The sequence below is a fragment of the Amycolatopsis solani genome, from assembly GCF_033441515.1.
Lineage (GTDB): Bacteria > Actinomycetota > Actinomycetes > Mycobacteriales > Pseudonocardiaceae > Amycolatopsis > Amycolatopsis solani.
Map to the genome: position 1 here is coordinate 1,762,947 of NZ_JAWQJT010000002.1, position 111,779 is coordinate 1,874,725.

Consider the following 111,779-nt stretch of genomic DNA (forward strand, 5'->3'; position numbering starts at 1 on the left):
CCGCGGCGAGCACGGCCCTCGCGGTGTCCGGGTCGTCCAGCTCGGCGACGTCTTCGACGGCGGTCAGCCACTTCTCGTGCTGTACCACGGCAGGCTCCCTTCCCACAGGTGGTTTCGGGGCCGCGTACCCGCCGGGGGGCCGATCACACGTCGGTGCGCGCGAGGGGGTGCCCGTTTTCCGGCGCCGAGAGGTAGTAGGGGTTTTCGACGAGCATCCCGGCCATCCAGACCTTCGGATGCGCCTTGATCAGCGGGACGATCAGGTCGCCGCCGAACAGGTCCAGGTCGTAGAGGCACAGCACGACCTTCGGGGAGTCCGCCGTCCACGCGGTCACCGCGACCTCTTCGGCGAGGAGCGCGTCGAGCAGCGCGGGAGCCAGCCGGGGCGCGGCCCAGCCCATGTCGCCGACGACGCGCCCGAACGGGCGGTCACCGGTGCCGAGCTTGCGCCGCGACCAGCCGTCCAGCATCGCGAAGAGCTCGTCGGGCGCGAACTCGCCGTTGCGGAGGTGGCCGTCTTCCGGCTCGGTGAGCACGAGGTCACCCGCGCCGGCCAGCCGTTCTCGAAAGTCCTCGCGCTCCCCCTCGGCGGCCAGGTAGAGCACGGCGTCCCCGGCCTTCAGGCCGTCGGCGAGGAACGGGAGCAGGAGGCGGTCCCGCTCGGCTCGTCCCCGGTGGAAGACGCAGAGGTGGTCACCCGGCGCCAGCGCGGCTCCCCCGAGGGCCACCTCGCGATCGGTCCGATCCCTCCGGTCCATCGTCACCTCCGGTCACTGCGATCCACGCAGCACCTGCCACACCCGGGTGGCGAGGTGCAGGTTCAGCCTGCTGTCCACGTCGTTGAGGTCCAGCTCCGTGATCTCCCGGATCCGGCCGAGCCGGTAGCGCAGCGTGCTCCGGTGGATCATCAGCGCGGCGGCGGTGTCGCCGTAGCTGCCGCCGCACTCGAGGTACTGCGCGAGCGTCGCGACCAGGTCGGCGTTGCGCTGGGTGTCGTAGTCGAGCAGTTTCCCGAGCCACTCGCGGACGAACTCGACGACGTCGCCGTGGTTCTGCCCGGTGTCGAGGAGGCGGTAGATCCCCAGTTGCTCGAACGTGGTCACCCCGTTCGGGGTGTGCGAGCCGCGCCGGACCTGGACCGCCCGCACCGCTTCGCCGTAGGACTTGGGCAAGCGCCCCGGCGTGTCGCAGCGGCTGCCGACGCCGATCGCCCCGTCGGCGCCGAGGCTTTCCGACAACGAGGCGTACAGCGCCGCGCCGTCCAGCGGCCCGGCGACCAGCAGCACGACCGCGCCCGAGTGGCGCGACACGAGCGAGGCGAGCCCGAGCGTGGTCACGCTGCGTCCCGTGGCCTCGGCGACCACGTCCTCGGCGAGGTCGCCGGACCACCGCAGCACGACGACGTGGTGCGGGCGGCGGAGATCGTGCCCGATCGCCTCGGCGCGGGCGTACGCGCTCCCGTCGTCGGTGCCGGCGATGAGGTCGTCCACGAGGTCGCGGCGCAGGCGCAGCTCGACCTCGGCCAGGCTGCGCTGGTGCGAGAGTTCCAGCGCCAGCACGGTCGAGCCGTACTGGAGGGCGAACACCTCGTCCGCGCCCGCGACCCGCGCGGGGTCGATCAGGGAGAGCACGCCGAGCACCTCGTGCCGCGGCTTCACCAGTGAGACGAGCCGGTCCTTGACACGGACCGGTTCGGACCGGGTCGCGGCGTGCCGGAGCAGCTCCTCACGCCGGTGCACGCCGACCTTCGGGTAGGGGTCCGGCCGGCCGGGGCCGCCCCAGGCGCGCAGGTTGCCGAACCGATCCTCAACCGCTACCGGCAGCGCGGTCAGCTGGTGCAGCGCGTGCGCGATGCCCGGCTCGCCCGCCCCGGAAGCCGAGATGGTGGACAGCACGTCGTGCACCTGCGTCTGCTGCTTGAGCCGCTCCACCGACGTGGACAGCTGGTCGTTGAGCTCCCGCAGCGCCACCGACTGCCGCCGCTCCCGCTTGAGCAGCGCGGCGTTGGCGAGCGCCGCGGCTGCCTGCTGGCACAGCGAGTTGAGCAGGAAAACCTCGTCACGGGAGGGGGCCTGCTCGGCCCGGACCACGAGGTTGCCCGTCAGGCCGCCGAGCCCGCGCAGCGCGTGGCACCAGCGCCAGTGACCGTCGGCCAGCTCGATCCGCCCGCTCCGCCCGCCGAGCCGGCGGACTTCCGCGCCGAGGCCGGGATGAGCCTCCGCACTGTCCTGCGAGGTCATTGTTCCGTCCTCGTCGACGAGGTAAGTCGCATCGGTTGTGCAACCACTCAACGACGAAACCGAAGTCGCGGCGAGGCGCATTATGTCCGCCGATTCGCGGCCGTCGAACATCATCATCGAAATCGCCGAAAGGCCGTAGAGATTCGACAGCTGGGCCCGCCACCAGCTGTCCGTTTTCGTTTCCTGGCCTCGTGGGACCGCATCGCCCTCGGGCGTCATTCCGGCCTCCCCGACCTCGACCTGGTGTTTGGCACCCTACGCCGCCGGGACCTGTTCCGCCGGGCCGATGGGGATCCCGGAAATTCGGCCTGCCGGGCGCACGCGGGCGGCGAGCGCCTTTTGCCACCGTGGAACACATCGGACAGGCACCCGTCGCCGGGCGTGGCACACGGAAAGCCTGCCCACCGGAAAAACTCACGCGAGATCGGTTCGGATCGGACAGTCCCGGCAGGACGATCCGTCCCGGATAGGGACTACACCATGACCTTGCTGCGTTTCGATCCGTTCCGAGATTGGGAACGCCTCAGCGAACAGGTGCTGAGCGGGCGCACGGCACCCCGCGCGATGCCGATGGAAGCGTTCCGCCGCGGTGACGAATTCTTCGTCGCGCTCGACCTGCCCGGCATCGACCCGGACGACGTCGACGTGTCCGTCGAACGCAATGTCGTCACGGTGCGGGCGACCCGCCGCCCGGCCCGCGACGAGGGCGCCGAGCTGATCATCGACGAGCGGCCGCAGGGTGAGTTCAGCCGCCAGCTGTTCCTCGGGGACAACCTCGACGCCTCCCGGCTGTCGGCCGACTTCGAGCGCGGCGTGCTGACGCTGCGGATCCCGGTGGCCGAGTCGAGCAAGCCCCGCCGGGTCGAAATCGGGAGCCGCGACGAGCGGCGGCAGCTCGCCGACGACCGCACGGACCAGCCCGCCCACGCCCGCGCCGAAGAACACGCGACCGCTTAGGAGACGAGCCATGACCGCACAGCCGGGCGCGACCGCGCCTTCTCCCCGCCACGCTCCCGACCGGGTCCCGATCGCTTCGTACGACGACTACCGCGACGCCGAGCGGGCCGTCGACTACCTCTCCGACCAAGGGTTCCCGGTGCAGCGGACCGCCATCATCGGCCGCGACGTGCAGCTGGTCGAGCAGGTCATCGGCCGGCTCGGCCTCGGCGGCGCCGCCCTGCGCGGGGCCGGCTCCGGAGCGCTGACCGGGCTCTTGATCGGCTGGCTGTTCGCCCTGTTCAACTGGTTCACCCCGGTCCTCGCCACGCTGACGCTCGCCCTCTACGGGCTCGTCTTCGGCGCGGTCGTCGGCGCGATCTTCGGTCTGGTCTCGCACGCGCTGCAGCGCGGCCGCCGGGACTTCGCGTCGGTCCGCGCGATGGCGCCCACCCGCTACGAGGTCGTCGCCGACGCCGAAGTCGCCGACGACGCCCGTGCGCTGCTGGCGAACCTGCCCCCGGAACAGGGAGGTGCGTGATGGCGAAGGCAGTCGGCATCGACCTCGGCACCACCAACTCGGTGATCGCCGTGTGGGAAGCGGGTGAGCCGCGGGTCATCCCCAACTCGGAGGGGGCCCGGACGACCCCGTCGGTCGTCGGCTTCACCGAAAGCGGTGAACGGCTGGTCGGCCAGCTCGCCCGCCGTCAGGCGATCCTCAACCCGAAGGGCACCATCTACTCGGCGAAGCGGTTCATCGGCCGCAAGTTCGACGAGGTGTCCGACGAGGCCAAGGCGGTCGGGTTCGACGTCGTCGAGGGCGAGGGCGGCGTCGTCCGCTTCGACATCCACGGCAAGCTCTACTCACCGGAGGAGATCAGCGCGCAGGTGCTGCGCAAGCTGGCCGACGACGCGGGCAAGAGCCTCGGCGAGCGGGTGACCGAGGCCGTGATCACCGTGCCCGCGTACTTCAACGACGCACAGCGTCAGGCGACCAAGGACGCCGGGAAGATCGCCGGGCTGAACGTCCTGCGGATCATCAACGAGCCGACCGCGGCCGCGCTGGCCTACGGGCTGGACTCCCAGCAGCAGGAGACCGTGCTGGTCTTCGACCTCGGCGGCGGCACGTTCGACGTGAGCCTGCTCGACGTCGGCGACGGCGTGGTCGAGGTGCGCTCCACCGCGGGCGACAGCCACCTCGGCGGCGACGACTTCGACCGGCGGCTCGTGGACTTCCTCGCCGACAAGTTCGCCGCGGACAACGGCATCGACCTGCGGCAGGACGCGCAGGCGCTGCAGCGGCTGTTCGAGGCGGCGGAGAAGGCCAAGGTCGAGCTGTCGTCGGTCGCCCAGACGAGTGTCAACCTGCCGTTCATCACCGCCGACGCGAGCGGGCCGAAGCACCTGACCGCCACCGTCCGCCGCTCGGAGTTCGAGCAGATCACCGCCGACCTGGTGGAGCGCTGCCTCGGCCCGGTGCGGCAGGCGATGTCCGACGCCAAGGTGAGCGCGAACGACATCGACGAGGTCATCCTCGTCGGCGGCTCGACCCGGATCCCCGCCGTGCAGAGCCTGGTCCGCCGGCTCACGAACGGCAAGGACCCGAACATGAGCGTCAACCCGGACGAGGTCGTCGCGCTGGGTGCGGCCGTGCAGGCCGGGGTGCTCAAGGGCGAGGTCAAGGACGTCCTGCTGCTCGACGTCATCCCGCTGTCCCTCGGCGTGGAGACCCGCGGCGGCGTGATGACGAAGATCATCGAACGGAACACGACGATCCCGGCCCGGCGCACGGAGGTGTTCTCCACCGCGGAGGATAACCAGCCCGCCGTCGACGTCGTGGTGCTGCAGGGCGAGCGCGAGCTCGCGGCCGACAACCGGGTGCTCGGGCGGTTCCAGCTCAAGGACATCCGGCCGGCACCGCGCGGCGAGCCGCAGATCGAGGTGACCTTCGACGTCGACGCGAACGGCATCGTCAACGTCACCGCGCGCGACAAGGACACCGGCGCCGAGCAGGGCATCACGATCACCGAGAGCTCGAACCTCGACCAGTCCGAAATCGAGCGGATGGTCAGCGAGGCCGAGCGCAACCGCGCCGACGACGAACGCCTGCGCGAAGAGGTCGAGGCGCGCAACCTGCTGGACAGCGTCGCCTACCAGGCCGAGAAGGCGATCACCGACCAGACGCCGGCACACGAGAAGGCGCGCGCGGAGATGCTGATCAACGACGCACGGGAAGCCGTCCAGTCGAACGCGCCGCTGGACCGGGTGCGCGAGCTGACCTCGGAACTGCAGCAGGTGCTGGCCGGGCTCACCGCGGCCCGGCCGGGCGGCGGGGACGGCGGTCCGCCGCAGCGAGAGCCGGCCGAGGACGACGACGTGATCGACGCCGACTTCGATCGGGCGTGAGGGAACCATGGCCACCACAGGGAAATCCACGGAGCCGGGGACATCCTCCGTGGACGCCGCCGAGACGGGCGCCGAGTCCGCGCCCCAGGACGCGCCCGTCTCGGCGGTGGGGCCGGACCGGATCCAGGAGCTCGAGGCGAAGGCGGCCGAATGCGAGGACCGCTGGCGCCGGGCGATGGCCGACGCCGACAACGTCCGCAAGCGGCACGCGGCGGAGCTGCGCGCCGAGCGCGCGGCCGAACGGGCGCGGGTCGCCGCGGCCTTCCTCCCCGTCCTCGACAACCTGGAACTGGCGCTCGCGCACGCCGAAGGCGACCCCACCGCCGTCGTGCAGGGCGTGCTGGCGATCCGCGACCAGGCCGTGCAGCTGCTGGCCGGCCTCGGGTACGAGCGCGACGCCGAGAGCGGCGTCCCGTTCGACCCGGCCCGGCACGAGGTGGTCGCGGTCGTCGACGAGCCGGGCACCGAACCGAACACGGTGACCCGGGTGGTCCGGCCGGGCTACGGAACCGGTGGCGGGCAGCTGCGGCCGGCCGCGGTCGCCGTGGCCAAACCGCGGGGGTGAGCGCGCGTGGCACGGGACTTCTACGCCGCGCTCGGGGTCGGCCGGGACGTCGGCACCGAGGAAATCCAGCGGGCGTACCGCAAGCTCGCCCGCGAGAACCACCCGGACGTCAACAAGGACCCGAAGGCCGAAGAACGGTTCAAGGAAGTCAGCGAGGCCTACCAGGTGCTGTCCGATCCGGAGCAGCGGCGCAAGTACGACCGGTTCGGCGCGGACTTCCGGCAGGTGCCCGACGACTGGGAGCAGCGCGTCGGCGCCGGTGCCGGCGCCGGTCCCCGGGGCGGCCGGGTCCGCTACTCCACCTCCGGCAGCGGGTTCGAGGGGTTCGAAGGGTTCGAGGGCGTCGACATCGAAGACCTGCTCGGCGGTCTCTTCCGCGGCCGCGGGCGGGGCGGCCCGGTCCCGGGCGCGGACCAGGAGGCCGAGCTCGAGCTGAGCGTCGAGGAGGCCTACCGCGGCGGGCCGCGGCACCTGAACTTCGGCGGCGACCGCGAATACGACGTGAAGATCCCGCCGGGCGTGCTCGACGGGCAGCGCATCCGGCTGGCCGGGCAGGGCGGGCAGGGCTCCGGGAATGCCGCCCCCGGTGACCTCTACCTCGTCGTCCGCATCCGGCCGGACCGCCGGTACCGCCTGGAAGGGCGCGACATCCACGTCGAGCTCCCGGTGACGCCGTCGGAGGCCGCGCTCGGCGCCACGGTCCCGATCACCACGCCCGGCGGTGAGGTGAAGGCGCGCGTCGCGGCCGGGTCGTCCAGCGGGCGGCGGCTGCGGCTGCGCGGCGAGGGCATGCCGAACCCGAAGGGCAAACCGGGCGACCTCTACGCCGAGGTCAAGATCATGGTGCCGAAGCGCCCGAGCAAGCGCGAACGCGAGCTGTACGAAGAGCTCGCCGCGGCGTCCGACTTCGATCCCAGGAGGACCTGATGGCGCGGTACGTGCTCGTCCGCCCGGCCCGGCTCGACCTCGAGACCGTGGCCGCGCGCACCGGGCTGCACCCCGAGCTGCTCCGCCGGTTCGCGGCACTCGGCCTGGTGGAGTCGACCCCGGACGCGAACGGGCGCCCGTGCTTCCCACCGTCCACTGTGGCCAGACTGGCCCGGATCCAGCGGTTGCGCGCCACGCTTTCCCTCAACTACGCCGCGCTCGGGCTGGTGCTCGACCTGCTCGACCGCATCGACGTCCTCGAAGCCCGAGTCAGGAGCCACCGGCGATGGACATGAGCAAGCTGACCCAGAAGTCGCAGGAAGCACTGCAGGAGGCCCAGAGCGTCGCCGGCCGCCTCGGCCACACCGAAACCGACGGCGAGCACCTCCTGCTCGCGCTGATCGACCAGCCCGAGGGCCTCGTCCCGCGGTTGCTGGCGCAGACCGGCGCGGACGTCGACGCGCTCCGCGCCGCGGTCGAGGCGGAGCTCGGCCGGCGGCCGAAGGTGACCGGGCCCGGTGCCACGCCGGGGCAGGTCTACGTCACCCGGCGGCTGGCCGGGCTGCTCGACGCCGCCGAGCGGGAAGCCCGGCGGCTCAAGGACGAGTACGTCTCCGTCGAGCACCTGGTGCTGGCGCTGGCCGAGGAGGGGTCGAAGTCGGCGGCCGGGCGGCTCCTGCGCGAGCACGGCGTGACCCGCGACTCGTTCCTGACCGCGCTGACGAAGGTCCGCGGCAACCAGCGCGTCACGTCGGCGACGCCCGAGGGCGCCTACGAGGCACTGGAGAAGTACGGCCGCGACCTGGTCGCCGACGGGCGCGCCGGCAAGCTGGACCCGGTGATCGGGCGCGACACCGAGATCCGCCGCGTCGTCCAGATCCTCTCGCGCAAGACGAAGAACAACCCCGTGCTCGTCGGCGATCCCGGCGTCGGCAAGACCGCCATCGTGGAAGGGCTCGCGCAGCGGATCGTGCGCGGCGACGTGCCCGAAGGCCTGCGGGACCGGACGATCTTCTCGCTCGACATGAGCGCGCTCGTGGCCGGGGCCAAGTACCGCGGTGAGTTCGAGGAACGGCTCAAGGCCGTGCTCGGCGAGGTCAAAGCCGCCGAAGGCCGGATCATCCTGTTCGTCGACGAGCTGCACACGATCGTCGGCGCGGGCGCCACCGAAGGCGCGATGGACGCGGGCAACATGCTCAAGCCGATGCTGGCCCGCGGCGAACTGCACATGATCGGCGCGACCACCCTGGACGAGTACCGCAAGCACATCGAGAAGGACGCCGCGCTGGAACGCCGGTTCCAGCCGGTCGTGGTGGACGAACCCGCCGTCGAGGACACCATCTCCATCCTGCGCGGGCTGCGCGAGCGGCTCGAAGTGTTCCACGGCGTCAAGATCCAGGACGGCGCGCTCGTCGCGGCCGCCACGTTGTCGCACCGCTACATCAGCGACCGGTTCCTGCCGGACAAGGCGATCGACCTCGTCGACGAGGCTTGCGCGCGGCTGCGCACGGAAATCGACTCGATGCCCGCCGAACTCGACGAGCTGACCCGGCGGCTGACGCGGCTGGAGATCGAAGAGGCCGCGCTGTCCAAGGAAACCGACAAGGCGAGCAAAGCGCGGCTGGAGGAGCTGCGCCGGGAACTGGCGGACCTGCGGGCCGAAACCGACGCCAAGAAGGCGCAGTGGGACGCCGAACGCCAGGCGATCCGGCGCGTGCAGGAGCTGCGGTCCGAACTGGAGCGGGTCCGCCACGAAGCCGAAGAGGCAGAACGGAACTACGACCTCAACCGCGCCGCCGAACTGCGCTACGGCGAGATCCGCGAACTGGAGCGCCAGCTCGAGGGCGAGGAGGAACGGCTGGCGAGCAAGCAGGGCGAGAAGCGGCTGCTGCGCGAGGTCGTCACCGAGGACGAGATCGCCGAGATCGTCTCGCAGTGGACCGGCATCCCGGTGTCGCGGCTGCAGGAGGGCGAACGCGAAAAGCTGCTGCGGCTCGACGAGATCCTGCACGAGCGGGTCGTCGGCCAGGACGAAGCCGTCCGGCTGGTCGCCGACGCGATCATCCGCGCCCGGTCCGGGATCCGCGACCCGCGCAAGCCGATCGGGTCGTTCCTCTTCCTCGGCCCGACCGGGGTCGGGAAGACGGAGCTGGCGAAGACGCTCGCCGCGGCGCTGTTCGACAGCGAGGACAACATCGTCCGGCTCGACATGAGCGAATACCAGGAGCGGCACACGGTCTCCCGGCTGCTCGGCGCGCCGCCCGGCTACGTCGGCTACGACGAGGGCGGCCAGCTCACCGAAGCGGTGCGGCGCAAGCCGTATTCGGTGGTGCTGTTCGACGAGATCGAGAAAGCCCACCCGGACGTGTTCAACACCCTGCTGCAGGTGCTCGACGACGGCCGGATCACCGACGCGCAGGGCAGGCTGGTCGACTTCCGCAACACCGTGATCATCATGACGTCCAACATCGGCTCGCAGCACCTCCTCGACGGGGTCACGTCGTCCGGCGAGATCAAGGCGGAAGCCCGGGACGCCGTGCTGGCGGAGCTGCGGCACCACTTCCGGCCCGAGTTCCTCAACCGCCTCGACGACATCGTGCTGTTCACCCCGCTGGGGCTGCCGGAGATCGAGCGGATCGTGGAGCTGCAGTTCGACCAGCTGCGCCGCCGGCTGGCCGAGCAGGGCGTCACCGTCGAGCTGACCGAAAACGCGCGGCGGTTCATCGCCGAGCGCGGGTTCGACCCCGTGTACGGCGCCCGGCCGCTGCGCCGCTACATCTCCCACGAGGTCGAGACGCGGATCGGGCGCGCGCTGCTGCGCGGCGAGCTGACCGAGGGGCTGGTGATCGTGGTCGACGCGGCCGACGGCGACCTGACCGTCGACTTCCGCGGCCCGGCGGAGGAGGCCGCATGAAGACCGTGACCGTCACCTGCGAACACTGCGGGAAGACCAACCGGATTCCCGCCGCCGCGGACGGATCGCCGAAGTGCGGCAACTGCCACCGGCCGCTGCCGTGGGTGGTCGACGCGGGCGACGACGACTTCGCGCAGATCGCCGAACAGGCGAGCCTCCCGGTCCTCGTCGACCTCTGGGCCACCTGGTGCGGCCCCTGCCGGTCGGTCAGCCCGGCGCTGGACCGGCTCGCCCGCGCGCGGGCCGGGAAGGTGAAGCTCGTCAAGGTCGACGTCGACCGGGCGACGGCCGTGGCGCGCCGGTTCGAGGTCATGGCCGTGCCGACCCTCCTGGTGCTCCGCGGCGGCGAGGTCGTCCGGCGGCAGGCGGGCGCGGCTCCGGAGAACGTCCTGCGCGACTGGCTCGACCAAGCACTGAACTCGCCAGAGGAGGCGAAGACGTGACCACGTTCGTCGACCCGCACTTGGCCCTCGTCCGCGATGTGGTGCCCCGGACGCCCCAGGGCTGCGAGGAATGCCTCGCCGCCGGGACCCCGTGGGTGCACCTGCGGCTGTGCCTGACCTGCGGCCACGTCGGCTGTTGCGACTCGTCGCCGATGAAGCACGCGAGCCGGCACGCCCACGCCATCGGTCACCCCATCGTGCGCTCGTTCGAGCCCGGGGAGGACTGGCGCTGGTGCTACGTGCACGAGGCGTTCGTATGACGCTTCCGGCGCAGGACCTCGTCGAGACCCCGGATCCGCACGGGGCGTTCCCCCGGCTGACGCGCGAGCAGCTCGAGAAGCTGTCCGCCGCCGGCGAGCGCCGGCCGGTGCGGCCGGGGGAAGTGCTCTACGCGCAAGGGGAAGAGACGACGGACTGGTTCGTCGTCCTGAGCGGCAAGGTCGCCATCCAGCACCGCGAGGGCGACGACACCAGGACCGTGCGGGTGCACGGGCCGGGGCGGTTCCTCGGCGAGCTGGGCCTGCTCGAGGGGCAGCCGTCGTTCTTCACCGCCGTCGCCGCGGAACCCGGCGAGGTGCTCGTCATCCCGGTGGACGCGCTGAAGTGGCTGGTGTTCGGCGACCCGGGCCTCGGCGATCTGATCCTGCACGCCTACTTCGTCCGCCGCGCGCTCATCATCGGCTCCGGCGACGGGCTGCGGATCATCGGCTCGTGCTACTCGCCGGACACCCGGCGGCTGCTGGAGTTCGTCGCCCGCAACCGCCTGCCGTACCGGCTGGACGACCTCGACCAGGACCACGGGGCCGAGGAGCTGCTGCGCCGGCTCGGCGTCACCGTCGACGAAACCCCGGTGGTGGTGCTGCCCGGCGCCCGGGTGCTGCGCAACCCCGGCAACGCCGAACTGGCGGCCGCGATGGGGCTCCGGCACGTGGAACCGCCGGTGGGCGTGCGCGACCTGCTCGTGGTCGGCGCCGGCCCCGGCGGGCTCGCGGCCGTCGTCTACGCGGCGTCCGAAGGACTGGCGACGTCGGCGTTCGACGCCGTCGCGGCGGGCGGGCAGGCGGGCACGACGTCGCGGATCGAGAACTACCTCGGCTTCCCGTCCGGGATCTCGGGCGCGGAACTGGCCGAGCGGTCGCTGATCCAGGCGGACAAGTTCGGGGTCCGGGTCGCCGTCCCGGGCGAGGCGCGCACGCTCGTCCCGAAGGACGGGCTGTACGCGGTGGGCTTCGACGACGGCACCGAGATCGTCACGCGGACGGTGATCATCGCGAGCGGCGCCCGGTACCGGCGCCTGCCCCTCCCCCGGCTCGACCACCTGGAAGGCACGTGCCTCTACTACGCCGCGACCCCGCAGGAGGCCCGGCAGTGCCGGGCCGACCCGGTCGCGGTGGTCGGCGGCGGCAACTCCGCGGGGCAGGCCGCGGTGTTCCTGGCGGAAACCTCCCCCGTGGTGCACCTGCTGGTGCGCGGCGGCGATCTCGGCAAGGACATGTCGCGCTACCTCGTCGACCAGGTCCATGGACACCCGCGGGTCCGGGTCCACCTGCACACCGAGGTCCGCGAAGTCGTCGAGGACGGCAAGGCGATGGCGGCCGTCGAGGTCGAGGACAACCGCACCCACGAGCGGGACCGGCTCGCCGCCCGCGCGTTGTTCGTCTTCATCGGGGCGGCTCCCCACACGGACTGGCTGTCCGGCCACATCGCGCTCGACGACGACGGGTTCGTGCTCACGGGCGCGGACGTCGGCGGGTTCGCCGACGCCGGGATCTCGCGGGCGCCGTTGCCGCTGGAGACGAGCAGCCCCGGGGTGTTCGCCGTCGGCGACGTCCGGCACGGCTCGGTGAAGCGGGTCGCCTCGGCGGTCGGCGAGGGTGCCATGGCCGTCCGGCTGGTGCACGAGCACCTCGCGCAGCAACTCTGACAACCGGAGGATTCCCATGACCACCAGGCTTTCCCACCCACCCCTCACGCTCCCGGAACCGGACCGGCTGATCAGCCGCGCCGCGGACGACTTCACCATCAGCTCCACCCTGCACCCCGGGCGCTACACCGTCGTCGCGGTCACCGGGCGGGCGGACGCACCGGCGTTGCGGACCCTCGCGGGGTACCTGGCCGGGCTCGTCCACGCGGGCGTCCGCCACGTCGTCATCGACCTCTCCAGGGTCGACCGGCCCGGCGACGACCTCCTCGGCCTGCTGCGCCGCTGCGGCGAACGGCTGGCGGCGGACGGCGGCGCGCTGGAGCTGATCGGGCTGACCCCGCCGGTGCTGTACGAGCTGGACGACGACGCGCTCGCCGAGGTCTTCGCGCGGTACCGCGCCGCCTTCGAGGGCGGCCGGTGGCACTGGGCGGAACGGCGCTGCCCCCAGGGCTTCGACGGCGTCGCCGAGCCCGGCTCCCCCGCCCGCTTCCGCGCCTTCGTCGACACCGGCGCCACCGGGCGCGGCGAGCGGTTCGGGCGGCGCCGATGACCACCACCGGCCACCGCGCCCACCGCCGCACGTGGGCGCGGATCTTCGTGACGGGACTGCTGCTGTGGGTGCTCTCGGTCATCGTGACGTACGCGACCGGCAACCCCAACCTGCTGCCGACGCTCGTGCTGCTCGGCAGTTTCCTGGTGCCGGTGACGTTCGTGGCGTGGGCGTTCGAGCGCCGTGATTCCGGGGAGATCACCGCCGAACTGGTGTTCCGCACCTTCTTCGTCGGCGGCGTGCTCGGCGTCCTCGGCGCGTCGGTGCTGGAGGCCTACCTGCTGTACCCGTCGTGGTGGCTCTACGTGGGGGTCGGGCTCATCGAGGAGGCGGTCAAGCTGGCCGCGCTCGCCCTGCTGACGCGCGGGCTGGCCGTGAAGTCCATGCGGGACGGCATGATCCTGGGCGCGACGGTCGGCTTCGGCTTCTCCGCTTTCGAATCCGCCGGCTACGCGCTCACGTCGTTGTTCACCACCCGGGGCCTGTCGCTGGACGACCTGGTCACGACCGAATTGCTGCGCGGGCTGCTCGCGCCGGTCGGGCACGGGTTGTGGACCGCCATCCTCGGCGGGCTGCTGTTCGCGTGGAGCACGCGCGAGCACTTCGTGCTGAGCCTCCGCCTGGCTCTGGCGTTCCTCGGCGTCGCGCTGCTGCACGCGCTGTGGGACTCCATGTCGGCCATCGCGCTGGTGATCACGCTGGTGCTGTACGGGCAGGTGGCGCAGCTCGAGCCGCGCGGCCTCGTCGTCCCGCCCGCGGACGTGACGACGGTGTACACGGTGACGACCTGGGCGGGCTTGGGCGTGATCGCCCTGCTCGGCGTGCTGTGGCTGGTGGTACTGGTCCGCCGGTCGAGGCGGGAACGCCGGGCACCCCAGTGGGCGTACCGCATCCCGGCCGCGCGGTACTGAACTCCAGCGCTCACGCGCCGCGGGCGGGCGCCGTGATGGCCCGCCCGATCCCGGCGTGGATGTCGAACCGCCCGACCAGCCCGAGCGCGGTGAGCGGCCGCAGCACGGCCCGCGACGGGCGGGCCAGCCGCATGGGGATGCCGGCGTCCCGGAGCGTGAGCCGCGTGTGCTCCAGGACGCCGACACCCCCCGCGCTGAAGAAGCCGATGCGGCCGAAGTCCAGCACCACGAGCCGGTTGCCGGCCCCCAGCAGGCTCCCGAGCGCGCTACGCAGGTCGGCGAGCCCGACCACGTCCACTTCACCCCCCACCTGCAGCACGGTCACGTCCCGGCGGACCCGGTAGGTGCACACCCACAGCTCCCGGGGAACCCGCACCGGGAGACAATCCCCCGGACGGGTTCGAACAGACGGTTCGGCGTGGTCTCGCGGCTCGGCCATGGCGCGGTTTCCCTCCTGCACGGCGAATCGCCCTTCCGGCGTAGGACGAACTCGCATTCTGCCCAGCCGAGCGCGATCGCTCCTCGTCCTGACGGCGTGAACATCGGGGCGCCGGTCAGTCCCCCGGAGTCCATCGGCCCTGCGTATCAAGGGTGTACGGCCCCCTCAAGCGCTCGGCAGCGGGCCCACGCCCGGCGGCTACCGGTGCCAGACTGAAGCACGGAACGTCACCGACTGAGAGGAAACACCATGCCGGTTCGGGCGGTCGTCCTCGACATCGGCGAGACCGTGCTCGACGACACGCGCGAATGGCACGCGTGGGCCGACTGGATCGGCGTCGGCAGGCACACGTTCTCGACCGTGCTCGGCGCGGTCACCGCCGCAGGGCGGGACAACGCCGAAACGTTCCGGTACTTCAAACCGGACTTCGACGTCGCCGCCGAACGGCAACGTCGGGAGGAAACCGGCAACGGCGAGCAGATCGAAGAATCCGACCTCTACTCGGACGTCCGCCCCGCGCTCGCCGAGCTCCGGGCCAGCGGGGTCTGGGTCGGGCTGGCCGGCAACCAGACCGCCAGAGCAGGGAGCCTGCTCCGCAAGCTCGATCTCCCGGTCGACGCCATCGCCACCTCGGCCGAGTGGGGTGTCGCCAAGCCGGATCCCGCCTTCTTCCGGCACGTCGTCGAGCTGGCCAGCGTCGCTCCCCGCGAACTCCTGTACGTCGGCGACCACCGCGACAACGACGTGGTCGCCGGGCACGGCGCCGGGCTGTGGACAGCCCTGATCCGGCGCGGGCCCTGGGGGCGCCTGTGGGCTGACGACCCGGCAGTAGAGGCGAACGCCGACTGGGTCATCGACACGCTCACCGAGCTGCCCTGGCTGATCGCTGGAACTTGATCAGTTCACGTCCGTCTGAGCCGCAGCAGTGCTCGGCCATCCACCCTGCCGACCGGCTGACCGTGACCGGGGGACAGTGGCCCTGCTGGCCTGCGTCCGACGTCGGCCAAGGCGCCGGGCAGCACTACCGGGGCCCTGCGGCATCGAGCAAGGGATCGGGCCTGCCATCGCGGAGATTGAGCCCTTCCCATCGGTCGAGCAGCCGCCGGATCTGGACAGGATGCAGCCGGCACGCGGTCAGAAACGCTTGAACTTGATGGGGTGTGCGTGGCACCGACGGCGAGCTGGTCAAGTTGTACACCTGGGAACGACCGATCCCCGCTCGTCTCGACAGTGCCGTCGGATTCAACTCCGACGTCTTCATCGACAGGTACAAGATTTGCGCCAGATCGGCGCCGTTTTCGACTCGCAGGGCCGCATCCGGCAGCTCTACAAAAGCGCATTTACGCAGTGACCTGCTGTTGCCTGCCGGCGCTGCCAGCTCTGGATGTACAAGGGCCAGTATGTGTGCGATCAACTGGAGGTCGTTGCCCAGGGAGCACTTGGTGAGCAGTTCGAAACCCTGGAAGTAGGTGAGACCGCGCAAGCCTGAAGCATCGCCTCCGGCCACCTGCTCGATCTGCGTCGCCTTGATTCCGAAACGTGCCACGTGCTTAAGCAGGCACTCCCAGCCGGTCGAGCCGCCCGAGCGCTCGATACGGACCAGCAGCCCGACCTCCGCGGCGACCGATTCGCCGGTGCTCCGCCGAATGGCAGATGTCACCTCCAAGATCGCCCGGCCGAGACTGCTCAGCTGGGCCCTGCCATTCCCGGGTCGCCGGGCACCCATGCTCATCACTCTGCCGCCTTTATCATGCAAACGATCTTGTGGGCCATTCTCGGCGCAGCAGCCGAGGTGAGTACCATGACGGCCGCGCACCCCGCGTACCGCAATGCCAACCATGGGTCCGTACCGCATGTATTCCTCATCAACCAGACGAACAGCAGCGTCATGGAAAAGACGATGCTTTGGCCGACGGTGAAGGGTTGCCGCCCGGCGGCGCTGCCCCGCGACTCAGCCAAAGCGGGCTCGGGTGCCGGTGATGGAGGCAACGACATGCTGCACCTCATCTCTGGAGTGCGCGCTGTGTGCACGAGCACCGTCAACGTGCCGCGATCCTGGAGACTTCGCATCGTGGCACGTCAAAGCCGTTGCCGTCGACCTTCGCACTTCCTCACGATTGGGCTGGAATACTTTGCCCGCAGAGGAAGTGTCCAAGTCGTCAGTTCCCGACCTGCCCGTCGGCCATCTCCGGTTTCGGCAACGGCGGCAGTGTCGTCGCTTCTACGCTGCGCGTTCCGGACTTCGACTGTCCAAGTCGGGGGCGATGACCCGCCTGCGACACAGGCCGACGAGCCGGGACCCGGCGGACAGATTTCAAAATAGTCACGATGTCCCCGGGTGTTGCAGGAGACCAGGGCCGCGCGCGGCGACGCCGTCCAGCAGGTCCGCCGTGGCGGCCGCGCGCCCCCGAATTGCTGTGCCGTCGACCCCGTCCGAGGAGCGCGCCGCTCAGGCGGACGAACGCGGCTCCGCACCCCCGATCCGTTCGACGAGTTCGTCGCGGTACTCCCGCACCGCCGGCAGCTCCGGTTCGTCGCCGGTCGCGCGCTTCAACGCGCCTTCCAGGATCTTCAGCCCCTGGCGTTCGTCGCCGCGGGCGTCCGCTTGCCTCGCGGCGTTCTCCAGGGCTCTGGCGAGCTTGGTCCGCGGCTCGGGTGCCTGGGCGGCCGTGTGGATCCGGATCCAGTTGCCGCCCGGGTCGATGACGGTGAACCCGGTGTACCGGTCGTTGCGCAGCCGCGGCCGGGTCATCCGCGGGATGCCGGAGACGAGCACCTTCCCGTGCACGGAGCGCATTCCCGCCGCGAAGGCCTCGAACAGCTCACCGGTGTCCGCCACGATGATCAGGCACGTGCTGTACGACTGCGCCGGGTCGTAGCCGTCCATCCCGAAGAAGTGCAGGTTGATGTCTTCCCGCCGCAGCGCGACGTGCGGGTTCGGCCGCGTCTGCCGGTAGGTGATCTCGAAGCCGAGCATCTCGTAGAACGACGCGATCTCGTCGATGGACGGACAGGGCAGGAGCGGGATGGTCAGTTCGTTCGCCATCGCCCGAACGTAGGCCCGGATCAGCCGAAACGACACGGAGCTATTTGCTCGTGCGAACGGCGTCGTCGCCCGTGGCGGACTGGGCGGTCGTTACCCTGCCCGCGTGAGCTTCGACGACCGCGGGATGACCGCTCTCGCGAGCCTGCCGTCGCCGGTCGAGGAGGTGCGGGACGAGCGGCTCGCGCGGCACGGCGTCCACCTCCGACTCAAGCGCGACGACCTCATCAGCGCCGAGGTACCCGGCACCAAGTGGCGCAAGCTCCGGTACAACCTCCAAGCCGCCCAGGCGCAAGGCGCCACCCGGCTCCTGACCTTCGGCGGCGCGTACTCCAACCACCTCCGCGCGACGGCGGCCGCGGGACGTCGGCTCGGTCTCGGCACCGTCGGCGTCATCCGCGGCGAGGAACACCTGCCGCTCAACGATTCCCTGGCCTACGCCGCCGGCTGTGGCATGACATTGTCCTATTTGGACCGTGCGACTTACCGCCGCAAGGCCGAACCCGGCGTGCTCGCCGCACTGCTCCGGCGGTTCGGTCCGTGTTACGTCCTCCCGGAAGGCGGCAGCAACGCCCTCGCCGTGCGGGGCACCGCGGAGCTGGTCGGCGAAATCTCCGCGGAATTCGACGTGATCTGCTGCGCCACCGGAACCGGCGGCACCCTCGCCGGAATCGCCGCCGGACTTTCCGGTCCGCACCGCGCCATCGGCTTCGCCGTGCTGAAAGGGGGGCGGTTCCTCGTCGACGAGGTCCGACGCCTGCAGTGCGCGGCGTATGGGAAAGCGACCACGAACTGGTCCCTCGACCTCGACTTCTCCTTCGGCGGCTACGCCAAACGCCGCCCGGAGCTGGACGACTTCATCGACGACTTCCGCGATCGGCACGGCATCACCCTCGACTGGGTCTATGAGGCGAAGATGCTTTACGGGCTGTTTTCCCGCGTCGAGGCGGGCGCTTTCGAGCCCGGGACGAGGATCGTCGCGGTCTTGAGCTGAGCCGCGTCGGTCCGTTGGGCGGTACGCCGGCGACCGTGACCGGCGCACCATGGGGCGATGGAGGTCCAACCGGTGCCCTACCCCTTCGCCGATCCCGTGGCACTGCGGCTCCACCCGCGGTTCGCCGAGCTGCGCGATTCCGGCGCACCGGTCCGCGTCACCATGCCCTACGGCGGTGACGCCTGGCTCGTGACGCGTTACGAGCAGACGCGGTTCGTGCTGTCGGACCCCCGGTTTTCGCGTGCCGCCGCGGCGGGGGCGGATGTGCCGCGCGGGCGTCCCGGGCTCGAGCCCGCGGGCAACCTGCTGGCCATGGATCCGCCGGAGCATCACCGGATCCGCGGGTTGGTGGCCAAGGCGTTCACCGCCCGGCGGGTGGAGCTGCTCCAGCCGCGGGTCCGGGAAATCGCCGACACGCTCCTCGACGCGATCGGCCCGCCCGCCGACTTCGCCTCGGCCGTGGCGTGGGAGCTGCCCGTGCAGGTGATCGGCGAGCTGCTCGGTGTGCCGCCTGGCGAACGCCGGATGGTGCGCCGGTGCACCGAAACGCTGGTCGCCTCGGGCGGCGGCGTGGCACCCGCGGACGTCGCCGAAGCACGCGGAAAGCTGGCGGGCGCGCTGAAGACGTTGATCGCGCAGCGCCGAACCGAGCCGGCCGACGACCTGCTGACCGCGCTCGTCGCGGCCCGCGACGAGGACGATCGCCTGACGGACAACGAATTGCTCATGCTCGGCGTGGCGTTGCTGGCGGGCGGCCACGAGACCACGGCGAACCTGATCGGGAGCTTCCTGGTGGAGCTGCTGTCCGACCGCGAACGGTGGACGGCGCTCGTCGCACGTCCGGAGGTGATCCCGTCCGCCGTCGAGGAACTGCTGCGGTTCGTGCCGCTGGTGACGGTCGCGGATCTCGCGCGGATCGCCACGGAGGATCTGGAAATCGGCGGTCGAATCATCCGGGCCGGTGACGCGGTTCTGGTCCAGCTGGATTCGGCCAACCGCGACGAATCGGTCTTTTCGTCAGCGGGAGAACTGGATTTCACCCGCGAAGTCAACCACCACCTCGCGTTCGGTTTCGGCGTGCACCACTGCGTCGGCGCGCCGCTGGCCCGGCTGGAGCTGCGCGTCCTGCTCTCGACGCTGGTCCGGCGCCTGCCGGGCCTGCGCCTCGCGATCCCCGCGGCGGACCTCGAATGGCGCCGCGGCGGGTTGATGCGCGGGGTCACGAGCTTGCCCGTCACCTGGTGACGCACTAAGTCGTCTGGACCTTTACATCGTTGTTCCAACGATGTAAAAATCATTTCCGCCAACTTTCCTGCGAGTTCCGCCCGTCGTCGTCACCGGCGAGCCGATCAGGAGTGCGCGTCATGAAACGTTCGCGAAGCATCGTGCTGTCCATCGCCCTGATCCTCACCGGCCTGGTCTCCGCCGGGCCACCGGCCGGCGCCGCGGGGTCGCTCCCCTGCGACGTCTACGGCTCCGCGGGCACGCCCTGCGTCGGCGCGCACAGCACCGTGCGTGCCCTGTACTCCGCCTACAACGGCCCGCTCTACCAGGTGCGCCGCGCCGACGGCGCCACCACCGACATCGGGCTGCTCACCACGGGCGGGATCGCGAACGCGGCGGCGCAGGACTCCTTCTGCGGCACCTCGGCCTGCGTCATCTCCGAGATCTACGACCAGTCGCCGCGGCACAACCACCTGACCATCGAAGGTGCCGGTGGCGCCGGCGCGGCCGACGTCGGCGCCCCGGCGAACGCGCTGCCGATCAGCATCGGCGGGCACACCGCCTACGGCGTCGAGATCTCCCCCGGCATGGGCTACCGCAACAACAACACCAGCGGGGTGGCGGTCAACGGCCAGCCCGAGGGCATGTACATGGTCGCATCGGCCACGCACGTCAACGGCGGCTGCTGCTTCGACTACGGCAACGCCGAAACGAACAACCAGGACACCGGCAACGGCCACATGGACGCGGTGTACCTCGGCCTGCGCTGCGAGTTCGGCGGCTGCAACAGCTCCGGCGGGCCGTGGGTGGCGGCCGACCTCGAAAACGGGCTCTTCCAGTCGAACACCGGAACCCAGGCCTCCGATCCCGGGCCCGGCATCATCCCGTTCGTCACGGCGATGCTGAACAACAACGGCCAGAACCACTTCGCGCTCAAGCGCGGCAACGCCCAGACCGGCGGGCTCACGACCACCTACTCCGGCTCGGAACCGACCGTGAAGTCCGGGTACTCGCCGCTGCACCAGGAAGGCGCGATCGTCCTCGGCACCGGCGGCGACAACAGCAACGCCGACGTCGGCTCGTTCTTCGAAGGCGTGATGACCGCCGGCGTACCGAGCGACGCGGCCGACAACGCCGTGCAGAGCAGCATCGTGGCGGCCGGCTACGGCGGCTCGAACGGCGTCGCCGGCGGCACGCTCACCCCGGGCTCGTCGATCTCGCTGCGCGCGACCACCGCGTGCTGCACGACCCGCTACCTGCGCCACGCCGGCGGCGACGCGGTCACGTCCGTGATCAGCGCGAGCAGTTCCGCGCTCGACAAGAACGACGCCACCTGGATCGTCCGCCGCGGCCTGGCCAACAGCTCCTGCCTGTCCTTCGAGTCGAAGAACTACCCGGGCGACTACCTGCGGCATTCGAACTACCAGCTGCACCGCCAGCCCGACGACGGCAGCGCCCTGCTGACCAACGACGCCACGTTCTGCGCCGGCGCCGGCAACAGCGGCTCGTTCACGTCGTTCCAGTCGCTCAACTACCCTGGTTACTACGTCCGGCACTACAACGCCACCGTGTACATCGCGAGCAACGGCGGCGCGAACCCTTGGGACAACACGGCTTCGTGGGCCGCGGACACCACGTGGGAGGTCACCCAGCCCTGGGCCTGAGCCGCCCCGGCAGGAAGTCGTTGCGAGGTAACGGAAGCGTCAGCAGCAGTGCTCGCCGCGCCAGGCTTGGCGGCTCTCCTTCGGGGTGCTGGCCGCCGACCAGGCCGGGCAGTCCGCGGGACGCCCCCCTCAGAAGACGAACTGCTGCCCGCCGTCGATGTCGTAGGTCGCGCCCGTCAGCGCCGTGTTGGTCATCAGGTGGACGGCCAGCGCGGCGACGTCGGCCGGGCCGACCACCCGGCCGATCGGCAGCTTGGCCCGCAGCTCGGCCCGCCGGTCCTCGAGCGCGTCGCCGAGCAGCGCCGCCGACAGCGGGGTGTCGACGAACCCGGCGGCGATCAGGTTGACGCGCACCGGCGCGACTTCGAGGGCCAGTGCCGCGGTGAACGGCGGCAGCGCGGCCGTCGCGGCCGAGACGATGCCGAGGCCGTGCCCGACGCGACGGCCGCCGGTGCCGCCCATCAGCAGGATCGACCCGCCCGGGCGCATCTTCGGCACGGCGTGGCGGGCGATCTCGAGGGAGACGACGATGTGGTCGCTGACGGCCGTCCGCACGTCTTCGGCGCTCATCTCGAGCAGCGGCCCGTAGTGCGGGCCGCCCGCGGTGACCAGCACGTGGTCGATCGGGCCGGGCAGGGCGCCGAAGAAACCCGCCACCGCGGCGGCGTCCGAGGCGTCGAAGGCGGCCGTGCCGCGCGCCCCGAGCGCTTCCGCGGCGCGCTCGAGCTTGGCCGGGTCGCGGGCGGTGAGCACCACCTCGGCGCCTTCGGCCCGCGCCAGCCGCGCCGTCTCGAACCCGATGCCGGCGCTGCCGCCGACCAGCACCACGGTCTGCCCGTCCAGTTCCTTCATCCCACCGGCTCCCTTCGCGCGTCCGGCCACCGTAGCGCTTGCCGGTGGGCGGACCAGGGTGTCTCACGGGGGCGAACCGGCCGCGGGGCGGACGACAGTGGTGGCGAGCGGCGAGGCCCGCCGCCACCCCGGAAGGAATCCGATCATGGACATGAAGCTCGAAGTCGTCGTCCTGCCCGTCACCGACGTCGACCGGTCCAAGCACTTCTACACGGCACTCGGCTGGCGCGAAGACGCCGACATCGTTTTCGGCGAAACCCGGATCGTGCAGCTCACCCCGCCGGGATCCGCGGCGTCGATCCAGTTCGGCCGCGGGATCACCGACGCCGCCCCGGGTTCGGTCCGCGGCACCTACCTCGTCGTCGACGACGTCGAGGCGGCCCGCGCCGAGCTCGCCGGCCACGGCGCCGACGTGACCGAGGTGTTCCACCGCGACGCGACCGGCGCGTTCGCCCCCGGCATCCACCCCGACCGCGGCACCTACTCGTCGTTCGCGTCGTTCAGCGACCCGGACGGCAACACCTGGCTGCTGCAGGAGATCACCGACCGGCTGCCGGGCCGGGTCACCGGCGTGGCCTACGGCTCGACGGCGAAGCTGGAGCGGGCGCTGCGCGACGCCGCGGCCGCGCACGGCGAGCACGAGAAGGAGACCGGGCAGTACGACGAGGAATGGCCGGTCTGGTACGCGGAATACATGGCGCGGCACCAGGACGCTTGATCCGCACCGGATCCCCGGAAGGGGGAAACCATGGCTCAGCGCGATTTCGGCGCCATCGTCCTCCGCGGTGGCGCCCCCGGCGAACACACCGCGGCCGCGATCGCCGCGGGCGTCGTCCAGCCGTTCCCCACCTTCTCCGAAGCCTTCCTCCCCGTCCTGCGCGACCTCGATCGCCAGGTCCGCACCCCGTTGGGAGCCCCGTGATGTCCTACCGTGCGTTCGAAGTGACCGGGCAGCGCGAGTTCGTCCTGGCCGAGCGCGAACTCCGCGACCCGCTGCCGGGTGAAGTGCGCCTGCGCGTCGAGGCCTGCGGGGTCTGCCACAGCGACACCCTCGCCGTCGAGGGCCTGCGTGCCGACCCGGCGAGGCCGGTCGTGCCCGGCCACGAAATCGTCGGCGTCGTCGACGCGACCGGCGCCGGCGTGACGGCGTGGGCGCCCGGCGACCGGGTGGGCGTCGGCTACCTCAACGGTCACTGCGGGCAGTGCGAGAACTGCCGCCGCGGCGACTTCGTCAACTGCACCGACCAGCCCTGGACCGGCACGACGACCGACGGCGGCTACGCCGAGGTCGCCTACGCCCGCGCCACCGGGCTGGTCCGCATCCCCGACGGCGCCCGCGCGCTCGACGTCGCACCGCTGCTGTGCGCCGGGCTGACCGTCTACCGCGCGCTGCTCACCGCCGGCGCGCGGCCGGGGTCACTCGTCGCGGTGCAGGGCATCGGCGGCCTCGGCCACCTCGGCATCCAGTACGCCAAGGCGCTCGGCTACCGCGTGGCGGCGATCGCCCGCGGCACCGGGAAAGCCCGGCTGGCCGAAGAACTCGGCGCCGACGAGTACATCGACAGCACCGCCACCGACCCGGGCGAGGCACTGACCCGGCTCGGCGGCGCCGCGGCCATCGTCGCGACGGCGGCCAGCGGCGCGTCGATGTCCCCGCTGGTCGCCGGGCTCGGCACCCGCGGGCAGCTGCTGGTCGTCGGGGCCGCACCGGACCCCATCGAGGTCCGGACGCCGTCGCTCATCTTCGGCACGCGCTCGGTGACCGGCGCCCTCACCGGGACGTCGATCGAGAACGAGGACAGCCTCCGGCTGGCGCACGGACGGGGAATCCTCAGCCGCAACGAGATCATGCCGTTTTCGGAGGCGCCGAAGGCGTACGAGCGCATGCTGTCCGGCGACGCGCGGTTCCGCCTCGTCCTCGACATCCGGCACTGACGATGGCGAAATCCCGGGAACTCCGGCGCGGAGGTGGCCGACCTGTAGAGCGAACGCCGTCGACAGGAAGGCCACCGCATGCACCGCAGGGACTTTCTCCGGATCTCCGCCGCTTCGACCGGAGCCGCGGCCTTCGCCGTGGGCGGGGCAGGAACCGCTGAGGGCGAGACCAGATCCGGGCCGCTGCGGGTGCAGATCCTGGTGTTCGACGGGGTCGAGGAGCAGGACGTCATCGGTCCCGTCGCCGTGCTGGGCCACGCCGGCCACCAAGGCGCGGAAGTCCAGGTGACGCTCGTGAAACCCGGCTCACCCGGCGAGGTCACCGGGACGTTCGGCACGAGGTTCGCCGTCCCGGCGGCCTGGAACCCGACTGCCGGCGACATCCTGATCGTGCCCGGCGGCGGCTACGCCATGAAGGACGGCCCGGGCGTCAACGCACTGGCCAAGGACAAGACCGTGCTGCGCGATCTCGCCCGCGCGCACCGGGCCGGCGTGCTCGTGACCGGGGTCTGCACCGGCGTGATGGTCCTCGCCGCGGCGGGCCTGACCCAGGGCCGCCCGTGCACCACGCACCACCTCGCGAAGGCGGACCTCGCCGCCCGGCAGACCCAGGTGATCGACGCCCGCGTGGTCGACGACGGCGACCTCGTCACCGCGGGCGGCGTCACCTCGGGCCTGGATCTCGCCCTGTGGCTGGTCACCCGCGAACTGGGCTCGTCCGTCGCCGCCGGCGTCGAGTCCGTGCTGGAGTACGAGCAGCGCGGAGCGGTGTGGCGGCGGCCCTAGCCGACGCCGTGCTCATCGGACGCGAGGGCGCGGTACACCGGCCGGAGCAGCTCGGCGACGTCTTCGCCGCCCGCCGTGAGCGCGAACGGCGGGGCCTGGTCCAGCACCGCGCCGGGCGCCGTCCGTGGTCCGTGCAACGGTGCCGCGCCGCCCAGACCAGGAGCCTGACCGCTGTCGAAGAACGTGTCCATGACATCGGTCAGGGCCGGGGACTGGTCGTCCGGGTCGAGCGGCTCGGCGGAGATCAGCCGGTTCTTCAGGTCCTCGAGCAGCGCTTCGCGGTTCCGGCCGCGCAGCGCGAGGACGGTGAACGGATCCTCGCCGACCCGCGCCACGAGGGCGGAGAACACGGCGTTCAGGTGACCGCACGGCACCTCGACGGCCGAGCAGGTGCAGTCCAGGGACACCTCCCGCGCCGACGACGGGAACAGCGGCAACCGCACGGCTTTGAAGATCTGCTCGACGTCGCGGGGAAGTTCGCCGCTGAGCAGCAGCACCGTGGCCGACGCCTTCGCGGCGAGGGCGTGGGTGATCGCCGCCCAGTCCGCTTTCCCGAACGCCGTGAGCCCGATCCGCACCTGGTGCGCCCGCTCGTCCCGCACCTCGGCGTCGACGCGGCCGGCGCCGACCTCCAACGACACGACGCGGCCTCGGCCGGGTGCGGGCAGGAGGACGCCGATCGCCGTCAACGCGCGCAGGAACCGGGTCGCCCACCACGGGAGTGGCTCAGTCATCGAGCGCCTCCTCCCCCAGCGCCAGCACCCCGCGCAGCGCGTCCGTGGACAGTTCGGTGAGCCAGCTTTCCCCCTCGCCGACGACCATGCCCGCGAGCGCGCGTTTCTTGGCGATCAGGGTGTCGATCCGGTCCTCGATGGTGCCCGGGCACAGGAACTTCCGGACCTGGACGTTCCGGCCCTGCCCGATCCGGAACGCCCGGTCGGTGGCCTGGTTCTCCACGGCCGGGTTCCACCAGCGGTCCAGGTGCAGGACCTGGCTGGCGGCGGTCAGCGTGAGCCCGGAGCCGCCCGCCTTGAGCGAGAGCAGGAGGATCCGCGGGCCGTCGCCGGACTGGAAGCGGTCCACGATCGCGTCCCGCGCCCCCTTGGCCAGGCTCCCGTGCAGGAACGCGACTTCGGTGCCGAGCCGGTCCGACAGGTGCGGCACGAGCAGGTGCCCGAATTCGGTGTACTGCGTGAAGCACAGCACCCGATCGCCCGCCGCCAGGATTTCCGCCAGGATCTCTTCGAGCCGGTTGACCTTGCCGGAGCGGTCGCCGATCGGGGAACCGTCGTGCAGCAGGTGCGCGGGGTGGTTGCAGACCTGCTTGAGCTTCGTGATCGCGGCGAGGACGTTGCCGCGGCGCTTGATGCCGTGGCTGTTCTCGATCTTCTTCATCATCTCTTCGACGATCGCGCGGTACAGCGTGCCCTGTTCGCGGGTGAGCCGGTACTCCTGCCGGATCTCGAGCTTTTCCGGGAGCTCCGGGACGATCGCGGGGTCCGTCTTCACCCGGCGCAGCAGGTACGGCTGCGTGAGCCGGCGCAACGCGGCCGCCGCGGCGGTGTCGCCGCCGCGCTCGATCGGGGCCGCGAACCGTTGCCGGAACTCGAACCGGCTGCCGAGCAGCCCGGGGTTGAGCAGGTCCAGCACCGACCACAGGTCGGCCAGCCGGTTCTCCACCGGGGTGCCGGTCAGCGCGAGCCGGTGCCCGGCGGTGAACCGCCGCACCGCCTTGGCCGTCGCGGTGTCGGCGTTCTTGACGGCATGGGCTTCGTCGAGCACCAGGCGCCGCCAGGTGACCTTCTCGAGCTCGCCGGCGTCACGGGCGGCGGTGGCGTAGGTCGTGACGACGAGGTCGGCCGCGTCGACCTGCTCGGCGAGCGCGTCCCCGCTCGCGCGGGCGCTGCCGTGGTGGGCGAGGACGCGCAGGCCGGGTGCGAAGTCCGCCGCCTCCCGCTGCCACATGCCGACCAGCGACATCGGGCACAGCACCAGCGTCGGCTGGCGATCGCCGTCCGCCCGCTCGGCGGCCTCGAGCGCCAGCGTCTGGACGGTCTTGCCGAGGCCCATGTCGTCGGCCAGGCACGCGCCGAGCCCCAGCGCCGACATGAACGCGAGCCACGCGACACCGCGCTGCTGGTAGGGGCGGAGCGTGGCGCGGAACGACGGCGGCAGCGCGACCGGCCGCAGCGTCCGGTGGACCCGCCCGGCCAGGACGTCCCCGACCCAGCCGCCGGCGCGGACGCCGGTGACCGGGAGCGGCGTCTCGAGCCCGAGGTTGACCAGCTCCAGCAGCTCGGCCGCGGTGGGGCGCACGGGCTGCCGGTGCGGGTCGCGGCGCAGGAACTCGAGCCCGGCGCGGAGCCGGTCGGCGTCGACGCTGACCCACCGGCCCCGCAGCCGCACCAGTGGGGTCTTCGCCGCGACCAGCCGGGCCAGTTCCTCCTCGCCGATTTCGTCGTCGCCGACCGCGACCGACCAGCGGAACCCGGCCAGCTCGTCGCGGCCCACCCGGCTGCGGGCCACGACCTGCTCGGACGGCGTGCTGCGGACGGACAGGCGCAGCCCGAGCCGGCGCCGGCCGTCCCAGGTGGCCGGGAGCTGCGCTTCGAACCCGGCCTCGATCAGCCGGGTCGCGCCCGAGGTGAGGAAGTGTTCGGCTTCCTCGACGGTGAGGTCGTATTCGGACGGCCGCGTCCGGCGCAGCGCCGGCGCCAGCATCGGTTCCACCAGCGCGGCCCGGCCCAGTTCGGCGACGAGCAGCCCCTTCGGGTCCCGGACCAGCCCGTTCGCCTCGCCCGACCAGATCTGCCCCGCCGACAGCAGCAGGCTCGGGTCGGCCGTCGAGCGCAGGAGGAACTGCAGCTGCCACTTGGTGCCGTCGCCGGTCTGGTCGGCGGGATCGTCATCGGCGGCGTGGCGCAGGGTGCCGACCTCGGCCAGCCGGAAGCACGCCCGGCCGTCGACGACGTCGGTGTCGGCGACCTCGTCCCACTTCGCGACGGCGTCCGCCACCACGGCGAGCTCGTCCAGCGGCAGCTCGACGCGGGGATCGCCGCCCTGCAGGGCGGCCAGCCACACCCCGGCCGCGCCCCGGTCCGCGCGCAGGTCGACCGGCGGGTCCGCCCGCGCCAGCCGGTCCCGCACCGCCGTGTCGACGAAGGCGTGCAGGGCATCGGTGACGAGCGCGCGCGGCGACGCCCCGGTGAGCGGCGCGATCTCCTCGGCGCGGCCGACCGGCGGCATGGCCGCGACGAGCGCGTCGAACGCGACGGAGTCCACGCCCTGGAGCACCGGGCGCCAGCGGGCCTCGGCCGCGTCGCCCTGGCGGACCAGCGTCGGCAGCACCCGTCCGCGCCGCACCAGATCCGCGGCGAAGCGGGACACGGCTCGCAGGTAGGTGACCGAAGCGCCGTAGGCGGCGGAGTCGTCGAGGTCGTCCAGCTCGGCGGGGTCCACGACCAGCGCCGGCACCGACCACGGCCGCAACGACGGCGCCGGGCCCCGCCGCGTGCCGCCCGCCGCCTCGGCGGAGGCGAGCGGCCGGCTCGCTCGCGAGGGCAGCAGCACCGTCACCGAGGTGGGTTTGCCAGGGTGCAGCGCGGTCAGCTGCGCACTGGAAACCGCGAAAGGATGGGAAAGCGCGATCCGCGCCGAGCGGCTCGACGTACCGCTCGGCCGCCGGTCGTGCTCGGCCCAGAGCAGCAAACCCCGGCCCGGCGACCACAGCGCGTGCACCACGGGCAAGGTCTGAGGCTCCTTCGTCCGCTCCGGGTTTCCCGCTGATCCTCGCACGGTGGGCCGCCGGGGCCGTCCCGGACCGGGAAGCGGGTGTTCCCTTCTGAGCGATTCTGAGCGATAGTGGTCGAGTCTGAGTTTTACAACGTTGTAAACCGTGGAGGGCCGATGCGACGGCGACTGTCCTGGGGAAGTACCTGGCTGGCCGTCGCGGGCCTGCTCGCGCAGGTCGCGCTCGCCGGCGTCGCCACCGCGGCCGAAGACACCGCGCGTTCCGTCGCCGGCTCGGGGACCCACTTCCTCGACCACTCCGCCGCGCTGGCCGGGTACGCCGATCCCGGGTGGTACGAGGCGAACATCCCGTTCGTGGACCTGCCCGACGCCACGATGGAGAGCGTCTACTACTACCGGTGGCGCGTCTTCAAGGAGCACCTGCGGTACACGAACCCCGCCGACGGCTGGATCTCGACGGAGTTCCTCGACTGCTGCGGGTACGCCGCGCCCTACCAGGCGATCAACGCGGCCGCCGGGCACCAGCTGACCGAGGGGCGCTGGGTGCGCGATCCGGGCTACGGCCAGGACTACCTCCGGTTCTGGCTCACCGGCCCCGGTGCCGGCGCCAAGCCCGCCACCGACGACGTCAACGCCGACACCACCGACTGGGCGCACGAGTACAGCGTCTGGCTGGCCACTTCGGCCTACGGTCAAGCCCAGGTGACCGGGGACTTCGGGCCGCTGCGCGAGCTGCTCCCGGCCCTGGTGCGCCAATACCGCGGCTGGGACAAGCAGTTCAGCGCCGACCTCGGGCTGTACTGGTCGGTGCCGGTGTGGGACGCCATGGAGTTCTCCGCCTCGTCCTACGAGTCGCCCAACCCCTACCACGGCGGCGCCGGCTACCGGCCGACGCTCAACTCCTACCAGTACGGCGACGCGATCGCGATCAGCCGCATCGCCGCATCGGTCGGGGACCGCAAGCTCGCCTCCGAATACGCCCAGCGCGCCGCCCGGCTGAAGACCGCGCTGCAGAAGTGGCTGTGGGACCCGGACCGCGGCTTCTACTTCGCGATGGCCCGAGACGACAACCCGGACCACAAGCTGTCCGGCAGCCGGGAGCAGATCGGCTACCTCCCGTGGATGTTCGGCGCCGCCCAGCCCGGTGACAGCACGGCGTGGGCACAACTGCTCGACCCCCAGGGGTTCGCGAGCGCCTACGGGCCGACCACCACCGAGCGCCGCAGCCCGTTCTTCATGAAGGACGCCGGTTCGTGCTGCCGCTGGGACGGGCCGAGCTGGCCCTTCGCCACCGCGCAGACCTTGACCGGCATGGCGAACCTCCTCGACGACTACCCCGCCCAGACCACCGTGTCCAAAGAGGACTACGCCGCCGCGCTGGCGACCTACGCCCGCACCCAGACCAAGAACGGCAAGCCCTACGTCGCCGAAGCCCACGACCCGGACCGCGACGCGTGGATCTACGACGGGCAGAACCACAGCGAGGACTACAACCACTCCAGCTACACCGACCTCGTGCTGTCCGGGCTGCTCGGCCTCCGGCCGCAGAGCGACGACACCCTGCGCGTCCAGCCGCTCACCCCGGCCACCTGGGACCACTTCGCGGCCGAAAACGTGCCGTACCACGGACACAACGTCAGCGTGCTGTGGGATCGCGACGGCCAGCACTACGGGCAGGGCGCCGGGATGCGGCTCTACGTCGACGGACGGCTCGTCCAGCGCTCCGCCACCCTGCGCGCCACCACGATCGACGTCGGCCGCGCCGCGCTCGCCCCGCCGGACGACCTCGTCAACGACGCCGCGAACCCGTTGCGCACCGGTTTCCCGAAGCCGATCACGTCCTACACCTGGGGAGGCGACAACCCGTGGAACGCGCTCGACGGCAAGGCCTGGTACACCGAAGTCCCCGAGAACACCCGCTGGACCAACTACTCCTCGCCGAACCCGAGCGACTTCTACGGCGTCGACTTCGGCGCGCCCACGCCGGTCGGCGACCTCCGCTGGCACGGCTACGACGACGGCGGCGGCGTCAAGACCGCCGCGGCCTACCGGCTGGAGTACTGGACCGGCTCAGCCTGGCGGGAAGTCGCCGGCCAGGTCCGGGAGCCGGCGAACCCGGTGGGCAACGGCGTCAACCGCGTCACCTTCCCGACGCTGACCACCAGCAAGGTCCGGCTGGTGTTCACCAACCCGCCGGGCGCCTTCGTCGGCGTCACCGAACTGCAGTCCTGGACGCCGTCGAGCCCGGACGCTCGGATCACCGTGGGTCCCGCCAACACAGGCGGTGTCATCACAGTCCGCGAGAGCACGCCGGTGACGGTGACCGTGCGGAACACCACCGGCAGCCCGCTCGTCTCCCCGCGGGTGAGTGTCGCCGTTCCGGACGGCTGGTCGGTCACGTCCGGCACCCGCCCGCCGGGCGCGATCCCGCCCGGCCAGAGCCGGACGTGGAGCTACACGCTGACCGCGCCGGCGGGTGCCGAGCCGGGCAGCGCCGCGACGGTGTCCGCGACCGCGTCCTACCGCGGCCCCGGCGGCCGGGCCGAAGCCACGCACCAGCGCCAGGGCCTCCAGATCGCGCACCCGCCCGGCCGGCAGGACCCGGTCGGCGCCTGGCACCTCGACGAAGGAAGCGGAACCGTCGCCCACGACAGCGCGGGAACGCACGACGCCACCTTGACCGGCTCCCCCGCCTGGGTCCCCGGCACGTCCGGCACCGCTCTTCAGCTCGACGGCTCGAGCCAGTACGCGGCGACCGGCGGCCCCGTCGTCGACACCACGGGCAACTACTCGGTCAGCGCCTGGGTCCGGCTGGACCGCACGGGCTCCTGGGCGACGGCGGTCAGCCAGGACGGCGACCCGAGCAGCGGCTTCTACCTGCAGTACTCCGCGGCCGACGACCGCCTGGCGTTCTCGACCAGTTCGGGCCGGGCGCTGTCGGACGCCGCCCCGCAGGCCGGTCGCTGGTACCACCTGACCGGCGTGCACGACGCCGACGCCGGCACCTACACCCTCTACGTCGACGGCGTGGCGCAGGCCAAGACGTGGCACCAGGCCGCCGGGGACGCCGCCGCGGGTCCACTCGCGATCGGGCGCGCGGTCTCCGGCGGGCGGCACAGCGACTTCTGGCCGGGCAGCGTCGACGACGTCCGGGTGTGGAACCGGGCGCTGACCGCGGCCGAAGCCGCCCGGACCCAGGCCGGCTCCGCGCCGGGGTGAGCGCCGGGCGCCGGGTTCGGCTTCGGTTCCTGGGCGATTTCGCGCTCGGCGAGGACAATCGACGGCCAGGCGTCCGAACCGAGGCGGTGCGAGATGGGCAGCCGATACCCCCAACCGAAGCGGCTGCCGGGCGACCTGTGGGAAGCGGTCCGGCACGCCCAGCAAAGCGTCATCGACGCCGAAGTCCGCACCAGCCGCCGGGCGATCTTCGGCCGCTTCCGGGAGCGGCTGCGCACCGATCCGGCGACGCTGGCCGCTGACGACTTCCTCGCCCTCGCCGATCCCTCGACCGTGCGCTCGGCGATCGTCTTCGCCGCCCAGCACCTCGCGCACGCCGACGCCTGCGACCTCCAGGGGTACGACGCCGCCACCGCGACCCTGCGCATCACCGAGCACCGCGGATTCGCCGCCGCCTTCCTCGAATACTTCGCCGCCGTCGACACCGGCGTGCCGTCCGCGTGCGGCGTCGCTCTGGCCACCCGCGAGCCCGCTTTCGTCGACGACGTGCGCACCAGCCCGGTCTTCGCCGGCCACCACACCCGCACGGTGCTGCTCCGGGCCGGCTCCCGCGCCGTGCAGTCCTACCCGCTCCTGGCCGAGGACGGCGCCGTCCTCGGCATGCTGTCGCTGCACTTCCGCACCCCCGGCCGGCACGACCGGCACCCCGTGCTGGCCCGGGCCGCGGCCCACGCCATCGCCCAGCTCGGCACCCACTGACGCCCGCGACCCCGAGTGTCCATTGTGGACCAATCCGGGCGGTCCCCGATTCACCGATTTTCGCCGGAATGCGTTGGCTACGGCCAAAGCTCCCCTTTCGGGGAACCTTGCCGTATTTTTGATGCCGACTTCGGCGAAAGGCGAGCTGCGTACGTGGACGGCGACCACCACCTCAGCTGCGACCTGTCCACGATGCAGGGCGCCACGATCATCCGCCCCTCGGGCGTGCTGACCGTGCGCACCTACGCGCAGCTGCGCGACGCCCTGCTGAAGTGCGCGGCCGACCAGCCGCGCGCGGTGATCGCCGACCTCGACGCGCTCGAGATCGCGCGCGACTACCTGACGACGGTGTTCGTCACGGTCTGGCTGCGCGTTTCACGCTGGTCCGCGGTGCCGCTGATCGTGGTGCCCGGAACGGCGAACGCCGTGTCGTTCACGAACACGCCGGCGGATCGATTCCTCACCGTCCGCCCGACCGTGCTGGACGCGCTGGCGCAGCTGGACGGACCGGCGCCGCGGCAGCGCACCGAACTGTGGCTGCCGCCGTCGGCCAACAGCGTCCGCGCGGCACGCCGCTTCGTCACCGACACCTGCCACAACTGGAGCATCCCCGCCGTCACCACGCACGCCGTCACGGTCGCCGGCGAACTCGTGGCCAACGCCGCCCTCCACACCACTTCGCCCGCCCGCCTGCGGCTGGAGTTGCGGCAGCGGCGCCTCACCGTCGCCGTCACCGACGACGATCCGCGCCCGGTCCGGCTACCCCGGCCCGGCGACGACCCCGGCGGACCCCACGGCGGCCTGCACCTCGTCACCCACCTCGCGGTCGCCACCGGCTGCTCCCACCGGCAGTCCGGCGGCAAAGTCGTCTGGGCGGTCCTGCGCGTGCCGGACGCGTGACCCGCTCAGCCTCGGTCAGCGGCTGACGGCGCCGAGGACGAAGTCCACCAGCCGGCCCGCGTAGTCGGCGAGCCCGGCGGCGACCCGCGGCCGCAGGTGGGCCGGGGTCGCCAGCGCGTGGTTGAGGCAGCCGCCGACCACGGCGTCCAGCAGCAGGGTCACGCTCGTTTCGCGGTGCAGCTCCCCGCGCGCGATGCCGCGCCGCACGATCGCGCGAGCGGCGAGGACCTGCGCCTGCCGCAGCCGCGCCACGCGCTCGGAGACGCCCGGGATCCGGTCGGCTTCGAGCAGCAGCCGGGTGGTCGCCCGGCCCGACTCGCCGAAGAACGCGACCAGCAGCTGCTCGGCGAGCCGCACCAGGTCCTCGCGCACCGAGCCGGTGTCGATGTCGGCGACCGGGGTGATCCGCGCTTCCAGGCAGCTCGCGAGCAGCTCCTGCTTGTTGTGCCAGCGCAGGTAGATCGACGCCTTGCCGACCCCGGCCCGCCGGGCGACCGAGTCGACGGTGAAGCGGCCCCAGCCGTCCTCCCCGAAGACCTCCGCGGCCGCGCGCAGCACCCGCCGGTCGACTTCGGGATCGCGGGGACGCCCGGCCTCGCCCGTCATCGCGCCTCACCTCGTCCCAGCGGGTCATTGCTGAACGGAATTCGGCCAGTATATGGTCGAGGTATTACTGGACGCACCTTGTTCAGTAACTCGCGGGAGGTGCGTGATGCCGGTCGATCCGGGGCTCGAGGTGCTCGGCGTCGAGCAGCAGACCGCTTGGCTGGCCCGGCAGCGGCCGCCGGTCGAGAAGCTGCCGGGCGGCCTGTGGTCGGTACCGGTGCCCATTCCGGACAACCCGTTGCGCTACACGCTGTCCTACCTCGTGCCCGCCGACGAGGGCCTGGTCGTCGTCGACCCCGGCTGGGACACCAGCGAAGGCTGGACGGCCCTGCTCGACGGCCTCGCGACCGCGGGCGCGTCGGCCGCCGACGTGGCCGGGATCGTGATCACGCACGTCCACCCCGACCACCACGGGCTCTCCGGCCGGCTGCGCGCGGAGTCCGGCGCGTGGATCGGCATGCACCCGGCCGAACGCGACACGCTGCCGCAGCGCCGCCGGGCCGAGCACGGCGACCCCCGGACCGAGATCACGACGTGGCTGCGCGGCTGCGGAGCCCCCGAGGCGGAGATCGCGGACCTGCTGGCCGCGCTCGACCGGGCACCGCGCCCGGCCGACGAGCTCCCCGAGCCCGACGTGCTGCTGGCGGACGGCGACCTCGTCCCGGTGCGCGGCCGCCGGTTGCGGGCGGTGTGGACGCCCGGGCACACCCCCGGGCACCTGTGCCTGCAGGAGCCCGACGCCCGGCTGCTGCTCACCGGCGACCACGTGCTCCCCCGGATCACCCCGGCGATCGGCTCGTGGCCCGGCGCCGCCGAGCCGCCGTTGGGCCAGTTCCTCCGCTCGCTGGAGCGCACCGCCGGCTTCGACGACCACGACGCGCTGCCCGCGCACGAGTACCGCTTCCGCGGCCTGGCCCGGCGCAGCGGCTCGCTCCGGGAGCACCACGAGCAGCGCTGCGAGGAGATCGTCGCCGTCGTCGGCGAACTCGGGCAGCCGACGCCGTGGGCGATCGCCACGCGGCTGACCTGGTCACGCCCGTGGCCGGAGATCGGCTTCATGCGGCTCGGCGCGGTCGCCGAGACCGTCGCCCACATCGAGTACCTGGCCGGACAGGGCCGCCTCAGCTGGCCCGGGTACGGCCCGGTGCCCACCCGGGTGAGCGCTCCCTGACCGGCGTCACCGAACTTCGGCGAACGCGCTGTCGACGGCGTCGGCGAAGGCGGCCATCGACGGGACTTCGAGGTCGTAGGACCACGCACTGTCCGGCGCGGGCGTGGCGCCCCACCCCGGCCGGTCGTGACGCCGGTTGATCCACACCGACGGCAGGCCCTCGCGCTTCGCGGGAACGTGGTCGTGGAACAGGCTTTGCGCCACGTGCAGCAGTTCTCCGCGCTCGACACCCAGCGACGGCAGGGTTTCGTCCAGCGCGCGGAAGTGGTTCCCGGCGGGCTTGTACGCGCCGACGTCCTCGGCCGTGATGATCGCGGCGAAGGTCCCGCGGAGGCGCTCGTTGCTGCCGGCGAACCCGTCGCGGTGGACGTTGGACAGGATGATCAGCCGATAGCGCTCGGCCAGCCGGGCGAGCGCGGCGGCCGAATCCGGGAACGCCGGCCAGTCGGGCACGGACCGCCCGAGGCGGGCGGCCCAGTCGTCGCTCACGTCGGCGCCGAGACCGGCGCCGGTGCGGCGGAACGCTTCGGCCAGCACGTCCGGGTACCGCGTAGCGGGCGCTTCCCGCTCGACGGCGGCTTCGTGGGCGGCGTAGGCGACCAGCAGTTCTTCGTCGGAGAGGCCGAGCCCCCGCTCGGCGCCCCACGGCGACAGGACGGCCGCGATCCCGGCCTCCCAATCGATCAACGTGCCGTAGCAGTCGAAGCTGAGTGCCGTGAAGTTCGTCAGGTCCAGGCTCATCTCGTGTCCTCACTCCCGTCTCGGGATCCACTTCCACAACGCTCCGGCCGCCGCGAAACCCACCAGGCCGCTGGCCGCGATCCCCGCGCCGAGGCCGGCCAGCGCGGTCGCCGCCGAAAGGATCAGCGGGCCCACGCCGGTGCCGATGTCCGCGAGCTCGTTCCAGATGCCCAGGTGGGTCGGGCGGCCCGCGGGAGGGGCGACGTCGGCGCCGAGCGTCATCACGATGCCCGAGCCGATCCCGTTGCCGAAGCCCATCACCATCGCCGCCACCGTCAGCAGGGCCGCGCCGCCGGCGAAGGGCATCATCAGGAACGACGTGCCGAGCACGAGGGTCGCGGGCACGGCCACCCAGCGGCGGCCGTAGCGGTCCATCACCTTGCCCGCCGGGTAGAACGTCAGCGCGTCGACAGCACCGGCGACGCCGTAGATGATCGAACCGGTCGTCGGTGACAGCCCGATGTGCGCCGCCCACAGCGGGACCACCGTCTGCCGCGTCTGGCGGATCGCCGAGAGCAGCAGGATCCCGACGCCCAGCGTCGCGTACACCCGCCGCTGCTGCTTGAGCATCCCCCGCGTCGTGACCACGGGCGCGGCGGCCCGGGCGTCGGTAGGAACCGCCAGGTCGGGCACGCGCAGGACCAGCGCGGCCGCCGCGGCGATCGCGGCCAGGCTCACGTAGTACGCGCCCGGCAGCCCGGCGAACCGCATCGCCGCGGCACCCGCGAACGGCCCGAGGAACACGCCGATCCGCATGCTCCCGCCCAGCGTCGACAACGCCCTGGCCCGCATGTGCGGCGGGACGACTTCACTCAGGTACGACTGCCGGGCCAGGCTGTAGACCGCGGCGGCCGCCCCGATCAGCACGACCCCGGAGCCGTAGAGCAGCAGCGGCCACGGCCCGCGGCCGACGTCGACGAGGCAGATCAGGACCCCCGCGACCAGGACGGCCGCCGCCAGGAGCATCGACCGGCGCTCCCCGACCCGGGTCGCCAGCACCCCGGCGGGGATGTTCGCGGCCAGCGACCCGACGCCGAGCATCGCGGCGATCAGCGCCGCCGTGGACGTGGTGGCGCCGCGTTCGAGCGCGCTCAGCGCGATGACCGGCAGCAAGGCGCCTTCGGACAGCCCGAACAGCACCGCCGGACCGTACGCCGCCGCCGCGACCGAACGCAGGCGGAAGTCTTCGATCATGTCCGATCATCATGCGTCACCGGCGCCGGCCGCGGGGGCCGGGGTGATCATCGTCGCGTCCGCCGCCACGTCCATAGTGGACATCCAGGACGCGGTGCCGGTCGACGCGCCGCGGTTCAGAGCGCGCGTCGCGAGCTCTCGAAGCTTCCTGGCCGGTGCTGTGGCGCGGCTCAGAACCGGCCGGCGCTCAGCGGCGGCCGGCGGCCAGGACGACGAGGAACTGCCCGCCACCCGGCTGGACGTCGGCGGTCACCGGCAGTCCCGGCACCAGGCGCGAGAACCGGTCCACCAGCCAGTCCGCGGCCTCCCGCGCGTCCTGCTCGGTCGGGCAGCGGGCCACCATCTCCCGCCCGCCCTTGCGCTCCAGCCGCCCGGCCACGGTGATCAGCGGCGCGGGTTCGGCCACGTGCAACCGATCCGGCCAGGCGATGACCACCTTGACCGCCCCCTTGCGCGTGTTGCACCCGCGGTGCGCGAGCCGCTCGGGAACCTTGGCCTTCCGATCAGCGGTCCGGCTGTCGACACTGGGCCCCCGCGGATCGTTCACCGACATGTCCGGGTCGACCGGCTCATCGCACACCCAGCAGCGCCAGCCATCGCGCTCGGCGACGTCATCGAGGAGACTCACCCGAGCAAACTAGCCTGCCGGCCTCGGCCCCGCGCGGCGGCCCGCACTCGGTGGTCAGCGCCGGATGACGGTCTTCTTCGCCGCGACGACCTCACCGGTGTGACTGCTCTTCAGGTAGCCGGACGCGGCGAAGCTCCAGTGCCCGGCCCGCCCGTCGAACTTGGGCGACCAGCACCGCGTCTGGCCAGGCAGTCCGGCGCGGCCGCGACCTGCGCGTGCGCCGGGGACTCCGCCCGCCCGGGAGACACGCGTGCTCCCGGGCGGGCGGGGGTCAGCCCACCTGGAGGTCGATGCAGGAGTAGAACGCGTTCGTCGTGTCCGCGATGTTCCACACCGCCAGTACCGTCTGGCGTCCGGTGTGGCCGGACAGGTTCACCTGGTGCGAAAGGGTTTGCGGCGGCTGCTCGTTGTTGCCGCTGATGTCCGCGACCTTCTGGCCGCCGATGTAGTACTCGTAGTTGGTCGTGCGGTGGCGGGCGGTGAACGTCCACGTGAAGGTGGCCGTCGTGCCGACCGGGGCGGCCTTCCAGCCCTTGCTGTCGTCGTTGAGCTCGGCGAACTGCGCGTTGCCGCCGTTGCAGGAGCGCAGCCCCTTCGGGCCTTCGACACTCTGGGGCTCGTACTTGATGTCGCCGCACGACACGGTGCCCTGCGCGCATTGCGCCTGGCGGCTGGCCGGGGAGTTCACGTAGCCGTGTGCGCTCGCGATACCGGCCGGGTTCACGACCACCAGGATCGGCGCCAGGAGGGCTCCCGTGGCGGCCGCGGTCAGTTTGCGGTTCATACCAGCTCCTTCGGGGACGGGCTCGCCTTCCGCCGGGCACGGCGGAGCCGCGGTCCGGGCCCCCGTGGGGGCCCGCCGCCGGCGGGAAGGGTTGTGAGCGAAGGAAAATTGTGGTCTAGACCATACGTCGATTCGTTACCGAGGTCAACAGTTGGCAAAGTCCCGGTTCCTGTTGGTAAGGAGCCAACTGTCACCCGATGTTCCGGTCAGCGGGACCCGCCGGGCAGGACCGGTCGGCGCCGGAGGGACGCGAGCCTCTAGGATCACGCCCGTGACCACCTACGACGACACTTTCGAGCACCTCGACGCCGCGGCCCTGCCGGAACGGCAGCAGAAGATCCTCGTGGCGATCCGGGACTGGGTGGTCCGGTACGGCTACTCCCCCAGCACCCGCGAGATCGGCGAAGCGGTCGGGCTGCAGTCGACGTCCTCGGTCTCGAAGCACCTCGCGAGCCTGGAGGACAAGGGCTTCCTGCGCCGCGGCGTGGGCGTCTCGCGCCCGATGGACGTGCGCGCGTTCCTGCAGGGCGGCGAAGCACGGGAAGACGCCGACTCGGTCCCCGTGCCGGTCGTCGGCGACATCGCCGCCGGCACGCCGATCTCGGCCGTCGAGCACGTCGACGACGTGCTGAAGCTGCCGCGCGACCTCACCGGGCGCGGCACCGTCTTCGGGCTGCGCGTCCGCGGCGACTCGATGATCGACGCCGCCATCTGCGACGGCGACATCGTCGTGGTCAAGCAGCAGAACGAGGCCCACTCCGGCCAGATCGTCGCGGCGATGATCGACGAGGAGGCGACGGTCAAGGTGTACCGCCACCGCGGCGGGCACGTCTACCTCGAGCCCCGCAACCCCGCCTACGACGTCATCGACGGCGACCGGGCGGCGATCCTCGGCGTGGTCGTGTCGGTGCTGCGGAGCGTCTGACGCGCCTCACCAGGTGACCGGCAGTTCGTACACGCCGTACACGGATCCGTCGTGCTTGAACGGGATCCGCTCGACGCCGGTCGCCAGCGCGAGCGTCGGGATCCGCCGGTAGAGCGTGCGGTAGACGACCTGGAGCTCGAGCCGGGCCAGCGGCTGGCCGAGGCACTGGTGCACGCCGAAGCCGAAGGCGACGTGCCGGTGCGCGTCGCGGGTCAGGTCGAGCCGGTCGCCGTCCGGGAACGCCGACGGGTCGCGGTTGGCGATGTCGTTGGCCATGATCAGGCCTTCGCCCGCGCGGACGGTGACCCCCGCGACCTCGATGTCTTCGAGCGCGACGCGGCGGCGGCCGTTGTGCGTGATGTTCAGGTACCGCAACAGTTCCTCGACAGCCGACGCCACCAGCGCCGGGTCGTCGGACTCGCGCAGCAGCGCCAGCTGGTCCGGGTGCTCCAGCAGGGCCAGCGTGCCGAGGGCGATCATGTTCGCCGTCGTTTCGTGGCCGGCGATGAGCAGCAGCACGCCCATCTGCGCCGCTTCCGTCCGTGACAGCTCCCCCGCGCGCACGCGTTCGGCGAGCCCGGACAGCAGGTCGCCGGCGGGGTTCTCGAGCTTCTCCCCCACCAGCCGGTCGAGGTAGCCGACGAGCGCCTGGTGCCCGGCGGCGCGCTCTTCCGGCTTCGCGTCGCGCCGGATGATGACCTTGCTGTTGTCCTGGAAGAACCCGTGGTCGGCGTAGGGCACGCCGAGCAGCTCGCAGATCACCAGTGACGGCACCGGTAGCGCGAACGCCTCCACCAGGTCGACCGGCTTCGGACCGGCCAGCAGCTCGTCGATCAGGTCGTCGACGATCCGCTGCACCGCCGGGCGCAGGGCCGCGGTGCGGCGGATCGTGAACGGCGCGGTCACCATCTTGCGCAGCCGCGCGTGCTCGGGGTTGTCCATCAGGATGAAGCTGATGCCGGTGCCGCCCTTCGGCAGCGGCGCCGGGCTCGGGTAACCGGGGCGCGTGACGTCGGCACTGACCCGGGGATCGGCCAGCAGCGTGCGCTGGTCGGCGTAGCGGGTCACCAGCCACGGCGTGCTGCCGTCCCACAGCCGGACCCGCGCGAGCGGCGCCTCCGCCTGCAGTGCGCGGGCCGCGGGCGGCGGGTCGAACGGGCAGCCCGCGGCGCGTGCCATCGGGAACCCCGGGATTTCGGCGGTGCTCGTCATCGTTCCTCCGCGGTCGCCGTCGGTTCGTGATCAGTCAACCGAAGGCTGCTAAGCTAAGTCAAGCGACTGCTTTAATTCGGACATCCCGACGGAGGACCCGTGCCCGACCCCGCCACCCCGACCGCCGAGGCGCCGTCCCGCGCGAACCTCGTCGTCGGGGTCCTCGCCTTCGCGGGCATCGTCGTCTCACTGATGCAGACGCTGGTCATCCCGCTGATCCCGGCCCTGCCCGGGCTGCTGCACGCCTCCGCCGCCGACGCCACCTGGGCGATCACCGCCACCCTGCTCGCCGGCGCGGTGGCGACGCCGACGGTCGGCAGGCTCGGCGACATGTACGGCAAGCGGCGGATGCTGCTGTTCAGCCTCGGCGCACTGGTAGCGGGCTCGACGATCGGCGCGCTGTCCGACAGCCTGGCGCCGATGGTCGCCGGCCGGGCGCTGCAGGGCCTCGCGGCCGGTGTCATCCCGCTCGGGATCAGCATCATGCGCGACGAACTGCCCGCCGAGCGGCTCGGTTCCGCCACCGCGCTGATGAGCGCGTCCCTCGGCGTCGGCGGCGCGCTCGGGCTGCCCGCCGCGGCGCTGCTGGCGGAAAACGCCGACTGGCACGTGCTGTTCTGGACCGCGGCGGCGCTGGGGCTGGTGGTGGTCGGCCTCGTCGTCGCGCTGGTGCCGGAGTCCCCGGTCCGCACGGGCGGCCGGTTCGACGTCCCGGGCGCGGCCGGGCTTTCGATCGCGCTCGTCTGCCTGCTGCTGGCCATTTCGAAGGGCGCCGACTGGGGCTGGGGCAGCCCGGCGACGCTGGGCCTGTTCGCGGCCGCGGTCGTCGTCCTGCTGCTGTGGGGCCGCTGGGAGCTGCGGACGGCGCAGCCGCTGGTGGACCTGCGCACGACCGCGCGGCGTCAGGTGCTGCTGACGAACATCGCGTCGGCGGTGTTCGGCTTCGCGATGTTCGCGATGTCCCTGGTCCTGCCCCAGCTGCTGCAGCTGCCCGCGGCGACCGGCTACGGGCTCGGCAAGTCGATGCTGGCGGTGGGCCTGGTGATGGCGCCATCGGGGCTGGTGATGATGGCGCTCGCCCCGGTGTCGGCCCGCGTTTCGCGCACGCGCGGCCCGAAGACGACGCTGATGCTCGGCGCGGTCGTCGTCGCGGCCGGGTACGCGCTCGGCATCGTGCTGATGAGCGCGGCCTGGCAGCTGGTGGTCGTGTCGAGCATCATCGGCGCGGGCATCGGGCTGGCGTACGGCGCCATGCCGGCGCTGGTGATGGGTGCGGTGCCGGTTTCGGAAACCGCGGCGGCGAACAGCCTCAACACGCTGATGCGGTCGATCGGGACGTCGGTGTCGAGCGCGACGGCCGGCTTGGTGCTGGCCCGGCTGACCATCCACTTCGGACCGGCGACTCTCCCGTCCCAGAACGGGTTTCGGCTGGTGCTGGCGATGGGCGCGGCCGCGGCGCTGATCGCACTGGCCGTCGCCGCGTTCCTGCCCCGGCGCGCCCCCGCGGCCTCGGCGCCCGCGAGCGTCGAGCCGGCCGCCGCGGTGGGCCGCTGACCGCCCGGGTCACGCCCGGGCGGCCAGGCCGTCGAGGTGGAGCACCCCGTCGGTGTGGTGCGCCGCCACGAACTCCGGGCCCTTCGTCACCAGGCGGGCGATCGCCGTCGCGTGGCCGTGACCGAGGCCGTGGTCGGTCTTCAGCCACGTGACGATCTCGGCGTGCTTCGTGAGGTTCTTGCTCGCCGCCAGGTCGAGGAAGGCGCGCGGGGTGATGCCGGTCTGCTTCTCGGCGTTGTCGAGGTAGGCCTGGAAGGACATCGGGAGCTCCGTGGGTCGGTCCGGTTGCGTGCCCCCAAGTTCTCACCGACAACTTTTTTTGTCAAGGCTTCGCCGCGAGCACCGCCAGCGTCGTGTACGGCAGCACGAAGGGACGCTCGATCGCCGCGCCGACCGCGGCCAGCACGTCGGCGAGGACGTCCGGCTCCAGCCGCGTCAGGCCGCCGGTCGTCGGCAGGAAGTCCAGCCATTCTTCGCGCGTGTACCGCTTCTCCCAGGTGAACCGCCGCAGCTCCGGCTCGCCGAAGCTCTCCGAGGCCCGGATGCCGTCGACGAACCGGGTGAACATGACCTCGTACAACTCGGCGGCACTGCGCGGCTCCGCCGTGAACGGCGAGCCGGGCATCGCGGCCTTGAGCGCGTCCGCGACCGCGGCGGGCGGCTGGAAGACGTGGGCGAAGACGGCGAGCAGCCCGCCGGGCCGCAGCACGCCGGCCGCCTTGGCCGGCCCCGCGGCGGGGTCGACCCAGTGCCAGGCCTGTCCGGCGACGACCGCGTCGAACGTGCGCCCGGCCGGGTCCCAGTCCTCGAACGTGGCGACTTCGACGTCGGTCCCCCGGTCGCGCGCGAACGCGGCCATCCGCGGGTCGGGATCGACGCCGAGCACCCGGCACCCGGCGGCGGCGAACTGCCGGGCCTCGATGCCGGTGCCGCAGCCGACGTCGAGGAAGTCCGGCCCCGGACTGGCGGCGCGGACCCCGGTCACGAGCTCTTCCGGGTACGACGGGCGCGCGCGGTCGTAGCGCTCGGCGTCGACGCCGAAGGATTCAGCCATGCGGCGTGCTTCATGCGGTTGAGTGGGCATGCGCCCACTCTAATGGGCGCTCGCCCACTCAGGCAACGGGCGTTCGACGGCGGCGTACCGGAGAATGGGGACATGCCGACCGGGGTCCACCTTCGCGACGTGCGACGGCAGCTGTTCCGCGCGGCCGAGCGGATCCTGCTGCGCGACGGCGCGAACGCGCTGACCAGCCGCGCGGTGACGGCCGAGGCCGACGTCGCCAAGGGCGTGCTGCACCGGTACTTCGCGGACTTCGACGACTTCCTGGCGGAGCTGGTGCGGGAACGCATCGCCCGGCTCCGGGACCAGGCGGTGCTGCTGCGGGCCGCCGCGGGAACGCGGACGGTCGCGGAAAACGTCGCGGCCGCCCTGACCGAGCTGTTCGATCCGGTGTCGCTGGCGCTCGTCAGCCTGGTTTTCTTCCGCGACGAGGTGCGGGCGCGGTTACGCCGTCCGGGTGACGGCCTGCCGATCCTGGCGGAGGCGCGCACGATGCTCGCGGACTACCTGACCGCCGAGCGCGAACTGGGCCGCATCGCGGCGGACGCCGACGCGGATTCCCTGGCCCTGCCCCTGATCGGCGGCGGCCACCTGCTGTTCGCCGGCCGCCGCGGAACGCTGCCGGACGAGCGCGAGCTGACGCGCATCGTCGAGACGGTGCTCGCGGACGTCTTGCAGCGCAAGCTGTTGTAACCGTCCGAAGTGGACTACCACCGACCGCCGCCCGCCCACCTGACGCGACCACCCGGGGGTCCGGGGGCTCGCCCCCGGCGGGGGCGTGGGGGCTCGGCCCCCACAGGACACAGAACGAGAGAACCCCCGTTCGCGCAATCCGCGAACAGGGGCTCCCGATCTCGAGTGGGCGATACTGGGATCGAACCAGTGACCTCTTCGGTGTGAACGAAGCGCTCTCCCCCTGAGCTAATCGCCCGGTGGTACCAACTTCCACGATGTCCATGGGGGTGGACTCGTGGTGCGCGATACTGGGATTGAACCAGTGACCTCTTCCGTGTCAGGGAAGCGCTCTCCCGCTGAGCTAATCGCGCGCTGGCGGAACTTGGTACTGACGGAAGCATATCGGATGCCTTTCGGCGGGTGCGCGGGGGCCTCCTCCATCGTGCGGTGTGACCCGCTGCACTGCGGAAATCGCCGTGACACCGGGGGGCGGAAACGGGCAGACTGCGAAGGACAGCCGGCCCGGCCGACCCAGGAGCTCCCACCCCGATGACCGACACCGATTCCCGTCCGCCCGCCGACCTGAACCGCGCCCCGGCGCGGGCGGGGCTCCTCATCGGGGTTCTCGTTCTGTCCGCGTTCGTGATGATCCTCAACGAGACGATCCTCAGTGTCGCGCTGCGCGACCTGACCGTCGACCTCCGTGTTCCCACGACGACGGTGCAGTGGCTGACCAGCGGGTTCCTGCTGACCATGGCCGTCGTCATCCCCACGACCGGGTTCCTGCTGGAGCGCTTCTCGCCGCGGCAGGTCTTCCTCTTCTCGCTGTCCGCGTTCAGCCTCGGCACGCTGCTGTGCGCGCTCGCGCCCGGCTTCGCGGTGCTGATGACCGGGCGGGTGGTGCAGGCGTGCGGCACGGCGGTGATGCTGCCGCTGCTGATGACGTCGGTGATGCGGCTGGTGCCGCCGGAGCGGCGCGGCGCGACGATGGGCACGATCACGATCGTCATCGCGGTCGCGCCCGCGATCGGCCCGACCATCGGCGGCGCCGTGCTGTCGTCGCTGGGCTGGCGCTGGATGTTCTGGATCGTGCTGCCGCTGTCGATCGCCGCGCTGGTGGCCGGGGCGCTGCAGCTGAAGCTGGACAGCGAACGGCGCCGCGTGCCGCTGGACGTGCCGTCGGTGCTGCTGTCCGCGATCGGGTTCGGCGGCGTGCTGTACGGGCTGTCCGCCGGCGGTGAACAGGCCGGGGTCGAGCCGCCGGTGCCGGCGTGGGTGCCGATCGTCGTCGGCGTCGTCTCGCTGGTCGTGTTCACCTGGCGCCAGCTGCGGCTGCAGCGCCGCGACCGGGCGCTGCTCGACCTGCGGCCGTTCACGCACCGCAGCTTCGTCGTCTCGCTGGTGCTCACCGCGCTGCTGTTCGTCTGCCTGATCGGCGCGGCGGCGATCATGCTGCCGCTGTACCTGCAGACGGTGCTGCACACGAGCACGTTCGTCAGCGGCCTGGCCGTGCTGCCGGGCGGGCTGGTGCTGGGCCTGCTGGGCCGTCCGGTCGGCGCGCTGTTCGACAAGGTCGGCGCGCGCCCGCTGGTCATCCCCGGCGCCGGCGCGATGGCCGTTTCGCTGTGGCTGTTCACGATCCTGGGCCCGAACTCGCCGCTGATCGCGGTGATCGGGATCCACGTGCTGCTGATGGCCGGGCTCGGCCTGATGATGACGCCGCTGTTCACCGAATCGCTCGGCGTGCTGCCCGAACACCTGTATTCCCACGGCAGCGCGATCCTTTCGACGCTGCAGCAGGTGGCCGGCGCGCTCGGCACGGCGGTGTTCGTCAGCGTGGCGACGCTCGGCAGCGACGACAAGACGGCGGGCAGCCCCGACGCGTCGGGCCTGCACGCGGCGTTCGTGGTGGCGGGGATCGTCGGCCTGGCCGCCTTCGCGGGCACCTGGCTGATCCGCGGCAAGAAGCCGGGCACCACCCCGGCGGCCGCCGCGCACCACTGAGCCCGCGCCGGGATGTAGCCCGCGCCGGGATGTAGTGAATGACTCATTCCTGTCGTCCGACGACAGGAATGAGTCATTCACTACATCGGCGCCGAGGTCCACTCCGGACGCCGGCTTCGGCAAGTGCCGCGCGGTGCGGTGCCGCGCGCCGAGTGCGCGCCTCCAGGAGCCGACTCGAGTGTCGCGAATGACTCATTGGGGACCACGGAGGTCCCGAATGAGTCATTCGCGACCTTCCCGCCGCCGGACCGCGTGAGCGCCGGTCCACGCAAAGAAAAGAAAGTCCCGCTTCCGCTCGGCGAAGGCTGGGGGGAGGCCTGCGAGCGGAAGCGGGAGTTCGAGGCCGGTACGGGGGTCGCCTCGCGGCGAGTGGCTCGACACGGCTCCAGCCGGACTGGTATTCCGTGAAGGCAAGGGGTGAGGCCCGGGGACTCCGCCGTACCGACACCCGTTACAACGCCCCGCGGCCCGGGGTGTTCCCCGACGTGACCCGGCTCATGCGACGCCGGTTTTCGGGGTCGCCCGGACGCCCGTGTGCAGGTACCGCTCCCCCGTCGGCAGCGTGTAGAACGTCACCGACACCCAGCCGCGCATGCCCGCCGGGCGGTGGGCGAAGTGGCCCGGGCCGATCGCCACCAGATCGTCCTCCGTCGTCGGGTCCGGGACCAGGGCCGCCAGCGAACCCGTCACCGTCTGGCGGATGCGGAGCTGTCCTTCCCTGGTCAGGATCTCGATGCGCATCGACTCCCGTTCGTACACGCCCAGGAACTCCGAGACGTCCACCGCGGGCGGGGCCGCGGCCGGCTCGAGCGGGCGCGGCATCGTGACGCCGGCCAGCTCCTCGAAGATCTCCGCGTAGAGCTCCACGTACAGGTCGTGGGCGCTGCCGCCGTTGGTGAGCAGCGTGACCGCCAGCCCGTGCTCCGGCAGGACCCGCAGGAACGCCGACTGCCCGATCGTGTTGCCGTCGTGACCGATCAGGCGGTGGCCGTCCCAGCCGAAGCGGATCCAGCCGAGGCCCCACGAGTCGCCGAGCGTGTGCTTGTCCGGCATCTCGACCTGGTCCTCGGTCATCGCCGCGGCCGACTCCGCGGAGAGCACCCGCGAGCCGTCCGGGCCGAGCCCGCCGGCCAGGTGCATGCGGGCGAAGGCCAGGACGTCCGACGCCGACGCCGTGATCAGGCCGGCCGGGCCCGCCGAGCGCGGGAGACCCCACACGGGAGCCGGCTGCGGGTCTTCCTCGCCGCTGGCCACGTGCCCCATCGCCGCGCGGAACAGCAGCGCCTCCTCCGGCAGGGTGCCGGTGCGCGTCAGGCCCAGCGGCGTGAACAGCCGCTCGCGCAGGGCCGCGTCCCACGTCTTGCCGGTGAGCTTCTCGATCACGCGCCCGATGAGGATGAACCCCGAGTTGCAGTAGGACAGCGTCGCGCCCAGGGGGTGGGTCTGCGCGGCCTGGTCCAGCACCTCGACGTACTTCTCGACGCAGTCGTCGCCGCGGCCGGTGTCGGTGAAGACGTCGCCGTCGATGCCGCTGGTGTGCGTGAGCAGGTGCCGCAGCGTCACCTTCTGCGCGACCTCGGGGTCGGCCAGCCGCAGCTCGGGCAGCACGTCGGCGATCGGCCCGTCGAGCGTCAGCAGGCCCTCGTCGACCAGCTGCATGGCCACGGTGGCCGTCCACACCTTGCTGATCGAGCCGATCTGGAACACCGAGTCGTCGGTGACCTCGACGCCGGTGGTCTTGTTGAGCACGCCGAAGCCCGCGACGAGCTCGTCGTCGCCGCGCAGGATGCCCAGCGTCGCACCGGGAACGCGGTGCTTGCGCGCGAGCTCGGCCAGGCGCCGCCGCCAGTGCGCGGTGTCGAGCGGTACGCGCGCCGGCTTGCCCGGCTCACCCGCGTACTGCTCCACCCAGTCCACGATCCGGCGGTTGAAGTCCACGCGGTGCGACGGCCGCCCGTCGAGGATGAACAGGTGGGACGAGCCGGGGTAGAGCACCAGCCGGGACGGCACGCCCTGCTCGCGCAGCGCGGTGAACCACTGCTCGGCCTGCCCGGCCGGGCAGCGGTCGTCGTCCGCGCCGTGCAGGACCAGCGTCGGCGTGCGCACCTTTTCCACCTGCGCCAGCGGGGAAAGCGCCGCGTAGTGCGCCCGGTTCTCCGCCGGGACGGCGCCGAGTTCGGCGACGCCGAGGAAGTGCCCGGCGTCGGACGTGCCCGCCATGCTCACCGGGTCGCTGACCACGCCGCCCGCGACCGCCGCGGCGAACCGGCCGTCGCGGCTGGTCAGGTAGCAGGTCATGTAGCCGCCGTAGCTGTAGCCGGACACGGCGAGCCGCCGCCCGTCCGCCACGCCCTCGGCGACCAGGTCGTCGAGGGGCTCGAGGAAGTCCTTGGCGTCGGCCAGTCCCCACGCGCCGACCGCGCCGGTGTAGAACGCTTCGCCGTAGCCGTCGCTGCCGCGCGGGTTGAGCAGCAGCACGGCCCAGCCGCGGGCGGCGAGCTCCTGGTGGTAGACGTGCACGGGGTCGGCGGTGCCGTTCCACGCGTTGTGCGGGCCGCCGTGGATGTCCAGCAGCAGCGGCAGCGGACCGGTGCGGGCGGGGTCGCGCAGCAGCCAGCCGTGCACCACCGTGCCGTCGGAGACGGTGAACTCCCGCTCCTCGTGGGTGAACAGTTCGAGGTAGCCGTCGCCGAGCGAAGTGCGGACCTCGGCCGCTCCCCCGCCGGTGCCGACCGTCGCGATCTCGCCGTACGAAGTCGGCGTGGCCAGCACGACGGCCGCGGTGTCCCCGGCGACGCTCAGTGCCGACACGGTGTTCCCCGCTCCGCCCAGGACCAGCCGCGGCTCGCCGCCGGTGACGCCGACGGCGTAGAGGTGCGTGCAGCCGCGGTCGCGGACGCAGAACAGGACTTCGTCCCCGGACAGCTGGGGCAGCGCGCCCGGGTAGCCGGCACCGCCCGGCATCACGTTGCGGTCGAGCGGGGCCGCCAGGTCGGTGGTTTCGCCGCCGTCCAGCGGAACGCGCAGCAGCCCGAGGTGCCCGGTGGCCGTGTCGCGGCGGCCGACGACGAGCAGCGCGCCGCCGTCGGCGGTCCAGGTGACCGTCCCGCACATGCCCTCGCCGGAGCCCACGAGCACGGGTTCGGCGGTCACGCCCGCGGCCTCGAGAACGTAGGCACCGGAACGGAAGGTCAGGTCGCCGTCGGCGTCCCGGCCGGCGGGAAAGGCCAGCCGCGTGCCGTCCGGCGACCAGGCCGGGTCGCCCGCGTGCCAGTCCCCCGACGTCACCCGGCGGACTTCGCCGGTGGCGACGTCGAGGACGTGGACGTGCTTGCGCAGGGTGCGCAGGAGCCCGGCGCCGTCGGCCTTGAAGTCGAGCCGGCCGGCGACCACCGGGGCGTGCGCGCGCCGGCCCGGTGCGCCCGCGTCCTCGCCCGCTTCGGCGTGGAGGTCGATCGGGGCGCTGAAGGCGATCTCGGCGCCGTCCGGGCGCCACACCGGCGTGCCCGCGCCGAGCGGGAGCGTGGTGACCTGCTCGGGTTCGCCGCCGTCGGCGGGCAGCAGCCACAGCTGCGCCGGGCCGTCCTGGGCGCGCAGGAACGCGATCCGCGTGCCGTCGGGGGAAAACGCCGGTGCGAGGTCGGCCTGGCCGCGGGTGAGCCGCCGCGCCGGGCCGCCGCCGGTGGTGACCTGCCACAGCGAGCGGGTGACTTCGTCGGCGTCGCGGTCGGCGGTGCGCACCACGTACGCGATCCGGCCGCCGTCGGGGGAGATCGCCGGCTGCTCGGGGAATTCGAGGGCGTACAGGTCGTCGGTGCCCAGACGTCGGGTCATGCGGGATCTCCTTGGGGGAAGAGGTTTCACGCGGCGAAGTGGCAGGCCGCCCGGTGCGGCCGGTGCTCGGTGCCGTCGGCCGGGTCGGTGCGGACGCAGACGGTGCGGTCGGTGTGCACGAGCGGGCCGACCGGGCACCGCGGGTGGTAGCGGCAGCCGGCCGGCGGGTGGTGCGGGTCGGCGGGTTCGGTGTCGGCGAGGACGTCGTCGCCGTCGAACAGGCCGCGGTGCGCGGACGGCGCGGCGGCCAGCAGCTCTTTCGTGTACGGGTGCCGAGGGTCGGTGAGCACCTGCTCGGCCGGCCCGGCCTCGACGATCCGGCCGAGGTACATCACGGCGACGACGTCGCTGACGTACCGCACCACGGCGAGGTTGTGGGAGATGAACAGCATCGACAGGGAAAGCCGCCGCTGCACGTCCCGGACGAGGTTGAGCACCGCACCCTGCACCGAGACGTCGAGCGCGGAGGTGATCTCGTCGGCGATCAGGACTTTCGGCTGCCCGGCCAGCGCCCGGGCGAGCGCGACGCGCTGTCGCTGCCCGCCGGACAGCTGACCGGGCAGCATCCCCGCCCGATCGGGGTCCAGGTGCACCAGTTCGAGCAGCCGGGCCACTTCGGCCGCCCTCCCGCGGCCGCGGGGCATCGCCTCGGCGATCGACTCGCCGATCGCCATCCGCGGGTCCAGCGACGAATACGGGTCCTGGAACACCATCTGCAGCGGACGGCGCCGGGGCAGCCGCCGCACGTCGGTGCCGTCGAGCCGGACCCGGCCCGCGCTGACCGGCGCGAGCCCGGCCGCGGCCCGGGCCAGGGTCGACTTGCCCGAGCCGGACTCGCCGACCAGGCCGACGACCTGTCCGGAAGGGACGGTCAGGGTGACGCCGTCGACCGCGGTCAGCTTGCCGTAGCGGACACTCACCGCCTCGAACTCCAGAGCACTCACGCCGCACCCTCCTCACGGGACTGTCCGGAAAGGACACCGGCGGGCGGGTGCCAGCAGGCGACCCGGTGCCCCGACGCGGCCGGTTCGAGCACGGGGTCTTCGGTCCGGCAGCGCTCCGACGCCAGCGGGCAGCGGTCGGCGAACGCGCAGCCGTCCGGTACCTGGTCCGGGGCCGGTGGGCGGCCGGGGATCACGGCGAGCGGCTCGTCGCGGTCGGTTTCGAGGTCCACCGTGGTGGCCAGCAACGCCCGCGTGTACGGGTGCCGCGGCTCGCCGCCGGTCGGCAGGTCCTCCACCACGCGCCCGGCGTACATCACCAGCATCCGTTCGCACGTCTGGGAAACGACGGCGATGTCGTGGCTGATCAGCAGGATCGCCGCGCCCTCGGTTTCGCGCGTGCGGGCGAGCAGGCGCAGCACCTGCCGCTGCACCGTGACGTCGAGCGCGGTCGTCGGCTCGTCGGCGATGACCAGCTTCGGCTCGCCCATCAGGCCCATGCCGATCATCGCCCGCTGCCGCATGCCGCCGGAGAACTCGTGCGGGTACTGCCGCGCCCGCCGCGCGGCGGCCGGGACGCGCACCGCGGTCAGCTTCTCGACCGCGCGGGCCAGCGCCTGGCGCCGCGACAGGCCGTGGTGCTGCTCGGACACCTCGGCGAGCTGCCCGCCGACCCGGCGGGCCGGGTTGAACGACGTCATGGGGTCCTGGAACACCATGGCCAGCGACGTGCCGAGCTCGCGGTCCGAGGCCGACGCCACCGGCTTCCCCGCGAACTCCAGCCGGTCGGCGGTGACCACGCCGGGTGCTTCGATCAGGCGGGACACGGCCAGCGCGGTCAGGCTCTTGCCGGAGCCGGACTCGCCGACGACGCCGATCGCTTCGCCCGCGCGGACGGTGAAGCTGACCCCGCGCACCGGCACGGTCCAGCCGGCCGGTCCCGGGAACGCCACCCGCAGGTTCTCGACGACGAGCACCGCGTCGCCCGCCGGTTCCGCGGCGGGCGCGGGCGGAGTCGCCGGGAGCGGCCCCGCCGCGCGCCGGGTCGGCCGGGTCCGGACCCCGACCACCGCGGCGACCGTCTCCCCGACCAGGTTGAACGCCAGCCCGGCGAGCACCACCGCCGCGGCGGGCGCGAGCGCGGCCACCGGGCTGACGTAGATGCCGTCCAGGCCTTCGCGCAGCAGCCGGCCCCAGTCGTAGTCCGGCGCTTGCACGCCGATCCCGAGGAAGGACAGCCCGGCGAAGGCGAGCAGCGAGGAGCCCGCCCCGATGGTCGCGTTGACCACGAGGGGTTCCCCGATGTTGGGCAGCACGTGCCGGGCCAGCAGCCGGATCCGGCCGACACCGGCGATCCGGGCCGCGGCGATGAAGTCGCGCCCGCGCACCGACGCCGACAGCGTCTGCACGAGCCGGGCGAACGCCGGCGCCATCGCGAACGCGATCGCCAGCACCGCGCCCTGGGTGCCGACGCCGAAGATCACCGCGAAGAACAGGGCCAGCAGCAGCCCCGGGAACGCCACCGCGATGTCGACGGCCGCGACGAGCAGCCGGCCCGCCCACCGCGGCAGCACCGACGGCAGCGTCCCGAGCACGACGCCGACGCCGACCCCGATCGCCGTCGCGAGGACCGCGAGCCCGATCGAGAGCCGGGTCGCCACCAGGGTGCGGAGCAGCAGGTCGCGGCCGAGGGAGTCGGTGCCGAACGGGTGCGCGCCCGACGGTCCCTGGCCGATCGCGTCGGTGTCGATCGCCGCGGCGCCGTCACCCCACACGAGCGGGGCCACCACCGCCAGCACGATCACCACGGCCAGCAGCACCGCCGAGCACGCGCCCACCGGGGTGCGCACGGCCGCCACCCAGACCGAACCACGTCGTCGCGCCACGTCAGGCCTCCCGGATCGCCGAGCGGGGGTCGAGCAGCCCGAGCACGACGTCGACCAGCACGTTGACCAGCAGCACGCCGACGCCGTAGACGAGCACGATCCCCTGCACCAGCGGGTAGTCCTTCGTCACGATCGACTGCACGATGGTCGAGCCGAGGCCCGGCCACGCGAACACGTTCTCCACCAGCACCGTGCCCGCCACCATCGAGGTCAGCATCAGCCCGCCCAGGGTGAGCGTCGCGGTGAGCGCGTTCGGCAGCGCGTGGCGGACGTAGACCAGCCGCGCGGGCAGCCGCTTCGCCCGCGCGGTGCGGACGAAGTCGGCGCCCAGCACGGAAAGCAGCTCGACGCGGACGATCCGGGCCAGCACCGCCGCCGGCCCGATCGCCAGTGCCGCCACCGGCAGCACGTACCCGCTCGCGTCGTCGGCGCCGGCGACCGGGAACCAGCCGAGACCGACGGCGAGCAGCGCCACCAGCCCGACGCCGATCAGGAACTCCGGGATGGCGGCCACGAACACGCTCACCGACGTGAAGCCCAGTTCCGCGCCCCGGCGGCGGCCGCCGCGGGTCAGCACCGCGAAGGCGACGCCCAGCGGGACCGCGACGGCCACCACGACCGCGAAGGCGAGCACGGCCAGCTGCACCGTCGAGGGCAGCCGGTCGCCGATCACCTGCGCCACCGGCTGGCCGCTCACCATCGACGTCCCGAAGTCCCCGGTGAGCAGGCCGCGCAGGTAGTGCCCGTACTGCACCCACAGCGGGTCGTCCAGGCCGAGTGCGGCCCGCCGGGCGGCGACCAGCTCGGCGGGCGCGGTCATGCCGAGCGCGGCCCGCACCGGGTCACCCGGGACCAGGTGGATCATCAGGAACGCCGCGGTGAGCAGCGCCCACAGCGAGACGGCGAACCGGGCCAGCCGCCGCGCGGCGAACGCCGGCCACGGGCCGCCGCGCAGGCGGGGTGGTGCCGCCGCCGTCGTCACTTCGCCAGCATCCGGATCGAGGACGGCGTCAGGCTGCCCTGGCTGAGGGTGAACTTCGCGCCGCTGGCGTAGGTCGGCACGACCGAGTCGAAGTACGGCACCGCGTCGACCCGCTTGATCAGCGCGGTCTCCGCCGCGTTCCAGTCCGCGCAGCTGGCGTCACCGGGCTTGGTGGCCGCCTGCTGCGCCGCCTGGTCGTAACCGGGGTTGGCGATGTGGGCGAAGTTCGTGCCGTCGGGCGCGGCCGGGCCGGAGACGAACGGCACCAGCTGGCTCGGCAGCGAGAACCCGACCGGGCCGAGGGAGACCTCCCACTCGCCGGTGCCGAACAGGACCTGGCTGAGGCCGGGGCTGTCGACGCCCTTGAGCGCCACGTCGGCGCCGAGGGCCTTCCACTGCTGCTGGACCAGCTCCGCGGTCGGCGCCATGGTCGGGCCGAGCTGGGTGCCGTAGAGGACCGTGAGCGAAAGCTTCTTGCCGTCCTTGGCCCGCACGCCGTCCGCGCCCTTCGTCCAGCCCGCGGCGTCCAGCGCGGACGCCGCCGCGGCCGGGTCGTGGGACGGCAGGTTCCCGGTGACGGTGTCGCCGGGGCACACCTCCGGCTCGTTCGTGATCATGCCCTGCGACGGCTTGCCGGCGCCGCTGGTCAGCACCTTGCCGAGCTGGGGCAGGTCGAGCGCCTGGGTCAGCGCCCGGCGGACGGCTTCGTCCTGGCCGGGCCGCCCGGCCGCCTGGTTGTAGAACACCTCGCCCATCGGGGCGGTGAAGTCGGTGTGGAACAGCTTGCGGCCCTCCAGCCGCTGCCGGTCCGGCCCGTTGATCTGGCCCGCGTTCAGCTCGCCGGACAGCAGCAGGTTGGTCGCGGTCGTGGTGTTCGGGATGACCCGCACGACGACCTGGTCCGGCAGGCCCGGCTCCGCCTTCCAGTCGCCGGGGCCCCACGCGTAGTCCTTGCGGCGGGTGAACGTGTAGTGGTCGTTGGGCACGGCCTCGGCGACGGTGAACATCCCGGTGCCGGCCTCGCCCTTGGCGAGCAGCTTCCGGTCGCTGAGCCCCTTGGCGCAGGCGATCGGCACGCCGCCGACGTTGCGGGCCAGGAACGCGTCCGGCTTGCCGCTGGTGACGTTGATCGTGCCCGCCGCGTCCGCGGTCGCCTTGGTGCCCGGCGCGATGTACAAGCCGGCGATGGGCGACTTATTCGCCGGGTCGCCGATGAAGTTGATGTTGGCCGCGACGTCGGCGGCGGTCAGCGGGCTGCCGTCCGCGCACGTGAGGCCCTGGCGCAGCGTGAAAGACGCGGTCGTCGTCGACGCCTCCCACTTCGCGGCCAGCCCGGCGACCGGCTTGCCGGCGTCGTCGAGGTTCAGCAGCGAGTCGTAGAGGAACCGGTCGACCTGGATGGCCACCGACAGCACGGTCATGTGCGGGTCGAGGCTGCCGGGGTCGGAGCCGATGGCGAGGCTGAACGTCTTGCCGTCCAAGGGTTTCCCGTCGCCGGCCGCGGCACCGCCGCCCGATCCCCCGCAGGCGGTCGCGGTGAGCGCGAGCACCCCGAGCACGACCCCCGCCGTCCGAATTCTGGTCATGGCGTTTCCTTCCGGAGGTGGTCCACGGCGAGGCGGGCGGCCTTGCCGATGGCGGCGTCGACGGCGGGCTGCCGTTCGGCCAGGGAGTCCGCGCGGGTGAAGACCGCGACGGCGAAGCGGCGGCCGTCCGGGAAGGACACGACACCGGCTTCGTTGCGGACCGCCGGCAGGGTGCCGGTCTTGGCCGCGATGGTGACGTCGGAGCCGAACCCCGAGGAGAGGCGGTGCGGCCAGATCTGCCGCGCCATGATCGCGCGCACCCGTTCGCACGCGGCGGGTTCGGCGGCGCGGTCGGTCCAGATCGCTTCGAGCAGCGTGGTGGTTTCCCGGGGTGTGGACGCCGACGTCCGCTCCGGGTCGAGCACCGCGAGCTTCCAGGTCTGTTCGGGGGTCGCCCCGGCGAACACGGCGTCGAGGTCGGCGTCCTCCCCGGCACCCAGGTCGGCGAGCACCGAAGCGAACAGGTCCTCGCAGCAGCCGATCAGCCGGGTGCGGCTCAGGCCGAGATCGGTGAGCACGCGGTCGACGGCGGCCTGGCCGACGCGGTGGTAGATGACGTCGGTGGCCGCGTTGTCGCTCATGGTCAGCATGAACAGCGCGAGGTCGCGCCAGCTCATTTCGACGTCGTCGGCGCACCCCGCGGTGCCGATCCCGCCGATGCGGTAGCGCTTCCCGACGCGGGTCCGCGCGGTTTCGTCGAGCCGCCCGGCCGCGACTTCCCGCGCGTAGGCGACGGCGACCGGGATCTTGAACACCGACGCCAGCACCACCGGGTCGTCCGCGCCGACGGCCACCTCGGCGGTGCCGCCGAGCTCCCGCGCGTGCAGGAAACCCCGCGCGCCCGCCGCCAGGAACGCGTCCGCGATCCGCCGCTCGACTCCGCTCACGCGCTCACCCGCCGGTCGGCGCGGCCGGTGTGCAGGTACAGCGCGCGCCCGGTGCCGTCGTCGCCGACGAACGCGTGCGGCAGGTACATGCCCTGCATCGGCTCGCGCAGGATCAGCGTGTCGCCGTTCATCGCGACCAGCTCGGTCTTCTCCGGCTTGGCCAGCTCCGCGAAGATGCCCTTCGGGACGCGCTCCACCCAGACACGGCCGTCGTCGTCCTGGCTGACCGTGATGTCCGCGACGGACGACGAGTACTCGCCGACGTACCGGGTGGCGTCGATCCGCGGGGCGTCGGCGGCCGGCACCGGCGGTACGGCGAGCTCGATGCCGGTCAGCTCCTTCAGCAGGTGGCCGACGACTTCGGTGTAGAGGGCGATCGGGTTGCCGCCGTTGGTCAGCAGCGCCACGGCGACGTCGTGCCCGGGCGCGAGGCGCAGGAAGGCCGACTGGCCGATCGTGCCGCCGTCGTGGCCGACGACCGCGCCGCCCTCGGACAGCGACCAGCCGAGGCCCCACGCCTCGCCCATCAGCCCGAGGTCGGGCAGCTCCACCACGCGCTCCCGCATGGCGCGAGCGCTTTCCGCGCTGAGCACGCGGGTACCGTCCGGGGCTTCGCCGTCGCGCAGGTGCATGCCGGCGAACGTCACCAGGTCGCGCGGGCGCATGGCGAGCATCGCGCCGGCCGGGGCGTTGGACGGCGCCAGCGCCCAGATCCCGGCGGGCTCCGGGTCGGCGCCCGGCTCCGGCGTGACGTGCCCGAGCGCGGCCCGGAACCGGATGGCCTCGTACGGGCTCGCGGCGGCGTGCGTCAGTCCCAAGGGGACGAACAGCTGCTCGGCCAGGCAGTCGTTGTAGGACTTGCCCCGCAGCACTTCCACGATCCGGCCGAGCACGCAGAAGGCGGCGTTGTTGTAGGAGAACATCTCGCCGGGTGCGAAGAGCTGGGGCACGTCGCCGAGGGTGGCGACGTACTTCTCGACGCAGTCGTCGCCGCGGCCGGTGTCGGTGAAGATGTCGCCCTCGAAGCCGGAAGTGTGGCACATCAGCTGCCGGACGGTGATTTTGGCGGCTGAAACATGGTCGGCGATCTTGAACTCCGGCAGGTACTTCCGGACCGGCTGGTCGAGGTCGAGGCGGCCTTCGTCGACCAGCTGCAGGGCCAGGGTGGTCGTCCAGATCTTCGTGATGGACCCGATCTGGAACAGCGAATCGACGTCGGCCTCGACGCCGGTGCCCTTGTTGAGCACCCCCGCGGCGTGGTCGATGATCTCGCCGCCGGCGTACACGGCGACGGCCGCGCCCGGCACCTGGTGCTCGGCCAGCAGCGCGGGCAGACGGCTGTCCAGCCAGGCGGAGAGTTCGGTGAGCTTCGACATGGTTGCCTCTCGTGGCGAGGGTGGGGAACCGGCGATGCGGGGATGCTAGGACGGGTGCCGGGGCGGCCGGTTCGTCGGAACCGACGAGACCCGGCGAAACTTTCATCGCGGCGGACGAACCGCCCGCAGCCGCCGGCCCACACCGGCCCGCAGCCCCGCGTACCGCACCGCGACCAGGACCTTGAGCCGCGACGCGGTGACGGCGGCACCGGCCGCGTACGTGCGGGCCCGCACGCCGGCCCCCGCCGCCCAGCGGGCGAGCACCTGTTCGGCTGACTCCATCGGACCCTCCGTCCCTTGTGGACTATCCGGCGACCGGCGCGCACTTTCACGTGAAAGTGCCCACCAGGGGGCCGCACTTTCACGTGAAAGTGCGGCCCGGTGCGGTTACGGGGTGAGCCACGCCTTCGCCGTCGTCACCTCGGCGAGCCGCTCCGGGATGGGCGTGACGCCGAGGCCGGGACCGGACGGCACCGGCAGCCGGCCGCCCGCTTCCAGGACGAACGGCTCGGTGATGTCGGTGCGGTAGAACCGGTCCGACGCCGAGGTGTCGCCCGGCAGCGTGAACCCGGGCAGCGACGCCAGCGCGACGTTCGCGGCCCGGCCGAGCCCGGTTTCGATCATCCCGCCGCACCAGACCGGGACGCCGTGCGCGGCGCAGACGTCGTGCACCCGCCGCGCTTCGAGGTAGCCGCCGACCCGGCTCGGCTTGATGTTGACGATCCGGCAGGCGCCGAGCGCGATCGCGTCGGCGGCCGACCGCGCGGAGACGACGGACTCGTCCAGGCAGATCGGCGTCCGGATGTGCTTCGCCAGTTCGGCGTGGCCGCGGACGTCCTCCTCTTCCAGCGGCTGCTCGATCAGCAGCAGCTCGAACGGGTCGAGCCGTTGCAGCTGCGGCACGTCCGACAGCGTGTACGCGGTGTTCGCGTCGACCTGGAGCAGGATGTCCCCGAAGCGTTCGCGGACCGCGCGGACCGGCTCGACGTCCCAGCCGGGCTCGATCTTGAGCTTGATCCGGACGTACCCGTCGTCGAGGTAGCCGGCGACGACGTCCAGCAGCTTCGGGATCGTGTCCATGATGCCGACGGACACCCCGCACGGCACGGAGTCCCGGGTGGACCCGAGGGCGGTGCCGAAGGACAGGCCGTGGGCGCGCAGTTCGGCGTCGAGGACCGCCATTTCCAGCGCGGCCTTGGCCATCCGGTGGCCCTTGAACTTCGCCAGCAGTGGCGCGACCTCGTTCGCCGTCAGGTTCTCGGCGGCGAGCAGGGCGGGCACGAGGAAGGTGCGCAGCACGTGCTCGACGCCGTCGACGTACTCCGAGGAGTAGAGCGGGTCGACCATCGCGCCGCACTCGCCCCAGCCCTCGCCGTCGGCCGTCACCGCGCGCAGGAGCAGGAGTTCGCGCTCGGCCTGCGTGCCGAACGACGTCCGGAACGGTGCCACCAGCGGCATCCGGACGCGCAGCAGTTCCACCCCGGTGAGTTTCACGACGTGTGCTCCTTCTCGACCACGTACCAGCCGGTCCGATCGAATCCGGTGACCGACGCCCCGCCGGCCATCAAGCCGCCCAGGACGTCCCGCAGCGCGACCCGCCACGCCCGGCCCAGCTCCGGGTCGCTGCGCCGGAGCGCCTCGATGTCCGGCGGCACGGCGACGAGCAGGACGTTCGCATCCGCGGGGCCGGTCGTCGGCGCCCCGGCGGCGTCCGCGGCCAGTGCCACCGCGGCACCCCGCTTCCGCAGCGCGGTGGCGTCCACCCGGTCCGGGACCCCGCCCGCGGCCGCCCGCACCGGCGCGCTCGTCAGGTTCCAGACGGCCAGCAGCCGGTCGGTGTCGCCGGCGCCGTTGATGCCGTCGTGCATCGGGCCGTAGAAGTCGGGCAGGTAGTGCGCCGGGCGGGCGGCGAGCTTGGTCAGGTTGAAGTGGGCGTTGCGGCGCACCAGCGGGTCGAACGTCCAGGAGATCTCGCCGACGTCCTGGCGCAGCGCCCACGCGCGCTGGTGCAGCTTGAGCGCGAAGCCGATGCCGCGGCCGTGCCCGCTCGTGGCGACACCGGCGATGTGGCTGTGCAGTCCTCCCTTCGCCGGTCCGCCGAAGAACCCGAAGCAGGCGCCGAGCAGTTCGGTCCCGTCGAAGGCGCCGGCCACGTAGTTGCCCGCCGAGACCATGGCGCGCAGCAGTTCGGCGGTCACCGGCGGGTTTCCCGGTTCGGGGCGCCAGATCGACTCGAAGAGCCGGGTCACGGCGGCCAGGTCGGCGACCTCGGCCAGGGTCCGGACGGCGACCCCCGAGGCCGTGGCGGCGGTGGCCGCGGCGGCGGCCGCCTCGTCCCGCAGCGGCGGGGCTGTGTTCGTCACGACTTCAGTCACGCTGACGATCCTCTCCGGACCCGGCCCGCCGGTCACCGTGGCGCCGCACCGGATTCACCCCGCGCGTTCGTCGGCGCGGACGAACTTCCCCGCGCCAGCACGGTTTCGGCGAGCTTGCGGACCAGCGCGGTGCGGCGGGGCAGCTCCGCGACGAGGACGTGTTCGTCGTCGGCGTGCGCACCGCCGCCGACCGCGCCGAGGCCGTCGAGCGTCGGAATGCCCAGCCCGGCGGTGAAATTGCCGTCCGACGCCCCGCCGACGGCCGCTTCGGCGAGCGGCCCGAACCCGAGATCGGCGGCGAGTTCGTCCGCCAGCGCGAACAGCTCCGCCGACGCCTTCGCGTCCAGCGGCGCCCGGTTGATGCCGCCGCCGATCCGGATCCCCGAGCCGTCGACGACCGGGGACAGGCTCCGGATGGCGCGGTCCACGCGGTCCTGTTCCCCGGCGTCCCACACGCGGGCGTCGACCGCGACGCTCGCCGCGGCGGGCACGGTGTTGGTCGTCGTCCCGGCGCTGAGCGCGGTCGGGACGACGGTCGTGCCCTTCTCCGCGTCCGCGAGCGCGGCCACCGCGAGGATCTGGTGCGCGACCTCGATCCCGGCGTTGACGCCCTTCTCCGGCTCGAGCCCGGCGTGCGCGGCGCGGCCCTCGACTTCGACCCAGTACCGGGAAACGCCTTTGCGGCGGGTCTTCAGCGCCCCGCCGTCGGCCGAGGCTTCGAGCACGAACACCGCGTCGCAGGTCATGGCCTCGGCCTCGATCAGCGGCCGGGACCGCGGCGAACCGATCTCCTCGTCGCCGGTGACGAGGATCGAGAGCCCGTCGCGGTCGGGCAGCGCCGCGGCGGCGTGCAGGGCCATCACGACGCCGGCCTTCATATCGAAGCAGCCGGGCCCGCGCAGGACGCCGTCGCGGACCTCGAACGGGTGAGTCTCCAAGGACCCCAGCGGCCACACGGTGTCGTGGTGCCCGAGCAGCAGGACCCGCGGTTCGCCGAAGCGCCACCGCAGGTGGGTGCAGCCGTCGGTGACGATCCGTTCGGGCTCGACCCCGAGCAGCCTGCGCCCGACCGCGGCGACGGCTTCGGCGCTGCGCGCGACGGCTTCGTGGTCCTCCGACGGGGATTCGCAGCGGACCAGCGCCTCGATGTCCTCGATCACTTCGGCTCACCCCGCAGCGGCTTCCCGGGAAGCGCTTCCGGGTCGAGCTCCCCTTCGCCGACCACGCGGACTCCGGCGACGAAGAGGTGCCGGACGCCGGTCGAGGGCCGGGTGGGGTCGGTGTAGGTCGCGGCGTCGGTGATCCGCTCCGGGTCGAGGACGACGAGATCGGCGTCGGCGCCCTTCGCGAGGTGGCCTTTGCCGCGGGCGGCGGGCGCGACGTCGTCGAGGAGCCGCGAAGGCAGGTAGGAGCAGCGGCGGAAGGCTTCGAGCCAGCTCCAGGCGCCGGTTTCGCGGACCATCAGCCGCAGGGTCTTCGCGAAGGTGCCGGCGGTGCGCGGGTGCGTCGTGCCACCCGGCGGCAGCGGCCATTCGGTGCTCTCGGCGCGGCCGTCCTTCCAGTACACCGGCATGGCGTCGCTGGCGACGATCGCGTCGGGGAAGGCGAGGGCCTGGTGCAGCAGGGCGCGGTCGCGCGGATCGGTTTCGTCGAGGAACTCCAGCAGGCAGGGCGCGCCCGGGTCCTGTGCGCGGATCTGCCGGAGGCGGGCTTCGTCGCGGACGCGCTCGCCCGTCTCGAGGATCACGACGCTGGAGGGGCGGAGTCCTTTGAGGCGCAAGCGGTCCGGCTCGATGAACGCGGCGCCGACGGCGGTGCTGCCTGCCCCGTACGGGTAGGCCTCGACGGTGACGCGGGAGCCTTCGCGGCGGGCGTTCTCCAGGGTGGCGAGGACGCGGTCGACGTGGTGGCCGGAGGTGCTGTTGACGTGGCAGTGGTGCATGGCGGCCCCGGTTTCCCCGGCCGCCACGGCGATTTCGACCGAGCCGTCGACCGGGATCGCCGGGTCGACCTCGACCAGCTCGCGGACGTGGGTGTAGGTCGGCACCCCGGCCTTGGCGGCGAGGCGCGCGACGGCGAGGAACTCACCGGGGTCGGTGGCGGGCGCGTACCCCATGAGGACACCGATGCCCAGCGCGCCCTTCGCGATCTCGGCGTCCAAAAGGGACAGCCAGGCGGCCAGTTCCTCTTTGGAAGAACTCCGCTGCCACCGAGGGTTCCCGAGCACGGCCAGCCCGCCGCCGATGTCCGCGTCGGGTTCGATGCCGGCGAGCACCTGCGCGCGGGCCGCGCCCCAGGAGGCGGAGAAGCCGTAGTGCAGCGGCCGCCCGGCCGCGGCGGCCTCGGCGTAGGCTCGCTCGACGGGCATCAGCCCGGCTTCGAGGTCGAGCGCGGTGGTCACGCCGTCCATGGCCTGCAGTCGCTGCCCGGCGATCGAGTGCACGTGGCTGTGCAGGTCGACGAACCCGGGCCCGACGACGAGCCCGGTCACGTCGACCTCGGTGGCGTCCGGCGCGTCGAGCCGCGCGCCGACGGCTTCGACCTTGCTGCCGTCGATGAGCACGTCGGCGACGCCGTCGAACCCGCTGCCCGGGTCGACGACCCGGCCGCCCCGCAAGAGTGTCCGCACCCGCTGCCTCCTCGTCGTCGCCGATCGAGGTGACGTTAGGAGGATTCCGGGCGCGGCCGTTGGTGCGGGACGACGAAGCCGGGCGGCGTGCTCCGTCCGCGCGGACGAACCAGTCAGGCACTCCGGGCGGGTCGTGAGTGGCAAGTCGGGTTCTAACCCGACTTGCCACTCACGACGGGGTCAGGCGGTCGGGCCGGTCCAGCCTTCGGGCACGTGCCCGATCCGGACCCGCTGCGGGTGGTCGCCCACCGGGACCGAGACGCGCTTGCGCCCGGTGGCGAAGTCGATCGCGGTGACCTGGTCGGCGCCGGCCTCGGAGATCACGCAGGCGGTGCCGTCGCCGCTGACCGTGGCCCAGTACGGCTTCACCGCCGGGACCAGCGTGCCCGGCTGCAGGGTCGCGCGGTCGACGACCGTGGCGTAGTCGTCCATGGTGCCCGCGACGCAGAGCTTGTCCCCCGCCGGGCTCATCGACAGGCCGTGGTGGCGCGAGTCGTTGACGAAGGTCTTGCGGTCGTCGCTGGTGGCCGGGTTCTTCGGCAGTTCCTTGAGCCGGGTGATCTTGTCGGTCGCGACGTCGTACTCCAGGAAGCCGTTGAAGAACGAGACCTGGAAGTACAGTTTCGACTCGTCCTGGGTGAACGCCACCGGCCGCACCGCGTCGGACAGGTCCCGCCGCCCGAAGGCGTCGAGGCGCTGCCGCATGTCGATCACCTTGACCTGGCCGAAGGTCGCGGCGTCGACGACGGTGATCCGCCGGTCCCCCTTGGTGAAGTCCCACGCCGGGTCGTCGAGGTCGGTGTTGACCTCGCCGATCGACATGTTCCAGAGGTACCGGCCGCCGCCGGTGAACACGTTCTCGTGCGGCTTGTCGCCGGTGGTGAAGGAGCCGACCTGCTGCCCGGTGCCGATGTCCAGCACGTGCACCGTGTTGGACGTCGAGGCGGACACCGCGACGCGGCGGCCGTCCGGCGAGACGGCCATGTGGTCGGAGCGGAAGCCCGACACCGGGAAGCGCCAGTTGATCCGGCCGGTGGTGAGGTTGATCGACACGACGTCGGCGAAGCTGGGCCGCGACGCCACCACCGATCCGCCGTCCGGGGTGGTGTACATGTCGTCGACGAACTGGTCGTGGCCTTCGCCGGGGCCGTTGCGGATGCCGAGGAAGAACGCGAGCTTGATCGGGTTGAGGTAGATCTCCCGCAGCCGGTCGTCCTTGTCCGGGATGATGTTCACGCGCCCGATGCGGGCGAAGGAGTCCCGCGACTGGATGACGTCCGCCGTTCCTTCCCAGTTGTTGCCGACGAACATCACCTCCCGCAGGGCCGCCGGGGCGCCGGTCGCCGGCACCGCGGCGCCGGCGGCGAGCAGGGCGGCCGCGGAAAGCGCGTACGCCGCGCGCGAGAGGTACGACCGCCGTCGGATCGGGGAAGTGCGCACTGGGAACACCTTTCGACGCTGAAGAGGTGCGGCGGGGACTTCGATGGCTTTCGCGAGGTAGAGAGGTTACTGTCCGGTATCGCCACGATAACCGGCCCCCGGAGCCGCTCCGGTAGGGCCGCTCGGCCAACATCGGGCGTGCGGCGTTGTGGCCGAGGCACAAGGGGTTCCGGGAGGTGCCGTGCCGGCGTTGCCGCTGCTCCGGCAGGTGCTCGACGCGATGGCCGCGGACGAGACCGTGCTGGACGAGCTGGTGCGAGCCGCCCGCACCGAGTCACCGGGCGTCGCGCGGCTGCCGGAGGCCGAGAACCGCCGCCACGTCCGGTTCCTGCTGTCCGCGGCACTGCGCGCGACGACGAACCCGGGCACCGCCGACTACACGACGGCGGAGAAGCTCGGCGCCGACCGCGCCGAGCAGGGCGTCCCGCTCACCGACCTGCTGCGCGGGGTCCAAGCGGGCCGCACGCTCGCGGCCCGCGTCGCGGTCGAACGCTGCCGGGCGGCGGGCCTGCCCGACGACGTCATCCTCGAGACGGTCCTGGCCGCCGAGCGCTACACGGGCGCGCTGGAACGCCACATCGTCAAGGGCTACCACGCGGCCGAGCTCCAGCGCTCGCGCACCGTGCGCGACGCGCGGACCCAGCTGCTGCGCACGCTGCTGCTCGCGGGGAACCCGCCGTCGCCGGAAGAGCTCCGGCGAGCGGGACTGCGTCCCGAAGGCCGGTACCACTGCGTGGTGTCCGACGTCAGCGATCCGGCGCTGGCCCGCACGCTGGAGCAGGCACTGCTGGAGTCCGGCGGGATCTACGGCCTGGTGGAGGGCAGGCTCACCGGCTTGGCGCCCCGCACGCCGCCGGTCGAACCGGCGGCCGGAGCGGTGCTGGTCGTCGCGCCCGCGGTTTCGCTGTCCGAGCTGCGGGAAGTCCACGACCTGTGCACGGCGGCGGCGCGCGTGGCCGGCCCCGGCCGCCACGACCTCACGGCGTTGGCGGGCGGTCTGGCGCTGGCCGCGCAGCCGTTGCTCGCGGAGTTGCTGACGACGTCGCTGCTCGGGTCACTGGACCCGGCGAACCCGTTCCACCACGAGCTGGCGGCGACGGCACTGGCGTACCTCGACCACGGCCAGCGCCTCCGAACGACGGCGGAAGCCCTGCACCTGCACCCGAACACGGTCCGCTACCGGCTGGACCGGCTGGCGGAGCTGACCCCGCTGACCTTGACGGAGAACAGCGGCGGGCGGGTGTTGGACTCGGTGCGGTCTTGGTGGGCGCTGCACCACTGGCTGGGCGATCCGGGCTGACCGCTTCGCGCCGTTGGGGCTGCGCGCGCCGCTCCGCTGGTGCCGTGAATGACTCATTCACGTCGTCGGACGACATGAATGAGTCATTCACTACGTCCGGACCCGGGAGGCGGCGGTGGGCGAGCACACCTTCGCCGGCCCCTCAGCGCACCACCTGCCGTGAAGGGGTCCTTCACGGCATTCAGCGACCCGGGCTGATCCCCCGCACCGCCAGCCCCAGCAACCGCTGTGCCTCGCCCGCCGGGTCGGGGTCGTTCTCCGTGGCCAGCACGATTCCGGTCACCAGCGCGATCAGGTCCGCCGTCGTCACCTCCGCGCCGACCACCCCCGCCTCCGCCGCGCGGCGCACCAGTGGATCGCCGGCCGCCGTCATCGTCGCCGAGCAGGCGTGCGCCGCCGAGGAGTCGCGGACCAGGGCCGTGGCCAGGCCGCGGGCGGTCGCCGCGTACGTCGTCAGCGCCGTGAGCCAGTCGAGCAGCGCGGCCCGGGGGTCCGGGGATCCGGCCAGCTCGCCCGCACGGGCCGTCAGCGCGTCGATCTGGCCGCGGAAGACCGCGTCCAGCAGCGCGCGGCGGGTCGGGAAGTGGCGGCGGACCGTCGCCGAGCCCACTCCCGCGGTGCGGGCGATCTGCTCCAGGGACGCGTCCGCGCCGTGCGCGGCGACCTCGGCCTCGGCGACTTCGAGGATGCGCGCGTAGTTGCGGCGGGCGTCGGACCGCGGCACGGACCACCTCCTGGACGTAAGTGGCGGGGGCCGCCACTTGATGGCTAGTGTAGCGAGCACGAAGTGGTGGGCCCCGCCACTTAAGGTTCGGAGGAGTTCCCCGTGTCCCCAGTCCTCGTCACCGGCGCCACCGGCAAGCAAGGCGGCGCCACCGCCCGCGCCCTCCTGAAGGCGGGCATCCCCGTGCGGGCGCTCGTGCGCGACCCCGCCCGCGCCCAGGCCGTCCGCGAACTCGGCGCCGAACTCGTCGTCGGCGACCTCTACGACCCCGAATCGCTCCGGCCCGCCGTGCGGGGCGTCCGAGGCGTGTTCTCCGTGCAGATGCCAGACCTGAGCGACCTCGACGGCGACTCCGAGTGGGTCCAGGGCCGCAACCTGATCGACGCCGCGCGCGAGGCGGGCGTGCCGCAGTTCGTGCACACGTCGGTTTCCGGCGCCGGGCAGCACCGGTCCGTGCCGGGCTGGAACGAAGGCCGCTGGACGTCGATGGAGCACTACCTCGAGACGAAGACCGCGCTGCAGGACCGCGTCCGCGACGCCGGGTTCGCGCACTGGACGCTGCTCAAGCCGGGGTTCTTCATGGAGAACTTCCTGCCGCCGTCGTTCCTGCTGCCCCACGGGCGGCTCGTCACGACCATCAAGCCGGCCACCGAACTCGCGCTCGTCGCGGTGGCCGACATCGGTGCCGCGGCGGCCGCGGCGTTCGCCGACCCGGCGCGCTTCCACCGCGTCGAACTGGAACTGGCGAGCGAGCGCATGACCATGACCGAGGTGGCCGCGATCCTGTCGCGCGCGCTGGGTACCGAACTGACCGCGCCGGACCTGACCGCGGCCGAAGCCGTGGCCGCCGGGGCGCCCGCGTTCGCCGTGCGGCACGAGTGGCAGAACGAGGTCGGCCACCCCGCCCGGCCCGAGTTCGCCCGCGCCCTCGGCGTTCCGCTGACGTCGTTCGCCGAGTGGGCGGCGAAGCACCTGACAGCCTGATGATCACCCGGATAGGGTCACCCCCATGGCTGAACTCAAGCGCATGCCGGCGACCACCGACGGCGGCGAATGCATCTTCTGCGCCATCGCCACCGGCCGCGCGCCGGCGGCGTTCGTGCACGAGGACGACGACTTCGCCGCGATCGTCGACCTGCGCCCGGTCACCACCGGCCACCTGCTCGTCCTCCCCCGCGCGCACCACGCGGATCTGGCTTCGCTGCCGTCCGAGACCGGGAGCCGGATGTTCGCCGTCGCGCAGACGCTGGCCGCGGCCCTGCGCCGGACCGACCTCCCGTGCGAGGGCATCAACCTCTTCCTCGCCGACGGTTCGGCCGCGGGCCAGGAGATCCCCCACGTCCACCTGCACGTGATCCCCCGCCACGCCGGCGACGGCTTCGTCATGAACGCCGACTGGCGGGTGCGCAGCCGCGAGGAGCTGACCGAGGTCGCGGCCAAGGTCAAGGCGGCGCTCTAGGCCCGGTGCAGCTTGTCCGGGTGGTGCACGGCGGTCTTCCCGGACTTCTCGCTCCGCACGAGGTACTGCGGCTCGTCCGGCGACGCCTTCACCTCGCGCTTGCCCGCATGGGTGTTCCCGGTGATCTTCTCCTCGACCGTCCCGACCGAACTCTGGTTGCCCGCGTCCCAGCGGACGCGGTCACCCTTCTTGAAGTCCTTGCTCATCGGACACCTCCTGACCAGCGGGTACCCGGACGACGCCGCCGTACTCCTCCGGCACCGGCGCCGAGGAACTCCAGCAGCCGCTCGCCCTCTTCCATGACCTCCGTGCGCTCGCGCGGGGTGAGCCGGTCGTGCTCGGTGACGTGCAGGGCGCCGTCGTGCACGCGCCAGTCCGCCCGGTAGAAGCCGTCCACCAGCAGCGTTCCCCGCGACGCGCCGTTGCCCGGCGGGAGCGGCACCCGCCGGCCCGGCGGCAGCACCCGGGACCGGTCGGCGTGGGAGAGCAGGACGTTGTCGTACTCCGGTAGGAACCGCACCGGCGCCGGGACGTCCTCGTCCGGCAGCAGACCGTCCTCGACGTCGTACAGCAGCTCGCCGGACTCCGCGCGGAACGTCCGCAGCGCCATCCGCGCCACGACCTCCCGCAGCTTCGTCAGTCCCGACCACGCCTGCACATCCGCGACCGAAGCCGGGCCGAACGCACGCAGGTACCGCCGCACCACGTCTTCGATCGACGGCCGGGCCGCCCAGCGGGCGGCCGAGCCAGCCGTCCAACGTCGTGAGCGTCGCGGGGCCGGTCGCGCCCCACACCCCGCGGGGCGTCACCTGCGCCGTCGGCACGAGGTAGCTCACCGCATACGAGAGCGCTTCGGCGTCCTGCTCCGGCCGCCGCGCGGCCAGCGCGTCCTGCAGCTGCCGCCGGGTTCGCGGCTGTTCGTCCAGCAGCCGGCGGCCGAACCGCGCCACCGCGCCGAGGTCGGCGTCGCCGATCCGGCGCCCGAAGTGCCCGGTGTACCCGCCCGCCACGACCGGCTGGACCAGCGGCCGCAGCGTGCGGGCGTCCTCGGCGAGGACCAGGTGGACCGTTCCCCGCATCAGCAGCCCGCGCACCGCTTCCCGCCGGGTGAGGAGCGACGCCAGCTCGCCGGGCCGGAACCCGGCGAGCCGCGTCCACAACCCGACGTACGGCGCCAGCGGTGCCTGCGCCTGCATCCCGGTCAGGTGCCCGAGCATCGCGGCCGCCGGGAGTTCGGCGCGGGCCAGCAGGTGCTGCCTCGCGAGCAGCGCGCGGTTGAGGGCGCGGACGTTCACGGGCGCAGCCCCCGGAAGAACGCGCGGACGTCGGCCACGAGCAGCTCCGGTTCCTCCAGCGCGGCGAAGTGCCCACCCGTGGCGAACTCCGACCAGTGCGCGATCTTTTCTTCCGGGTCCATGATCCGCCGGACCACCGGCGAGGCGTCGAACACCGCCCAGCCGGCCGGGACGTCCGACGGCGCCAGCCAGCCGTGCGCGGAATGCGCGGCCTCGTACAGGAACCGGGCCGCGGTCGCGCCGCTGCGGGTGAACCAGTAGAGGCTCACGTTCGTCAGCAGCCGGTCGCGGTCGACGCCGTCGCCGGTCCACGCCTGGAACTTCTCCGCGATCCAAGCCAGCTGCCCGACCGGGGAGTCGGTGAGCGCGGCCGCGATCGTTTCGGGCTTGTGCGACTGGAGATCCAGGTAGCCGCGGCCGGCTTTCCACACCTCGCGCGCGGTGTCCCATTCGGACTGTTCGGCCGGCGACAGGTTCTCCGGCAAGGGAAGCTGCTCCCCCGCCAGCGCGATCGTCCCGCGGTCGCTGTTGACGTGCGTGCCGATGACGCGCTCCGGGTAGAGCGAAGCGAGCCGCCCGGTGACGCCCGCGCCGATGTCGCCACCCTGCGCGGCGAACCGGTCGTAGCCCAGGCGCGTCATCAACTCCGCGAACGCGTCCGTCGTCCGGGCCAGCTCCCAGCCCGGTCCGCTCAGCGGCGTCGAGAACCCGAAGCCGGGCAGGGACGGGACGACGACGTGGAAGGCGTCCGGGCCGTCCGCGGCGAGCGGGCCGACGACGTCGAGGAATTCGGCGATCGAGCTGGGGTAGCCGTGGGTGAGCAGCAGCGGCACGGCGTCGGCGCGCGGCGACCGGACGTGCAGGAAGTGGATGGTCTGCCCGTCGATCTCGGTCGTGAACTGCGGGAACGCGTTGAGCGCCGCTTCCCGCGCCCGCCAGTCGAACCCGTCGCGCCAGTACTCGGCCAGCTCGCGGACGGCTTCGGTGGGCATGCCGCGGGACCAGTCCGGCTCGTCGCCGGGCACGACGTCGGCGAAGCGGGCGGCGGCGAGCCGTCGGTGCAGGTCGTCCAGGTCGGGCTGCGGGATCTCGATGCGGAAGGGGCGGATTTCGTTCGTCATGGGAAGGACGCTAGAAGCCATTGCGGAAGACTTCCTTCCGCGATTCGTGGGAAGCTCGAAAGATGTTGCAGACCTCCGCCCGCCTGCTCCGGCTGCTCTCGCTGCTCGAAACGCGGCGCGACTGGACCGGCGCCGACCTCGCCGAGCGGCTGGGCGTCACCACGCGCACCGTCCGCACCGACGTCGGCAAGCTGCGCGAGCTCGGCTACCCGGTCGAGGCCGCGCCCGGCGTCCAGGGCGGTTACCGGCTCGGCGCCGGCGCGCACCTGCCACCGCTGCTCCTGGACGACGACGAAGCCGTCGCCGTCGCGGTCGGTCTCCGGACGGCGACGGGCGTGTCCGGCATCGCCGAGACGTCGGTGCGCGCGCTCGCCAAGCTCGAACAGGTCCTGCCGTCCCGGCTGCGGCACCGGGTCCAGGCCCTGCAGGCCGCGACCGTCGCGGTGCCCGGCGCCGGCCCGGCCGTCGACGCCGGCGTGCTGACCGCGATCTCGGCGGCGATCCGGGCGAGCGAACGGCTGCGCTTCGACTACACGAGCCACCACCGCGAGGCGAGCCGCCGCGACGTCGAGCCGCACCGGCTGGTCAGCTGGGGACGGCGCTGGTACCTCGTCGCCTGGGACACCGCCCGCGACGACTGGCGCACGTTCCGCGTCGACCGCATGACGCCGAAGGTGCCGAACGGCCCGCGCTTCGCCCCGCGCGACCCGCCGGAGGGCGACGTCGCGCAGTTCGTCCAGCGCAGCGCGGGCGCGGCGACCTGGCGTTTCCACGCCCGGGTCCGGCTGCACGCGCCGGCGGAGCACGTCCGCGCCCGGCTGCCGATCGCCGTCGACGTGACGCCGGACGGGCCGGACCACTGCGTCGCCGAGGTCGGGTCGGACAACGCGCAGACGCTCGGGCTGTACCTGGGAATGCTCGAAGTGGACTTCGAGGTGCTCGACGCGCCGGAACTCGCCGCGGAACTGGCGAAGACGGGCGAGCGGTTCCTGCGGGCCGCTAACGCAGGGAGTCGGCCAGCTCCTGGATGATCACCATCTGTTCCTGGACACCGACCTCCATGCCGGACTCGTAGATCGTGTCGCGCAGTTCCTTGCTGCCGGTCACGGTCAGCAGCCGCAGGAGCGTCCGGTCGCCGTCGAGGGCGGTGAAGGTGACGGTGTTGAGCGGCCCGTCCACCGAGTCGAGCGGCACGCCCGGCAGTTCGAACACCTCGGTGTAGACGATCCGCTCGTCGGGCACGATCTCGCGGTATTCGCCGTGGAAGCCGACCTCGGCCCCGTCATCGGTCTTCAGCACATAGCGCCAGCGGCCGCCGGGCCGCAGGTCCAGCTCGACTTCGGTGGTGGTCCCGCGGTGGCCGCTCCACCAGCGGCGCACCAGCTCGGGCGTGGTCCACACGCGGTAGACGAGGTGCTTGGGCGCGTCGAACTCGCGCGTGATGAGGATCTGGTCGTCGGCCGGCAGGGTGATCTCCACGTCAGTGCTCCTGTTCCTTGAGTTCTTCGAGGACGTCGTCCATCAGGCCGAACCGCTCCGCCCACGTCCGCTCGTACTGCCGGACCCAGTCGTGGATCGGCTTGAGCGCGGGCCCGTTCAGCCGGTAAAGCCGCTGGCGGCCGTCACCGCGCACGTCGACCGCGCCCACCTCCCGCAGCACCCGCAGGTGCTTCGACACCTGCGGCTGCGCCAGGCCCAGCAGGTCGACGAGGTCGCCGACGGAACGCTCGCCGTCACGGAGGACGTCGAGGATCTGCCGCCGCCGCGGTTCGGCGACGGCGTTGAAGGTGTCGGTGGTCGTCGCTGCTCTTGCCACGGGAGTCATCATATGCCGATATGGGTATGCGTCAATACCCACATCCTGGGCAGGCTGGGCCGCCACCCCGGGGTCTGTCACCCCGCCGCTCGCCGCCCGTGGGGCCGTCGGTCGCCGGCGTCTTGAATGACTCATTCGAGACGCCGGAGGACCTGAATGACTCATTCAAGACATCCCGGCGCCCGATGCCCCGGAGGCGGCCCCGCGCTCCGCCGCCGAGACCCCGCAGGCGCACTGACCCACGCGCGATCCTCGAACAAGACCTCCGCCGCCATCCACATCCTGGGCACGCCGGTCGCCACCCCGGTTCTGCCGCCCCGCCGCTCGCAGGCCCGCGGGGCTGTCGGTCGCCGGTGTCCTGAATGACTCATTCAAGACGTCGGCGCACCGGCCAAGCACGATCCGAACGAGAACTCGGGCCGCCATCCACATCCTGGGCAGGCTGGGCCGCCACCCCGGTGTCTGCCACCATCAGGCCATGACGGCCCGGGCCGACGCTCCACAGAGGACGGACGCGCGCGGCGCCCGGCGCACCGCCAGTGCCAGTGCCGTCCTGCGGGCCGTGCTCGACGGGGGGCCGATCGCGCGCAGCACCATCGCGCGCCGGACCGGGTTGTCCGCCGCCGCTGTCAGTGGGCACAGTGCCGAACTGCTCCAGCGCGGTCTGCTGCGGGAGCTGCCGGAAACCGAAAAGCGCGTCGGGCGGCCGCACGTGCCCGTCGACCTCGATACCGGGCGGCACGTCGCCGGTGCGCTGCACCTCGCCGTGCACCACGCCACCGTCGCGCTGCTCGACGTGCGCGGGAACGTCCTGGTGCAGCACGAAGAACCGCACGACGGGCTGGCCGCCGAGGACCTGCTCGCGCGGGCCGCCGAGATCCTCGACGACCTCCTGCTCGGGTACGCCCCGGACCGCGAGCCGCTCGGGCTCGGGGTGGCCACCGGGGGCTGGGTCGACCGCGCGTCCGGGACGGTGGTCGAACACCCGCTGCTGGGGTGGCGGGACGTCCCGGTGCGCGACCTGCTCGCCGCGTCGACCGGACTCACCGTCGCGGTCGACGGGCACGCGCGTTCCCTGGTGCACGCCGAACAGCTCTTCGGGCACCCGCGGGCGCGGGACAGCGTCGTGCAGCTGTTCACCGGCAACGTCGTCGACGCGGCGTTCGCCACCGGCGGCACCGTGCACCACGGGCCGCGCTCGGCCGCGGGGGCGGTCGCGCACCTGCCGGTCGACGGCAGCGCCGAAGCGTGCCGGTGCGGGCGCAGCGGCTGCCTCGAAGCCACCGTTTCGGAAGCGACCCTCGCGCGCAGGGCCGCGGAAAGCGGGTTGATCGCGCGCCCGGATTTCCCGGAATTGCTCGCGCTCGCCGGAGAAGGCGATTCCGCGGCGGTGCGGATGTTCCACGAGCGCGCCCGGCTCATCGGGCAGGCGGCGGCCTTGCTGCTCGACGTCCTCAACCCGGCCGTGCTCGTGGTGGTCGACCGCAGCATAGCGGGCGTGCCCGGCTGCCTTCCCGCCATCCGGGACGAGGTCGGCGAACGCTCCCGCCGCCTTGACAGCGCGGAAACCGTTGTGGGCACGAGCTTCCCGGGCACCGAGCTGGCCACCGCGGGCGGTGCGGTCCTGCTCGACCTCCTCTACGAAGACCCGCTCGGTCCGCTCCTCACCGGACTCTCCCACGCTTCGTGAACCACCCGAGTTATTTCACGAACTCGCAAAATTGACCCTCCGGCCGGCGGCTGCCGACAATTGCCCCAACCCCGCCGACTCCCGGAACGGACGAAACCACCGTGAAGAAAACCCTGCCCCTGCTCGCCTTCGCCGCCGCGCTGCTCGCCGGCTGCGCTTCGGCGACGGCCACCGGTGCGCCCGGGCAACCCGAGAAGCTGGAACTGCGCTACCAGGGCAACGCCAATTCCGTGAGCCTGCCCGAACTCGCCGAAGACCTGGGCTACTTCGGCCCGGTCAAACTGAAGTGGGTCGGCAACACGATCAGCGGCCCGCAGGACATCCAGTCCGCGGCCACCGACCAGACCGACTTCGGCGGCGCCTTCACCGGCGCGGTCGTCAAGCTCGTCGAGGCCGGGGCGCCGGTCAAGGCGGTCGTCAACTACTACGGCTCCGACGCCAAGGCGTTCATCGGGTTCTACACCAAAGAGGACAGTCCGATCCGGACCGCCCGCGACCTGATCGGCAAGAAGGTCGGCGTCAACACCGCCGGGGCGAACCTCGAAGCCGCACTCGACACGTGGCTGAGGGGCCAGGGCCTCTCGGACGACGAGATCAAGCAGGTCCAGCTGGTCGTCATCCCGCCGGTCAACGCCGAGCAGGCGCTGCGCAACGGCCAGCTCGACGTCGCCGCGCTGCAGGGCATCCTGCAGGACCACGCCCTCGCCACCGGCGGCGTCCGCGCGCTCTTCAGCGACGTCCAGGCGTTCGGGCCCTACAACGGAGGGCCGTACGTGCTGCGCACCGACTTCATCAAGAAGTACCCGGAAACCACGAAGGTCTTCGTCTCGGCGGTGGCCCGCGCCATCGAATGGGAACGCACCACGCCCCGCGAAGAGGTGATCGCCCGGTTCACCAAGATCGTCAAAGCCCGTGGCCGCAACGAAAGCACGGAAACGCTGAAGTACTGGAAGAGCGCCGGCCTCACCCGTGGCGGGCTCATCTCCGACCAGGACTACACGCTCTGGGAGCCGTGGCTGAAGCAGCAGGGCTACCTCAAGGGCGACAAGATCGACACCTCGAAGCTCTACACCAACGAATTCAACCCCTACCGCGACGGCGCTCCGGCGGTGAGCAAGTGATCGCCATCCGCGCGGTGACCAAGACCTTCGGCGCGCTCACCGCACTCGACGACGTCTCCCTCGACATCGCCGACGGCACGTTCCTCTCCCTCGTCGGGCCCAGCGGGTCGGGCAAGTCGACGCTGCTGGACCTCCTCGGCGGGCTCACCACCCCGACGTCCGGCGAGGTGCTCATCGACGGCGAGCCGGTGCGCGGCCCCGGCCTCGACCGCGGCGTCGTCTTCCAGCAGTACGCGCTGTTCCCGTGGCGCACCGCCCGCGCGAACGTCGAGTTCGGCCTCGAAGGCGGCCCGCTCGGGAAGCGGCAGCGCGCGGACCGGGCCCGCGAATTCCTCGACCTGGTCGGGCTTTCCGGCTTCGAGGACCGCTACCCGCACGAGCTGTCGGGCGGGATGAAGCAGCGCGTCGCGATCGCCCGCAGCCTCGCCTACGACCCGGCGGTGCTGCTGATGGACGAGCCGTTCGCCGCGCTCGACGCGCAGACCCGCGAGCAGCTGCAGGAGGAGCTGCTGCGGATCTGGCGCCGCACCGGCAAGACGATCGTGTTCATCACCCACGGCATCGACGAGGCGGTCTACTTGGGACAGCGGGTCGCCGTGCTCACCTCGCGGCCCGGGCGGCTCAAGGCCGTCGTCGACGTCGACCTCGGCGACCGCACCGGTGACGTGCGCTCCGCCCCGGAGTTCGGGCGGCAGCGCCACCGGCTCTGGGAACTGCTGCACGACGAAGTCCGCAAGGCGGCCGAACACGAACGGAGCGCGGTGCGATGACGACCACCCTCGAAGCCCCCGCCGTCCACACCGGACCGGCAGCGCCACCGCCCGAACCACGCCGGCTCACCAAGAAGCTCACCCGGGCGGTGCACGCGTCCGCCGCGGTCGTGCTGTTCGCGGCGCTCTGGGAGCTCGTCCCCCGGTTCGTCCTCGACGAGAGCACCCGCACGTTCCTGCCACCGCTGTCGGAAGACCTGCGAGCGCTCTGGGAACTGGTCCTCGACGGCCAGCTCGCCGAGCACCTGCTGGCCAGCATCGGCCGGTCGGCCGCCGGGTTCGCGATCGCCGTCGGCGTCGCCGTCCCGCTCGGGCTGCTGATCGGCTGGTACCGGCCGGTCGCGCGGTTCCTGCAGCCGCTGCTGGAACTCGCCCGCAACACCGCCGCGCTGGCGCTGCTCCCGGTGTTCACGCTGCTGCTGGGCATCGGCGAGCTGTCCAAGGTCAGCCTCGTGGTCTACGCCTGCGTGTGGCCCGTGCTGCTCAACACGATCGCCGGCGTGCACACCGTCGACCCGCTGCTGGTGAAGGCGGCCCGCTCGCTCGGGTTGTCGAGCCCGCGGCTGTTCCGGAAGGTGATCCTGCCGTCGGCGGTGCCGACGGTGTTCACCGGCATCCGGATGGCGGCCTCGTACTCGATCCTGGTGCTGGTGGCCGCCGAGATGGTCGGCGCGAAGGCGGGGCTCGGCTACCTGATCAACACCACCCAGGTGAACTTCCTCATCCCCCAGATGTACGCCGGGATCATCGCGGTCTCGCTGCTCGGCGTGCTCGTCAACCAGGGCTTCGTCGTGCTCGAACGACGGTTCTCGACCTGGCGTCCCAAGGAGAACCCATGATGCACCTCAACGCGTTCGTGATGCCGAACGGCCACCACGAAGCGGCGTGGCGGCACCCCTCGACCGACCCGGTCCGGGCCCGGACGCTGCAGCACTACGCCGACATCGCGCGGACGGCCGAGCGCGGCAAGCTCGATTCCCTCTTCCTCGCCGACGGCGTCGCCCTCTGGGGCAACGTGAAGCACAACTCCCACAGCCACTTCGAACCGCTGACGCTGCTGTCCGCGCTCGCCGCGAGCACGGTCCACATCGGACTCATCGCGACCGCGTCCACGACCTACAACGAGCCCTACCACCTCGCCCGCAAGTTCGCCTCGCTCGACCACCTCTCCGGCGGCCGCGCGGGCTGGAACATCGTCACCTCGGCGGGGATCGACGAGGCCCGCAACTTCAACCTGGCCAAGCGGCCGTCGCACGCGGCCCGCTACGAACGAGCCGACGAGTTCGTCGAGGTCGTCAAGAAGCTCTGGGACAGCTGGGAAGACGACGCCGCGCTCGTCGACCGCGCGAGCGGGATCTACGCCGACACCGATCGCATCCGGGCGATCGAGCACGACGGCCCGCACTTCCAGGTGCACGGGCCGCTCAACATCGAGCGCCCGCCGCAGGGCCACCCGCTGCTCGTGCAGGCCGGGTCCTCGGAGACCGGCAAGGAGTACGCCGCCCGCCACGCCGAAGCCGTTTTCACCGCGCAGCAGACCTTCGCGGAAGGCAAGGCGTTCTACGACGACGTCAAGGGCAGGCTCGCGAAGTACGGCCGCAGCCCGGACGAGCTCAAGATCCTGCCCGGCATCTCGCCCATCCTCGGCCGCACGGAAGCCGAGGCGCGCGAGCGGGAGGCCGAGCTGAACGCGCTGATCACGCCGGACTACGGGCTGCGGCAGCTGTCGAAGATGCTCGACCACGACGTCACCGGCTACCCGCTGGACGGCCCGCTGCCGGAGGTCGGCAGCTTCACCGAGGGCGGCCAGAGCCGGTTCGAGCTGGTCGTCGGCCTGGCCCGGCGCGAAGACCTGACCATCCGGCAGCTGCTGGAGCGGCTGGCGGGCGGGCGCGGGCACCGTGTCTTCGCCGGCACGCCGGCCCAGGTCGCCGACGAGCTCGAGGCGTGGTTCACCGGCGGCGCCGCCGACGGCTTCAACGTCATGCCGCCCACCCTGCCCGGCGGGCTCGACGACTTCGTCGACCTCGTCGTCCCGGAGCTGCAGCGGCGCGGGCTCTTCCGCACCGAGTACTCCGGCCGCACCCTGCGCGAGCACTACGGCCTCGCGCGTCCCGTCACCCACCACCGAGTCAAGGAGCCCGCATGACCGCGATCAGCACCGACGTCCGCAAGATCACCGGGAGGATCGGCGCCGAGATCGTCGGCTTCGACCCCACCGGCGACCTCGACGCGGCCCAGGTCGCCTTCCTGACCGACGCGCTGCACGAGCACAAGGCGCTGGTGTTCCGGGGCGTCGAGCTCGACGACGAGGGCCAGCAGCGCTTCGCCGCGCACTTCGGCGAGCTCACCAAGGCCCACCCGACGGTGCCCGCCGTCGAGGGCGCGCCGACGATCCTGCCCGTCGACAGCGAGCAGGGCCGCGCCAACCACTGGCACACCGACGTCACCTTCGTGCTCAACCCGCCCCGGGCGAGCACGCTGCGCAGCCTCGTAGTGCCGCCCTACGGCGGCGAAACACTGATCGCGAACGCCGCGGCGGCCTACCGCGACCTGCCGGAACCGCTGCGGGCGTTCGCCGGCACGCTGCGGGCGGTGCACACCAACGACTACGACTACGTCCAGCCGCCGGAGACGGTGGACGACAAGGAGCAGGCGCGCCGCGCGCAGTTCGTCTCGCGCAAGTACCGGACCGTGCACCCGGTGGTGCGGGTGCACCCGGTGACCGGCGAGCGCGGGCTGTTCATCGGCGGCTTCGCCCAGCGGATCGAAGGGCTTTCGGTGAACGAATCGCGCGACCTGCTGCGGTTGCTGCAGTCCTACGTGACGCGGCCGGAGAACGTCGTGCGGGTGCCGTGGGAGCCGAACCAGCTGGTGCTGTTCGACAACCGGATCACGCAGCACTACGCGATCGACAACTACGACGGCCTCCCCCGGCGCCTCAACCGCGTCACGGTGGCCGGCGACGTCCCGGTGGGCCTCGACGGCCGGGCGAGCGAGTCGCTCGAAGGGGACGCCTCCCACTACACCTCCGTCGCCTAGTTAGGTTCCGTCCGCGCCCGGGTAACCGGGTGCGGACGGAAGGGGTGTGCGGTGGTCAGTGTGCAGGCGAAGGTCAAGATCGCGCTGCTGCGCGCGTCGGGCCAGAAACGGTTCTACGACAACGCGTCGGCGCTGCACCATCGGCTGCCCCGGCACCAGAAGCCGTCGATGGCCCGGCCGCAGCGAGGGGTCCGGCGCCGGTGCGCCGTCGAGCGGCACGCGGTGAACGGTTTCCCGTGCTTCACCTTCCGGCCGCGCGGCGGCACGCCGAGCGACCTGCACGTCCTGCACCTGCACGGCGGCGGGTTCGTCGAGCAGGTCGAGAAGCACCACTGGAAGTACGCCGCCGACCTGGTGTCGCGGCTCGGCTGCGCGGTGACGCTGCCGGTGTACCCGCTGGTGCCGCACTACGACCACACGGCGACGATCCCGATGGTGCAGGCGTCCTACGACGGGATCGAGGCCGGGCGCGTCGTGGTCTCCGGCGACTCCGCGGGCGGGGCACTCGCCCTGGCGATCGCCCAGGAGCTGCGGGCGGCCGGGCGGCCGCAACCCGAACGGCTGGTGCTGTACTCGCCGTGGCTGGACGTCCTGCTGGAAGACCCGGTCTCGGAGCTGCTGGACGAGACCGACCCCATGCTCGGCATCGCCGGGCTGCGGGAGGCGGGCCGGATGTACGCCGAGGGCGCCGACCCGCACGACCCGCGGATCAGCCCGATCCACGCCGACCTGAGCGGCCTCGCGCCGATCACGCTGTTCATCGGGACGCGCGACGTCCTGCTGCCGGACTGCCGCCGGTTCCACGCTCGCGCACGGGACGCCGGGGCGGACCTGGACTACCGCGAGTACCCCGGGATGTTCCACAACTGGCTGATGCAGGACATCCCCGAGGGCCGCGAAGCGATGAACCACGTGGAGCGGCTGCTGCGCCGTCCGGTCAGTGCCCGGAGCGCGCCAGGTCGTGGAAGCAGTCCCACGCCCGGCTGACCAGGGCCGGGTGGGTGCGCAGGTCGATCGCCGTGCGGGCCAGTGCCGCCGCCGACGCCAGCATCGCCGAACGGCCGCGCGGGCTCGCCGCCGCGGCCGCGAACTCGGGGGTGTGGTCGGCGTACTCCTCCGCCGTGATCGCCACGAACGGGTGGATCGCCGGGACGCGGACGCTGACGTCGCCGATGTCCGACGAGCCCAGGTACACGCCGGGGGACGGCGGGGTCGCGTGGATGCCGCACGCGGCCAGGTGCTCGGTGAACCGCTCGGACAGCACCGGGTTGTCGCGGAAGTGCGCGTAACCGCGGCCGTCGCGTTCGACGTCCACCTTCGCGCCCGTCGCCAGTGCCGCGCCCTGCGCACCCGCCGTCACGTCCTCGACCAGGCTGTCCAGCGCGCCCGTCGTCAGCGCGCGGAGCCCGAAGCGCCCCTCGGCGCGGTCCGGGACGATGTTCGTCGCCTCGCCGCCGTGGGTGATGATGCCCTGGATGTGCGAGCCCGCGGGCAGGCGCTGGCGCAGCGCGGCCATCGCGCCGAACATCTGGATCAGCGCGGCGAGGGCGTCGATGCCCGCCTCCGGGTCGCCGGTCGGGTGCGCGGCGCGGCCGTGGAAGGTCACCTTCACCTCCACCTGCGCGGTCAGCGGGGCCCACGACCACGAGTGGACGCCGGGGTGGACCATCAGCGCCGCGTCGACGTCGTCGAAGACACCGGCTTCGGCGAGCGCGACCTTGCCACCGCCGCGTTCCTCCGCGGGACAGCCCACGACCAGCAGCGCGCCCGGGCTGTCCGCCAGCACTTCCTTGGCTGCCAGCGCGGCTCCGAGCCCGGCCGCGGCGATCAGGTTGTGCCCGCAGGCGTGCCCGAGGCCGGGCAGCGCGTCGTATTCGAGCAGCAGCGCGACGCACGGCCGCCCGCCGCCGGCCCGCGCGGTGAACGCCGTCGGCAGCCCGGCGATCCCGGTTTCCACCTCGAAGCCGTCCTCGGCCAGCTCCCGCGCCAGGCGTTCCGCGGCCGCGTGCTCCTCATAGGACAGTTCCGGGTTCTCGTGCAACGCGGTCGCGACCGCCCACAGGCGTTCGTCCAGCCGCTGGACCCGCTCGTCCGACCGCTCGTGCAGTTCCTCGTGCCCGTCCATGCCCACCGGATACCTTTACCACGTCCGGGCCGGCCACGCGGCCCTCACGGCGCAGCCAGCTCACGCAGGGCGATCTGCGAGTTCTCCAGTTCCTTCGTCATCAGCAGGGCGACCGTTCCGGCGTGCGCCAGTGCCCGGCCGACCTCGCCCACCGAATCCCACACCGCCCCGGCGTCGTCGTCGCCGTGGCGGACCACCCGGCCGGACAGCAGGCCGTCTTCCAGCCGCCCCTGGAGGGCGGGCAGCAGCTGGGTGAGGTCGTCGGCCAGCAGCCGCAACTCCCCGAGCACGTGGTACAGCTCGGCCGGCGGAACGAGTTCGCCGGCCCCGATGCGGCAGGCGAGCCGGTGCAAGGTGGCACCGGCGTCGGCGGCCAGCAGTGACGGCGAAGCGGTGGCGCTCGGGTTCATGACCGACCGGATACCCCCGGTGCGACGGCGAAAACGCCGTTTGCGCGGTCCGCGTCGCGGGTACTCATCGCACCCCCCGACCCCCAGGAGAACATCGGTGAACGAACCGACCGGCGACGTGCCGACCTTCGGCGTCGAAGAGGAGTTCTTCGTCGTCGACCGCCACGGCCACCTGTCCCAGGCCGGCGACGACGTCGTCGACGCCGCCGAAGCGGCCGCCGACGAGCAAGGCGAGCTGCAGCACGAACTGACGCGGTCTCAGGCCGAGGCCGCCACCGGCGTCTGCCGGACCCACGACGAGGCCTTGCGCCAGCTGCGCGGCCTGCGTGACGACCTGTCCGCGGCGGCCAGGCGGCGCGGCTACCGGCTGCTGCCCGCCGCCGCACCCCCACTGTCCGAAGTGGACTTGCCGAGCATCACGCCGAACCCGCGCTACGAGCGGATGGCCCGGCACTTCGGCGCCACCGCGCGGACTTCGCTCACGTGCGGCTGCCACGTGCACGTCGCCATCCCCGACGCCGAGACCGGCGTCCAGGTGCTGAACCGGGTCCGGCCGTGGCTGCCGGCGCTGCTCACCGTCACCGCGAACTCGGCGATTTCCGACGGCTACGACACCGGCTACTGCAGCTGGCGCTACCAGCAGTGGAGCCGGTGGCCCTCGGCCGGGTCGCCGCCCCGGTTCGCCTCGCTCGACGAGTACGAGAGCATCGTCGACGCGTGGCTGCGCGCGGGGTCGATCCTCGACCGCGGGATGATCTACTGGGACGTCCGGCTCTCGGAAAACCAGCCGACGCTCGAATTCCGCATCGCCGACGTCGCCGCGACCCCCGAAGAAGCGGTGCTCCTGGCGGTGCTGGTCCGCGCCTTGGTCGCCACGGTGCAGCACGACGCCGCTCCCCCGCCGGCCCTGCCGAACGAGGTGCTGCGCGCCCAGCTCTGGCGGGCGTCCCGCGACGGCGTCACCGGCGACTGCGCGCACCCGGACACCGGGGACCTGGCACCGGCGAAGGCGGTGCTCGACGATCTCCTCGCCCGGACGGCGCCGGTGCTGGAAGCGGCCGGCGACCTCGACTTCGCGCGGGACGGCGTCGCGCGGCTGGCCGCCGAGGGAGGCGGCGCCGACCGGCAGCGGCGCCGCTTCGCGGACAAGGAACGCGGTGAAGACGTGGTGGACCTGCTGACCGGGGGCGGCTAAGCCCGCAGCCGGTCGAGGAGGTCGAGCGCGCGGGCCGCCGGGTGCGACCGGCCCGCGTCGAGGACGAGGTGGACGCCGACGGCGGCGGCCCGCTCGTGGGCGCGCATCAGCGCGCGAAGCCCGGCGGCGCCCAGGAAGCGGACTTCACCCAGGTCGAGGCGCACCACCCGGGGCCCGGCCCGGAGGAAGTCGTCGAGCGCGGCTTCCAGGCGGGACACGGTGCAGACGTCGATTTCGCCCGTCACCTCCACGACGACGGCGTCGGCGGTCGACCACCGGGTACGGCCGCTCAGCTCGCCGACGGGAGCGCGAGGCGAAGGCAGCCGGTACGTCGGCGGATCCGGTGCGGGTGCGCGTTGCCGCTCATGAGTCGTCATTGACTTGAGTTACCCGGTGCGCGTTCGTGGCCAAACAACCCCCGGTCCACGCGCGTTTCCGCAGCCGGAGCGGGTATCCCGCCGGCACCGCCCGGAAGGAGCCCGCCATGCCCGACGGCCCGCCCACGATGGGCGTCGAAGAAGAGTTCCTCCTCGTCAACCCGCGCACCGGGCACGCGTCCGCGCACGCGGACCAGGTGCTGGCGCGCCACCGCCACCACGGCCCCCTCCCCGACGGCGTCCGGGTGCACCGCGAGCTGCGGCTCACCCAGATCGAAGCCGCCAGCGGGGTCTGCACCACCGCGGACGGGCTCCGGCACCAGCTGACGGCGGCCCGGCGCGTGCTGGCCGGGGCCGCCGCGGCCGAAGACTGCGCGCTCCTGGCCACCGGCACCCCGATCGGGCCCGGCCCTGCCGCGCACCCACCCGCGAGCGAAGAGCGGTTTGCCCGGATCGACGAGACCTACGGCGCGGTGGTCGCCGACTACGAAGCCTGCGGGTGCCACGTCCACGTCGGGGTGCCCGATCCCGACACCGCGGTCGCGGTCGTCAACCACGTCGGCCGGTGGCTGCCCACGCTGCTCGCGCTGTCGGCGAACGCGCCGTTCGACCACGGTCGCGACACGGGCTACCACAGCTGGCGGATGGTCCAGCAGTCCCGCTTCCCCGGTTCCGGCGTCGCGCCGCACCTGCGCGACCACGCCGAGTACCGCCGGACCGTCGAGACGCTGGTCGACTGCGGCGCGCTCGTCGACCCGCACCAGACGTTCTGGCTGGCCCGCCCGTCCGGCCGGTTCCCGACCGTGGAGTTCCGGGTCGCCGACACCGCGCTGACCGTCGAGCACGCCCTCCTGCAGGCGCTGCTGAGCCGGGCGCTGGTGCGGCGGGCACTCGCCGACCTCGGCCGCGGGCGCACGGCGGAGCCGCTGTCCCCGCAGGTGGCCGCGGCGGCGGTGTGGACCGCGGCGCGCCACGGCCTCACCGGGCAGCTCGTCGACGTCGCCGGGCGGACGCGCCGTCCGGCGTGGGCTCTGGTCGAGCAGCTGCTCACGCACGTCAGGGAACCCCTCGAAGCGAACGGTGACCTGGCCGAAGCCCGAGCACTGGTCGCGGTCCTGCGTGCCGAGGGCACCGGTTCCGTCCAGCAGCGCGCGCTGGCCGGCCGCGGCTCCCCGGAGGCCGTCGTCGGGGCGCTCACCGCGCTGACCGTGCCGCCGGGGCATGGAACGCTGCGTACGGGGTAACCGTCGACCATGACGACCTCGACCCTCGTGGCGGCCACCCTGCCCGCCGCCCGCGGCCCGCTCTCGGAGTCCGTGCTGGGCACCCTGCTGCGCGAACAGCCCCGCGCGGACCTCGGCTTCGACGGGCTCGTGGCCGCCGACCCGCTCGGCGACGACGTCCAGCTGGCCCTGCACCTGTGCTACGAACTGCACTACCAGGGCCTGCCCGGGGTGTCGCCCGACTGGGAGTGGGACCCGGAACTGCTGCGCCTGCGCGGCGCGCTGGAGTCGCGCTTCCTCGCGGCCCTGCACGAAAACGTGCCGGGTGGCGACGACGTCACCGCCGAACTGGACGCGATGCTGGTCGAGCCGGTCGACGCGGAAGGCGTCTCGCACTTCCTCCGCGACCACGGCGACTGGGAGCACCTGCGGGAGTACTTCACGCACCGCTCGGTCTACCACCACAAGGAAGCCGACCCGCACGCGTGGGTGATCCCGCGCCTGCGCGGGCGCGCCAAGGCGGCGCTGGTGGCGGTGGAGTTCGACGAGTACGGCGGCGGCCGCGCGGAGCTGGCGCACGCGCGGCTCTACACCGACCTGCTGCGGGCAGCCGGCCTGCCGGACGGCTACCTGGAGCTCATCGACCACGCCCCCGCCGAGATGCTGGCGGTGGTCAACATGATGTCGTTGTTCGGCCTGCACCGGTCGTTGCGCGGCGCGCTGTGCGGTCACTTCGCGGCGGCGGAGATCACGACCGGGCCGTCCGCGCACCGGATGGACCAGGCGCTGCAGCGCGTCGGCGCCCCCGAGGCGTGCCGGTTCTTCTACACCGAGCACATCGAAGCCGACGCGGTCCACGAACAGGTGATGCGCCACGAGGTGCTCGGCGACCTGCTCGAGCAGGAACCCGAACTGGCCGCCGACGTCGTGTTCGGCATCCAGGCGACGGAATTCCTCGAAGGCCGGTTCGGCACGCGGCTCCTGGAGCGGTGGCAGGCCGGGGAATGCTCGCTCCGGATTCCCCTGGCCTGACCGGGCTTCAGTCCTTCCCGCGCACCCGTTTGCGGTGGCTGGTGTCGCAGAAGGGGAACCGCTTGCTGCGGCGGCACGCGCACACCGCGACCACGAACCGGTCGGACCGCACGACCTCCCCCTCCGGTGTGCGCAGCTCCACCGGCCCCTCCACGAGCACCGGGCCGCCGGGGACCACGGTCACCCGGCGCGGGCGGTCAGCGGTCGGCACGCAGCACCACCAGTTCCTCCGTCCGCCGGCCCGGCGCGATCAGGCCGGCCGCCTCGAGGAACGCGGTCCGTCCGGAAAGGACCGGGCCGAACGGGATCCGGGCGCGCCGGGCCACCGAGACGCGCAAGCCTCGCGCGGCCAGCGCGGCCCACGACTTGTCCACATCGGACAGTTCTGATTGGACGATGAGCAGCGTCCCGCCGGGACGCAGGAGCGTGCTCGCCGCCGCGCACAACGGGTCCAGCACCGCGCGGCCGTCCGGCCCCGCGTCCCAGCCACGCGTGGCGCGGACCGCCTCGGCCGGCGCCGGGACGTACGGCGGGTTGGCGACCACGACGTCGAACGGGCCCCGGCGCACCGCCGTCGTCAGGTCTCCCCGGCGGGCGCGGACGGCGGCCTGGCAGACCAGCGCGTTGAGCCGCGCCGAGGCCAGTGCCCGGCGCGAAAGGTCCACGGCCAGCACGGATCTGGCGCCGCCGCGGGCCAGCGCGATCGCCTGCGCGCCGGTACCCGTGCACAGGTCCAGTGCCCGAGCGCCGGGCGGGATGGCCAGGTCGGCGATCGCGGCGGCGAGCAGGGCGGTGTCCTCCTGCGGGCGGTAGACACCGGGCAGGCGCAGCAGCCGCGGGACTCGCGGCGGCGCGGGGACGACGGCCGAGGGGACAGGGAGGGCGGGTTCCGCCGACGTGGTCATCGCGGTCTCCTTCAGCTCACCGCGGGCCGGCGCGCTCGCCGGCGGACAACCGCGTCACCCTCGGTTACCCGGCGAAGATCTTCGCAAACTCCTCTGTCACAACGGTTCCGGCTCAGTCGAACTCGAACGGCAACGCGTCCACACAGGCCTGGTACTTCCGCGTCATCTCGTGCTCGGTGTGCGCCGCGATGAACAGCTCCGCCAGCTCGAAGCTGTAGCTGTCCTGCTCCGGCAGGTCCGAAAGCCGTTGCCCCACCTCGGGCACGATCTCGATCCGCGTACCGTCGATGCGCTCCTCGACCGCCGCGACCTCCTCACGGGTCGGCACGCGCGTCACGACGCCGTCGGAGAACCGGCGCAGGTACCACTTGCCCGCGATCTGGTACTTGCCCTTGCTCGGCCGGCGCGCGGGGTCCTGGCCGAGGCCGAGGCGCACCATGATCTCGTGGTTGGCGACCCCGTCGACGAACTCGAAGAGCTCCGCGTGGGACTGGGAGTGCCGCGGGTTGATCTCCAGCAGGCACACCTGGCCCGACTCCGGGTCGCAGAAGAACTCGATGCTGAAGGTGCCGTTGTCGAAGCCGATCTGTCTCATCACGCGCTCGGCGACGTCCCGCATCCGCTGCACCGTTTCCTCGCCCAGCTGGGACGGGTACTGGTGGCGCAGGAACGAGGGGCTGTCCGGGTAGTCGATCGAGTCGAGGGCGCCGTAGACGGTGACTTCGCCGCGGTACACGTACCCTTCGACGGCCGCTTGAACGCCGTGCAGCGCCTCCTCGGCCAGGCACGCGGCCCCGCCGACTTCGGCGATTTCCGGCGGCAGCCGGACCTGGTCGAGCACGTAGCCGAACGGCTCGCCCACCCGGCCGACCCCGGCCCGGATCTCGGCGACGGCGTCGGCGAACTCGGCATCGTTCTCCGCCTTGAAGGCGAGCTCCGAGGAGAACGACTTGACCGGCTTCAGCCACATCGGGAAGCCGACGCCCTCCGGCGGCGCAGGCCGCTCGCGGTCGAGGTCGACGACGCCGAAGTGCGGCAGCTCGTCGATCACCTTCCGCTGCTCCAAGCGGCTCCAGTACTTGTGCTCGCACTTGAGCACCGCTTCCAGCGGCACACTCGGCAGGTCGTACCGGGCGCACAGGATCGGCACCAGGCACGCGGCCGGGAAGTCCCAGTAGCCGACGATGGCGCCGACGTCGCCGTCGAAGGCGTCCAGCTCGTGCTGCGCCGTCTTCAGCAGCGCTTCGAAGTCGATGTCCCCGTGCTGCAGCTCTTCGGGGGTCAGCAGGCCGTGGAACTCGTAGCTCCCGGCCCACGGCAGGCGCTCCAGCACCCGCTGGTTCTCCTCGTCCAGACCGATCACGAAGATGTTGATAGCCATGTCGGAGAGCTACCCGGGGCGGGTGCGCCGAAACGGGGCCGGATGGCCGGTTTCGCGGCCGGGGGAACGGGCACCCGAAGGTGCTTTTCCGCTATCCCGAAGCCAGCTTCTTGCCCGCGTCGTAGAGCAGGTGCAGGACGTCGGCCAGGCCGACCGCGGTCAGCACCGTGGCGGCCAGGCGCGTCGGCCGTGGTGCCACGACCAGGCCCGCGGCCAGGCCGGTGCCGATCCACACGTCGAGGCAGAACGGGCACGACACGAGCTCGCCGACGGCGTGTGCGGCGTGGCCGCGCGCCGGCACGGACTCGTTCAGCTCGTCTTCACCCGCCGGCTCTTCGTACTTCGTGAACGGCGCCCGCAGCGGGCTGGTGATCGCGGCCTTCGCCAGCACGCGGCTGGCTTTGAACGTCGCGGTGCCCAGCAGGACCGTGTCGCCGGCGCTGAAGCGGCGTGGCAGCCGGGCACCGGCCGCGCGCCCGAGCGCCGTCAGCGCGCCGACGAAGACGCCGTACGCCCCCATCGCGCCGAGGTACCCGGCGAGCGGGCGGTCGGCTTCCCCGGCGTACCCGCGCTGGACCCGCTTCGCCTTGGCCTCGATGTCCTTCACGGCGTTCACGACTGGTCCTCGAGCGGCGTGGCTGCGGTGGTCATCCGTGCTCCTTCCGGTGTTTCCCGCGGCGTACCCGCGCCGGCGCGCGGCAATCATGGTTTCCCGGTGCGCCCGGCGGGTACTTGGCGGCGATGGGACGTACCCGGCTCCGGCGCAGCGACCTGCGCGGCCCCGGCATCCGGCGGATCCGCCGCGGCCGGGGGTTCTCCTACGTCGAGTCCGACGGCTCGCCGGTCACCGACGACGAGCTGCTCGCGCGGATCAAGGACCTGGTCATCCCGCCGGCCTGGCGGAACGTGTGGATCTGCCCGTACCCGAACGGGCACGTCCAGGCGGTCGGCACCGACGACGCCGGGCGGCGCCAGTACCTCTACCACGAGCAGTGGCGCCGCGACCGCGACGAGGAGAAGCACGACCGCGTCCTCGCGATGGCCCGGCGGCTGCCCGGGTGGCGGGAGTCGGTGGCGGCCGACCTGGCCGGCCGCGGCCTGACCAGGAAACGCGTCCTCGCGGCGGCGCTGCGCATGCTCGACCGGGGCATCTTCCGCACCGGCGGCGAGGAGTACGCGGACGAGAACGGCACCCACGGCGTCGCGACGCTGCTGCGGGAGCACGCCTCCGTCCGCGGCGACGAATGCCGGTTCAGCTACGTCGCCAAGGGCGGCCTCGACCGCGAGGTGGCGATCCGCGACGCGGCGCTGGCTTCGGTGGTGAAGTCGCTCCTGCGCAGCCGGTCCGGAAGCGACCGGCTGCTCGTCTACCGCGACGGCGACACCTGGCACGAGGTGCACGCCGCCGACATCAACGAGCGCTTCAAGGAGCTGGCCGGCGAGGACTGCACCGCGAAGGACCTGCGCACGTGGACGGCGACGGTCCTGGCGGCGGCCGCCTTCGCCGCGGCCGAGCCGCCGACGTCCGAGACCGCCCGCAAGCGCGCGGAAGCCGGGGTGATGCGGGAGGTGTCCCGGGCGCTCGGCAACACCCCCGCTGTGTGCCGGGCGTCCTATGTGGACCCCCGGCTGGTCGAGGCGTACCGCGGCGAGCGCACCATCGCGCCCGCGCTCAAGCGCGTGGCCCGGCTGGAGGGCGACGAGGCACGCGCGGCGCTGGAGAAGGCGTGCGCCCGGCTGCTGAAGGCGTCATGAGTCACTCTTAGTCGATCAGGGCGCGGCAGCTTGGTCGAGCGGCAGGAGGCACGGTGAGTGAACGGCAATCCATCCGAACGTGTACTGGCCCCCGGACACGCGCGTCCGGGACCCTGAGGACGATGACTTCCGACCCGTCCCCCGTGCGCTGGCGCGCCTCGATCGGCCTCGCCGTGGGCGGCGACGGCCCGGTCTCGAGCATCGTCGAGTCCGAGCACGGCAGCGAGGGCTCGGCCCGCGAGTGGATCGAGCGGAAACTCCCCCGCACCCGCTTCCCGGCGTGGATCCCGGCGGCCCGCCGCGCGGACGGCGTGGAACTGTTCGGCCGGGTGGCCCGCGGCCACGTGGTGACCGGCAGGCTGGTGCCGACGTGGGAGTCGGATGCGGGCACGGCGGTCTGGCACGCGGACCGCGAGGGCGACCACGTCCAGTGGCGCCGCTGCGCGGCCGAGGACCACTGACCGGCCCGCTCGCGACCAGCGGCGGTAGGCAAGCCGGCGGCCGGTCGGCCTGGCAGCCGTGACCAGCGGCAGCGGACCCACCGGCAGCCGGTCGGGCCGACGCCCGTGGCCAACGACAGCAGGCCCCCGGCGCCGCCACCAGCGACAGCAAGCCCACCGCGCCCGGCGCCCGCGACCAGCGGCAGCAGACCGTCCGCGCCCGGTCGGCCCGGTGTCCTGAATGAGTCATTCAGGTCACCGGAAGTCCTGAATGACTCATTCAAGACACCCGGTCAGCCCGGCGCGCGACCGTCAGTCCGTGCCCAGCTCTTTCCGCAGCAGGCAGAACTCGTTGCCCTCCGGGTCCTGCAGCACCACCCACGACTCCGTGCCGTCCTGGCCGACGTCCGCCGGGCGGGCGCCCAGGGCCAGCAGGCGTTGCAGCTCCGTCTCCTGGTCGGCGCCCTCCGGGTTCACGTCCACGTGGAGCGGGAGCTTGCCGCGGCGGGGGTCGTCCGTGCGGGCCAGTACCAGCGTCGGGGGGCCCTCGCCCAGCGGGACGCCCGGGACGCCCAGCTCGAGGCCGTCGGGCTCGTGGCCGATCACCTCGTAGCCGAGCGCCGCGCACCAGAACTCCGCCAGGCGGTCGGGGTCGTGGCAGTCCAGCACCAGTCCGGTGATGCGGGCGGCCATCCGGTCAGCTCCGTTCCGTCTCGCGCGCCACGTCCGCGGCCTCGTCTTCGTCCATCGCCCTGGTGTCCCGCGGCGGCAGGAAGGGCTCCCCCTGGTCCTCGTCCCGCCCCGCTTCGATGCTGCGGCTCCGGGCGAGCTCGGCGTCGAGTTCGGCGCCCAGCAACACAGCCAGGTTCGAGATCCACAACCATACAAGGAACACGATCACGCCCGCCAGCGAACCGTAAGTCTTGTTGTACGAACCGAAGTTCGCGACGTACAGCGCGAATCCGGCCGACGCCAGCACCCACAGCAGCACCGCCACCAGCCCACCCGGCGTCAGCCACTTGAAGCCCGGCTGCCGCACGTTCGGGCCCACCCAGTACAGCAACGCGAACGCCAGGCTGACCAGCAGCGCGATCACCGGCCACTTCGCGATCTCCCACACCAGCACCCCGGTCGAGCCGAGGCCGATCAGGTCACCCAGCCGGCGCGCGACCGCGCCCGTCGCCACCACGCCCAGTGCGCACAACGCCAGCAGCACGACGATCCCGATCGTCAGCAGCACCCGGATCGGCACCACCTTCCACACCGGACGGCCCTCCGGCATGCCGTAGATCGCGTTCGACGCCCGCATGAACGCGCCGACGTAGCCGGAAGCCGACCACAGCGCGCCCAGCAGGCCGATGATCGCCAGCGGCCCGGCCAGGCCGCGCGAGCCCGCCAGCTCCTTGATCGCGCCGACGAGGATGTCCTTGCCCTGTCCCGGGACGACCTGCTGGACGTTGTCGATCACGGCCTGGATCTTGTCCGGGCCGAGCAGGCCGAGCAGCGACGTGAGCACGATGACGCCCGGGAACATCGACAGCACGCCGTAGTAGGTCAGTGCGGCCGCCCAGTCGGTCACGTTGTCGCGGCCGAACTGCTTGAACGTGCGCTTGAGCACCGCCCGCCACGACCGCTTGGACAGGTCCTCGGGACCTTCGGGCTCTTCGTGCCGCTTCGCCGCCATCGCCACCTCCGCTTTCGTCGGCGATGGCATACCCCGTCCGGCACTGGGTATTCCCCCTGCGTCCCGACGACCAGGAGGATTCCCGTGACCGAGGTCAGCCGCGTGATCGACGTACCACCCGACGCCGTGTTCGACGTGCTCGCCGACGGCTGGCTCTACGCGGGCTGGGTGGTCGGCAGCTCGCACATCCGCGACGTCGACCACGACTGGCCGGCGGTCGGCTCCCGGATCCACCACAGCGTCGGCCCGTGGCCGGTGCACATCCAGGACGTCACCGTGGTCCGGGCGGTGGAACCGGGCCTGTCGCTGTCCTTGGAGGCCCGCGGCTGGCCCCTGGGCGCGGCGGCGGTCGGGCTGACGCTCGTCCCGCACGGCGAAGGGGCCACGCTGGTCCGGATGACCGAGCACGCGATGCGCGGCGTCGGCAAGGTGCTGCCGGAGGCGGTGCAAGCGCTGATCATCAAGCCCCGCAACACCGAATCCCTCGCCCGCCTCGCCGACCTGGCCACCGGCAAGTACGCCCGCGCGAAGGAAGGCCACCCCCGCCCCTAGGTCTTGCGCGGCTGGTCGTGGGTGTTCAGTCGGGTTCTAACCCGACTGAACACTCACGAGCGGGCGGGTCAGCTGTAGATCGCGCGGTGGGCCGCGCGGATCACCGCCGCGTAGCCGCCGCCGAGCGGGCCGGAGCGGGCCAGGGCCGCGCGGGCCGCGTTGGCGCCCGGGCCGCCGTGGACCGCGCCTCCGGGGTGGGCCGACGCGCCCGCCAGGAACAGCCGGTCGACCGGGGTGTCGGCCCGGCCCGTGCCCGGCACCGGCCGGAAGAACAGCTGCTGGTGGATCGCCGTCGTTCCGGCGTTGATCGCACCGCCCACCAGGCCCGGGTTGTGCCCGGCCAGTTCGACCGGCCCCTGCACGTACCGCGCTTTGATCAGCCCGGTGAACCCCGGCGCGCTGGCTTCGACCGTCTCCTCGATCCGCTTCGCCCGCCGCTCCAGCGCCGACCGGTTCTCCATCGTCCCGCGCGGCACGTGCGTGTACGCCCACGCCGCTTCGGTCCCGGACGGCGAGCGCGTCGGGTCGGTCGTGGTCATCTGGCCCAGCAGCAGGAACGGGCGGCGCGGGGTCCGGCCGCGGGCGAGTTCGCCGCCGAACGCCGCGAGCCCGTCGAGGTCCGTGCCGAGGTGGACCGTGCCCGCGCCGCGGGCGCCTTCGGCCGTCCACGGGATGGGGCCGGACAGCGCCCAGTCCACTTTGACCGTTCCACTGTCCCACTCGAACTTCGTGAGGTCCTCGACCAGCCGGGACGGCAGCCACTGCTCCCCCACCAGCTCGCGGTACAGCACCGGCGCCGGCACGTCGGCGAGCACGGCCTTGCGCGCCCGGACCGGGTCACCGGCGGCGTCCCGCACGCCCAGCGCGCGGCCGCCGCCGACGAGGACCTCCCGCACCGGCCGTCCACAGTGGACCTGTCCGCCGCGCGACTCCAGCCGCCGGACCAGCGCCGCGACCAGTTCGCCTGCACCGCCTTCGGGCACCGGGAAGCCTTCGTCCTGCCCGATCATCGCGAGCAGCCAGCCGAACACCGCGCTGCCCGCGTTGTCGACGGAAAGGTCGCTGTGCGCGGCGTTCCCCGCCACGAGCAGCTTCGCGCCCTCGCCGCCGAACAGCTCGTCGCCGAACCGGCGCGCCGGCAGCGTCAGCATGCGCGCCAGCCGCAGCGCGTCCCCCGTTCCGGTGCGGCGCAGCAGCTTCAGCGCCGGGCGGACCGGTGGGAACGGCGTGAACAGCGCGTTCACCAGCGGCTCGCGGATTTCCCGCCACTGCTCGAACAGCCGCCGCCAAGCGTCGCCGTCGCCCGGGGCGAACTCGTCGGCCGACGCGGCCGTGCGGTCGAGGTCACGCGAGAGCACCGCGCACCGGTCGTCGGGCAGCACGTGCGCGAGGACGTCGGGGGCGTGCCGCCAGCGCAGGCCGTGCTCCGCCAGCCGCAGCCCCTTGATCACCGGCGACACCGCGGAAAGCGGGTAGAACGCGCTGAACAGGTCGTTGCGGAAGCCCGGTTCGGTCACCTCGGCCGTCCGGACCGAGCCGCCCGGGTGCTCGGTCGCCTCCAGGACGAGGACCGACCAGCCGGCGTCGGCCAGCAGGTTAGCCGCCACCAGCCCGTTGTGCCCGGCGCCGATCACCACGGCGTCGAAGGCTTCCGTTCCCACTGGCCCTCCTGCTGGTCAGGCTTGCGACTGGTGGCTCGGCCCGGCCCGCGTGAGCGAGCGGAGCCGGGCCAGTACCCCGGAACCGCGCGGCGGCGCCAGGGGCGGGCTCGCCGCCCCCGCACCCGAGCGCAGCCCGGCGACCAGTTCGGCGATCGCGGACGCGGCGTCATACCGAGGTTGCCAGCCCAGGACGGTCTCCGCCACCGTGGTGTCCGCGAGGGCCGCGCGGTCGGCGAGTTCGAGCCAGCCGGGGTGCACCGGGAGCACTCCGCTCGCCCAGGCCGCGTGAACCACCGCGCGCGCGAGCGGCTTCGGCACCGGGAGCCGGGTTCCCCCGAGGACGGCGGCCAGTTCGTCGGCGTCGAGGACGCCGGGCGCGGCCAGGTTGACCGGGCCGGTGTAGCCGGTGGCGAGGACCAGCCGGATCGCCTCGGCGACGTCGGAGGTGTGCACCGCCTGGGCACGCAGGTCGTTCCACAGCGGAACCGGCAGCCGCCGCCCGCCGGCGAACCGGGCGGGCACCGCCGGGTCGAGCAGCCAGCGGGCGAACTCGCCCGCCGCGCGCCGCTGCAGGATCGCGCACGGCCGGAGCCGGGCGATGCCGATCTCCGGGTGCCGCGCCTCGAACCGGTCCAGCAGGGACTCCAGCGCGGCTTTCCCGCGGCTGTAGGCGCTGTGCGCGATCCCGGTGCACGGGTGGTATTCGCTCACCTTGTCCCAGCGCGGCGCGGGCCCGTAGGCGGCCACCGAAGACGCGACGACCAGGTGTGGCACCCCGGCGGCGGCCGCCGCGGCGAGCACGTGCCGGGTGCCGTGGTCGTTGGTGCGCCACATCGGCGGGTCGCCGCGCACCGGTGAGATGGCCCAGGCGAGGTGGACGACGGCGTCCGCGCCTTCGAACAGCGCGGTCAGCTCCCGCTCGGCGCCGCGGTCGCCGACGTCGAGCGCGCACCAGGCGGCCGAGCGGTACGGCTCGGCCGTCGTGTCCGGCAGCCGCCGCGCCAGCCCGGTCACGTCGTGACCGGGCTCGAGGGCGGCCAGCAAGGCCGTTCCGACGTTCCCGGTGGCACCGGTGATCACGATCCGCACCCGCACCGCTTACCCGCGGGTGCGGCGCCGAAACTCAAACCAGGTCGCGGGGAATCCGCCGGTGCCAGTTGCGCGAGACGATCCGCCGGGCCCCTTCGTAGCCGTCGAGCTGCGCGTCGATGACGAATTCGGTGTCCGTGCAGGACACCCGGGTGCGGGTCTCGCTGCGGGCCAGCCACTCGCCGCGGGCGAAGGTGACCTCCCACGCGGTTTCCGCCACTGGCGAGCGGAAGTCGTCGGCGACCCAGGTGTAGCGCTCGCGGACGTCCCGGGTGACCGCCAGGTCGAGGTCGTCGAAGCGCACGGTCCCGGCGTCCTTCACGATGTCCAGCGCCGACTGGTAGTCGACGAGGTCACGGGAGACGGTCCAGCGCTGCTCCCCCGGCGTCACCGCGGTCACGGCCATCGGCGGCGCGCCTTCGGGTTCGCCGAACGGCCGGGCGGGCAGCTCGTCCGGCTCGGCGACCGGCCGGACCGGCAGCTCGAGCGCGCTGTGCCCGGTGTGGACCGCCAGCAGCACCGGCGTCGGCGGCGGCCAGGCCAGCGGCCAGTACGAAGTGGACAGTGACAGCCGGATCCGGTGCCCCGCCGGGAAAGCCTGCGCGACGGCGTTCAGCTCGATCTCCACCGCGCACCGCTGCCCCGGCTCCATCGGCGCCGGCTCGTCGTGGCCGTCGCGGTGGGTCAGGTTGAGCAGCCCGTAGGTGACGCGGGTGGCCCGGCCGTCCGGGGCGACGTCGGAGAGCCGCGCCGCGACCATCGCGACCGGCTGGTCGGCGGAGACCTCCAGCCGCACCACCGGCGAGCCGAGGATCTCGCACCGCTCGGTGAGCACGTCGGTGTCGAACACGAGGGACCCGCCGTCCTCTTCCCGCTGGTCGTAGGGCAGGTCGGGCGGGGCGCTGTAGGACGCCCACTTCCCGGAGAACTGCCCCACCGAAAGCGGGGAAGACACCGTCAGCGCTTCGTCTTCGACGGTCTCGCCCGGCCGCGCGAGCCGGTGCGGCGCCAGCGGCAGCTGCTGCGGCTTCACGTGCGGCGACGGCCAGGTGGCTTCGCCGACCCAGCGGCCGGGCCGGTCCTCGTAGGACGTCGAGGGCGGCACGCTCTCCTGCATCCACGTCCGCAACATCGGGCCGTCCATGGCGTCGTTGTCCTCGCCGCGCAGCCAGTGGTCCCACCACCGCACGACTTCCTGGAGGTAGCCGATCGCCGGGCCGGGCTCGCCGAGGTGCGGGTACTTGTGCGACCACGGCCCGATCAGCCCGCGCCGCGGCACGTCGAGGTGCGCCAGCAACCGGATGACGGCGTTGGAGTAGCCGTCGGCCCAGCCGCTGGAGGCCAGCACCGGCACCTGGACGTCATGGTAGTTCCCGCAGATCGAGGCGTGCCGCCAGTAGTCGTCGCGGCGCTGGTGCTCGAGCCAGTTCCCGATCCACAGGCTGCAGTTCTCCAGCCGCTCCAGCCACATCTCCCGCCACCGCTCGCCGACGACCGCGGGGTCGGGCGGCAGCGTGGCGTAGGCGAACATGGTGCCGGACTCGGCGACGTTGTCCGAGAGCAGGCAGCCGCCCATGTAGTGCATGTCGTCGGCGAACCGGTCGTCGGTGAACGAGGAGATCACGATGGCGCGCAGGCTCGGCGGTTTCCGCGCCGCCACCTGCAACGCGGCGAACGCACCCCAGGAAATCCCCATCATGCCGGTGTCGCCGGTGCACCACGGCCGCTCGGCGATCCACGCCAGGACGTCCTCGGCGTCGAGCTGCTCGCGTTCGAGGTACTCGTCGGCCAGAACGCCTTCGGACTCGCCGGTGCCGCGGATGTCCACGCGCACGCAGGCGTACCCGTGCCCGGCGAGGTAGGGGTGGTGGATCGCGTCGCGCGGCGCGGTGAGATCCCTTTTGCGATAAGGGATGTACTCCAGGATCGCCGGCACCGGCTCGGCGTCCGACGAGACCGGCCGCCAGACGCGGGCGGACAGCACAGTCCCGTCGGACGCGGGGATCCGGACGTGGTCTTCGACGACGATTTCGTGCGGCAGCGAGGTGACGGCTCGCAACGGCTGGCTCCTCCCCGGGGTCTAGGCGGTCGGCTGCAGCAGGATCTTCTGGGCGCCGTCGAGCTTCTTCTGAAAGATCTCGTACGCGCGCGGCGCGTCCCGCAGGGGCAGCTTGTGAGTGGCGAAGCCCTCGACGCCGAGCGGATCACCGTCGGCGGTGAGCACCGGCATGATGTCGTCGATCCAGCGCCGGACGTTGGCCTGCCCCATCCGCAGCTGGACCTGCTTGTCGAACAGCTCCATCATCGGGATCGGGTCGACCATCCCGCCGTAGACGCCCGACAGCGAGATCGTGCCGCCGCGGCGGACGCTGTCGATGGCCGCGTACAGCACGCTCAGCCGGTCGATGCCCGCCTTCTCGGTGATCTTCGCGCCGATCGCCTGCGGAAGCAGGTTGACCAGATCGTGCGCCAGTTTCCCGACGGGCGCCCCATGGGCCTCCATGCCGACGGCGTCGATCACCGAGTCGGCGCCCCGGCCGCCGGTGAGACCGCGGATGTGGTCACCGATCTGCTTGTGGTCGCGAGTGTCCACCGCGACGGCCCCGTGTTCGCGAGCCCGCGCGAGCCGCTCGGGCACGAGGTCGACCCCGATCACCTGCCCGGCCCCGCGGTGCCGCGCGATCCGGGCGCTCATCTGCCCGATCGGCCCGAGGCCGAAGACGACGACGGTCCCGTCCCGGGGCACGTTCGCGTACTCGACGGCCTGCCACGCGGTGGGCACGACGTCGGAGAGGTAGACGAACCGCTCGTCCGGCGGGCCGTCCGGCACCTTGATCGGGCCGTAGTGGGCCTGCGGGACGCGCAGGTACTCGGCCTGGCCACCGGGGACCTGGCCGTAGAGCTTGGTGTACCCGAGCAGCGCGGCGCCCTTGCCCTGGTCGGTGACCTGGGTGGTTTCGCACTGCGACTGCAGCCCGCGGTCGCACATCCAGCAGTGGCCGCAGGAGATGTTGAAGGGGATCACGACGCGGTCGCCGGGCTTGATGTGCGTCACCCCGGCGCCGACCTCCTCGACGACACCCATGGGCTCGTGGCCGAGGATGTCGCCTTCGGTCATGAACGCGCCGAGCACTTCGTAGAGGTGCAGGTCGGAGCCGCAGATGCCGGTGGAGGTCACCCGGATGACGGCGTCGGTGTCCTCCTCGATCTTCGGGTCCGGCACCTCGTCGACGCGGACGTCGCGTTTGCCGTGCCAGGTGACTGCCTTCATGGCCCTCCCTTTTCCGCGGACGGTTCTCGCCCCCGGTTTCCCGGCGGCGGGGAGGGCAAACGCGGGTCAGGTGAGCGGGCCGGCCACCCGCAACGGGCGAGGAGGTCCTGTCCTGCGGCACCGACGTCTTGAATGAGTCATTCAGGACACCGGAGGTCCTGAATGACTCATTCAAGACACCGCGGGTCCACCCGGCACCCGGGTCAGGTGAGCAGGTCCGCCACCAGGTACACCGCCGCGGCCACCGCGGCGGCCGCCGGGAAGGTCAGGACCCAGCCCAGGACGATGTCCCTGGCGATGCCCCAGCGCACCGCCGAGAGCCTCCGGGTCGCGCCCACGCCCATGATCGCCGCCGTGATCACGTGGGTCGTCGAGATCGGGGCCTTCACCGCGAACGCCGTCACGTACAGCACCGACGAGGCCACCGACTCCGCCACGAAGCCGTGCGGCGGGTCCAGCGGGAACACCCGGCGGCCCAGCGTGCGCATGATCCGCAGACCACCCGAATAGGTGCCCAGCGACAACGCCGCCGCGCACAGGAGCGTCACCCACATCGGGACCGCGAACGTCGACTGCTGGCCCGCCGCCACCAGGGCGAGCACGATCACGCCCATGCCCTTCTGCGCGTCCTGCAGGCCGTGGCCGAGCGCGAGCGCCGAAGCCGAGACGATCTGGAAGCGGCGGAACACCCGGCCGCTGCGGTGCGGGTTCGCCCGGCGCAGCAGCCACAGCGCCGCCAGCATCGCCGCGTAGCCCAGGATCAGCCCGAGCAGCGGCGAAGCCACCATCGGGATCAGCACCTTCTCGGCGATCCCCGCCCAGTGCACCGTGCTCGCCGCCGCCAGCGCGGCGCCGACCATGCCGCCGATCAGCGAGTGCGATGACGACGACGGGAGGCCGAAGTACCACGTGATCAGGTTCCAGGTGATCGCGCCGACCAGCGCGGCGAAGACCACGGTGAGCGCGTCCGGCCCGGCCGGGACGTCGATGATGCCCTTGGCCACCGTCGCGGCGATCCCGGTGGACAGCAGCGCGCCGGCCAGGTTCATCACCGCCGCCAGCACCAGCGCGGCCCGCAGGGTCAAGGCGCGGGTCGACACCGCGCTGGCGATCGCGTTCGCCGCGTCGTGGAAGCCGTTGGTGTAGTCGAAGACGAGCGTCAGCACGATCACCGTGACCAGGGCGGCCGTCCCCGTCACTAGGACTCCTTGACCGCGATGGTCTGCACCACGTCGGCCACGTGCTCGAAGGCGTCGGCGGCGAGCTCGAACTGCTCGACGACTTCCTTGGTCTTCAGCACCTCGAGGGCGTCGCCGCCCGGTTCGAACAGGTGCGCCAGGATCCGGCGGTAGATGCGGTCGGCCTCGTTCTCGAGCTCGTTGACCTCGATCCAGTACGGCTCGAGGTCGCCGACCTTCGCCAGGCCCGGCATCGACGACGCGGTCAGCTCCGCGCAGCGACACAGCACGCGGACCAGCACGTCCGTGCCCGGCGGGAACGCCTCGATGCGGTACAGCACCGCCAGGTCGGCCGCGGTGTCCATGAAGTCGAGGACGTCGTCGAGCTTGCCGGCGAGGGCCTGGATGTCCTCGCGGTCGAACGGCGTCACGAACGAGCTGTTCAGCTCGACCATGATCGTGTGCGTCAGCTCGTCACCCTGGTGTTCGACCTCGTGCAGGCGCTTGGCGAGCGCTTCCCGGTCTTCGGGACGCGCGGCCACCAGCTCGCGCAGGAGCGCGCTCGCGGTCACCAGGTTTCTCGCGGCATCGGTGAGCAAGTCGAAGAACCGCGTACCCCGTGGGGTGAACCGCATCGCTGGAAATCCCTTCTTCGCCGCCCGGCCGCCCACGAGCCGGGTACCCGTGGCGGCCGGACGTTTAACCGGCGGTGTCCGGGAAACCAGGAGGACATGACCGATCCCGGCTCCCGGCGCCTGAGAGTACTGCTCTGGCACGTCCACGGCTCGTGGACCGACGCTTTCGTCCGCGGCCGCCACGAATACCTCTTGCCGGTGTCCCCCGACGGCGCGCCGTGGGGCCTGGGAAAAGCCGGGCGGGACTGGCCGTCGGTGACCGAGGTGCCGCTGGACCGGCTGGCCGAGGCCGAGCCCGACGTCGTCGTCCTGCAACGCCCGGAAGAGCTGGACTTGGCCGCGCGGCTGGGCGTGCCGTCCGTCTACGTCGAACACAACGCGCCCCGGCCGTACGCCGCGTCGAGCGAGCACCCGCTGGCCGGGCGCTCCGACATCACCGTCGCGCACGTGACGCACTTCAACGCGGCGATGTGGGACTGCGGGCGCGCGCCGGTCACCGTCGTTCCCCACGGCATTCCGGACCCCGGCGCGCGCTACACCGGGGAGATCGCCGCCGGCGTGTCGATGATCAACGAGCCCGTGCGCCGCCGGCGCGTCACGGGCTCGGACCTGCTCGGCACGCTCGCCGGCACCGCGCCGGTCGACGTGTTCGGCATGGGCACCGAGGAGCTCGGCCCGCCGTTGCGCGGGCGGGGCGACGTGCCGGTGCCCCGGCTGCACGACGAGATCGCCCGCCGCCGCGTCTTCCTCCACACCGCGCGCTGGACGTCGCTGGGCCTGTCCCTGCTGGAGGCGATGCACCTCGCGATGCCGGTCGTCGTCTTCGCCGCCACGGAGGCGGTGGCGGCGGTGCCGCCCGACGCGGGCGTGGTCTCCACCGACGTTTCGGTGCTGGCCCGCGGATTCCGCGAGCTGCTGCACGAACCCGACTACGCCGTGCTCGCCGGCAAGAACGCCCGCGAGCACGCGCTGAGGCACCACGGGCTCCGCGCTTTCCTGACCGCTTGGGACCACCTCCTCGCCGAGACGGCCCGCTGACCCCGAGAGGAACGTCGCACCGATGAAGATCGCGATGGTGTCCGAGCACGCCAATCCCCTGGCCGCGCTGGGGGAAGCCGACGCCGGCGGCCAGAACGTGCACGTGGCGGAGCTGTCGGCCGCGCTCACGCGGGCCGGGCACGACGTCACCGTCTACACGCGCCGGGAGAGCCGCGACGAGCCGCCGGAGGTCCGGACCGAGCAGGGGTTCCGCGTCGTGCACGTCCCCGCCGGGCCGGCGCGCAAGGAGCCGAAGGACCACCTGCTGCCCTACATGGGCGAGTTCGGCGGGTTCCTGCGCGACCGGTGGACGGCCGAGCGGCCGGACCTGGCGCACGCGCACTTCTGGATGTCGGGGCTCGCGACCGCCCTCGCGGCGGGCGCGACCGGCACCCCGGTCGCGCAGACCTTCCACGCGCTGGGCGTGGTCAAGAAGCGCTACCAGGGTGACAAGGACACGAGCCCGGCCGACCGGATCCGGCTCGAGCGGATCATCGGGCGGCAGGCCGGGCGGGTGCTCGCCACCTGCTCGGACGAGGTCTTCGAACTGTCCCGGCTCGGCGTACCGCGGTCGCGGATCTCGATCGTCCCTTGTGGCGTCGACCTCGGGCGGTTCACCGCGGACGGGCCGGTCGCCCACCGCCGGGCGCCGCACCGGCTGGTCGCCGTGGGCCGGCTGGTCCCGCGCAAGGGGTTCGACACCGCGATCACCGCGCTCGCGGAGCTGCCCGGCACCGAGCTCGTCATCGCGGGCGGCCCCGAGCGCGGCCGGCTTTCCCAGGATCCGGAGGCGCGGCGGCTGCGTGAGCTCGCCGACCGCCTCGGCGTCGGCGGCCGCGTCCGCTGGCCGGGTCAGGTGTCCCGGGCGGACATGCCCGCCCTGCTGCGCTCGGCCGACGCCGTCGTCTGCACGCCGTGGTACGAGCCGTTCGGGATCGTGCCGCTGGAAGCGATGGCGTGCGGTGTCCCGGTGGTCGCGACCGCGGTGGGCGGCCTGACCGACACGGTCGTCGACGGCGTCACCGGGCTGCTCGTCCGCCCGCGCGAGCCGAGGGAGCTCGCGTCCCGGGTACGGCGGCTGCTCGACAACCCGGCGCTCGGCCAGACCTTCGGGGCCGCCGGCCACGACCGCGCGAGCGCCCGCTACTCGTGGGACCGCGTCGCCGCCGACACGCTGCGGGCTTACCACAAGCTGGTCCCCGAGCCCGCGGCCACCGCCGAGGCCCGCTGACCTGAAGGGGACGGTGCCGGCATCTGGTGCGCTGAAGGGGACTTTCCTGTCATCACATGACAGGAAAGTCCCCTTCAGCACGTTCAGCCCACGTAGCGGCGGGCCTGGGACGCGCGCTGGGGTGCCTCCAGGAGACGCAGGCCGTGCTCGACCTGCGCGGGGACCACGCGGCGCTGGGCGAGCACCCACGGGAGGCCGCGGACTACGTCGCCGAGGGCCGCCAGGGTTGCCCGGTCGCGGGGTGCCGAGCGCAGCACGTCCCGGCCGCGGCGGAAGACGGCGGGCCAGGGGCGGCGGAGCAGGAGCGTCCACAGCGTGTTGCGGATGCCGAGCCGTCGGCGGTGCCGCGGGTCGCGCAGCTTCGACGGCGCGTGGTGGATCACCACGTCCTCCGCCCAGCACATCCACCAGCCGCGCGCGGCGAGGTCCAAAGCGAACAGTTCTTCCTCCCCGCCGAGCCACATCCGCGGTGAAAAGCCGCCGACCTCGCGGAACGCGCTGACCCGCACCGCGGTCAGCCCGGCCATGATGCCGAGCAGCGCCGGTCCGGGCAGCCAGTCCGGCCCCGGCACCGGGGACTCGCGCAGCTCCGGCGTGATCGGGTCCTCGGCCAGGCCCGGCTCGACCAGGCACCGGCCGGTCACCGAACCGAGGCCGGGGTGGGCGTCCAGGATGTCCGCGGCGCGGGTCAGCGAGCCCGGCTGCCACGTCGTGTCGTCGTCGCAGAAGGCGACGTACGGCGTCGTCACCGCTTCGACGGCGACGTTCCGGGCCACCGCGCCGAGGTTCTCCGCCAGCCGGAACAGGCAGACGCCGGGGAATTCCCGGGCGACCATGTCCGCCGTGCCGTCCGCGGACCCGTTGTCCGCCAGGAAGATCGGCGGGCTGTCGGGAAGGGACGTCATGTGCGCCAACGTTTCCCGCAACTGCGCACAGCGGTTGCAGGTGATGATCACGACCGAGATTCGCGCCATTCGGCGGTCCTTTCCAGCGTCCGGGCCTGGAGTTCGACGTGGGCGGGCAGCACGCGGCGGTGCCCGAGCGCCCGCGGCAGCCGGGCCACCGCGCCGAGCACGGCCCGCGGCGCCGCGACGAGCGTCCGCGCCACCTCCCGGCGGCAGACCCGCGGCGGCCGGCGCAGCACCGCGATGAGCAGCCGGTTGCGCAGTTCGGCGCGGCGGCGCCACGACGACGGCGGCCGCGACCGCGACGGGTGGTGGTGGGCCCGCAGGTGCCCGACGTAGCAGACTTCCCAGCCGTGCGCGGCCAGGTCGTAGGCCAGCAGCTGCTCCTCCGCGCCGAAGTGCAGCAGCGGGCTGAAGCCGCCGGTCTGCAGGTACGCCTTGCGGCGCACGATCGCCGAGCAGGCGAGGAACCCGAGGACCAGTGGCCCGGGCGCGCCGTCGGGGTGGCCCAGCGGGCTGCGCTCGAGCTCTGGCGTCACCGGGTCGTCCCGGTTTTCCGGGCCGACCAGGGTGCGCGCGGCCAGCAGCCCGGTCCGCGGGTGCTCGTCGAAGATGCGTTCGGCTTCGGGCAGCGCGTCCGGCGCCCACCACGAATCGTCGTCGCTGAAGGCCACGTAGGGCGTTTCGGCCACGACGACGCCGAGGGTGCGGGCGGCGGCGGCGAGGTTGCGCGGCAGCCGGATCACGCGCACGTTCGCGTACCCCCCGGCGACCTCGGCGGTCCCGTCCGAGGAAGCGTTGTCCAGCACGACGACCGGCGGCACGGGGTCCAACGCGGACAGCCGGTCCAGGGTGCGCGCCAGCTCGGCCGCGCGGTCGCGGGTGGCGATGACGACGGTCGTGCGCGCGCTCACCGCTCCCCCACCAGCGCCTCGACGAAACCGGCCAGCGACGGGACGGGCGGGTCGACGGCGGCCTGGCCCGACAGGCACCACTTCAGCCGGGCGTCGAGCAGTTCGGCGTCGACGGCGTCCTCGGCGGCGAGCACCGGCCAGCCGAGCGCCGCGCCTTGCGCGGTCACCTTCCCGCCGCCGTCGACCGGGTCGACGGCGACCACCGGCACCCCCGCCTTGAGCCCGAGCACCAGTCCGTGCAGCCGGGTGGTCACCACGGCGTCCATCGCGGACAGTGCGGAAACGAACTGGCCGGGCGTCGAACACCGCTCCCAGTCGGCGTGCGCCAGGCGGGTGTCCAGGGGCACGCGGGCGCAGTCGAGCCCGGCGAGCCAGCCGGTCAGCGCCGCGTGGACCTCGTCGTGGCGGCCCGCGCCGCCGTATTCCGGCTGGTGCGGCGCGAGGACCACGCCGAGCACCGGGGTCTTCGCCACGGAAGCCGCCAGGGAAAGGTCCGGCGTGCGGCCGTCGTCGCGCGGGAGGACCCGGTGGAACCCGGTCACCGCCGGGTCGTCCGGATCGGGGACGGACACGCCGACGGCGATCCGGCGGCACCCCGCGTACCGCTCGTGCAGCGAACGCACCTGCGGCCCGTGCACCGGCCCGCAGGCGAACACGAGGTGCGTGTAGTCCGCGGGCGGCGCGTCCGGCAGGTGCCGGGCGCCGGGGCGGAACCCGGGGCTCCAGGCGACGTCGTAGCCGATCCCCTCCCGCTCGAGCGCGGCCCCCGCCGCGTGCAAGCTGAGGACGTCACCCGCGGTCGCTTCGCCGTGCAGGAAACTGGCCCATCCGGTGAGCAGAACTCGCATGGAGCGCCGCGTACCCGCTCGCGGTGGCCTTACACGGGTTTGCCACCGGTACCGCCGGGTAGCCGCCACGGCATGACGAATCCGGGAGTGACCAGGCAGTTCGGACGAGCGGTGGTGACCGGGGGTGCCGGCTTCGTCGGCGCGCACCTGTGCGAGCTGCTGCTCGGCGAAGGCCTCGAAGTGATCGCCGTGGACAACCTGGCGACGTCCTCGGCGGACACCCTGGACGGCCTGCTCCGCCACGAGCGGTTCCGGTTCGTGCGCCACGACGTCACCCGGCCGATGCCGTTGAACTGCCGGGCCGACGTCGTTTTCCACCTGGCTTCGGCGGCGTCCCCGCGCGACTACCTCGCGCTGCCGATCGAGACCCTGCGCGCCGGGTCCCACGGCACCGAGAACGCCCTCGAGCTGGCTCGCCGCGACGGTGCCCGGTTCGTCCTCGCGTCCACCAGCGAGGTCTACGGCGACCCGCTGGAACACCCGCAGCGCGAGCAGTACTGGGGCAACGTCAACCCGATCGGGCCGCGCAGCGTGTACGACGAAGCCAAGCGCTACGCCGAAGCCCTGACGTCGGCCTACCGGCGCGAACACGGCGTCGACACCGGCATCGCGCGGATCTTCAACACCTACGGCCCCGGCATGCGCGCCCACGACGGCCGGATGATCCCGGCGTTCGTCGACCAGGCGCTCAAGGGCGAGCCGATCACGGTCACCGGTACCGGCGAGCAGACGCGCTCCATCTGCTACGTCGAGGACACCGTCCGCGGCCTCCTGGAGCTCGCGCGCTCGGGCCACCCCGGGCCGGTGAACCTCGGCAACCCGCACGAGCTGACCGTCCGCCAGGTCGCCGAGCGGATCAAGGAGATCACCGGGTCCGGTTCCCCCATCGAGGAGATCGACGCCGTCGTCGACGACCCGAAGCGCCGCTGTCCCGACATCTCGCTCGCGCGCGAGGTCCTGGGCTGGGCCCCTAAGGTCGACGCCGACGACGGCCTCCGCCGCACCGCGGCGTGGTTCGGCCGGGCGTCGCTGCGCTGAGTAGCGACGCCCAGGCAATTCGTTTATGGGTGACTTCGCCGGGTAGCGCTATAGGCGAACGCGGGCCGCAGGAGTCCGCACCGGACGCCAGGGCAGGTCGATGCGCATCCTCGGGATCAACGCCGTGTTCCACGACCCGGCCGCCGCGCTGGTCGTGGACGGCGAGGTCGTCGCCGCGGCGGAAGAAGAACGCTTCAGCCGCCGCAAGCACGGCAAGCAAGCAGTCCCGTTCTCCACCTGGGAACAACCCGCCCAAGCCGCGGCCTGGTGCCTCGAGCGGGCGGGACTGTCCGCGAAGGACCTCGACGCGGTCGGCTACTCCTACGACCCCGCGCTGGTCGAGCCGGGCCTGCCCGGCCACGACCCGAGCGGGGAGGAACTGCGGACCGAATTCGCCCGGCGGGCGCCGCTGTTCCTCAAGTCCGCTCTGCCCGAGCTCGACCCGGGGATCGTCAAGTTCGTCCGGCACCACGTGGCGCACGCCGCCTCGGCCGCGCTCGCCGCGCCGTTCGGCGACTGCGCCGTGCTCGTCGCCGACGGCCGCGGCGAAAGCACGTCGTACCTGGCAGGCGAATACCGCGACGGGCGGTGCAAAGAGCTTGCGGCGCAACGGCTTCCGCACTCGCTCGGCCTGCTCTACGAGGACCTGACCGAACACCTCGGCTTCGCCCGCTCCAGCGACGAGTACAAGGTGATGGCGCTGGCTTCCTACGGCAAGCCCGAATACCTCGACGAACTGTGCGAGCACGTCCACGTCACCGGCGACGGCGGGTTCCGCGCCCACGGCGTGCACCTGGCGGAGCTGGCCCCGCGCCGCGAAGCGGGCGAGGAGCTGACCCGGCGGCACGCCGATCTCGCCGCGAGCGTCCAAAAGGTCCTCGAAGACGTCCTGCTGGAGCTCGCGGACTGGCTGCACGACGCCACCGGCCAGCGCGATCTGGCGCTGGCCGGCGGGATCGCCCTCAACTGCGTCGCCAACACCCGCCTGCACGCCGAAGGCCCGTTCGACCGGATCTGGGTGCAACCCGCCGCCGGGGACGCGGGCACCGCGCTCGGCGCGGCCCTGCAGCTGGCCGCCGAAGCCGGGGAACGCGGCGCGCCGATGGGCGATGCCGGGCTGGGTCGCGAATGGACCGACGAAGAGCTCGAAGAGATCCTCGTCAAGGCGAAGCTGCCCTACGAACGTCCCGGCGACGTCGCCGAGACGGTGGCCGAGGCGCTGGCGGACGACCAGGTGATCGCGTGGTTCCAGGGCCGGGCCGAATTCGGCCCGCGGGCGCTCGGGCACCGGTCGCTGCTGGCCCACCCCGGCCGCGAGGCGAACCTGGAACGCCTCAACGACGTCAAGGGACGCGAGCAGTTCCGCCCGGTGGCGCCGATGGTGCGGGCGGAGCGGGCGGCCGGGATCTTCACCAGGGGCCCGCTCCCGAGCCCGTACATGCTGTTCGTGCACGACGTCGCCGCGGACTGGCGCGACCGCATCCCGGCGGTCACGCACGTCGACGGCACGGCCCGCGTGCAGACCGTCGAAGACCGCGAAAACCCGCTGCTGGCCCGGATGCTCGCGGCGTTCGAGCGGCGGACCGGCCTGCCGGTCGTGATCAACACCAGTCTCAACACGGCGGGCCGTCCGATGGTCGACTCGCCCCGCGACGCGCTCGAGTGCTTCGGCTCGGCGCCGATCGACCTGCTGGCGCTGGGGCCGTTCGTGCTCCGCCGCCCGCGTCCGACCCGACCCGGCGCGGCGTCGCCGGCGAAGAAGGAGGTGCCGTGATGGAGGACCATCTCGCCGCTCTGACCGAGGCCGCCCGGCGGATCCGGGGATCCGCTCCGAAGATCACCGCGTGGGGACGGCACCTCGCCGGGGTGTTCGAAGCGGACGGACGGCTGCTCGCCTGCGGCAACGGGGGCAGCGCCGCCGAAGCCCAGCACCTGACGGGCGAGCTCGTCGGCCGGTTCCGCGACGAGCGGCGGCCGCTCTCGGCCATCGCGCTGCACGCGGACACCTCCGCGGCCACGGCCATCGTCAACGACTACGGCGACCACGAGCTCTTCGCCCGCCAGGTGCACGCGCACGGCCGGCCGGGTGACGTCCTGGTCTGCCTGTCCACCAGCGGCACCAGCCAGAACGTCGTCGCCGCAGCGAAGGCCGCGCACGAGCTCGGTGTGACGACCTGGGCACTGACCGGTCCCGCGCCGAACCCGCTCGCCGCCTTGTGCGACGACGCCGTGACGGTGGAGGCGCCTTCGGTCGCGACCGTCCAGGAAATGCACCTCGTGCTGGTGCACGGCCTGTGCGCGGCGCTCGACCACGCCCTCGGGGTGACCGCGTGAAGCCGCTGGTCGTCCTGGGCGACACTTTGCTGGACGTGGACGCCGAAGGCACCGCCGAGCGGCTGTGCCCCGAGGCGCCGGTGCCGGTCGTCGACCTCACCGCCCGCCGTCGCCGCCCCGGCGGGGCCGGTCTCGCCGCGCTCCTGGCGGCCCGGTCCGCGGCCGAGGTCGTCCTGATCACGCCGGTGGGCGACGACGAAGGCGGCCACGCGCTCACCGGGCTGCTGGAACCGGACGTCACCGTGCTGCCGCTGCCGCTGCGCGGCACGACGGTGTGCAAGACGCGGGTCCGCGCGGGCGGGCAGTCGTTGCTGCGCCTGGATTCCGGCGACGGCACCGCCGGCACCGGCCCGCTGCCCGCCGCGGCCCGCGAAGCGCTCGCCGAGGCGGGCGCGATCCTCGTCGCCGACTACGGGCGCGGCTTGACGCGCAACCCCCACGTCCGGCGGGTCCTGCGGGAATGTGCCGGGCACACCCCCGTCGTCTGGGACCCGCACCCGCGCGGGGCCCAGCCGGTGCCGGGCACCGGGCTGGTCACGCCGAACCTCGCCGAGGCGGGCGCGGTGCTCGCCGGGTACGAGGACCCGGCCGAGCTCGCCAAGCTGCTGCGCGGGCACTGGCTCGTCGACGCGGTCGCCATCACCACCGGCGCCCGCGGCGCGGTGCTCGCCGACGGCCTCGGCGAAACGAACGTCCCGGTCCCCGCCGAGGCGCGGATCCCGGGCCACAGCGCGCCCGACACGTGCGGCGCGGGCGACCGGTTCGCCGCCGCGGTCACCGCGGCCCTGCTCGGCGGCGCGGACGTCACCGAAGCCGTCGTGACGGCGGTCGAAGCGGCCGCCCGGTTCGTCGCCGCCGGGGGTGCGACGGCACTGTCCACGAACGACGGTCCGGTCGCCGACCCGCAGCCCCCGGCCGACGCGTTCGGGCTCGCCGACCGCATCCGCACCGGCGGCGGCCGCCTGATCGCCACCGGCGGCTGCTTCGACCTGCTCCACCCCGGGCACGTCAGCCTGCTGCGGCAGGCCCGCGCGCTGGGCGACGCGCTCGTCGTCTGCTTGAACTCCGACGAGTCGGTGCGCGCCCTCAAGGGCCCCGGCCGGCCGCTGGTGCGCGACCGCGACCGGGCCCGGCTCCTGACCGCGTTGTCCTTCGTGGACGCGGTCGCCGTCTTCGACGAGCCCTCCCCCACCGCCGTGCTCGACCGGCTGCGCCCGCACGTGTGGGTCAAAGGCGGCGACTACGCGGCCGCCGACCTGCCCGAACGCGCCGTCGTGCAGCGGCACGGCGGCGAGGTCGTCCTCGTCCCGACCGTGCCCGGCTACTCGACGTCCCGGCTGGTCGCCGCCGCGGCCGGTGCCTGAAACCCCGATTCTCCAAGGAGTGCGATGCGACCCCTCGGCAACGTCCTGATCACCGGTGGTGCCTCCGGTCTCGGCGCCGCCACCGTCGACGCCGTCCGCAAGGCGGGCGGCACCCCGTACGTCCTCGACCGCGTCCGTCCCGAAGACCCGGCGGAATACGTCGAAGCCGACCTGACCGACACCGCCGCGACGGAAGCGGCGGTGCGGGACCTCGCCGAGCGCGCGGGCGGCCTCGACGGCGTCTTCACCGCCGCCGGGACCGACGCCTGCGGTCCGCTGTCCACCGTGTCCACCGCGGACTGGGAGCGGGTGGTGAAGGTGAACCTGCTCGGCACCGCGGCCGTCGTCCGCGCCGCGCTCCCGTACCTGGAACGCTCGCGCGGCACGGTCGTCACCGTGGCGTCCACCCTGGGCATCAAGGCGGTGAGCGACGCGACCGCCTACTGCGCTTCGAAGTTCGGCGTCGTCGGCTTCACCCGCGCGCTCGCCGCGGAACTGGCCGGCCGCGTCGGCGTCACGCTGCTGATCCCCGGCGGGATGTGGACGCACTTCTTCGACGACCGCACCGACCAGTACAAGCCGCCGCCGGACGCCAAGCTCAACCAGCCCGAAAACGTCGCGGCCACCGTCGTCTTCGCGCTGCAGCAGCCGCCCGGCTCGGAAGTCCGCGAGCTGGTCGTCTGCGGATCCGAGGAGGGGTCGTGGCCGTGAGCTCCGCCGTTCTCGTGCTGCGCGCGCTCGGGCTCGGGGACCTGCTGACGGCGGTGCCCGCGCTCCGGGCGCTGCGGGCGGCGCACCCGGACGACCGGCTGGTGCTGGCCGCCCCCGAGGGTCTGCGCGACCTGGTGGAGCTGATCGACGCGGTCGACGAGCTGCTGCCGACGCCGGGCCTCGGGGAACTCGCGTGGCCGGGACCGCCGCCGAAGCTCGCGGTCAACCTGCACGGCAGCGGGCCGGAGAGCCTCCACGACCTCCTGCAGACCGACCCCGCGGAGCTGCTCACCCACCACCACCCGGACTTCCCCGACGTGCCCGGACTCGCGTGGCGCGACGACGTGCACGAGGTCGACCGCTGGTGCCGGCTCGTCGAGTACGGCCACCTCCCGGCCGACCGCTCGGCACTGGCGCTGCCGGTGCCGCCGGGTCCCAGCCCCGCCCCGGGCGCCGTCGTCGTGCACCCGGGCGCGGCGTTCCCCGCCCGGCGCTGGCCGCCGGAGCGGTTCGCCGTCGTCGTCCGGGCGCTCGCCGCGGCCGGGCACCGCGTCGTGCTCACCGGCGGTCCCGGGGAACGCGACCTGTGCCGGTCGATCGCCGAACCGGCCGGGCTCGGCGACGACGCCGTGCTGGCCGGGCGGACCGGCCTGGCGGAACTGGCCGCGCTGGTGGCCGGGGCCGCGCTCGTCGTCTGCGGCGACACGGGCGTCGGGCACCTCGCGACCGCGTTCGGCACGCCGTCGGTCCTGTTGTTCGGGCCGACCCCGCCGCGGTTGTGGGGACCGCCGCCGTCCGAGCGGCGGCACGTCGTGCTCTGGGCCGGGAACGTCGGCGACCCGCACGGCGAGGAACCCGACGGCGGCCTGCTCCTGCTCGGCGAGGAGCGCGTGCTCGCCGCCACCCGCTCGGCGCTCGAGGCGCAGGTGGCGCATGGCTGAGCACATCGGGATCGTCGGCGCGGGTTACGTCGGCCTGACGAGCGCCGCGTGCTTCGCGCGGCTCGGGCACCGGGTGACCTGCGTGGACGCCGACGAGTCCAAAGTGGACGAGCTGGGCCGCGGCGTGGTGTCGATCGCGGAGCCGGGGCTGGCCGGACTGGTCGCCCAGGGTCTCGGCGACGGCACGCTCACCTTCACCACCGCCCAGGCCGAGCTCCACGGCACTGATCTGGTGTTCCTGTGCCTGCCCACGCCGCCCGCCGAAGACGGGCGCCCCGACCTCGGCGTCCTCGAACACGTCGTCCCGCAACTCGGGCGCCTGCTGCGGCCGGGATGCGTGGTGGTCACGAAGTCGACGGTGCCGGTCGGCACGGCGGCGCGGCTGCCCGGCCTGCTGGGCCGGGGCGACCTGCCGGTGGCCGCCAACCCCGAGTTCCTCCGCGAAGGTCACGCCGTCGAGGACTTCCTGCACCCGGACCGGGTGGTGGTCGGCACCGACCCGCCGGGCTCGGCGGCGGCGAAGCGCGTGGCGCGGCTGTACGAGCCGGCCGGCGCCCCGGTCGTCACCACCGACTCGGCCAGCGCGGAACTCGCGAAGTACGCGAGCAACGCGTTCCTCGCGGTGAAGCTGTCCTACGTGAACGTCCTCGCCGAACTGTCCGAGTGCTTCGGCGCCGACGTCCGCGAGGTCGCCCGCACCATGGGCCTGGACGCGCGGATCGGCCCGGAGTTCCTCGCCCCCGGCCCCGGCTGGGGCGGCTCGTGCCTGCCGAAGGACACCTCCGCGCTGCTGCACGCGGCCGAGGCGGCGGGCGTCGACTTCGGCATCCTGCGCGACGCGGTCCGTGTCAACGCCCGCCAGCGCGCGCGGGCCGTACGGGCGGTCCGGCAGGCGGTGACCGGCTCACCCGCGGGTTCGCTCGCCGGCGCCCGCGTCGGCCTGCTGGGCCTGGCGTTCAAGGCGGGCACCGGCGACCTGCGGGACTCCCCCGCGCTGGCGGTGGCCGAGGACCTGGTCCGCGCGGGCGCCGAGCTGACCGCGTACGACCCCGCGGTCGGCAGCGTGCCCGGTGCGGGCGCGATCCAGGTCGTCGACGACCCCTATCTGGTGGCCAAGGACGCCGCCGCGCTGATCGTGCTCACCGAGTGGCCGGAGTTCCGCGATCTCGACTGGACGCGGCTGGCCGCGTCGGCCGCGCGGCCGGTGGTCGTGGACACCCGCAACCTCCTCGACCCCGCCGCTCTCGCCGAGGCCGGCTTCGCCCACGTCGGCGTCGGAACGCGAGCGCACCCTACTCCTTTCGGGTGACAACATTGCTCCGGGCGAGTGTGGTCGCGGTCACGGGGTAAGCGGGCGGAACCTTCGATCCCGTCA

The 111,779-nt window shown here is 72.8% G+C and carries 108 protein-coding genes, 2 tRNA genes and 1 pseudogene (1 of these 111 only partly in view); 54 read left to right on the forward strand and 57 right to left on the reverse strand.

Annotation, left to right across the window (positions count from 1 at the left end; genetic code table 11):
• The 3 genes in view from SD460_RS28580 to SD460_RS28590 are tightly spaced (at most 55 nt apart) and all read right to left on the reverse strand, a layout consistent with a single transcriptional unit that may run on beyond the window.
• A protein-coding gene (locus SD460_RS28580) for a DUF2267 domain-containing protein (protein WP_318306980.1) crosses the window boundary here: on the reverse strand, window positions 1-88 show its 5' portion. It extends 632 nt beyond the left edge of the window; only the first 88 of its 720 coding nucleotides appear in the window; its start codon is at window positions 86-88; its stop codon lies off the left edge, out of view.
• A 55-nt stretch (window positions 89-143) separates the two neighbouring features.
• A complete protein-coding gene (locus SD460_RS28585; RefSeq protein WP_290055610.1) occupies window positions 144-758 on the reverse strand; it encodes an MEDS domain-containing protein in 615 nt (204 codons plus the stop codon).
• A 12-nt stretch (window positions 759-770) separates the two neighbouring features.
• On the reverse strand, window positions 771-2,240 hold the full coding sequence (locus SD460_RS28590) for a PucR family transcriptional regulator (protein ID WP_290055609.1): 1,470 nt from the start codon (window positions 2,238-2,240) through the stop codon (window positions 771-773).
• 480 nt (window positions 2,241-2,720) lie between these two features.
• Between SD460_RS28590 and SD460_RS28595 the strand changes: the two genes are divergently transcribed.
• Genes SD460_RS28595 through SD460_RS28650 form a run of 12 tightly spaced genes read left to right on the forward strand, consistent with a single transcriptional unit; the run spans window position 2,721 to window position 13,816 of the window.
• Complete coding sequence (locus tag SD460_RS28595) at window positions 2,721-3,197, forward strand: Hsp20/alpha crystallin family protein (RefSeq protein WP_290055608.1); 477 nt, start codon at window positions 2,721-2,723, stop codon at window positions 3,195-3,197.
• A 10-nt stretch (window positions 3,198-3,207) separates the two neighbouring features.
• Window positions 3,208-3,717, forward strand: a complete 510-nt coding sequence (locus tag SD460_RS28600; RefSeq protein WP_290055607.1) for a YflT domain-containing protein — start codon at window positions 3,208-3,210, stop codon at window positions 3,715-3,717.
• Window positions 3,717-5,582, forward strand: a complete 1,866-nt coding sequence (gene dnaK / locus SD460_RS28605; protein WP_290055606.1) for a molecular chaperone DnaK — start codon at window positions 3,717-3,719, stop codon at window positions 5,580-5,582. Before SD460_RS28600 ends, dnaK begins: the two co-directional genes overlap by 1 nt.
• Before the next feature lie 49 nt (window positions 5,583-5,631).
• A complete protein-coding gene (locus SD460_RS28610; protein ID WP_290055605.1) occupies window positions 5,632-6,147 on the forward strand; it encodes a nucleotide exchange factor GrpE in 516 nt (171 codons plus the stop codon).
• A gap of 6 nt (window positions 6,148-6,153) precedes the next feature.
• A complete protein-coding gene (locus tag SD460_RS28615; protein ID WP_290055604.1) occupies window positions 6,154-7,074 on the forward strand; it encodes a DnaJ C-terminal domain-containing protein in 921 nt (306 codons plus the stop codon).
• A complete protein-coding gene (locus SD460_RS28620) occupies window positions 7,074-7,370 on the forward strand; it encodes a chaperone modulator CbpM (protein ID WP_290055603.1) in 297 nt (98 codons plus the stop codon). The genes SD460_RS28615 and SD460_RS28620 overlap by 1 nt, the downstream gene beginning before the upstream one ends.
• Entirely contained in the window at window positions 7,361-9,988 is a 2,628-nt protein-coding gene (gene clpB / locus SD460_RS28625) for an ATP-dependent chaperone ClpB (protein ID WP_318306981.1), read from the forward strand. Before SD460_RS28620 ends, clpB begins: the two co-directional genes overlap by 10 nt.
• Complete coding sequence (trxA, locus tag SD460_RS28630) at window positions 9,985-10,431, forward strand: thioredoxin (RefSeq protein WP_290055601.1); 447 nt, start codon at window positions 9,985-9,987, stop codon at window positions 10,429-10,431. The genes clpB and trxA overlap by 4 nt, the downstream gene beginning before the upstream one ends.
• A complete protein-coding gene (locus SD460_RS28635; RefSeq protein WP_290055600.1) occupies window positions 10,428-10,691 on the forward strand; it encodes a ubiquitin carboxyl-terminal hydrolase 14 in 264 nt (87 codons plus the stop codon). Before trxA ends, SD460_RS28635 begins: the two co-directional genes overlap by 4 nt.
• The gene (locus SD460_RS28640) at window positions 10,688-12,355 is read left to right on the forward strand and encodes an FAD-dependent oxidoreductase (RefSeq protein ID WP_318306982.1); all 1,668 of its coding nucleotides are present in this window, start codon (window positions 10,688-10,690) and stop codon (window positions 12,353-12,355) included. The genes SD460_RS28635 and SD460_RS28640 overlap by 4 nt, the downstream gene beginning before the upstream one ends.
• Before the next feature lie 16 nt (window positions 12,356-12,371).
• Window positions 12,372-12,905 carry an STAS domain-containing protein gene (locus SD460_RS28645; RefSeq protein ID WP_290055598.1) on the forward strand — a complete coding sequence of 178 codons (534 nt, stop codon included), beginning with the start codon at window positions 12,372-12,374 and terminating at the stop codon, window positions 12,903-12,905.
• Complete coding sequence (locus SD460_RS28650; RefSeq protein WP_290055597.1) at window positions 12,902-13,816, forward strand: PrsW family intramembrane metalloprotease; 915 nt, start codon at window positions 12,902-12,904, stop codon at window positions 13,814-13,816. Before SD460_RS28645 ends, SD460_RS28650 begins: the two co-directional genes overlap by 4 nt.
• 10 nt (window positions 13,817-13,826) lie before the next feature.
• Here SD460_RS28650 and SD460_RS28655 read toward each other — a convergent pair whose 3' ends face one another.
• A complete protein-coding gene (locus SD460_RS28655; protein ID WP_290055596.1) occupies window positions 13,827-14,192 on the reverse strand; it encodes an STAS domain-containing protein in 366 nt (121 codons plus the stop codon).
• A gap of 312 nt (window positions 14,193-14,504) precedes the next feature.
• On the opposite strand from SD460_RS28655, the gene SD460_RS28660 reads away from it, so the two are divergent.
• Complete coding sequence (locus SD460_RS28660; RefSeq protein WP_290055595.1) at window positions 14,505-15,152, forward strand: HAD family hydrolase; 648 nt, start codon at window positions 14,505-14,507, stop codon at window positions 15,150-15,152.
• A 124-nt stretch (window positions 15,153-15,276) separates the two neighbouring features.
• Here the strand turns inward: SD460_RS28660 and SD460_RS28665 are convergent, their stop codons facing one another.
• Both SD460_RS28665 and SD460_RS28670 read right to left on the reverse strand, forming a co-directional pair.
• The gene (locus tag SD460_RS28665; protein ID WP_290055594.1) at window positions 15,277-15,981 is read right to left on the reverse strand and encodes a hypothetical protein; all 705 of its coding nucleotides are present in this window, start codon (window positions 15,979-15,981) and stop codon (window positions 15,277-15,279) included.
• A gap of 723 nt (window positions 15,982-16,704) precedes the next feature.
• A complete protein-coding gene (locus tag SD460_RS28670) occupies window positions 16,705-17,301 on the reverse strand; it encodes a DUF8817 family protein (protein ID WP_318306983.1) in 597 nt (198 codons plus the stop codon).
• A 103-nt stretch (window positions 17,302-17,404) separates the two neighbouring features.
• On the opposite strand from SD460_RS28670, the gene SD460_RS28675 reads away from it, so the two are divergent.
• From SD460_RS28675 to SD460_RS28685, 3 genes are all read left to right on the forward strand, one after another.
• Window positions 17,405-18,292, forward strand: coding sequence for a 1-aminocyclopropane-1-carboxylate deaminase/D-cysteine desulfhydrase (locus tag SD460_RS28675; protein WP_290061578.1), 888 nt, complete (start codon window positions 17,405-17,407; stop codon window positions 18,290-18,292).
• Window positions 18,293-18,349: 57 nt separating this feature from the next.
• Entirely contained in the window at window positions 18,350-19,537 is a 1,188-nt protein-coding gene (locus tag SD460_RS28680) for a cytochrome P450 (protein ID WP_290061577.1), read from the forward strand.
• A 119-nt stretch (window positions 19,538-19,656) separates the two neighbouring features.
• Entirely contained in the window at window positions 19,657-21,180 is a 1,524-nt protein-coding gene (locus SD460_RS28685; protein ID WP_290061576.1) for an alpha-L-arabinofuranosidase B, read from the forward strand.
• Window positions 21,181-21,309: 129 nt separating this feature from the next.
• On the opposite strand, the gene SD460_RS28690 is transcribed toward SD460_RS28685, so the two are convergent.
• Window positions 21,310-22,032, reverse strand: a complete 723-nt coding sequence (locus tag SD460_RS28690) for an SDR family NAD(P)-dependent oxidoreductase (RefSeq protein WP_290061575.1) — start codon at window positions 22,030-22,032, stop codon at window positions 21,310-21,312.
• 145 nt (window positions 22,033-22,177) lie between these two features.
• On the opposite strand from SD460_RS28690, the gene SD460_RS28695 reads away from it, so the two are divergent.
• From SD460_RS28695 to SD460_RS28710, 4 genes are all read left to right on the forward strand, one after another.
• A complete protein-coding gene (locus SD460_RS28695; RefSeq protein WP_290061574.1) occupies window positions 22,178-22,750 on the forward strand; it encodes a VOC family protein in 573 nt (190 codons plus the stop codon).
• Between the two features lie 30 nt (window positions 22,751-22,780).
• Window positions 22,781-22,954: a hypothetical protein gene (locus SD460_RS28700; protein ID WP_290061573.1), complete on the forward strand. Its 174-nt coding sequence runs from the start codon at window positions 22,781-22,783 to the stop codon at window positions 22,952-22,954.
• Window positions 22,954-23,967 (forward strand): alcohol dehydrogenase catalytic domain-containing protein, encoded by a 1,014-nt coding sequence (locus SD460_RS28705; protein WP_290061572.1) that lies wholly within the window; start codon window positions 22,954-22,956, stop codon window positions 23,965-23,967. The genes SD460_RS28700 and SD460_RS28705 overlap by 1 nt, the downstream gene beginning before the upstream one ends.
• Window positions 23,968-24,045: 78 nt before the next feature.
• Window positions 24,046-24,753, forward strand: coding sequence for a DJ-1/PfpI family protein (locus tag SD460_RS28710; RefSeq protein WP_290061571.1), 708 nt, complete (start codon window positions 24,046-24,048; stop codon window positions 24,751-24,753).
• On the opposite strand, the gene SD460_RS28715 is transcribed toward SD460_RS28710, so the two are convergent.
• Both SD460_RS28715 and SD460_RS28720 read right to left on the reverse strand, forming a co-directional pair.
• The gene (locus SD460_RS28715; RefSeq protein ID WP_290061570.1) at window positions 24,750-25,487 is read right to left on the reverse strand and encodes an SWIM zinc finger family protein; all 738 of its coding nucleotides are present in this window, start codon (window positions 25,485-25,487) and stop codon (window positions 24,750-24,752) included. The genes SD460_RS28710 and SD460_RS28715 overlap by 4 nt on opposite strands.
• On the reverse strand, window positions 25,480-28,500 hold the full coding sequence (locus SD460_RS28720; RefSeq protein ID WP_318306984.1) for a DEAD/DEAH box helicase: 3,021 nt from the start codon (window positions 28,498-28,500) through the stop codon (window positions 25,480-25,482). Before SD460_RS28720 ends, SD460_RS28715 begins: the two co-directional genes overlap by 8 nt.
• A gap of 159 nt (window positions 28,501-28,659) precedes the next feature.
• On the opposite strand from SD460_RS28720, the gene SD460_RS28725 reads away from it, so the two are divergent.
• The 3 genes from SD460_RS28725 (at window position 28,660) to SD460_RS28735 (ending at window position 33,339) form a co-directional block, all read left to right on the forward strand.
• The gene (locus SD460_RS28725) at window positions 28,660-31,722 is read left to right on the forward strand and encodes an MGH1-like glycoside hydrolase domain-containing protein (RefSeq protein WP_290060808.1); all 3,063 of its coding nucleotides are present in this window, start codon (window positions 28,660-28,662) and stop codon (window positions 31,720-31,722) included.
• A 93-nt stretch (window positions 31,723-31,815) separates the two neighbouring features.
• Entirely contained in the window at window positions 31,816-32,439 is a 624-nt protein-coding gene (locus SD460_RS28730) for a GAF domain-containing protein (protein WP_318306985.1), read from the forward strand.
• Window positions 32,440-32,592: 153 nt separating this feature from the next.
• Window positions 32,593-33,339: an ATP-binding protein gene (locus SD460_RS28735; protein WP_318306986.1), complete on the forward strand. Its 747-nt coding sequence runs from the start codon at window positions 32,593-32,595 to the stop codon at window positions 33,337-33,339.
• Window positions 33,340-33,354: 15 nt separating this feature from the next.
• Here SD460_RS28735 and SD460_RS28740 read toward each other — a convergent pair whose 3' ends face one another.
• Entirely contained in the window at window positions 33,355-33,945 is a 591-nt protein-coding gene (locus SD460_RS28740) for a TetR/AcrR family transcriptional regulator (RefSeq protein WP_290060818.1), read from the reverse strand.
• A 106-nt stretch (window positions 33,946-34,051) separates the two neighbouring features.
• Here SD460_RS28740 and SD460_RS28745 point away from each other — a divergent pair, with 106 nt between their 5' ends.
• Window positions 34,052-35,116 (forward strand): MBL fold metallo-hydrolase, encoded by a 1,065-nt coding sequence (locus SD460_RS28745; RefSeq protein WP_318306987.1) that lies wholly within the window; start codon window positions 34,052-34,054, stop codon window positions 35,114-35,116.
• 6 nt (window positions 35,117-35,122) lie between these two features.
• Here SD460_RS28745 and SD460_RS28750 read toward each other — a convergent pair whose 3' ends face one another.
• The 4 genes from SD460_RS28750 to SD460_RS28765 all read right to left on the reverse strand — a co-directional run bounded on the left by SD460_RS28750 (window position 35,123) and on the right by SD460_RS28765 (window position 38,463).
• On the reverse strand, window positions 35,123-35,857 hold the full coding sequence (locus tag SD460_RS28750; RefSeq protein ID WP_290060822.1) for a haloacid dehalogenase type II: 735 nt from the start codon (window positions 35,855-35,857) through the stop codon (window positions 35,123-35,125).
• A 9-nt stretch (window positions 35,858-35,866) separates the two neighbouring features.
• Window positions 35,867-37,051, reverse strand: a complete 1,185-nt coding sequence (locus SD460_RS28755) for an MFS transporter (protein ID WP_290060824.1) — start codon at window positions 37,049-37,051, stop codon at window positions 35,867-35,869.
• A 187-nt stretch (window positions 37,052-37,238) separates the two neighbouring features.
• Complete coding sequence (locus SD460_RS28760; RefSeq protein WP_290060826.1) at window positions 37,239-37,679, reverse strand: hypothetical protein; 441 nt, start codon at window positions 37,677-37,679, stop codon at window positions 37,239-37,241.
• A gap of 271 nt (window positions 37,680-37,950) precedes the next feature.
• Window positions 37,951-38,463 (reverse strand): lytic polysaccharide monooxygenase auxiliary activity family 9 protein, encoded by a 513-nt coding sequence (locus SD460_RS28765; protein ID WP_290060829.1) that lies wholly within the window; start codon window positions 38,461-38,463, stop codon window positions 37,951-37,953.
• Window positions 38,464-38,734: 271 nt separating this feature from the next.
• On the opposite strand from SD460_RS28765, the gene lexA reads away from it, so the two are divergent.
• On the forward strand, window positions 38,735-39,388 hold the full coding sequence (gene lexA, locus SD460_RS28770; RefSeq protein ID WP_290060832.1) for a transcriptional repressor LexA: 654 nt from the start codon (window positions 38,735-38,737) through the stop codon (window positions 39,386-39,388).
• 6 nt (window positions 39,389-39,394) lie between these two features.
• On the opposite strand, the gene SD460_RS28775 is transcribed toward lexA, so the two are convergent.
• Complete coding sequence (locus SD460_RS28775; protein ID WP_290060835.1) at window positions 39,395-40,600, reverse strand: cytochrome P450; 1,206 nt, start codon at window positions 40,598-40,600, stop codon at window positions 39,395-39,397.
• A 99-nt stretch (window positions 40,601-40,699) separates the two neighbouring features.
• Here SD460_RS28775 and SD460_RS28780 point away from each other — a divergent pair, with 99 nt between their 5' ends.
• Window positions 40,700-42,154 (forward strand): MFS transporter, encoded by a 1,455-nt coding sequence (locus SD460_RS28780; protein WP_318306988.1) that lies wholly within the window; start codon window positions 40,700-40,702, stop codon window positions 42,152-42,154.
• A gap of 9 nt (window positions 42,155-42,163) precedes the next feature.
• Here the strand turns inward: SD460_RS28780 and SD460_RS28785 are convergent, their stop codons facing one another.
• Together SD460_RS28785 and SD460_RS28790 are read right to left on the reverse strand one after the other, a co-directional pair.
• Window positions 42,164-42,415, reverse strand: a complete 252-nt coding sequence (locus SD460_RS28785; protein WP_290062018.1) for a DUF4287 domain-containing protein — start codon at window positions 42,413-42,415, stop codon at window positions 42,164-42,166.
• A gap of 61 nt (window positions 42,416-42,476) precedes the next feature.
• A complete protein-coding gene (locus tag SD460_RS28790; protein ID WP_318306989.1) occupies window positions 42,477-43,208 on the reverse strand; it encodes a class I SAM-dependent methyltransferase in 732 nt (243 codons plus the stop codon).
• 102 nt (window positions 43,209-43,310) lie between these two features.
• On the opposite strand from SD460_RS28790, the gene SD460_RS28795 reads away from it, so the two are divergent.
• Complete coding sequence (locus SD460_RS28795) at window positions 43,311-43,907, forward strand: TetR/AcrR family transcriptional regulator (protein WP_290062016.1); 597 nt, start codon at window positions 43,311-43,313, stop codon at window positions 43,905-43,907.
• A gap of 166 nt (window positions 43,908-44,073) precedes the next feature.
• On the opposite strand, the gene SD460_RS28800 is transcribed toward SD460_RS28795, so the two are convergent.
• Both SD460_RS28800 and SD460_RS28805 read right to left on the reverse strand, forming a co-directional pair.
• A tRNA-Val gene (locus SD460_RS28800) sits at window positions 44,074-44,145 on the reverse strand.
• Window positions 44,146-44,185: 40 nt separating this feature from the next.
• A tRNA-Val gene (locus SD460_RS28805) sits at window positions 44,186-44,260 on the reverse strand.
• A gap of 178 nt (window positions 44,261-44,438) precedes the next feature.
• On the opposite strand from SD460_RS28805, the gene SD460_RS28810 reads away from it, so the two are divergent.
• Window positions 44,439-45,893, forward strand: coding sequence for an MDR family MFS transporter (locus SD460_RS28810; protein WP_290063150.1), 1,455 nt, complete (start codon window positions 44,439-44,441; stop codon window positions 45,891-45,893).
• 495 nt (window positions 45,894-46,388) lie between these two features.
• On the opposite strand, the gene SD460_RS28815 is transcribed toward SD460_RS28810, so the two are convergent.
• The 13 genes from SD460_RS28815 to SD460_RS28875 all read right to left on the reverse strand — a co-directional run bounded on the left by SD460_RS28815 (window position 46,389) and on the right by SD460_RS28875 (window position 63,829).
• On the reverse strand, window positions 46,389-49,727 hold the full coding sequence (locus tag SD460_RS28815; protein WP_290062583.1) for a serine hydrolase: 3,339 nt from the start codon (window positions 49,725-49,727) through the stop codon (window positions 46,389-46,391).
• Window positions 49,728-49,753: 26 nt separating this feature from the next.
• Window positions 49,754-50,671 (reverse strand): ABC transporter ATP-binding protein, encoded by a 918-nt coding sequence (locus SD460_RS28820; RefSeq protein WP_318306990.1) that lies wholly within the window; start codon window positions 50,669-50,671, stop codon window positions 49,754-49,756.
• Entirely contained in the window at window positions 50,668-52,554 is a 1,887-nt protein-coding gene (locus tag SD460_RS28825) for a dipeptide/oligopeptide/nickel ABC transporter permease/ATP-binding protein (protein ID WP_318306991.1), read from the reverse strand. The genes SD460_RS28820 and SD460_RS28825 overlap by 4 nt, the downstream gene beginning before the upstream one ends.
• 1 nt (window position 52,555) lies before the next feature.
• The gene (locus tag SD460_RS28830) at window positions 52,556-53,536 is read right to left on the reverse strand and encodes an ABC transporter permease (protein ID WP_318306992.1); all 981 of its coding nucleotides are present in this window, start codon (window positions 53,534-53,536) and stop codon (window positions 52,556-52,558) included.
• Entirely contained in the window at window positions 53,533-55,122 is a 1,590-nt protein-coding gene (locus SD460_RS28835; RefSeq protein WP_290055981.1) for an ABC transporter substrate-binding protein, read from the reverse strand. Before SD460_RS28835 ends, SD460_RS28830 begins: the two co-directional genes overlap by 4 nt.
• Complete coding sequence (locus tag SD460_RS28840; protein ID WP_290055982.1) at window positions 55,119-56,009, reverse strand: serine hydrolase; 891 nt, start codon at window positions 56,007-56,009, stop codon at window positions 55,119-55,121. Before SD460_RS28840 ends, SD460_RS28835 begins: the two co-directional genes overlap by 4 nt.
• Entirely contained in the window at window positions 56,006-57,385 is a 1,380-nt protein-coding gene (locus tag SD460_RS28845) for a serine hydrolase domain-containing protein (protein ID WP_290055983.1), read from the reverse strand. Before SD460_RS28845 ends, SD460_RS28840 begins: the two co-directional genes overlap by 4 nt.
• Window positions 57,386-57,487: 102 nt before the next feature.
• Complete coding sequence (locus SD460_RS28850; protein ID WP_318306993.1) at window positions 57,488-57,667, reverse strand: hypothetical protein; 180 nt, start codon at window positions 57,665-57,667, stop codon at window positions 57,488-57,490.
• 105 nt (window positions 57,668-57,772) lie between these two features.
• Window positions 57,773-58,879 carry an o-succinylbenzoate synthase gene (gene menC / locus SD460_RS28855; protein ID WP_290055985.1) on the reverse strand — a complete coding sequence of 369 codons (1,107 nt, stop codon included), beginning with the start codon at window positions 58,877-58,879 and terminating at the stop codon, window positions 57,773-57,775.
• Window positions 58,876-59,760 (reverse strand): GNAT family N-acetyltransferase, encoded by an 885-nt coding sequence (locus SD460_RS28860; RefSeq protein WP_318306994.1) that lies wholly within the window; start codon window positions 59,758-59,760, stop codon window positions 58,876-58,878. The genes menC and SD460_RS28860 overlap by 4 nt, the downstream gene beginning before the upstream one ends.
• Before the next feature lie 32 nt (window positions 59,761-59,792).
• Window positions 59,793-60,920, reverse strand: coding sequence for a M20 family metallopeptidase (locus tag SD460_RS28865; protein ID WP_290055987.1), 1,128 nt, complete (start codon window positions 60,918-60,920; stop codon window positions 59,793-59,795).
• Window positions 60,917-62,389 (reverse strand): amidohydrolase family protein, encoded by a 1,473-nt coding sequence (locus tag SD460_RS28870; RefSeq protein WP_318306995.1) that lies wholly within the window; start codon window positions 62,387-62,389, stop codon window positions 60,917-60,919. The genes SD460_RS28865 and SD460_RS28870 overlap by 4 nt, the downstream gene beginning before the upstream one ends.
• A gap of 180 nt (window positions 62,390-62,569) precedes the next feature.
• On the reverse strand, window positions 62,570-63,829 hold the full coding sequence (locus SD460_RS28875; RefSeq protein WP_290055989.1) for a YncE family protein: 1,260 nt from the start codon (window positions 63,827-63,829) through the stop codon (window positions 62,570-62,572).
• A gap of 181 nt (window positions 63,830-64,010) precedes the next feature.
• On the opposite strand from SD460_RS28875, the gene SD460_RS28880 reads away from it, so the two are divergent.
• On the forward strand, window positions 64,011-65,129 hold the full coding sequence (locus SD460_RS28880; protein WP_318306996.1) for a helix-turn-helix domain-containing protein: 1,119 nt from the start codon (window positions 64,011-64,013) through the stop codon (window positions 65,127-65,129).
• A gap of 181 nt (window positions 65,130-65,310) precedes the next feature.
• On the opposite strand, the gene SD460_RS28885 is transcribed toward SD460_RS28880, so the two are convergent.
• The gene (locus tag SD460_RS28885) at window positions 65,311-65,853 is read right to left on the reverse strand and encodes a TetR/AcrR family transcriptional regulator (protein ID WP_290055991.1); all 543 of its coding nucleotides are present in this window, start codon (window positions 65,851-65,853) and stop codon (window positions 65,311-65,313) included.
• A gap of 102 nt (window positions 65,854-65,955) precedes the next feature.
• On the opposite strand from SD460_RS28885, the gene SD460_RS28890 reads away from it, so the two are divergent.
• Window positions 65,956-66,837, forward strand: a complete 882-nt coding sequence (locus tag SD460_RS28890; RefSeq protein ID WP_290055992.1) for an NmrA family NAD(P)-binding protein — start codon at window positions 65,956-65,958, stop codon at window positions 66,835-66,837.
• A 25-nt stretch (window positions 66,838-66,862) separates the two neighbouring features.
• Window positions 66,863-67,312 carry an HIT family protein gene (locus SD460_RS28895; protein WP_290055993.1) on the forward strand — a complete coding sequence of 150 codons (450 nt, stop codon included), beginning with the start codon at window positions 66,863-66,865 and terminating at the stop codon, window positions 67,310-67,312.
• Here the strand turns inward: SD460_RS28895 and SD460_RS28900 are convergent.
• From SD460_RS28900 to SD460_RS28910, 4 genes and pseudogenes are all read right to left on the reverse strand, one after another.
• Complete coding sequence (locus SD460_RS28900; protein ID WP_290055994.1) at window positions 67,309-67,518, reverse strand: hypervirulence associated TUDOR domain-containing protein; 210 nt, start codon at window positions 67,516-67,518, stop codon at window positions 67,309-67,311. The genes SD460_RS28895 and SD460_RS28900 overlap by 4 nt on opposite strands.
• Window positions 67,515-68,018, reverse strand: coding sequence for a DNA glycosylase AlkZ-like family protein (locus tag SD460_RS47025; RefSeq protein ID WP_318306997.1), 504 nt, complete (start codon window positions 68,016-68,018; stop codon window positions 67,515-67,517). Before SD460_RS47025 ends, SD460_RS28900 begins: the two co-directional genes overlap by 4 nt.
• A 31-nt stretch (window positions 68,019-68,049) precedes the next feature.
• Window positions 68,050-68,529 (reverse strand): annotated as a pseudogene (locus SD460_RS47030) (DNA glycosylase AlkZ-like family protein); the annotation flags it as partial.
• 74 nt (window positions 68,530-68,603) lie between these two features.
• The gene (locus tag SD460_RS28910; protein ID WP_290055997.1) at window positions 68,604-69,728 is read right to left on the reverse strand and encodes an epoxide hydrolase family protein; all 1,125 of its coding nucleotides are present in this window, start codon (window positions 69,726-69,728) and stop codon (window positions 68,604-68,606) included.
• Between the two features lie 62 nt (window positions 69,729-69,790).
• Between SD460_RS28910 and SD460_RS28915 the strand changes: the two genes are divergently transcribed.
• On the forward strand, window positions 69,791-70,759 hold the full coding sequence (locus SD460_RS28915) for a helix-turn-helix transcriptional regulator (protein WP_318306998.1): 969 nt from the start codon (window positions 69,791-69,793) through the stop codon (window positions 70,757-70,759).
• On the opposite strand, the gene SD460_RS28920 is transcribed toward SD460_RS28915, so the two are convergent.
• Window positions 70,728-71,207, reverse strand: a complete 480-nt coding sequence (locus tag SD460_RS28920; protein ID WP_290055999.1) for an SRPBCC family protein — start codon at window positions 71,205-71,207, stop codon at window positions 70,728-70,730. The two genes, SD460_RS28915 and SD460_RS28920, sit on opposite strands and share 32 nt — an antisense overlap.
• A 1-nt stretch (window position 71,208) precedes the next feature.
• Window positions 71,209-71,544, reverse strand: coding sequence for an ArsR/SmtB family transcription factor (locus tag SD460_RS28925; protein WP_290056000.1), 336 nt, complete (start codon window positions 71,542-71,544; stop codon window positions 71,209-71,211).
• 478 nt (window positions 71,545-72,022) lie between these two features.
• Here SD460_RS28925 and SD460_RS28930 point away from each other — a divergent pair, with 478 nt between their 5' ends.
• The 7 genes from SD460_RS28930 (at window position 72,023) to SD460_RS28960 (ending at window position 79,154) form a co-directional block, all read left to right on the forward strand.
• Window positions 72,023-73,234 (forward strand): ROK family transcriptional regulator, encoded by a 1,212-nt coding sequence (locus tag SD460_RS28930; RefSeq protein ID WP_290056001.1) that lies wholly within the window; start codon window positions 72,023-72,025, stop codon window positions 73,232-73,234.
• Window positions 73,235-73,335: 101 nt separating this feature from the next.
• Window positions 73,336-74,355 (forward strand): ABC transporter substrate-binding protein, encoded by a 1,020-nt coding sequence (locus SD460_RS28935; protein ID WP_290056002.1) that lies wholly within the window; start codon window positions 73,336-73,338, stop codon window positions 74,353-74,355.
• A complete protein-coding gene (locus tag SD460_RS28940; protein WP_290056003.1) occupies window positions 74,352-75,125 on the forward strand; it encodes an ABC transporter ATP-binding protein in 774 nt (257 codons plus the stop codon). Before SD460_RS28935 ends, SD460_RS28940 begins: the two co-directional genes overlap by 4 nt.
• Complete coding sequence (locus SD460_RS28945; protein ID WP_290056004.1) at window positions 75,122-75,964, forward strand: ABC transporter permease; 843 nt, start codon at window positions 75,122-75,124, stop codon at window positions 75,962-75,964. Before SD460_RS28940 ends, SD460_RS28945 begins: the two co-directional genes overlap by 4 nt.
• Window positions 75,961-77,274, forward strand: a complete 1,314-nt coding sequence (locus SD460_RS28950) for an LLM class flavin-dependent oxidoreductase (protein WP_290056005.1) — start codon at window positions 75,961-75,963, stop codon at window positions 77,272-77,274. Before SD460_RS28945 ends, SD460_RS28950 begins: the two co-directional genes overlap by 4 nt.
• Window positions 77,271-78,167 carry a TauD/TfdA dioxygenase family protein gene (locus tag SD460_RS28955; protein ID WP_290056006.1) on the forward strand — a complete coding sequence of 299 codons (897 nt, stop codon included), beginning with the start codon at window positions 77,271-77,273 and terminating at the stop codon, window positions 78,165-78,167. The genes SD460_RS28950 and SD460_RS28955 overlap by 4 nt, the downstream gene beginning before the upstream one ends.
• 51 nt (window positions 78,168-78,218) lie before the next feature.
• A complete protein-coding gene (locus SD460_RS28960) occupies window positions 78,219-79,154 on the forward strand; it encodes an alpha/beta hydrolase (RefSeq protein ID WP_318306999.1) in 936 nt (311 codons plus the stop codon).
• On the opposite strand, the gene SD460_RS28965 is transcribed toward SD460_RS28960, so the two are convergent.
• Both SD460_RS28965 and SD460_RS28970 read right to left on the reverse strand, forming a co-directional pair.
• A complete protein-coding gene (locus SD460_RS28965; protein WP_290056008.1) occupies window positions 79,105-80,292 on the reverse strand; it encodes an amidohydrolase in 1,188 nt (395 codons plus the stop codon). The two genes, SD460_RS28960 and SD460_RS28965, sit on opposite strands and share 50 nt — an antisense overlap.
• A gap of 44 nt (window positions 80,293-80,336) precedes the next feature.
• On the reverse strand, window positions 80,337-80,702 hold the full coding sequence (locus SD460_RS28970; RefSeq protein WP_290056009.1) for a hypothetical protein: 366 nt from the start codon (window positions 80,700-80,702) through the stop codon (window positions 80,337-80,339).
• Between the two features lie 97 nt (window positions 80,703-80,799).
• On the opposite strand from SD460_RS28970, the gene SD460_RS28975 reads away from it, so the two are divergent.
• Complete coding sequence (locus SD460_RS28975; protein WP_318307000.1) at window positions 80,800-81,897, forward strand: carboxylate-amine ligase; 1,098 nt, start codon at window positions 80,800-80,802, stop codon at window positions 81,895-81,897.
• Here SD460_RS28975 and SD460_RS28980 read toward each other — a convergent pair.
• Window positions 81,894-82,274: an STAS domain-containing protein gene (locus SD460_RS28980; RefSeq protein WP_290056011.1), complete on the reverse strand. Its 381-nt coding sequence runs from the start codon at window positions 82,272-82,274 to the stop codon at window positions 81,894-81,896. The two genes, SD460_RS28975 and SD460_RS28980, sit on opposite strands and share 4 nt — an antisense overlap.
• 107 nt (window positions 82,275-82,381) lie before the next feature.
• On the opposite strand from SD460_RS28980, the gene SD460_RS28985 reads away from it, so the two are divergent.
• Complete coding sequence (locus tag SD460_RS28985) at window positions 82,382-83,518, forward strand: carboxylate-amine ligase (protein WP_290056012.1); 1,137 nt, start codon at window positions 82,382-82,384, stop codon at window positions 83,516-83,518.
• A gap of 9 nt (window positions 83,519-83,527) precedes the next feature.
• On the forward strand, window positions 83,528-84,529 hold the full coding sequence (locus tag SD460_RS28990; protein ID WP_290056013.1) for an iron-containing redox enzyme family protein: 1,002 nt from the start codon (window positions 83,528-83,530) through the stop codon (window positions 84,527-84,529).
• Window positions 84,530-84,536: 7 nt separating this feature from the next.
• Here the strand turns inward: SD460_RS28990 and SD460_RS28995 are convergent, their stop codons facing one another.
• The 4 genes from SD460_RS28995 to SD460_RS29010 all read right to left on the reverse strand — a co-directional run bounded on the left by SD460_RS28995 (window position 84,537) and on the right by SD460_RS29010 (window position 87,431).
• Window positions 84,537-84,740, reverse strand: a complete 204-nt coding sequence (locus SD460_RS28995) for a CDGSH iron-sulfur domain-containing protein (RefSeq protein ID WP_290056014.1) — start codon at window positions 84,738-84,740, stop codon at window positions 84,537-84,539.
• Window positions 84,727-85,434, reverse strand: coding sequence for a HemK2/MTQ2 family protein methyltransferase (locus SD460_RS29000; RefSeq protein WP_290056015.1), 708 nt, complete (start codon window positions 85,432-85,434; stop codon window positions 84,727-84,729). The genes SD460_RS28995 and SD460_RS29000 overlap by 14 nt, the downstream gene beginning before the upstream one ends.
• A gap of 112 nt (window positions 85,435-85,546) precedes the next feature.
• The gene (locus SD460_RS29005) at window positions 85,547-86,815 is read right to left on the reverse strand and encodes an ATP-grasp domain-containing protein (RefSeq protein WP_290056016.1); all 1,269 of its coding nucleotides are present in this window, start codon (window positions 86,813-86,815) and stop codon (window positions 85,547-85,549) included.
• A gap of 91 nt (window positions 86,816-86,906) precedes the next feature.
• The gene (locus tag SD460_RS29010) at window positions 86,907-87,431 is read right to left on the reverse strand and encodes a DUF1360 domain-containing protein (protein ID WP_318307001.1); all 525 of its coding nucleotides are present in this window, start codon (window positions 87,429-87,431) and stop codon (window positions 86,907-86,909) included.
• A gap of 125 nt (window positions 87,432-87,556) precedes the next feature.
• Between SD460_RS29010 and SD460_RS29015 the strand changes: the two genes are divergently transcribed.
• Window positions 87,557-88,570 (forward strand): DNA topoisomerase IB, encoded by a 1,014-nt coding sequence (locus SD460_RS29015; protein WP_318307002.1) that lies wholly within the window; start codon window positions 87,557-87,559, stop codon window positions 88,568-88,570.
• 122 nt (window positions 88,571-88,692) lie between these two features.
• Window positions 88,693-89,031, forward strand: a complete 339-nt coding sequence (locus tag SD460_RS29020) for a hypothetical protein (RefSeq protein WP_290056019.1) — start codon at window positions 88,693-88,695, stop codon at window positions 89,029-89,031.
• A gap of 291 nt (window positions 89,032-89,322) precedes the next feature.
• Here SD460_RS29020 and SD460_RS29025 read toward each other — a convergent pair whose 3' ends face one another.
• Together SD460_RS29025 and SD460_RS29030 are read right to left on the reverse strand one after the other, a co-directional pair.
• Window positions 89,323-89,703, reverse strand: coding sequence for a VOC family protein (locus tag SD460_RS29025; protein WP_290056020.1), 381 nt, complete (start codon window positions 89,701-89,703; stop codon window positions 89,323-89,325).
• A gap of 4 nt (window positions 89,704-89,707) precedes the next feature.
• Window positions 89,708-90,724: a YihY/virulence factor BrkB family protein gene (locus SD460_RS29030; RefSeq protein WP_290056021.1), complete on the reverse strand. Its 1,017-nt coding sequence runs from the start codon at window positions 90,722-90,724 to the stop codon at window positions 89,708-89,710.
• Between the two features lie 54 nt (window positions 90,725-90,778).
• Here SD460_RS29030 and SD460_RS29035 point away from each other — a divergent pair, with 54 nt between their 5' ends.
• Window positions 90,779-91,246: an SRPBCC family protein gene (locus SD460_RS29035; RefSeq protein WP_290056022.1), complete on the forward strand. Its 468-nt coding sequence runs from the start codon at window positions 90,779-90,781 to the stop codon at window positions 91,244-91,246.
• Window positions 91,247-91,314: 68 nt separating this feature from the next.
• On the opposite strand, the gene SD460_RS29040 is transcribed toward SD460_RS29035, so the two are convergent.
• The 6 genes from SD460_RS29040 to SD460_RS29065 all read right to left on the reverse strand — a co-directional run bounded on the left by SD460_RS29040 (window position 91,315) and on the right by SD460_RS29065 (window position 99,080).
• Window positions 91,315-92,907, reverse strand: a complete 1,593-nt coding sequence (locus tag SD460_RS29040; protein ID WP_318307003.1) for a phytoene desaturase family protein — start codon at window positions 92,905-92,907, stop codon at window positions 91,315-91,317.
• A gap of 15 nt (window positions 92,908-92,922) precedes the next feature.
• Entirely contained in the window at window positions 92,923-93,996 is a 1,074-nt protein-coding gene (locus tag SD460_RS29045) for an NAD-dependent epimerase/dehydratase family protein (RefSeq protein ID WP_290061594.1), read from the reverse strand.
• Between the two features lie 34 nt (window positions 93,997-94,030).
• A complete protein-coding gene (locus SD460_RS29050; protein WP_290061595.1) occupies window positions 94,031-96,055 on the reverse strand; it encodes a CocE/NonD family hydrolase in 2,025 nt (674 codons plus the stop codon).
• Between the two features lie 21 nt (window positions 96,056-96,076).
• Window positions 96,077-97,267 (reverse strand): zinc-dependent alcohol dehydrogenase, encoded by a 1,191-nt coding sequence (locus SD460_RS29055; protein WP_290061596.1) that lies wholly within the window; start codon window positions 97,265-97,267, stop codon window positions 96,077-96,079.
• Between the two features lie 203 nt (window positions 97,268-97,470).
• On the reverse strand, window positions 97,471-98,466 hold the full coding sequence (locus SD460_RS29060) for an inorganic phosphate transporter (RefSeq protein ID WP_290061597.1): 996 nt from the start codon (window positions 98,464-98,466) through the stop codon (window positions 97,471-97,473).
• Window positions 98,466-99,080 (reverse strand): DUF47 domain-containing protein, encoded by a 615-nt coding sequence (locus SD460_RS29065; RefSeq protein WP_290061598.1) that lies wholly within the window; start codon window positions 99,078-99,080, stop codon window positions 98,466-98,468. Before SD460_RS29065 ends, SD460_RS29060 begins: the two co-directional genes overlap by 1 nt.
• Window positions 99,081-99,176: 96 nt before the next feature.
• Between SD460_RS29065 and SD460_RS29070 the strand changes: the two genes are divergently transcribed.
• Window positions 99,177-100,118 carry a glycosyltransferase gene (locus SD460_RS29070; protein ID WP_318307004.1) on the forward strand — a complete coding sequence of 314 codons (942 nt, stop codon included), beginning with the start codon at window positions 99,177-99,179 and terminating at the stop codon, window positions 100,116-100,118.
• A gap of 22 nt (window positions 100,119-100,140) precedes the next feature.
• Window positions 100,141-101,349, forward strand: a complete 1,209-nt coding sequence (locus SD460_RS29075; protein WP_318307005.1) for a glycosyltransferase — start codon at window positions 100,141-100,143, stop codon at window positions 101,347-101,349.
• An 83-nt stretch (window positions 101,350-101,432) separates the two neighbouring features.
• On the opposite strand, the gene SD460_RS29080 is transcribed toward SD460_RS29075, so the two are convergent.
• From SD460_RS29080 to SD460_RS29090, 3 genes are read right to left on the reverse strand one after another with little or no spacing between them, the layout of a single operon-like run.
• On the reverse strand, window positions 101,433-102,323 hold the full coding sequence (locus tag SD460_RS29080) for a glycosyltransferase family 2 protein (RefSeq protein WP_290061603.1): 891 nt from the start codon (window positions 102,321-102,323) through the stop codon (window positions 101,433-101,435).
• Window positions 102,302-103,168 carry a glycosyltransferase family 2 protein gene (locus tag SD460_RS29085; protein WP_318307006.1) on the reverse strand — a complete coding sequence of 289 codons (867 nt, stop codon included), beginning with the start codon at window positions 103,166-103,168 and terminating at the stop codon, window positions 102,302-102,304. Before SD460_RS29085 ends, SD460_RS29080 begins: the two co-directional genes overlap by 22 nt.
• Window positions 103,165-104,016, reverse strand: a complete 852-nt coding sequence (locus tag SD460_RS29090) for a polysaccharide pyruvyl transferase family protein (protein WP_318307007.1) — start codon at window positions 104,014-104,016, stop codon at window positions 103,165-103,167. Before SD460_RS29090 ends, SD460_RS29085 begins: the two co-directional genes overlap by 4 nt.
• Window positions 104,017-104,088: 72 nt before the next feature.
• Here SD460_RS29090 and SD460_RS29095 point away from each other — a divergent pair, with 72 nt between their 5' ends.
• The 7 genes from SD460_RS29095 (at window position 104,089) to SD460_RS29125 (ending at window position 111,713) form a co-directional block, all read left to right on the forward strand.
• Window positions 104,089-105,054 (forward strand): NAD-dependent epimerase/dehydratase family protein, encoded by a 966-nt coding sequence (locus tag SD460_RS29095; RefSeq protein WP_290060859.1) that lies wholly within the window; start codon window positions 104,089-104,091, stop codon window positions 105,052-105,054.
• Window positions 105,055-105,154: 100 nt separating this feature from the next.
• Window positions 105,155-106,828, forward strand: coding sequence for a carbamoyltransferase family protein (locus tag SD460_RS29100; RefSeq protein ID WP_318307008.1), 1,674 nt, complete (start codon window positions 105,155-105,157; stop codon window positions 106,826-106,828).
• Window positions 106,828-107,388 (forward strand): D-sedoheptulose-7-phosphate isomerase, encoded by a 561-nt coding sequence (locus tag SD460_RS29105; RefSeq protein WP_290060864.1) that lies wholly within the window; start codon window positions 106,828-106,830, stop codon window positions 107,386-107,388. Before SD460_RS29100 ends, SD460_RS29105 begins: the two co-directional genes overlap by 1 nt.
• Window positions 107,385-108,752, forward strand: a complete 1,368-nt coding sequence (locus SD460_RS29110; RefSeq protein WP_318307009.1) for a PfkB family carbohydrate kinase — start codon at window positions 107,385-107,387, stop codon at window positions 108,750-108,752. The genes SD460_RS29105 and SD460_RS29110 overlap by 4 nt, the downstream gene beginning before the upstream one ends.
• A 24-nt stretch (window positions 108,753-108,776) precedes the next feature.
• Window positions 108,777-109,463 (forward strand): SDR family oxidoreductase, encoded by a 687-nt coding sequence (locus SD460_RS29115; RefSeq protein ID WP_290060868.1) that lies wholly within the window; start codon window positions 108,777-108,779, stop codon window positions 109,461-109,463.
• On the forward strand, window positions 109,454-110,404 hold the full coding sequence (locus tag SD460_RS29120) for a glycosyltransferase family 9 protein (protein ID WP_290060870.1): 951 nt from the start codon (window positions 109,454-109,456) through the stop codon (window positions 110,402-110,404). Before SD460_RS29115 ends, SD460_RS29120 begins: the two co-directional genes overlap by 10 nt.
• Window positions 110,397-111,713: a UDP-glucose dehydrogenase family protein gene (locus SD460_RS29125; RefSeq protein ID WP_318307010.1), complete on the forward strand. Its 1,317-nt coding sequence runs from the start codon at window positions 110,397-110,399 to the stop codon at window positions 111,711-111,713. Before SD460_RS29120 ends, SD460_RS29125 begins: the two co-directional genes overlap by 8 nt.
• The last annotated feature ends 66 nt before the right edge of the window (window positions 111,714-111,779 follow it).

What these genes read in the sequence shown, in the direction of transcription:
- SD460_RS28585 (WP_290055610.1), bottom strand. Translation starts at nt 758, where the DNA reads ATGGACCGGAGGGATCGGACCGATCGCGAGGTGGCCCTCGGGGGAGCC.
- SD460_RS28590 (WP_290055609.1), bottom strand. Translation starts at nt 2,240, where the DNA reads ATGACCTCGCAGGACAGTGCGGAGGCTCATCCCGGCCTCGGCGCGGAA.
- SD460_RS28595 (WP_290055608.1), top strand. Translation starts at nt 2,721, where the DNA reads ATGACCTTGCTGCGTTTCGATCCGTTCCGAGATTGGGAACGCCTCAGC.
- SD460_RS28600 (WP_290055607.1), top strand. Translation starts at nt 3,208, where the DNA reads ATGACCGCACAGCCGGGCGCGACCGCGCCTTCTCCCCGCCACGCTCCC.
- dnaK (WP_290055606.1), top strand. Translation starts at nt 3,717, where the DNA reads ATGGCGAAGGCAGTCGGCATCGACCTCGGCACCACCAACTCGGTGATC.
- SD460_RS28620 (WP_290055603.1), top strand. Translation starts at nt 7,074, where the DNA reads ATGGCGCGGTACGTGCTCGTCCGCCCGGCCCGGCTCGACCTCGAGACC.
- clpB (WP_318306981.1), top strand. Translation starts at nt 7,361, where the DNA reads ATGGACATGAGCAAGCTGACCCAGAAGTCGCAGGAAGCACTGCAGGAG.
- trxA (WP_290055601.1), top strand. Translation starts at nt 9,985, where the DNA reads ATGAAGACCGTGACCGTCACCTGCGAACACTGCGGGAAGACCAACCGG.
- SD460_RS28640 (WP_318306982.1), top strand. Translation starts at nt 10,688, where the DNA reads ATGACGCTTCCGGCGCAGGACCTCGTCGAGACCCCGGATCCGCACGGG.
- SD460_RS28645 (WP_290055598.1), top strand. Translation starts at nt 12,372, where the DNA reads ATGACCACCAGGCTTTCCCACCCACCCCTCACGCTCCCGGAACCGGAC.
- SD460_RS28650 (WP_290055597.1), top strand. Translation starts at nt 12,902, where the DNA reads ATGACCACCACCGGCCACCGCGCCCACCGCCGCACGTGGGCGCGGATC.
- SD460_RS28660 (WP_290055595.1), top strand. Translation starts at nt 14,505, where the DNA reads ATGCCGGTTCGGGCGGTCGTCCTCGACATCGGCGAGACCGTGCTCGAC.
- SD460_RS28665 (WP_290055594.1), bottom strand. Translation starts at nt 15,981, where the DNA reads ATGGGTGCCCGGCGACCCGGGAATGGCAGGGCCCAGCTGAGCAGTCTC.
- SD460_RS28670 (WP_318306983.1), bottom strand. Translation starts at nt 17,301, where the DNA reads ATGGCGAACGAACTGACCATCCCGCTCCTGCCCTGTCCGTCCATCGAC.
- SD460_RS28680 (WP_290061577.1), top strand. Translation starts at nt 18,350, where the DNA reads ATGGAGGTCCAACCGGTGCCCTACCCCTTCGCCGATCCCGTGGCACTG.
- SD460_RS28685 (WP_290061576.1), top strand. Translation starts at nt 19,657, where the DNA reads ATGAAACGTTCGCGAAGCATCGTGCTGTCCATCGCCCTGATCCTCACC.
- SD460_RS28690 (WP_290061575.1), bottom strand. Translation starts at nt 22,032, where the DNA reads ATGAAGGAACTGGACGGGCAGACCGTGGTGCTGGTCGGCGGCAGCGCC.
- SD460_RS28695 (WP_290061574.1), top strand. Translation starts at nt 22,178, where the DNA reads ATGGACATGAAGCTCGAAGTCGTCGTCCTGCCCGTCACCGACGTCGAC.
- SD460_RS28700 (WP_290061573.1), top strand. Translation starts at nt 22,781, where the DNA reads ATGGCTCAGCGCGATTTCGGCGCCATCGTCCTCCGCGGTGGCGCCCCC.
- SD460_RS28705 (WP_290061572.1), top strand. Translation starts at nt 22,954, where the DNA reads ATGTCCTACCGTGCGTTCGAAGTGACCGGGCAGCGCGAGTTCGTCCTG.
- SD460_RS28710 (WP_290061571.1), top strand. Translation starts at nt 24,046, where the DNA reads ATGCACCGCAGGGACTTTCTCCGGATCTCCGCCGCTTCGACCGGAGCC.
- SD460_RS28715 (WP_290061570.1), bottom strand. Translation starts at nt 25,487, where the DNA reads ATGACTGAGCCACTCCCGTGGTGGGCGACCCGGTTCCTGCGCGCGTTG.
- SD460_RS28725 (WP_290060808.1), top strand. Translation starts at nt 28,660, where the DNA reads ATGCGACGGCGACTGTCCTGGGGAAGTACCTGGCTGGCCGTCGCGGGC.
- SD460_RS28730 (WP_318306985.1), top strand. Translation starts at nt 31,816, where the DNA reads ATGGGCAGCCGATACCCCCAACCGAAGCGGCTGCCGGGCGACCTGTGG.
- SD460_RS28740 (WP_290060818.1), bottom strand. Translation starts at nt 33,945, where the DNA reads ATGACGGGCGAGGCCGGGCGTCCCCGCGATCCCGAAGTCGACCGGCGG.
- SD460_RS28745 (WP_318306987.1), top strand. Translation starts at nt 34,052, where the DNA reads ATGCCGGTCGATCCGGGGCTCGAGGTGCTCGGCGTCGAGCAGCAGACC.
- SD460_RS28750 (WP_290060822.1), bottom strand. Translation starts at nt 35,857, where the DNA reads ATGAGCCTGGACCTGACGAACTTCACGGCACTCAGCTTCGACTGCTAC.
- SD460_RS28755 (WP_290060824.1), bottom strand. Translation starts at nt 37,051, where the DNA reads ATGATCGAAGACTTCCGCCTGCGTTCGGTCGCGGCGGCGGCGTACGGT.
- SD460_RS28765 (WP_290060829.1), bottom strand. Translation starts at nt 38,463, where the DNA reads ATGAACCGCAAACTGACCGCGGCCGCCACGGGAGCCCTCCTGGCGCCG.
- SD460_RS28775 (WP_290060835.1), bottom strand. Translation starts at nt 40,600, where the DNA reads ATGACGAGCACCGCCGAAATCCCGGGGTTCCCGATGGCACGCGCCGCG.
- SD460_RS28785 (WP_290062018.1), bottom strand. Translation starts at nt 42,415, where the DNA reads ATGTCCTTCCAGGCCTACCTCGACAACGCCGAGAAGCAGACCGGCATC.
- SD460_RS28790 (WP_318306989.1), bottom strand. Translation starts at nt 43,208, where the DNA reads ATGGCTGAATCCTTCGGCGTCGACGCCGAGCGCTACGACCGCGCGCGC.
- SD460_RS28795 (WP_290062016.1), top strand. Translation starts at nt 43,311, where the DNA reads ATGCCGACCGGGGTCCACCTTCGCGACGTGCGACGGCAGCTGTTCCGC.
- SD460_RS28810 (WP_290063150.1), top strand. Translation starts at nt 44,439, where the DNA reads ATGACCGACACCGATTCCCGTCCGCCCGCCGACCTGAACCGCGCCCCG.
- SD460_RS28815 (WP_290062583.1), bottom strand. Translation starts at nt 49,727, where the DNA reads ATGACCCGACGTCTGGGCACCGACGACCTGTACGCCCTCGAATTCCCC.
- SD460_RS28835 (WP_290055981.1), bottom strand. Translation starts at nt 55,122, where the DNA reads ATGACCAGAATTCGGACGGCGGGGGTCGTGCTCGGGGTGCTCGCGCTC.
- SD460_RS28845 (WP_290055983.1), bottom strand. Translation starts at nt 57,385, where the DNA reads ATGTCGAAGCTCACCGAACTCTCCGCCTGGCTGGACAGCCGTCTGCCC.
- SD460_RS28850 (WP_318306993.1), bottom strand. Translation starts at nt 57,667, where the DNA reads ATGGAGTCAGCCGAACAGGTGCTCGCCCGCTGGGCGGCGGGGGCCGGC.
- SD460_RS28895 (WP_290055993.1), top strand. Translation starts at nt 66,863, where the DNA reads ATGGCTGAACTCAAGCGCATGCCGGCGACCACCGACGGCGGCGAATGC.
- SD460_RS28900 (WP_290055994.1), bottom strand. Translation starts at nt 67,518, where the DNA reads ATGAGCAAGGACTTCAAGAAGGGTGACCGCGTCCGCTGGGACGCGGGC.
- SD460_RS28910 (WP_290055997.1), bottom strand. Translation starts at nt 69,728, where the DNA reads ATGACGAACGAAATCCGCCCCTTCCGCATCGAGATCCCGCAGCCCGAC.
- SD460_RS28915 (WP_318306998.1), top strand. Translation starts at nt 69,791, where the DNA reads ATGTTGCAGACCTCCGCCCGCCTGCTCCGGCTGCTCTCGCTGCTCGAA.
- SD460_RS28930 (WP_290056001.1), top strand. Translation starts at nt 72,023, where the DNA reads ATGACGGCCCGGGCCGACGCTCCACAGAGGACGGACGCGCGCGGCGCC.
- SD460_RS28945 (WP_290056004.1), top strand. Translation starts at nt 75,122, where the DNA reads ATGACGACCACCCTCGAAGCCCCCGCCGTCCACACCGGACCGGCAGCG.
- SD460_RS28950 (WP_290056005.1), top strand. Translation starts at nt 75,961, where the DNA reads ATGATGCACCTCAACGCGTTCGTGATGCCGAACGGCCACCACGAAGCG.
- SD460_RS28955 (WP_290056006.1), top strand. Translation starts at nt 77,271, where the DNA reads ATGACCGCGATCAGCACCGACGTCCGCAAGATCACCGGGAGGATCGGC.
- SD460_RS28965 (WP_290056008.1), bottom strand. Translation starts at nt 80,292, where the DNA reads ATGGACGGGCACGAGGAACTGCACGAGCGGTCGGACGAGCGGGTCCAG.
- SD460_RS28970 (WP_290056009.1), bottom strand. Translation starts at nt 80,702, where the DNA reads ATGAACCCGAGCGCCACCGCTTCGCCGTCACTGCTGGCCGCCGACGCC.
- SD460_RS28980 (WP_290056011.1), bottom strand. Translation starts at nt 82,274, where the DNA reads ATGACGACTCATGAGCGGCAACGCGCACCCGCACCGGATCCGCCGACG.
- SD460_RS28985 (WP_290056012.1), top strand. Translation starts at nt 82,382, where the DNA reads ATGCCCGACGGCCCGCCCACGATGGGCGTCGAAGAAGAGTTCCTCCTC.
- SD460_RS28990 (WP_290056013.1), top strand. Translation starts at nt 83,528, where the DNA reads ATGACGACCTCGACCCTCGTGGCGGCCACCCTGCCCGCCGCCCGCGGC.
- SD460_RS29000 (WP_290056015.1), bottom strand. Translation starts at nt 85,434, where the DNA reads ATGACCACGTCGGCGGAACCCGCCCTCCCTGTCCCCTCGGCCGTCGTC.
- SD460_RS29005 (WP_290056016.1), bottom strand. Translation starts at nt 86,815, where the DNA reads ATGGCTATCAACATCTTCGTGATCGGTCTGGACGAGGAGAACCAGCGG.
- SD460_RS29015 (WP_318307002.1), top strand. Translation starts at nt 87,557, where the DNA reads ATGGGACGTACCCGGCTCCGGCGCAGCGACCTGCGCGGCCCCGGCATC.
- SD460_RS29020 (WP_290056019.1), top strand. Translation starts at nt 88,693, where the DNA reads ATGACTTCCGACCCGTCCCCCGTGCGCTGGCGCGCCTCGATCGGCCTC.
- SD460_RS29025 (WP_290056020.1), bottom strand. Translation starts at nt 89,703, where the DNA reads ATGGCCGCCCGCATCACCGGACTGGTGCTGGACTGCCACGACCCCGAC.
- SD460_RS29030 (WP_290056021.1), bottom strand. Translation starts at nt 90,724, where the DNA reads ATGCCATCGCCGACGAAAGCGGAGGTGGCGATGGCGGCGAAGCGGCAC.
- SD460_RS29055 (WP_290061596.1), bottom strand. Translation starts at nt 97,267, where the DNA reads ATGAAGGCAGTCACCTGGCACGGCAAACGCGACGTCCGCGTCGACGAG.
- SD460_RS29065 (WP_290061598.1), bottom strand. Translation starts at nt 99,080, where the DNA reads ATGCGGTTCACCCCACGGGGTACGCGGTTCTTCGACTTGCTCACCGAT.
- SD460_RS29070 (WP_318307004.1), top strand. Translation starts at nt 99,177, where the DNA reads ATGACCGATCCCGGCTCCCGGCGCCTGAGAGTACTGCTCTGGCACGTC.
- SD460_RS29075 (WP_318307005.1), top strand. Translation starts at nt 100,141, where the DNA reads ATGAAGATCGCGATGGTGTCCGAGCACGCCAATCCCCTGGCCGCGCTG.
- SD460_RS29080 (WP_290061603.1), bottom strand. Translation starts at nt 102,323, where the DNA reads ATGGCGCGAATCTCGGTCGTGATCATCACCTGCAACCGCTGTGCGCAG.
- SD460_RS29090 (WP_318307007.1), bottom strand. Translation starts at nt 104,016, where the DNA reads ATGCGAGTTCTGCTCACCGGATGGGCCAGTTTCCTGCACGGCGAAGCG.
- SD460_RS29095 (WP_290060859.1), top strand. Translation starts at nt 104,089, where the DNA reads ATGACGAATCCGGGAGTGACCAGGCAGTTCGGACGAGCGGTGGTGACC.
- SD460_RS29100 (WP_318307008.1), top strand. Translation starts at nt 105,155, where the DNA reads ATGCGCATCCTCGGGATCAACGCCGTGTTCCACGACCCGGCCGCCGCG.
- SD460_RS29105 (WP_290060864.1), top strand. Translation starts at nt 106,828, where the DNA reads ATGGAGGACCATCTCGCCGCTCTGACCGAGGCCGCCCGGCGGATCCGG.
- SD460_RS29115 (WP_290060868.1), top strand. Translation starts at nt 108,777, where the DNA reads ATGCGACCCCTCGGCAACGTCCTGATCACCGGTGGTGCCTCCGGTCTC.
- SD460_RS29125 (WP_318307010.1), top strand. Translation starts at nt 110,397, where the DNA reads ATGGCTGAGCACATCGGGATCGTCGGCGCGGGTTACGTCGGCCTGACG.